82 protein-coding genes and 1 pseudogene (1 of these 83 running past the window's edge) are annotated in these 86,295 nt (G+C 66.8%); 39 read left to right on the forward strand and 44 right to left on the reverse strand.

Annotation, left to right across the window (positions count from 1 at the left end; translation table 11 throughout):
• A protein-coding gene (gene gpmI / locus AAFN46_RS15525) for a 2,3-bisphosphoglycerate-independent phosphoglycerate mutase (protein WP_347809597.1) crosses the window boundary here: on the reverse strand, positions 1-1,412 show its 5' portion. It extends 124 nt beyond the left edge of the window; only the first 1,412 of its 1,536 coding nucleotides appear in the window; the start codon lies at positions 1,410-1,412; the stop codon falls past the left edge of the window.
• Positions 1,413-1,552: 140 nt separating this feature from the next.
• Between gpmI and AAFN46_RS15530 the strand changes: the two genes are divergently transcribed.
• From AAFN46_RS15530 to secB, 3 genes are read left to right on the forward strand one after another with little or no spacing between them, the layout of a single operon-like run.
• Entirely contained in the window at positions 1,553-1,966 is a 414-nt protein-coding gene (locus AAFN46_RS15530; protein WP_347809598.1) for a rhodanese-like domain-containing protein, read from the forward strand.
• Between the two features lies 1 nt (position 1,967).
• Positions 1,968-2,222 carry a glutaredoxin 3 gene (grxC, locus tag AAFN46_RS15535; protein WP_347809599.1) on the forward strand — a complete coding sequence of 85 codons (255 nt, stop codon included), beginning with the start codon at positions 1,968-1,970 and terminating at the stop codon, positions 2,220-2,222.
• A 35-nt stretch (positions 2,223-2,257) separates the two neighbouring features.
• Entirely contained in the window at positions 2,258-2,731 is a 474-nt protein-coding gene (gene secB, locus AAFN46_RS15540) for a protein-export chaperone SecB (RefSeq protein WP_347809600.1), read from the forward strand.
• A 39-nt stretch (positions 2,732-2,770) separates the two neighbouring features.
• On the opposite strand, the gene trmL is transcribed toward secB, so the two are convergent.
• Entirely contained in the window at positions 2,771-3,232 is a 462-nt protein-coding gene (gene trmL, locus AAFN46_RS15545; protein WP_347809601.1) for a tRNA (uridine(34)/cytosine(34)/5-carboxymethylaminomethyluridine(34)-2'-O)-methyltransferase TrmL, read from the reverse strand.
• Between the two features lie 95 nt (positions 3,233-3,327).
• Here trmL and AAFN46_RS15550 point away from each other — a divergent pair, with 95 nt between their 5' ends.
• The 18 genes from AAFN46_RS15550 (at position 3,328) to AAFN46_RS15635 (ending at position 20,971) form a co-directional block, all read left to right on the forward strand.
• On the forward strand, positions 3,328-4,245 hold the full coding sequence (locus tag AAFN46_RS15550; RefSeq protein WP_347809602.1) for an MSHA biogenesis protein MshI: 918 nt from the start codon (positions 3,328-3,330) through the stop codon (positions 4,243-4,245).
• The gene (locus AAFN46_RS15555; RefSeq protein WP_347809603.1) at positions 4,245-4,853 is read left to right on the forward strand and encodes a PilN domain-containing protein; all 609 of its coding nucleotides are present in this window, start codon (positions 4,245-4,247) and stop codon (positions 4,851-4,853) included. The genes AAFN46_RS15550 and AAFN46_RS15555 overlap by 1 nt, the downstream gene beginning before the upstream one ends.
• The gene (locus AAFN46_RS15560) at positions 4,846-5,517 is read left to right on the forward strand and encodes an MSHA biogenesis protein MshJ (RefSeq protein WP_347809604.1); all 672 of its coding nucleotides are present in this window, start codon (positions 4,846-4,848) and stop codon (positions 5,515-5,517) included. The genes AAFN46_RS15555 and AAFN46_RS15560 overlap by 8 nt, the downstream gene beginning before the upstream one ends.
• Complete coding sequence (locus AAFN46_RS15565) at positions 5,510-5,824, forward strand: Type II secretory pathway component (RefSeq protein ID WP_347809605.1); 315 nt, start codon at positions 5,510-5,512, stop codon at positions 5,822-5,824. The genes AAFN46_RS15560 and AAFN46_RS15565 overlap by 8 nt, the downstream gene beginning before the upstream one ends.
• A 5-nt stretch (positions 5,825-5,829) precedes the next feature.
• On the forward strand, positions 5,830-7,425 hold the full coding sequence (locus AAFN46_RS15570; RefSeq protein WP_347809606.1) for a secretin N-terminal domain-containing protein: 1,596 nt from the start codon (positions 5,830-5,832) through the stop codon (positions 7,423-7,425).
• 4 nt (positions 7,426-7,429) lie between these two features.
• On the forward strand, positions 7,430-8,362 hold the full coding sequence (locus AAFN46_RS15575) for an AAA family ATPase (RefSeq protein WP_347809607.1): 933 nt from the start codon (positions 7,430-7,432) through the stop codon (positions 8,360-8,362).
• On the forward strand, positions 8,359-9,717 hold the full coding sequence (locus AAFN46_RS15580; protein ID WP_347809608.1) for a tetratricopeptide repeat protein: 1,359 nt from the start codon (positions 8,359-8,361) through the stop codon (positions 9,715-9,717). Before AAFN46_RS15575 ends, AAFN46_RS15580 begins: the two co-directional genes overlap by 4 nt.
• A complete protein-coding gene (locus tag AAFN46_RS15585; protein ID WP_347809609.1) occupies positions 9,714-11,441 on the forward strand; it encodes a GspE/PulE family protein in 1,728 nt (575 codons plus the stop codon). Before AAFN46_RS15580 ends, AAFN46_RS15585 begins: the two co-directional genes overlap by 4 nt.
• 151 nt (positions 11,442-11,592) lie before the next feature.
• Positions 11,593-12,828 carry a type II secretion system F family protein gene (locus AAFN46_RS15590; RefSeq protein WP_347809610.1) on the forward strand — a complete coding sequence of 412 codons (1,236 nt, stop codon included), beginning with the start codon at positions 11,593-11,595 and terminating at the stop codon, positions 12,826-12,828.
• Positions 12,825-13,343, forward strand: coding sequence for a hypothetical protein (locus AAFN46_RS15595; protein WP_347809611.1), 519 nt, complete (start codon positions 12,825-12,827; stop codon positions 13,341-13,343). The genes AAFN46_RS15590 and AAFN46_RS15595 overlap by 4 nt, the downstream gene beginning before the upstream one ends.
• Before the next feature lie 17 nt (positions 13,344-13,360).
• Entirely contained in the window at positions 13,361-13,894 is a 534-nt protein-coding gene (locus AAFN46_RS15600; RefSeq protein WP_347809612.1) for a prepilin-type N-terminal cleavage/methylation domain-containing protein, read from the forward strand.
• Between the two features lie 20 nt (positions 13,895-13,914).
• A complete protein-coding gene (locus AAFN46_RS15605; protein ID WP_347809613.1) occupies positions 13,915-14,385 on the forward strand; it encodes a prepilin-type N-terminal cleavage/methylation domain-containing protein in 471 nt (156 codons plus the stop codon).
• A gap of 3 nt (positions 14,386-14,388) precedes the next feature.
• Positions 14,389-14,820, forward strand: coding sequence for a type II secretion system protein (locus AAFN46_RS15610; protein ID WP_347809614.1), 432 nt, complete (start codon positions 14,389-14,391; stop codon positions 14,818-14,820).
• The gene (locus AAFN46_RS15615; RefSeq protein ID WP_347809615.1) at positions 14,817-15,272 is read left to right on the forward strand and encodes a prepilin-type N-terminal cleavage/methylation domain-containing protein; all 456 of its coding nucleotides are present in this window, start codon (positions 14,817-14,819) and stop codon (positions 15,270-15,272) included. Before AAFN46_RS15610 ends, AAFN46_RS15615 begins: the two co-directional genes overlap by 4 nt.
• Positions 15,272-16,132, forward strand: a complete 861-nt coding sequence (locus tag AAFN46_RS15620; protein WP_347809616.1) for a type II secretion system protein — start codon at positions 15,272-15,274, stop codon at positions 16,130-16,132. The genes AAFN46_RS15615 and AAFN46_RS15620 overlap by 1 nt, the downstream gene beginning before the upstream one ends.
• Positions 16,113-16,544, forward strand: coding sequence for a hypothetical protein (locus AAFN46_RS15625; RefSeq protein ID WP_347809617.1), 432 nt, complete (start codon positions 16,113-16,115; stop codon positions 16,542-16,544). The genes AAFN46_RS15620 and AAFN46_RS15625 overlap by 20 nt, the downstream gene beginning before the upstream one ends.
• Entirely contained in the window at positions 16,541-19,948 is a 3,408-nt protein-coding gene (locus AAFN46_RS15630) for a LamG domain-containing protein (protein ID WP_347809618.1), read from the forward strand. The genes AAFN46_RS15625 and AAFN46_RS15630 overlap by 4 nt, the downstream gene beginning before the upstream one ends.
• A 276-nt stretch (positions 19,949-20,224) precedes the next feature.
• Positions 20,225-20,971, forward strand: a complete 747-nt coding sequence (locus AAFN46_RS15635; protein WP_347809619.1) for a transporter substrate-binding domain-containing protein — start codon at positions 20,225-20,227, stop codon at positions 20,969-20,971.
• A gap of 6 nt (positions 20,972-20,977) precedes the next feature.
• On the opposite strand, the gene dbpA is transcribed toward AAFN46_RS15635, so the two are convergent.
• Positions 20,978-22,351, reverse strand: coding sequence for an ATP-dependent RNA helicase DbpA (dbpA, locus tag AAFN46_RS15640; protein WP_347809620.1), 1,374 nt, complete (start codon positions 22,349-22,351; stop codon positions 20,978-20,980).
• 94 nt (positions 22,352-22,445) lie between these two features.
• Positions 22,446-24,866 (reverse strand): penicillin-binding protein 1A, encoded by a 2,421-nt coding sequence (locus AAFN46_RS15645; protein ID WP_347809621.1) that lies wholly within the window; start codon positions 24,864-24,866, stop codon positions 22,446-22,448.
• A gap of 181 nt (positions 24,867-25,047) precedes the next feature.
• Here AAFN46_RS15645 and AAFN46_RS15650 point away from each other — a divergent pair, with 181 nt between their 5' ends.
• The 11 genes from AAFN46_RS15650 to hemE all read left to right on the forward strand — a co-directional run bounded on the left by AAFN46_RS15650 (position 25,048) and on the right by hemE (position 40,999).
• The gene (locus tag AAFN46_RS15650) at positions 25,048-26,112 is read left to right on the forward strand and encodes a pilus assembly protein PilM (protein WP_347809622.1); all 1,065 of its coding nucleotides are present in this window, start codon (positions 25,048-25,050) and stop codon (positions 26,110-26,112) included.
• Complete coding sequence (locus AAFN46_RS15655; RefSeq protein ID WP_347809623.1) at positions 26,112-26,738, forward strand: PilN domain-containing protein; 627 nt, start codon at positions 26,112-26,114, stop codon at positions 26,736-26,738. Before AAFN46_RS15650 ends, AAFN46_RS15655 begins: the two co-directional genes overlap by 1 nt.
• On the forward strand, positions 26,735-27,367 hold the full coding sequence (gene pilO / locus AAFN46_RS15660) for a type 4a pilus biogenesis protein PilO (RefSeq protein ID WP_347809624.1): 633 nt from the start codon (positions 26,735-26,737) through the stop codon (positions 27,365-27,367). The genes AAFN46_RS15655 and pilO overlap by 4 nt, the downstream gene beginning before the upstream one ends.
• Positions 27,368-27,399: 32 nt before the next feature.
• Positions 27,400-27,891: a type 4a pilus biogenesis lipoprotein PilP gene (gene pilP, locus AAFN46_RS15665; protein WP_347809625.1), complete on the forward strand. Its 492-nt coding sequence runs from the start codon at positions 27,400-27,402 to the stop codon at positions 27,889-27,891.
• 52 nt (positions 27,892-27,943) lie between these two features.
• The gene (gene pilQ, locus AAFN46_RS15670) at positions 27,944-30,064 is read left to right on the forward strand and encodes a type IV pilus secretin PilQ (protein WP_347809676.1); all 2,121 of its coding nucleotides are present in this window, start codon (positions 27,944-27,946) and stop codon (positions 30,062-30,064) included.
• 1 nt (position 30,065) lies between these two features.
• The gene (aroK, locus tag AAFN46_RS15675) at positions 30,066-30,584 is read left to right on the forward strand and encodes a shikimate kinase AroK (RefSeq protein WP_347809677.1); all 519 of its coding nucleotides are present in this window, start codon (positions 30,066-30,068) and stop codon (positions 30,582-30,584) included.
• 49 nt (positions 30,585-30,633) lie between these two features.
• Positions 30,634-31,737: a 3-dehydroquinate synthase gene (aroB, locus tag AAFN46_RS15680; RefSeq protein WP_347809626.1), complete on the forward strand. Its 1,104-nt coding sequence runs from the start codon at positions 30,634-30,636 to the stop codon at positions 31,735-31,737.
• A 9-nt stretch (positions 31,738-31,746) separates the two neighbouring features.
• On the forward strand, positions 31,747-33,339 hold the full coding sequence (locus AAFN46_RS15685) for an AAA family ATPase (RefSeq protein ID WP_347809627.1): 1,593 nt from the start codon (positions 31,747-31,749) through the stop codon (positions 33,337-33,339).
• Positions 33,340-33,588: 249 nt separating this feature from the next.
• Positions 33,589-38,037, forward strand: coding sequence for a glutamate synthase large subunit (gene gltB, locus AAFN46_RS15690; RefSeq protein ID WP_347809628.1), 4,449 nt, complete (start codon positions 33,589-33,591; stop codon positions 38,035-38,037).
• A 120-nt stretch (positions 38,038-38,157) separates the two neighbouring features.
• Entirely contained in the window at positions 38,158-39,576 is a 1,419-nt protein-coding gene (locus tag AAFN46_RS15695) for an FAD-dependent oxidoreductase (protein WP_347809629.1), read from the forward strand.
• A 355-nt stretch (positions 39,577-39,931) separates the two neighbouring features.
• A complete protein-coding gene (gene hemE / locus AAFN46_RS15700) occupies positions 39,932-40,999 on the forward strand; it encodes a uroporphyrinogen decarboxylase (RefSeq protein WP_347809630.1) in 1,068 nt (355 codons plus the stop codon).
• A gap of 3 nt (positions 41,000-41,002) precedes the next feature.
• On the opposite strand, the gene AAFN46_RS15705 is transcribed toward hemE, so the two are convergent.
• Positions 41,003-41,485, reverse strand: coding sequence for a DUF2141 domain-containing protein (locus AAFN46_RS15705; protein ID WP_347809631.1), 483 nt, complete (start codon positions 41,483-41,485; stop codon positions 41,003-41,005).
• A 221-nt stretch (positions 41,486-41,706) separates the two neighbouring features.
• Here AAFN46_RS15705 and AAFN46_RS15710 point away from each other — a divergent pair, with 221 nt between their 5' ends.
• From AAFN46_RS15710 to AAFN46_RS15725, 4 genes are read left to right on the forward strand one after another with little or no spacing between them, the layout of a single operon-like run.
• Complete coding sequence (locus tag AAFN46_RS15710; protein WP_347809632.1) at positions 41,707-42,435, forward strand: dialkylrecorsinol condensing enzyme; 729 nt, start codon at positions 41,707-41,709, stop codon at positions 42,433-42,435.
• A gap of 19 nt (positions 42,436-42,454) precedes the next feature.
• Positions 42,455-43,612 (forward strand): beta-ketoacyl-ACP synthase III, encoded by a 1,158-nt coding sequence (locus AAFN46_RS15715; RefSeq protein WP_347809633.1) that lies wholly within the window; start codon positions 42,455-42,457, stop codon positions 43,610-43,612.
• Positions 43,602-44,009: a hypothetical protein gene (locus tag AAFN46_RS15720; RefSeq protein WP_347809634.1), complete on the forward strand. Its 408-nt coding sequence runs from the start codon at positions 43,602-43,604 to the stop codon at positions 44,007-44,009. The genes AAFN46_RS15715 and AAFN46_RS15720 overlap by 11 nt, the downstream gene beginning before the upstream one ends.
• Positions 44,006-45,010: a BtrH N-terminal domain-containing protein gene (locus tag AAFN46_RS15725; RefSeq protein ID WP_347809635.1), complete on the forward strand. Its 1,005-nt coding sequence runs from the start codon at positions 44,006-44,008 to the stop codon at positions 45,008-45,010. The genes AAFN46_RS15720 and AAFN46_RS15725 overlap by 4 nt, the downstream gene beginning before the upstream one ends.
• A 4-nt stretch (positions 45,011-45,014) precedes the next feature.
• Here the strand turns inward: AAFN46_RS15725 and AAFN46_RS15730 are convergent, their stop codons facing one another.
• The 6 genes from AAFN46_RS15730 to AAFN46_RS15755 are packed head-to-tail and all read right to left on the reverse strand — an operon-like array spanning position 45,015 to position 49,388.
• Positions 45,015-45,566, reverse strand: a complete 552-nt coding sequence (locus tag AAFN46_RS15730) for a hypothetical protein (protein WP_347809636.1) — start codon at positions 45,564-45,566, stop codon at positions 45,015-45,017.
• Positions 45,563-46,672, reverse strand: a complete 1,110-nt coding sequence (locus AAFN46_RS15735; RefSeq protein ID WP_347809637.1) for a beta-ketoacyl synthase N-terminal-like domain-containing protein — start codon at positions 46,670-46,672, stop codon at positions 45,563-45,565. Before AAFN46_RS15735 ends, AAFN46_RS15730 begins: the two co-directional genes overlap by 4 nt.
• Positions 46,669-46,935 carry an acyl carrier protein gene (locus tag AAFN46_RS15740; RefSeq protein ID WP_347809638.1) on the reverse strand — a complete coding sequence of 89 codons (267 nt, stop codon included), beginning with the start codon at positions 46,933-46,935 and terminating at the stop codon, positions 46,669-46,671. The genes AAFN46_RS15735 and AAFN46_RS15740 overlap by 4 nt, the downstream gene beginning before the upstream one ends.
• Positions 46,917-48,107 (reverse strand): ABC transporter permease, encoded by a 1,191-nt coding sequence (locus tag AAFN46_RS15745; protein ID WP_347809639.1) that lies wholly within the window; start codon positions 48,105-48,107, stop codon positions 46,917-46,919. The genes AAFN46_RS15740 and AAFN46_RS15745 overlap by 19 nt, the downstream gene beginning before the upstream one ends.
• Positions 48,104-48,988: an ABC transporter ATP-binding protein gene (locus AAFN46_RS15750; RefSeq protein ID WP_347809640.1), complete on the reverse strand. Its 885-nt coding sequence runs from the start codon at positions 48,986-48,988 to the stop codon at positions 48,104-48,106. Before AAFN46_RS15750 ends, AAFN46_RS15745 begins: the two co-directional genes overlap by 4 nt.
• A complete protein-coding gene (locus tag AAFN46_RS15755; protein ID WP_347809641.1) occupies positions 48,981-49,388 on the reverse strand; it encodes a beta-hydroxyacyl-ACP dehydratase in 408 nt (135 codons plus the stop codon). Before AAFN46_RS15755 ends, AAFN46_RS15750 begins: the two co-directional genes overlap by 8 nt.
• A 71-nt stretch (positions 49,389-49,459) precedes the next feature.
• Here AAFN46_RS15755 and AAFN46_RS15760 point away from each other — a divergent pair, with 71 nt between their 5' ends.
• The gene (locus tag AAFN46_RS15760; protein ID WP_347809642.1) at positions 49,460-50,011 is read left to right on the forward strand and encodes a methyltransferase; all 552 of its coding nucleotides are present in this window, start codon (positions 49,460-49,462) and stop codon (positions 50,009-50,011) included.
• 39 nt (positions 50,012-50,050) lie between these two features.
• On the opposite strand, the gene AAFN46_RS15765 is transcribed toward AAFN46_RS15760, so the two are convergent.
• The 22 genes from AAFN46_RS15765 to AAFN46_RS15870 all read right to left on the reverse strand — a co-directional run bounded on the left by AAFN46_RS15765 (position 50,051) and on the right by AAFN46_RS15870 (position 69,859).
• A complete protein-coding gene (locus tag AAFN46_RS15765; protein ID WP_347809643.1) occupies positions 50,051-50,494 on the reverse strand; it encodes an excinuclease in 444 nt (147 codons plus the stop codon).
• A 17-nt stretch (positions 50,495-50,511) separates the two neighbouring features.
• The gene (locus tag AAFN46_RS15770) at positions 50,512-50,928 is read right to left on the reverse strand and encodes a hypothetical protein (protein ID WP_347809644.1); all 417 of its coding nucleotides are present in this window, start codon (positions 50,926-50,928) and stop codon (positions 50,512-50,514) included.
• A gap of 24 nt (positions 50,929-50,952) precedes the next feature.
• A complete protein-coding gene (locus AAFN46_RS15775) occupies positions 50,953-52,194 on the reverse strand; it encodes a beta-ketoacyl-ACP synthase (RefSeq protein WP_347809645.1) in 1,242 nt (413 codons plus the stop codon).
• The gene (gene fabG / locus AAFN46_RS15780) at positions 52,188-52,916 is read right to left on the reverse strand and encodes a 3-oxoacyl-ACP reductase FabG (RefSeq protein ID WP_347809646.1); all 729 of its coding nucleotides are present in this window, start codon (positions 52,914-52,916) and stop codon (positions 52,188-52,190) included. The genes AAFN46_RS15775 and fabG overlap by 7 nt, the downstream gene beginning before the upstream one ends.
• A gap of 90 nt (positions 52,917-53,006) precedes the next feature.
• Positions 53,007-53,459 carry a hotdog family protein gene (locus AAFN46_RS15785; protein WP_347809647.1) on the reverse strand — a complete coding sequence of 151 codons (453 nt, stop codon included), beginning with the start codon at positions 53,457-53,459 and terminating at the stop codon, positions 53,007-53,009.
• Positions 53,456-54,658, reverse strand: a complete 1,203-nt coding sequence (locus AAFN46_RS15790) for a beta-ketoacyl-[acyl-carrier-protein] synthase family protein (protein WP_347809648.1) — start codon at positions 54,656-54,658, stop codon at positions 53,456-53,458. The genes AAFN46_RS15785 and AAFN46_RS15790 overlap by 4 nt, the downstream gene beginning before the upstream one ends.
• On the reverse strand, positions 54,658-55,152 hold the full coding sequence (locus AAFN46_RS15795; RefSeq protein WP_347809649.1) for a hypothetical protein: 495 nt from the start codon (positions 55,150-55,152) through the stop codon (positions 54,658-54,660). Before AAFN46_RS15795 ends, AAFN46_RS15790 begins: the two co-directional genes overlap by 1 nt.
• Positions 55,152-55,862: a class I SAM-dependent methyltransferase gene (locus tag AAFN46_RS15800; RefSeq protein WP_347809650.1), complete on the reverse strand. Its 711-nt coding sequence runs from the start codon at positions 55,860-55,862 to the stop codon at positions 55,152-55,154. The genes AAFN46_RS15795 and AAFN46_RS15800 overlap by 1 nt, the downstream gene beginning before the upstream one ends.
• 14 nt (positions 55,863-55,876) lie before the next feature.
• Positions 55,877-57,124 carry an NAD(P)/FAD-dependent oxidoreductase gene (locus AAFN46_RS15805; protein ID WP_347809651.1) on the reverse strand — a complete coding sequence of 416 codons (1,248 nt, stop codon included), beginning with the start codon at positions 57,122-57,124 and terminating at the stop codon, positions 55,877-55,879.
• Positions 57,111-58,259 (reverse strand): sodium:proton antiporter, encoded by a 1,149-nt coding sequence (locus AAFN46_RS15810; protein WP_347809652.1) that lies wholly within the window; start codon positions 58,257-58,259, stop codon positions 57,111-57,113. Before AAFN46_RS15810 ends, AAFN46_RS15805 begins: the two co-directional genes overlap by 14 nt.
• The gene (locus AAFN46_RS15815; RefSeq protein WP_347809653.1) at positions 58,256-60,583 is read right to left on the reverse strand and encodes a hypothetical protein; all 2,328 of its coding nucleotides are present in this window, start codon (positions 60,581-60,583) and stop codon (positions 58,256-58,258) included. The genes AAFN46_RS15810 and AAFN46_RS15815 overlap by 4 nt, the downstream gene beginning before the upstream one ends.
• Entirely contained in the window at positions 60,573-61,145 is a 573-nt protein-coding gene (locus AAFN46_RS15820) for an outer membrane lipoprotein carrier protein LolA (protein WP_347809678.1), read from the reverse strand. The genes AAFN46_RS15815 and AAFN46_RS15820 overlap by 11 nt, the downstream gene beginning before the upstream one ends.
• 728 nt (positions 61,146-61,873) lie before the next feature.
• Positions 61,874-62,299: an acyl-CoA thioesterase gene (locus AAFN46_RS15825; protein ID WP_347809654.1), complete on the reverse strand. Its 426-nt coding sequence runs from the start codon at positions 62,297-62,299 to the stop codon at positions 61,874-61,876.
• Positions 62,292-63,821, reverse strand: coding sequence for an aromatic amino acid ammonia-lyase (locus AAFN46_RS15830; RefSeq protein WP_347809655.1), 1,530 nt, complete (start codon positions 63,819-63,821; stop codon positions 62,292-62,294). The genes AAFN46_RS15825 and AAFN46_RS15830 overlap by 8 nt, the downstream gene beginning before the upstream one ends.
• Positions 63,814-64,746 (reverse strand): glycosyl transferase, encoded by a 933-nt coding sequence (locus AAFN46_RS15835; protein ID WP_347809656.1) that lies wholly within the window; start codon positions 64,744-64,746, stop codon positions 63,814-63,816. The genes AAFN46_RS15830 and AAFN46_RS15835 overlap by 8 nt, the downstream gene beginning before the upstream one ends.
• Complete coding sequence (locus tag AAFN46_RS15840) at positions 64,743-65,477, reverse strand: glycosyltransferase family 2 protein (RefSeq protein WP_347809657.1); 735 nt, start codon at positions 65,475-65,477, stop codon at positions 64,743-64,745. Before AAFN46_RS15840 ends, AAFN46_RS15835 begins: the two co-directional genes overlap by 4 nt.
• A 144-nt stretch (positions 65,478-65,621) precedes the next feature.
• A complete protein-coding gene (locus AAFN46_RS15845; RefSeq protein ID WP_347809658.1) occupies positions 65,622-67,283 on the reverse strand; it encodes an AMP-binding protein in 1,662 nt (553 codons plus the stop codon).
• On the reverse strand, positions 67,280-67,840 hold the full coding sequence (locus AAFN46_RS15850) for a hypothetical protein (protein ID WP_347809659.1): 561 nt from the start codon (positions 67,838-67,840) through the stop codon (positions 67,280-67,282). Before AAFN46_RS15850 ends, AAFN46_RS15845 begins: the two co-directional genes overlap by 4 nt.
• A gap of 3 nt (positions 67,841-67,843) precedes the next feature.
• Positions 67,844-68,107 carry an acyl carrier protein gene (locus AAFN46_RS15855; RefSeq protein WP_347809660.1) on the reverse strand — a complete coding sequence of 88 codons (264 nt, stop codon included), beginning with the start codon at positions 68,105-68,107 and terminating at the stop codon, positions 67,844-67,846.
• A 12-nt stretch (positions 68,108-68,119) separates the two neighbouring features.
• Positions 68,120-68,380, reverse strand: coding sequence for a phosphopantetheine-binding protein (locus tag AAFN46_RS15860; RefSeq protein WP_347809661.1), 261 nt, complete (start codon positions 68,378-68,380; stop codon positions 68,120-68,122).
• Complete coding sequence (locus AAFN46_RS15865; RefSeq protein WP_347809662.1) at positions 68,361-69,170, reverse strand: lysophospholipid acyltransferase family protein; 810 nt, start codon at positions 69,168-69,170, stop codon at positions 68,361-68,363. Before AAFN46_RS15865 ends, AAFN46_RS15860 begins: the two co-directional genes overlap by 20 nt.
• Positions 69,143-69,859 carry a beta-ketoacyl synthase chain length factor gene (locus AAFN46_RS15870; RefSeq protein WP_347809663.1) on the reverse strand — a complete coding sequence of 239 codons (717 nt, stop codon included), beginning with the start codon at positions 69,857-69,859 and terminating at the stop codon, positions 69,143-69,145. The genes AAFN46_RS15865 and AAFN46_RS15870 overlap by 28 nt, the downstream gene beginning before the upstream one ends.
• A gap of 205 nt (positions 69,860-70,064) precedes the next feature.
• Here AAFN46_RS15870 and AAFN46_RS15875 point away from each other — a divergent pair, with 205 nt between their 5' ends.
• Positions 70,065-70,829: a ParA family protein gene (locus tag AAFN46_RS15875; protein ID WP_347809664.1), complete on the forward strand. Its 765-nt coding sequence runs from the start codon at positions 70,065-70,067 to the stop codon at positions 70,827-70,829.
• A 54-nt stretch (positions 70,830-70,883) separates the two neighbouring features.
• Here the strand turns inward: AAFN46_RS15875 and AAFN46_RS15880 are convergent, their stop codons facing one another.
• The 4 genes from AAFN46_RS15880 to AAFN46_RS15895 all read right to left on the reverse strand — a co-directional run bounded on the left by AAFN46_RS15880 (position 70,884) and on the right by AAFN46_RS15895 (position 74,577).
• Positions 70,884-71,678, reverse strand: a complete 795-nt coding sequence (locus AAFN46_RS15880) for a universal stress protein (RefSeq protein WP_347809665.1) — start codon at positions 71,676-71,678, stop codon at positions 70,884-70,886.
• 109 nt (positions 71,679-71,787) lie between these two features.
• On the reverse strand, positions 71,788-72,231 hold the full coding sequence (locus AAFN46_RS15885) for a YiiD C-terminal domain-containing protein (protein ID WP_347809666.1): 444 nt from the start codon (positions 72,229-72,231) through the stop codon (positions 71,788-71,790).
• Positions 72,232-72,320: 89 nt separating this feature from the next.
• On the reverse strand, positions 72,321-72,755 hold the full coding sequence (gene trxC / locus AAFN46_RS15890) for a thioredoxin TrxC (protein WP_347809679.1): 435 nt from the start codon (positions 72,753-72,755) through the stop codon (positions 72,321-72,323).
• Between the two features lie 31 nt (positions 72,756-72,786).
• On the reverse strand, positions 72,787-74,577 hold the full coding sequence (locus tag AAFN46_RS15895) for an SLC13 family permease (protein ID WP_347809667.1): 1,791 nt from the start codon (positions 74,575-74,577) through the stop codon (positions 72,787-72,789).
• Between the two features lie 184 nt (positions 74,578-74,761).
• Between AAFN46_RS15895 and AAFN46_RS15900 the strand changes: the two genes are divergently transcribed.
• Positions 74,762-76,024 carry an MFS transporter gene (locus tag AAFN46_RS15900; RefSeq protein WP_347809668.1) on the forward strand — a complete coding sequence of 421 codons (1,263 nt, stop codon included), beginning with the start codon at positions 74,762-74,764 and terminating at the stop codon, positions 76,022-76,024.
• Between the two features lie 47 nt (positions 76,025-76,071).
• Here AAFN46_RS15900 and AAFN46_RS15905 read toward each other — a convergent pair whose 3' ends face one another.
• The 7 genes and pseudogenes from AAFN46_RS15905 to AAFN46_RS15935 form a co-directional block, all read right to left on the reverse strand.
• Positions 76,072-76,614, reverse strand: coding sequence for a hypothetical protein (locus tag AAFN46_RS15905; RefSeq protein ID WP_347809669.1), 543 nt, complete (start codon positions 76,612-76,614; stop codon positions 76,072-76,074).
• Between the two features lie 514 nt (positions 76,615-77,128).
• Positions 77,129-77,671: a hypothetical protein gene (locus AAFN46_RS15910; protein WP_347809670.1), complete on the reverse strand. Its 543-nt coding sequence runs from the start codon at positions 77,669-77,671 to the stop codon at positions 77,129-77,131.
• Positions 77,672-78,185: 514 nt separating this feature from the next.
• Entirely contained in the window at positions 78,186-79,232 is a 1,047-nt protein-coding gene (locus AAFN46_RS15915; RefSeq protein WP_347809671.1) for a hypothetical protein, read from the reverse strand.
• An 11-nt stretch (positions 79,233-79,243) separates the two neighbouring features.
• On the reverse strand, positions 79,244-83,032 hold the full coding sequence (locus AAFN46_RS15920; RefSeq protein WP_347809672.1) for a toxin VasX: 3,789 nt from the start codon (positions 83,030-83,032) through the stop codon (positions 79,244-79,246).
• On the reverse strand, positions 83,029-83,847 hold the full coding sequence (locus AAFN46_RS15925; protein WP_347809673.1) for a DUF4123 domain-containing protein: 819 nt from the start codon (positions 83,845-83,847) through the stop codon (positions 83,029-83,031). Before AAFN46_RS15925 ends, AAFN46_RS15920 begins: the two co-directional genes overlap by 4 nt.
• Positions 83,844-85,979, reverse strand: coding sequence for a type VI secretion system tip protein VgrG (locus tag AAFN46_RS15930; protein ID WP_347809674.1), 2,136 nt, complete (start codon positions 85,977-85,979; stop codon positions 83,844-83,846). The genes AAFN46_RS15925 and AAFN46_RS15930 overlap by 4 nt, the downstream gene beginning before the upstream one ends.
• Positions 85,980-86,174: 195 nt before the next feature.
• A pseudogene (locus AAFN46_RS15935) lies at positions 86,175-86,295 on the reverse strand (type VI secretion system tube protein Hcp); the annotation flags it as partial.

The following is an 86,295-nucleotide window of genomic DNA, read 5'->3' on the forward strand; positions in this document are numbered from 1 at the left end:
CCGACATAGATGAAGGGCACCGGCTCGCAGGTGTGGGCGGTGTGCGCCTGGCCGGTGCACTCGTCCTCCATCTGCTCGACATTGCCGTGGTCGGCGGTGATCAGCGCTTCGCCGCCGACCTTGTCCAGCGCCGCGACGATGCGGCCCATGCAGCCGTCGAGGGTCTCCACGGCCTTGACCGCGGCTTCGAACACGCCGGTATGGCCGACCATGTCGCCATTGGCGTAGTTGACCACTATCACGTCATAGCGCTGCTGTTCGATGGCCTCGACGATCTTGTCGGTGACTTCCGGCGCGCTCATCTCCGGCTTGAGGTCGTAGGTGGCGACGTCGGGCGAGGGGATCAGGATGCGCTCTTCGCCGGCGAAGGGCTCCTCGCGGCCGCCGGAGAAGAAGAAGGTGACGTGGGCGTACTTCTCGGTCTCGGCGATGCGCAGCTGGGTCTTGCCGTGCTTGGCCAGGTATTCGCCGAGCACGTTGGTCAGCGCCTCCGGTTTGAACGCGCTGGGCGCCGGGATGCTGGCGGCGTACTGGGTCAGCATGACGAAGCCGGCCAGCTGCGGCACGCGCTGGCGCTCGAACTCCTTGAACTCGGCCTCGACAAAGGCTCGCGTGAGTTCCCGTGCGCGATCGGCGCGGAAGTTCATGAACACCACGGCGTCGCCGTCCTCGACCTTGACCGGTTGGCCTATGGTGGTGGCCTTGACGAACTCGTCGCTCTCGCCGCGTGCGTAGGCGGCGCTCAGCCCTTCAACGGCGCTGGCGGCATTGAACTCGCCCTGACCCTCGACGATCAGGTGGTAGGCCTGCTCGACGCGGTCCCAGCGGTTGTCGCGGTCCATGGCGAAGTAGCGCCCGGTGAGGCTGGCGATGCGGCCCTTGCCGAGCCTGGCGAAAGTGGTGTCGAGCAGCTCGATGGACGGCTGCGCGCTCTTCGGCGGAGTGTCGCGGCCGTCGAGGAATGCGTGCAGGTAGATCTTCTCGGCGCCGCGGCGGGCGGCCAGTTCGGCCATGGCCACCAGATGGTCCTGATGGCTGTGCACGCCGCCGTCGGAGAGCAGGCCGAGGATATGCACGGCCTTGCCGGCGCCAACCGCCTTGTCCACCGCCCGGGTGATCTCGACATTGTCGAAGAACTCGCCGTCGCGGATCGCCTTGGTCACCCGGGTGAAGTCCTGGTACACCACACGGCCGGCGCCGAGGTTCATGTGGCCCACTTCCGAGTTGCCCATCTGCCCGTCCGGCAGGCCCACGTCCATGCCGCTGCCTGAGATCAGGCCGTGCGGATAGGTGGCGCGCAGCTGGTCGTAGACCGGGGTGCTGGCCGCGTGGATGGCGTTGTACTCGGGGCTGTCGCTGTGGCCGAAGCCGTCGAGGATGATCAGGACCAGGGGTTTGGGCGTGGCGCTCATGTAAAGCCGGCTCGCTATGGGTGATCAAAAAGGTCGCGCATTTTACCGGCGATAGGCCTTGGCGTCACCGCCGGGCGGGGCTTGGCCGACCTGTGGGGCTGTGTATACTGGCCGCCATTTTAAGGCTTTGGAACCTCGCGATGCTGGCCCAACTGATTGAATTCGCCACTAATCACTATGCCTTGAGCGGCACTTTTGCCGTGCTGCTGGTGCTGCTGATCGTCACCGAGCTGCGCAAGGGCGGCCAGAGCCTGACGAGCGCTCAGCTGACCGCGCTGGTCAACAGCGACCAGGGCCTGGTGCTGGATGTGCGCAATCACAAGGACTTCTCCGCCGGCCACATCGTCGACGCGCTGAACATCCCCTTCGACAAGCTGGCCAGCCGCCTGGCCGAACTGGAGAAGCACAAGGCCAAGACCATCATAGTGGTCGACGCCATGGGCCAGCATGCCGGCAGCGTCGCCCGCGACCTGAAGAAGGCCGGCTACACCGCCGCCAAGCTGGCCGGCGGCATCGCCAGCTGGCGCGGCGACAACCTGCCCGTGGTCAAGTGACATGCCCGAGGTGCTCGTCTACTCCAGCGCCTGGTGCCCCTACTGCATCCGCGCCAAGCAGCTGCTCAGCGCCAAGGGCGTGGCCTTTCGCGAGATCAGCGTGGACGGCCAGCCGCAAGTCCGTGCCGAGATGACCCGCAAGGCCGGGCGCACCTCGGTGCCGCAGATCTGGATAGGCGCCACTCATGTCGGCGGCTGCGACGATCTCTATGCCCTGGAGCGCGCCGGCCGGCTCGACGCGCTGCTGAGCGCCTGAACCCTCTCAGAAACCCCTGGATAAGAAGAACCGCCATGACCGAACAAGCGAACAACGGCGCCGCCCAGAGCAACGAAGGGCCGCAATTCTCCCTGCAGCGCATCTATGTGAAGGACCTGTCCTTCGAGGCGCCGAAGAGCCCGGAGATCTTCCGTCAGGAGTGGGCGCCGAGCGTGGGCCTGGACCTCAACACCAGGCAGAAGCAGCTGGAAGGCGACTTCCACGAGGTGGTGCTGACCCTGTCCGTGACCGTGAAGACCGGCGAGGAGATCGCCTTCATCGCCGAAGTGCAGCAGGCCGGCATCTTCCTGATCAAGGGTCTGGACGCCGCCTCCATGAGCCACACTCTCGGCGCCTTCTGCCCGAACATCCTGTTCCCCTATGCTCGCGAGGCGCTGGACAACCTGGTGATCCGCGGCTCCTTCCCGGCGCTGATGCTGTCGCCGGTGAACTTCGATGCCCTGTACGCGCAGGAGCTGCAGCGCCAGCAGCAGACCGCCGAGGCCTGAGGCGCGCCGCAGTGAAGAAACCGCCGCGAGGCGGTTTTTTTATGCGCCGGCGAAATCCAGCTGGCGCCAGCCCTCGTAGACCACCACGGCCACCGCGTTGGACAGGTTGAGGCTGCGACACTGCGGGCGCATCGGCATGCGCAGGCGCTGCTCGTCGGGGAAGCGGGCCAGCACCTCGGCCGGCAGGCCACGGCTCTCGGGGCCGAACAGGAGCATATCGCCCTCGCGGTAGGCGACCTGGGCGTAGCTGTGGCTGGCCTTGGTGGTGAACGCCAATATTCTGTCGGGCTGAACGGCTGTGATACAGTCATCCAGCGAGTGATGGCGTTTCAATGTCGCGTATTCGTGATAATCCAGGCCGGCGCGGCGCAGGCGCTTGTCGTCCAGTTCGAAGCCCAGCGGTTCGATCAGGTGCAGGTGGCAGCCGGTGTTGGCGCACAGGCGGATGATATTGCCGGTATTCGGTGGTATCTCCGGCTGAAATAGAACAACATGAAACATGGAGCGGGCTCGGTCGGGGCGTTACCCGGCATTCTACATGGAGCCCGCCGCAAACCGCCCGAGAAGAGGCGGCAGGGCAGGGGAGTTGGCAGCCGATGTGGTTCGCTAGAAAAAATAGAAAAAACGCGGACGGCCTGCTGGGCATCGAAACCGGTCCGGAAGGCATAGCCCTGGCACGGGTGCAGCGCGTGCCCGGCGAGGCGCCGCGCCTGCTCGACTGCCTGTTCCGCGAGGCCGCCCCGGCCGCGCAGCCGGCCCTGCTCAAGAGCCTGGTGAGCGAGCATGGCCTGGCCGGCATGCCGGTCAACCTGGTGCTGCACCCGGCCACCTATCAGATGCTCCTGCTCGATGCCCCCGAGGTGCCCGCCGAGGAGTTGCGCGACGCCATGCGCTGGCGGGTCAAGGACCTGATCGCCGAGCCGCTCGAGCAGGTGGTGGTGGATGCCTTCTGCCTGCCCGGCGATGCCTATCGCGGCCGTTCGCGCATGGCCTATTGCGCCGTGTTGAGCAAGGCGCGCATGCGCGCCTGGCGCGATCTGCACGAGCAGGCCGGCCTGCAGTTGCAGAGTATCGATGTCACCGAGATGGCCTTCCGCAACCTCGGCCTGCTGGCCGGCGCCGAGGGCATGAACGTCGCCCTGCTGCGCCTGCGCTCCAGCGAGGGGTTGATCTGCGTGCAGAACGGCGCCGACCTGTACATGGCGCGGCGCATCGAGCAGGGCCTGGACCGGGCCGCTAGCGACTACGCGGGGGTGACCCTGGAGATCCAGCGCTCGCTGGACTATTTCGAGAGCCAGCTGGGCAAGGGCTATATCAATCGCCTGCTGCTGCTGCCGGCCAAGCGCGACGGCGAGGCGCTCCTGCAGGCGCTGGGCGCCGGGCTGGCGGTGCAGTTGCAGGAGCTGGGGCTGCCCGAGCTGTTTCCAGGCCAGGCCAGCGCCGAGCTGAGCCGGGCCGAGCAGGCCTACTGCATGGCGGCCGTCGGCGCGGCCCTGCGTCAGGAGGCGCCCTGATGCAGAACATCAACCTCTATCAGGTCAGGCGAGCGCGTCGCGCGGGCCCGCGGCCGGCGCAGATGCTGCTCGGCCTCGGCCTGCTCTTGGCGCTGTGCCTGTTGCATGGCGCCTGGCTGGGTTGGCAGCTGCACCGCGGCGCGCAGGACCTGGCCCGGGCCGAGGCGCAGGCCCAGGCGCGGGAGACCCACCTGGCGGCGGCCCAGGCCGGCTTCGTCGAGCCGCAGCTGGACGCGCGCCTGCCCGCCGAGCTGGCCGAGCGCGAGGCGGCCAATCGCCAGCTGCAGCGCCTGATCGACTACCTCGATGCCCTGGCCGGGCAGCAGCGCGGCGGCTTCGTCGCGCCGCTCTCCGCCCTGGCCGAGCATCACCCGCAGGGCCGTCTGTGGCTCACTGCCATTCACCTGAGCGAGGGTGGCAGCCAGTTGCGCCTGCAGGGGCGCAGTCAGAGTCGCGAACTGCTACCGCAATACCTCGAGGCTCTGGGCCGCAGCCCGCAGTTCAAGGGTCGCCAGTTCGCCCGCCTGGATGTCGAGCGTGGCGAGGATCGGCTGCTCGCGTTCGACCTGTCCTCGCGCCCCGCCGAACAGGAGAAGGCCGATGAATGACTGGCTGCGCCGCTGGCTCGGCATGGCGCCGCGCGAGCAATGGCTGACCTACGGAGCCGGCCTGGCCCTGCTCGGCATGCTCTACCTGCTGTTGCTCGGCGACCCGCTGGGCGCGCGCCTGGCGCGCCAGCAGGCCGCCATCAAGCTGGCCGAGGGCCGCGTCGCCGAGGCCGACAGCGGCCTGGCCGAGCTGCAGGCCAGGCTGGCCGCCGACCCCAACATTCCCTACCGCAGCGCCCTGCTGGCCGCCGCCAGCAGTCGCGACGAGCTGCTCGAGCGGATCGACAGCGGCACCGCCGAACTGGTCAGCCCGGAACAGATGAAGGCGGTGCTGCAGAGCCTGCTGAGCGACCAGCAGGGGCTCGGCCTGGTCGGCATGCGCAGCTTTAGCGAGGCGGTCGAGCTGCAGGCCGACAAGCCGAGCGATGCCGCCGCCAAGCCGCTCGCCGAGGCACCGGTGACCCTCTATCGGCACGGCCTGGAGCTGCAGCTGGAAGGCGGCTACTTCGATCTGCTCAACTACCTGCAGGCGGTGCAGGGCAGCGGCTGGCGGCTGAACTGGGACAGCCTCGATTACCGGGTTGGCGAAGCGGGGCCCGCGCGGGCGCAGATTCGCCTGAAACTCTTCACCTTGAGCCGCAAGGCGGGATGGGTCGGTGTCTAGAACCTTGCTCCTCGGCCTCTGCCTGGCCAGCGCCCTGGCGCAGGCCGCGGTCGATCCGACCCAGCCGCCGGCCGACCTGCTGCCGCCGGCCGGCGCCGGCGAGGCGCCGGCCAGCCACAACCTGCAGGCCATCCTGCGCGGCGCCCAGGGCAGCCGCGCGGTGATCGACGGCCACAGCCTGCGCGTCGGCGAGCAACACGCCGGCCTGCGCGTGTTGGCCATCCACCCGCATTCCGTATTGATCGAACGCCAGGGGCGGCAGGAACTGCTGCGCCTGACCGAACCCGTTGTGAAGCCGAGCCGATGATGCCGATGACTCCGAACCTGCCGAAACAAGGCCTGCTGCTGGGCCTGGCCTGCCTGCTCAGCGCCTGCCAGACCTTCATCGATGGCGATCAGCAGCTCTACGAGCAGAGCGGCAAGCTGCTCGACGAGAGCCTGCAGCAGGCCCAGAGCAGTGCCAAGGTGACGCCGCCGCCGGCCGTGCAGGCGGCCCTGCTGCCGCCGCTGACCGGCGCCGCCGGCTTCGCCAGCGGACCGCGCTTCGATGTGTCGGCCAAGGACATGCCGGCAAGCGATTTCTTCCTCAGCCTGATGGACGGCGCCGGGCAGAACCTGGTGGTGCACCCCGAGGTGAGCGGCAACATCACTTTCAGCCTGCGCCGGGTGACCCTGGAGGAAGTGCTGGCGGCGGTGCGCGACAGCTATGGCTACGACTACCGGCGCACCAGCTACGGCTACCAGATACTGCCGAACAAGCTGGTGACCCGCAGCTACGACCTCAACTACCTCAACCTGCAGCGCGAGGGCGAGTCGGACACCCGGGTCAGCTCCGGCCAGGTGGAGACCAGCGACAGCTCCAGCAGCAGCTCGAACAACGGCGGCACCAGCAGCGACCGCTCGGTGACCACCCTCAACGCGAGCAAGGTGGTGACCAGCAGCAAGGTCGACTTCTGGCGCGAGGTCGAAGGCGTGGTCCGCGCCCTGGTCGGCGACGAGCAGGGCAACAGCGTGGTGGTCAACCCGCAGGCCAGCCTGCTGGTGGTGCGCGCCAGCAGCGCCGATCAGGAGAACGTGGTGCGCTTCCTCGAGCAGGCCCAGCGCAACCTGCAGCGCCAGGTGATACTGGAGACCAAGATCCTCGAGGTGCAGCTCAACGACGGCTTCCAGGCCGGCATCAGCTGGGAGAAGATCGGTGGCGACGTCAGCGGCGGCATCGCGGGCGCCGAGCTCAGCGGCCCCAACGGTATCGACGGCGTTTTCAGCACGGCGCTCAGTTTCGGCGACTTCAGCGGGCTGATCCAGCTGTTGCAGACCCAGGGTGAGGTGCGCGTGCTGTCCAGCCCGCGCATCTCCACGCTGAACAACCAGAAGGCGGTGATCAAGGTCGGCACCGACGAGTTCTTCGTCACCGAGGTGTCATCCAGCACCACCGCCACGGCCGCCGGCATCAGCGAGCCGAGCCAGGACATCACCCTGACCCCGTTCTTCTCCGGCATCTCGCTGGACGTGACGCCGCAGATCGACCAGCACGACGTGGTGACCCTGCACGTGCGGCCGACGGTGAGCCGCGTGCGCGACCAGAACAAGACCATAGTCCTGGGCGAGGACAACGTGTTCAACCTGCCGCTGGCGCTGTCCACCTCGCGCCAGTCCGACTCCATAGTGCGTGCCCGCAGCGGCCAGGTGGTGGTGATCGGCGGCCTGCTGCAGAACAACAACGAGAACACCGATGCCGAAGTGCCCTGGGCCAGCACCCTGCCGCTGGTCGGCAACCTGTTCAAGCAGCAGCGCAAGGCCCTGCAGAAGAGCGAGCTGGTCATCCTGATGCGCCCGCAGGTGGTCAGCGACGAGGTCTGGCTCGACGAGATCCGGCGCAGCGCGGAAAGCTTCAAGGAACTGAGGTAAGGTGATGTACGAGGCCTTCTTCGGCCTGCGCGAGAAACCCTTCGCGCTGACCCCCAACACCGGCTTCCTGGTGCAGCTGGCGCCCTATCAGGCCTGCCTCAACCTGCTGCGGGTGGCCCTCGGCGAGGGCGAGGGCTTCATCAAGGTGACCGGCGAGGTCGGCACCGGCAAGACCCTGCTGTGCCGCGCCCTGCTCAACGAACTCGAGGGCGAGCGCTACCAGCTGGCCTACCTGCCCAACCCGGGCATGAGCCCGGTGGGCCTGCGCCAGGCCCTGGCCCGCGAGCTGCTGATCGAGGATATCGAGGAGCTGGACGCCCAGGGCGTGCTCGATGCTCTGCATGGCCGGCTGATCCAGCTGGCCGCCGAGGGGCGCAGCACCGTGCTGCTGATCGACGAGGCCCAGGCCCTGCCGACCGCGACCCTGGAGGCCCTGCGCCTGCTGACCAACCTGGAGACCGAGCAGGCCAAGCTGCTGCAGGTGGTGCTGTTCGGCCAGCCCGAGCTGGATGCCACCCTGGCCCGCGACGAGTTCCGCCAGCTGCGCCAGCGCATCACCTTTTCCTACCGCTTGCGCCCGCTCGACGTGAAGGACTGCACCCGCTACCTCAACGAACGCCTGGCGGTGGCCGGCTACCGCGGCGAGCCGCTGTTCGCCCCGCGTGCCATCCGCCGCCTGGTGCGTGGCAGTGGCGGCATCCCACGGTTGATCAATATCCTCGCGCACAAGGCGCTGATGGTGGCCTTTGGCGAGGGCCGCCGGCAGGTGAACGCCAGCCACGTGCGCCGCGCCCAGCTGGACACCGAGGGTGCCCAGCCCTTCCTGGCCCGACGCCCGCTCTGGCTGGGCTGGGGCCTGGCGGCGGTGAGCCTGTCGCTGCTGGCGCTGGTCGGTGTTTGGCCCTGGCTCGGCCAGTGGCGGGAGCTGCTGCCATGAGCCTGGTCAACGACATGCTGCGCGATCTGGAGCAGCGCCGCGCTGCGCCCGGCGAGCGCCTGGCCCTGGAGGGCCTGCACGCGGTGGACGAGGCCGCCGCGGCCCGCCGCGAGTGGCTGGAGCGCATGCGTCGCGGCTCGATCTGGTTCATGGCGGTGATGCTGCTCGCCCTGCTGATCGGCCTGATGATCGGGCGGGTGGTCAACGGCCAGATCCCCTGGGGCGGCGTGTTCCCCGGCAAGCCGGTCGAGGCGCCCGCCGCACCCGTGGCGAGCCCGCCGCGCCTGCTCGAGGTGCTGCCGCAGCACGACGCCCGCGGCCTGACCCTGCAGCTGCTGCTGGAGCGCTCGGCGCCCTACCAGCGCACCGAGGAGAGCGGCGCGGTCAGCCTGCGCCTGCCCGGCGTGCAGATGGCCGGCGAGCCCCAGTCCGGCCGCGTGCAGCGCGACGGGCGCAGCCTGTCCTGGCGGGTCGAGAACCAGGGCGATGCCGTGCAGGTGTTGCTGGTCGGCCTGGCCGGGGCGCTGCAGGTCAACGACCGCCTGGAGCCGGCGGGCGACCGCTGGCTGCTGTGGGTCGAGGTGCCGCTGGGCGAAGCGGCCGTGGCGGATGAGGCGCCGTCGCCGTTCGAGCCGTTGCCGGCCGCCGAAGCGGCCGGCGAGCCCAGCGGCGAACCCGCCATGCCGGCCTGGGTCACCGCCCGGGTGCCTGCCGCCGATGCCCCGGCTCCGGTGGAGGAGAAGGCCAGCGAGCCGGCGCCGCGGCCGCAGGTGAGGATTCAGCCCCATCGCCCGGACGAGCTGGCGCAGGCGCGCCAGGCCGTCGCTGGCGGCGACTACGCCAGGGCCATCGGCCTGCTGGAAGAGCTGCAGCGCAGTCGCGGGGGCGACCCCGAGGTGCTGCGCTGGCTGGCCCGCGCCTACCTGGCCAACGGCCAGCAGCAACGCTTGCTGAGCTGGCTGCCGGCGCAGCTCGAAGAGTTGCCGCACGACAGCGAGTTGCGCCTGCTGCTGGCGCGCGCCCGGCTGCAGGCCGGCGATACCCGAGGCGCGGTGGCGACCCTGCAGGCCAATGCCCCGGCGCTGGCCCGCGAGCCGACCTATCACGCCCTGCTGGCCGCCAGCTACCAGCAGACCGGGCAATGGGCCGAGAGCGCCGCCCTGTACCGCCAGCTGATCGCCCTGCGCCCTAGCCAGTCCACCTGGCAGCTAGGCCTGGGCATCGCCCTGGAGCAGCTCGACCAGCCGGGCGAGGCGGCCCGGCACTATCGCCTGGCCCTCAAGGGCTCGGGCCTGGATGACAGCGCGCGGCAGTTCGCCAGCGAACGCGCCGCCGCCCTCGGAGGTGGCCGATGAACGAAGACATACGCCAGGGCCAGCGCAAGATCCGCCTGGGCGACCTGCTGATCCAGGCCGGGCTGCTCAGCGACGCCCAGCTGCAACTGGCCCTGCAGGAACAGAAGCGCACCGGCTCCAAGCTCGGCCGCACGGTGATCGACCTGGGCTTCGTCAACGAGGTCAGGCTGCTCACCGCGCTGTCCGAGCAGCTGAAGATTCCCTTCATCGAGCTCAAGCACTTCAAGTTCGACCAGCAGCTGGTGCAGAGCCTGCCGGAGGCCATGGCCCGGCGCTTCCGCGCCATCGTGCTGTCGCGCGAGGGCGGCGGCCTGCTGGTCGGCATGTCCGACCCGCTCGACCTGTTCGCCCAGGACGAGATGGAGCGCATCCTCAAGACCCGCGTGCAGCCGGCGGTGGTGCGCGAGGCCGAGCTGCTGGCCACCCTCGATCTGGTCTACCGGCGCACCAGCGAGATCGCCTCGATCGCCGGCGAGCTGGAAGGCGAGCTGCAGGACAGCGACTTCGACCTGGCCAAGCTGGGCGCCGACAACGTCAGCGACGCGCCGGTGGTGCGCCTGCTGCAGACCCTGTTCGAGGACGCCGTGCAGATGAAGGCCTCGGACATTCACATCGAGCCGGACGAGGGCGTGGTGCGCATCCGCCAGCGCATCGACGGCGTGCTCAGCGAGCAGGTGATGAAGGAGCAGCGCATCGCCTCGGCGCTGGTCATGCGCCTGAAGATCATGTCCGGCCTGGACATCTCCGAGAAGCGCCTGCCGCAGGACGGCCGCTTCAACATCCGGGTGAAGAACCGCAACATCGACGTGCGCGTGTCGACCATGCCGGTGCAGTTCGGCGAGTCGGTGGTGATGCGCCTGCTCGACCAGAGCGCCGGCATCGCCAGCCTGGACGCCGGCGGCATGCCGGCGGACATGCTGGCGCGCTTCCGCCGCCTGCTGCAGCGGCCCTACGGCATGCTGCTGGTCACCGGCCCCACCGGCTCGGGCAAGACCACCACCCTGTACGCCGGGCTGGCCGAGCTGAACAGCCCGGAGAAGAAGATCATCACCGTGGAGGACCCGGTCGAGTACCGCCTGCCGCGGATCAACCAGGTGCAGGTCAACGCCAAGATCGACCTGACCTTCGCCCGCGTGCTGCGTGCCGCCCTGCGTCAGGACCCGGACATAGTGCTGATCGGCGAGATGCGCGACCAGGAGACCGCCGAGATCGGCCTGCGCGCCGCCTTGACCGGCCACCTAGTGCTGTCCACCCTGCACACCAACGACGCCCTGACCTCGGCCATGCGCCTGATCGACATGGGCGCCGAGCCCTTCCTGGTGGCCACCTCGCTTAACGCCGTGCTGGCCCAGCGCCTGGTGCGGCGGGTGTGCGAGAACTGCATGCAGGAGCACCAGCCCGAGCCGCAGCAGCTGGCCTGGCTGGAGGGCCTGCACGGCGCCCCGCTGGCCGGGCGTGCCTTCAAGCGCGGTGGCGGCTGCCACCAGTGCCACAACAGCGGCTATTCCGGGCGCCTGGGCGTGTTCGAGCTGCTGGAAATGGACGAGGCCATGGTCGCCGCCCTGCGTCGCAACGACCCGCAGGGCTTCGCCGAGGCGGCCAAGGCCAGCGCGCACTATCGGCCGCTGGCCGCCTGCGCGCTGGACTACGCGCTGGCCGGGATGACCAGCGTCGAGGAGGTGCTCAAGGTCTGCGCCACCCTCACCGACGAGGCGCTGGTGTGATAAGCGGACTGTGGGCTGTTGTTCCCTCTTTGGGCAGAGGGCGCGCCTGTAGCCCGGATGCAATCCGGGGCTGGAGCAGTCCGCATCCCCGCGCCGCCGGCCATACCCTCACCCCCAGCCCCTCTCCCGAGGGGAGAGGGGAGCGTTGGCCATGAGTCAGTTCCGCTATACCGGGCGCGACGCCCAGGGCGGCAAGGTCGCCGGCACCCTGCAGGGCAGCAGCAGCGACGGCGTGGCCAGCGAACTGCTGGCGCAGCAGATCACCCCGCTGACCATCGAGGAACAGGCCGAGCAGGACGGCGCGGACCTGCTCGCCACGCTCGGGGAGAAGCTGCGGCGCAAGCGCGTCGACCTCGACGAACTGATCATCTTCTGCCGCCAGATGTACAGCCTGAGCAAGGCCGGGGTGCCGATCATCCGCGCCATCGGCGGTCTGGCCGAGTCGCATCGCAACCTGTATTTCCGAGAGGTGCTGCAGGATGTGCGCAGCGACCTGGAGGGCGGCCTGAGCATGGCCGTGGCGCTCAATGGCCACCCCAGGGTGTTCGGCACCCTGTTCGTCAGCATGGTCAGCGTCGGCGAGAACACCGGCCAGCTCGACCAGGCCTTCCGCCAGCTGTCCGGCTATCTGGAGCTGGAGCGCGAGACGCGCAAGCGCATCAAGCAGGCCACCCGCTACCCGCTGTTCGTGCTGGCGGCCATGGCGGTGGCGCTGGTGGTGATCAACCTGCTGGTGATCCCGGCCTTCGCCAAGGTGTTCGAGCAGTTCAAGGCCGACCTGCCCTGGCCGACCCAGGTGCTGATCGGCACCTCGCAGTTCTTCCAGGACTTCTGGTGGCTGCTGCTGGCGCTGGCCGGCGGCGGCCTGTACGCCTTCTTCAAGTGGAGCGCGAGCGACGCCGGCGCGCTCAAGTGGGACGCCATCAAGCTGCGCCTGCCCATAGTCGGCGGCATCTTCGAGCGCATCGCCCTGGCCCGTTTCACCCGCACCTTCGCCATGATGTACAAGGCCGGCGTGCCGCTGCTGCAGACCCTGTCGATCAACAGCGCCAGCGTCGGCAACCGGCATATCGGCCAGGCCATCCTCGGCATGCGCGAGGGTGTCGAGCGCGGCGAGGCGCTGACCCGTACCGCCTCGGCCAGCGGCCTGTTCACCCCGCTGGTGCTGCAGATGATGGCGGTGGGCGAGGAGACCGGCGCGCTGGACGACCTGTTCGTCGAGGTGGCGGACTTCTACGAACAGGAAGTGGACTACGACCTCAAGCAGCTGGCCGACGCCATCGAGCCGATCCTGATCGTGGCCATGGGCGTGATGGTGCTGATTCTCGCCCTCGGCGTGTTCCTGCCGATGTGGGAGCTGGCCTCGGTGGCCAAGGGCGGCGCGTGAGCCCAGACTACCAGGTCGACTACTGGGTGCGCCGCGCGCGCCAGCTGGGCTGGGGCCTGGGCCTGGCGATGCTGCTGGCCCTGGTGCTGGCGCTGGGCTGGAAGATCGCCCGGGTCAGCGAGGCGCGGGCCATGGACGCCACCCGCCAGCATCTGGCCGCCAGCCTGAGTAGCCTGGCGGCCGAGCGAGTGGCCAAGGACCGGGCGCTGGACGAGGCTTGGCGCAGCAAGAATCCGTTCGTCCTGCTGCGCTGGCGGCAGGACAACTACTGCGGCGAGCTGGCCGCGGGCGACGAACCACGGGCCGGCTGCTGGTACTGGCTGCCACACCAGGCCTGGGTGCTGTACCGGCCGAGGTTCGCCGACGGATGGACGAAGCGGGGGAGTGGCGTGCATGCCTGGCGGCTGCAGGCGATTCCCGCGGCGCCGTCGACTGCGTCACAATCGACGCACGGTCGCTTTGCCCTGGAGCTGTCGGCGGTATCCGCCGCCGAGCTCACCGCGCTGGGACTTTGACTGATAGAGGAAAACCGATGAGCAAGAGTAGTAAAGGCTTTACCCTGATCGAGCTGGTGGTGGTGATCGTGATCCTCGGCGTCCTCGCCGCGGTGGCGCTGCCGCGCTTCATGAGCGCCACCAAGGATGCGCATGAGGCCGCGGTCAAGGGCACCGCCGGCGCCCTGGCCTCCGCCGTGCTGCTGGCACGCTCGCAATACGAGCTGAACCGCAACGGCGGCAGCAGTGGCTGCTCCGGCGGCAACTGCCAGATCGACGTGCAGGGCTTCGGCAATAACAGCGTCGACGTCAACGCCAACGGCTGGCCCATCGGCACCGGCGCCAGCGGTACCCCGGCGGCCACCACCGTGATGAGCGGCGACACCTGCAACGAGGTGTTCCGCAATGTGCTGCAGGGCTCGGCCCCGAGCGTGGGCACCGCGGCCGGCAGCGTCGACTATGTGACCACTGCGGCGGGCACCGTCTGTACCTTCACCTATCAGGCGGACGGCGGCGACGACTCCATCACCTACAACGCCAATACCGGCGAAGTGACCAACACCTTCAACTGATCCCGCGAGGATACGGCAGTATGAGAAAGCAACAAGGCGGCTTCACCCTGATCGAGCTGATCATGGTTATCGTGATTCTGGGCATTCTGGCGGCCTTTGCGCTGCCGCGATTTGCCGATCTGGGTGGCGATGCACGCAAGGCTTCACTTAATGGGCTGGCTGGGTCGCTTAAATCCGCGGCCGCGATTGCACGTTCTGCTCAATTGGCGAAAGGAGCCACACTGGGTGCCGCTGTCGATCTGGATGGTGCTTCCATCGCGATGGTAAACGGATACCCGCAAGCTCTTGCTGCAGGAGGCATTACCTCCGCCGCTGGTGTTGATACCACCTCCTATACCCCCAGCGGTGGTGCTGCGACCGGCGGTTCGACCGTCACCTATACCATTCGCACCAACTGCACCGTTACCTACACCGCAGCTACTGCGGCAACCGATAACACTGCTCCTATTACAGCGGCTCCAGTAGTCGTGGTTAATGACGGCGGTTGCTAAACCATGCGCGGCTTTACCCTGGTCGAGCTAACGATGGTCATAGTGATCATCGGCATACTCGCCGCCGTGGTGGGGCCGCGTTTCTTCGATAGAAGGGTGTTCGACGAGCGCCTGTACTACGAGGAGGCCCTGGCCGCCGTGCGCTACGGGCAGAAGCTGGCGGTGGCCAGCGGCTGCCTGATCCAGGTCAGCCTGGATGGCGCCGGCTACCGCCTGCGCCGCGCCGACAACTGCACTTCCGGTGGCTACACCAGCGAAGTACAGGGGCCGGATGGCCAGACACCCTTCGCCGCGCCGCTGCCCAATGGCGTGGGCATCGCGGCGAGCACTTTCCCGGTGGTATTCGATTCGCTCGGCCGGCCCTCGGCCGCGGCGAGTGCCACCCTCGGCGCCTTCACCATCAGCGTGAGCGCCGGAACCGGCCTGGTGCAATGAGGCGCCAGGCCGGCATGACCCTGGTCGAGTTGGTGATCACTATCGTGATCATCGGCATCGCCGCCGCCGCGCTGTTTAGTGCTCAGGCAGCCATAGTCGGGCGCTCGGCCGATCCGCTGCTGCGCCAGCAGAGCCTGGCCATCGCCGAGGCCTATCTGGAAGAGATACTGCTGCAGCCCTTTGTCGACAGCGGCGGCGCCGTCTGCCCGGCGCCGCCGGCCAGCCGCGCCAGCTTCGACAATGTCTGCGACTACCACGGCCTGAACGACAACGGCGCCCGCGATGCCCGTGGCCAGGCCATCGCTGCCCTGGCCAGCTACCGCGTGCAGGTGGCCGTCACGCCGCAGGCCTGGGCCGGCCTGGCGGCCAGCGACGCGCTGCTGGTGCGGGTGACGGTCACCGACCCGGCCGGCCAGCAATTGCAGCTCGACGGCTACAGGGCGCGTTACTGATGCGGTGCGCGCGCGGCTTCACCCTGGTCGAGCTGGTGATGGTCATCGCCCTGGCCGGGCTGGTGGGGGTGATGATCAGCACCGTGCTGTCGCGGCCCATGGAGGGCTTCGTCGGCCAGAGCCGGCGCGCCGAGCTGGTCGATATCGCCGCCGGTGCCCTGCAGCGCATGAGCCGCGACGTGCGCCTGGCCGTGCCCAACTCCCTGCGCGTTTCCGCCGATGGCCAGGCGATGGAGCTGCTGCTGATCCATAGCGCGGCACGTTACCGGCCCAATCGAATCGGTGATCAGGGCCTGCGCTTCTCCAGCGAGGCCGCCGGTACCTGCAACAGCGCAACCCAGGGCGGGCGCTGCGACAGCCTGCAGGTGCTGGACCCGGCCCTCAACCCGGCCGGCGCGCGCTGGCTGGTGCTGTACAACACCGGGGCGGCGGGCAGCGATGTGTGGGCGCCGGGCAATCCGGGTTCGATCACGCCGACCGGCACCACGTTCGCCACAGTGGCCGGGGCGCCGGCGGGGGAGAGCCATGTCGCCCTGGGCAACCTGCCGGCCGGCGGCTTCCGCTTCGCCTTCGCCTCGCCGCAGCGGCGCCTGTACCTGGCCGAGACAGTGGTCGGCTACCGCTGCCAGGGCGGTCAGCTGCTGCGCTACAGCTACAACGATCTGCTGCCCGTGCTGCCGGCCACGCCGCCGGCCGGCTCCAGCCCGCAGCCGGTGGCGCGCAACGTGGCCAGCTGCAATTTCGCCTATCAGTCCGGCAGCACCCAGCGCGCCGGGCTGCTGACCCTCAGCCTGGGCATCGCCGAGGCCGGGGAAAACCTGCAACTGCTGCAACAGGTCCATGTCGACAATGCGCCCTGAGCCGACGCTGCGCCGCGAAACCGGCTTCGGCCTGGTGGCCGCGCTGTTCCTGATCATAGTGGTGACCCTGCTGGTGGTCGCCATGGCCCGCCTGTCCAGTGTCCAGCACGGCAGCACCAGCCTGGCCATCCAGCAGGCGCGCGCCTACCAGGCGGCCCGCGCCGGGCTGGAGTGGGGCATCAGCCGTGCCTTCAATGCCGGCGCCTGCGCCGCCGGCAACCCGAGCCTGGCGGGCAGCGGCCTGGCCGAGTTCGCCGTCGGCGTCGCCTGCAGCGTCAGCAGCTATACCGATGACGATGGCAGTCTGGTGCAGATCTACCGCATCACCGCCACCGCGCAGAACGGCACGCCGGCCGGCCGGCCGGACTATGCCTATCGTCAACTGAGCGCCACGGTGGAGCGTCGACCATGAGGCTGTTGCGGGGGCGGTTCCGGCTTGGCTGCTTCGGTGTGCTGGTCTGCCTGCTGCTGGCGTGCGGGCAGGCACAGGCCGCCACCTATGCCTTCCAGTCCACCAGCTTCGCCTGGGAGACGGCCAACACCGATGTGGTCTGGGACCAGACCCAGACCGCCTATCCGCGCGACGACGACAAGCAGCTGATCAATATCGGCTTCACCTTCAATTTCGCTGGGGTCGACTACACCCAGGTGCGAGTGCATGCCAACGGCGCGCTGCAGTTCGGCGCCGATACCCAGTTCCACCGCCAATACACCAATACCGACCTGCCGGTGACCACCGCGCCACCCAACTGCAGCGGCTGCACCGCCGGCAGCCCGGCGGACCGGCTGCTGCTGGTGTACTGGGACGACATCAACCCGCGCCTGGGCGGCACGGTGCGCTACCAGACCAAGGGCAGCGCGCCGAACCGCCGGCTGGTGGTGTCCTGGGACGCGGTGCCGCACTACAACTTCGGCGGCGCCTACAGCTTCCAGGTGATCCTCCACGAGTCGGGGGACATCGTGTACCAGTACGGCACCGGCAACGCCAGCGGGGTCAGCGCCACCATCGGCGTCGAGGTCTCCGACAGCGATTTCACCCTGTACTCCTTCAATACCAGCTACAGCTATGCCGGCACGGCGATCCGCTGGTTCAGGCCCACCGGCGAGCCGAACCGCCTGGCCGAATACCGCTTCGAGGAAGGCGTGCTGGACGGCACGGTCAACGAGGTGTTCGACTGGTCGGGCAACGGCTACTTCGGCCAGGCCATCGGTCCGGCCGCTGCCGAGCCGGACGGCTATGTCTGTCGCGGGGTGAACATTCCGCGCAACACCGATGCCAGCATCGCGGCGATCAACAGCAATATCGACGTCGACGCGACCATCGGCAACAGCGGCAGCATTTCCTTCTGGTACCGCTCCGACGTCGCCTGGAGTGCCCACGACCAGCAGCTGCTCGACGCCACCACGCAGAACAATCGCTGGTTCTTCCTGGTCAAGCGGCAGGGGCGCACCCTGCGCTTCGTGATGAGCGACAGCGCCGGCACCCATGCCATCGCCGAGACGCCGGCGCAGATGGTGTCGGCCAGGACCTGGAAGCACATCACGGTGACCTGGCGCTTCGCCGCCGGGACCAACCAGACGGTGCTGCGCATCTACGTCGACGGCACCCAGGCGGTGGTGACCCAGACCACCACCAACGGCACTCTGGCGAGCAGCCTGGGTACCCTCTACATCGGCGACAACCGCAGCGGCGTGGTCGGCCAGAACGGCACCCTGAACTCGGCCAACGGCATCTTCGACAGCGTGCGGGTCTACAACCACGAGATCAGCAACGCCGCCGTGGTGCAGGACATGCTGGCCACCCACAGCTGCGTGGTCTTCGACCATATCCGCATCCTCCACGACGGCGAGGGGCTCACCTGCAGCCCCGAGAGCGTCACCCTGCAGGCCTGCTTCGACAGCCTGTGCAGCAGCCTGTACAGCGGCAGCGTGACCACTACCCTGCAGGCCAACGGGGTAGCCGTCGGCAGCCTCACCTTCAGTGGCGGTAGCGGCAGCCTGTCGTTCAGCCAGCGCACTCCGGCGAGCCTGACGCTGAGCGCCACCGGCACCAGCCCGCCACCGTCCGCCGGCTCGAGCTGCCGGCTCGGCAGCTCGAGCAGTTGCCAGATGAACTTCGTCGACAGCGGCTTCGTGCTGCAGGTGCCGACCCTGCTGGCGGCCAAGCCTGCTGCGGCGACCCTGCGCGCGGTGAAGAAGGCCGACAGCAGCCAGGCCTGCGTGCCGGGCTTCGCCAGCGTTAGCCGCACGGTCAATTTCACCGCGGGCTATGTCGACCCGGCCAGCGGAAGCCGCTCGTTGCAGGTCAACGGTGCCGGCGTCGGCGCCGCGCCGGTGCCGCTGACCCTGGCCTTCGACAGCAGCGGCACGGCGCCGCTGACCGTGCGCTACGACGATGCCGGGCTCATGACGCTTGCCGCGAACTACAGTGGCAGCGCCGGCACCGGCGACGCCGGGCTGGTCATGAGCGGTTCCACCCAGTTCCTCAGCAAACCCTATGGGCTGTGCCTGGAGACCGATTCGACCTGCACCCTGGCCGGGGTAAGCGGCAGTTGCACGAAGTTCAGGGCGGCGGGCGACAGCTTCCCGCTGCGCATCCGCGCGGTGGGCTGGGAGAGTGACGGCGAGCCCCTGACGGCCGCGGCGCTGTGCACGGGCAATATCACCACGCCGAACTTTCAGCTGGGCAACATCGCCCTCGGCCACAGCCTGCAGGCGCCCTCGCCGGGTGTCGCCGGCAGCCTGGCGCCAACTACCTACGCCCATGTCCTGGGCGACCAGACCACGGCCACCGGCATTCTTTCCGAAGTGGGCGTGTTCCGCTTGAGCGCCACGCCGCCGGTGAACGGCTACTTCGGCGAGTCGGTCGGCGGCGGCGAGAGTGGGCTGATCGGGCGCCTCATCCCCGCCTACCTCTCCGCCAGCGGCGATGCCAGCCTGGCCCCGGCCTGCGGCGCCTTCAGCTACCAGGGCCAGCCTATCCCCTTCGCCGCCGGCCGCGAGTCGTCGCTGACGGTGACCGCGCGTAACCGCACCGGAGGCGTGACGCAGAACTACGACCGCGGCGCCTTCTGGCGCCTGGCCGCGCCGGCGGCGGGTGCCTATGCCTCCAGCACGGGCGTGGCGGCCCTCGATGCCGCGGGGCGCCTCTCTGCCAGCGGCACGGCGAGCCTGGCCACGCAGGGGGCCGACGATGGCGATGGTGCGCGCGTCTACCGCTGGAGCGGCCAGACCCTGAGTTACACGGTCGGCGTGCCAGGCCCAAGCGAGCTGCCCTTCACCGCCCGGGTGCGGCAGAGTTTCGCGGCGGCGAGCCTGACCGATGCGGACGGCGCCTGCCAGGGTAGCGGCAGCGGCTGCGAGGACTATGCCTACGATTTCGCCCAGGCCCCCGGCAGCGAAGTGCGTCTCGGCCGCCTGCGCATCGGCAATGCCCACGGTTCCGAGCTGCAGGCCCTGGAGCTGCCGCTGTACCTGGAAAGCTGGCAGAACGTCGCCGGCGGGGCATTCCTGACCGAGGGGATGGACACCTGCACCGTGTTGGGCGCGCCTGCACTGGATCAGTACACCGGCAATCTGGCGGCGGGCGAGACTTCGCCTACCCTGAGCGGGCCGCTGGCGGGTAGCGGCAGCCTGTCGCTCAGTGCGCCCGGGGCCGGTAACGACGGTTCGCTGCAGGTCAGCTTCCCCAGTTCTCCGGCCTGGCTGCAGTATCCCTGGGATGGCGCCACTCGCCAGCTGGCGCGGGGCCTGGCCAGTTTCGGCATCTACAAGGGCGCGGCGCCGCTGATCTTCCGCCGCGAGCTGTACCGCTGAAACGCAGAAGGGCCGCATATGCGGCCCTTCTGCTAGGGGTGTAAAAGAGGGGATTCCCCGGCCTGCCTGTACCAAGGTCCCCAAAACCGGAGATGTCAGATACTAAGCAGGAGGTATGCCAGTTTTATTACGGCGCCGTGGGTGACGGGCGGCACAGATAGGCCGGCCTGCCGGCGCGGGGTGCGAACTGGCCTGCGCCGCGCCGCCGGACGGTCGCCCGGGTGGCTTCGTGCGGGGCTAGTCTGAAAGCCAGTCCCTCGTAGTCGGAAGTCGGGCATGGGTGCTTTGCGTGGTGCGCTGCTGTTGATCGCCCTGTTTCTGGGAGGGGCGGTCATGGCCGAGCATCTGCGCCTGGCGGGGGACTCCTGGCCACCTTTCACCGATGAGCGACTGGCCAATGGCGGCCTGGCCGTGGACCTGGTCAGCACCGCCCTGCGCCGTGGCGGGCATACCACCGAATATGTCGAGGTGCCCTGGGCCCGGGTATTGCGCGGGCTGCAGCAGGGCGACTACGACGTGATAGTGGCGGCCTGGTACAGCGCCGAGCGCACCCGTTACGGCCTGTTCTCCGAGCCCTATCTGGTCAATCGCATCCGTTTCCTGCGCCGCGCCGGCATGCCGATCGAATTCACCGGCCTCGACAGCCTGCTCCCGTACAGCATCGCCGTGGTGCGCGGCTACAGCTACGACGCGGCCTTCGACGCAGCGCAGCAGCTGAGCAAGGTGCCGGTGCTGGAGTTCGCCATGGGCGCGCGCATGCTGGCGGCCGGCCGGGTGCAGCTGACCCTGGAGGACGAGCTGGTGGCGCAGCATCACCTCAACCGCGACCTGCAGGAGATTCGCAACTCGGTGGAGTTCGTCGCGACGCCGCTGAGCGAGAACGGGCTGCACATCCTGGTGCGGCGCAGCCATCCATTGCATCAGCAGCTGGTGCACGACTTCAATCGCGGCATGGCCGCGATGCGGGCGGACGGCAGCTATGCCCGCATCTATCGGCGCCACGGCCTGGAGCCCGGCGACTGATATCTCTCAGAGCATGCGTACCTTGACCGCACGGCCCTTGATCCTGCCGCTCTGCAGGCGCTGCAGGGCCTGCCGGGCGATGGCGCGATCCACCGCTACATAGGCCTGGAAGTCGAAGATGGCGATCTTGCCGACCTGGTCGCCGGGAATGCCGGCCTCGCCGGTCAGGGCGCCGAGGATGTCGCCGGGGCGCAGCTTGTCCTTGCGTCCGGCGGCCAGGCACAGGCTGTGCATCGGCGGCAGCAGCGCCTCGCCCTTGTCCTTCAGTTCGCCGAGCAGCTGCCAGGTCAGCGGCGCGCCCTGCAGTTCCTCGATGGCCTGGGCGCGATAGGCCTCGGCCGGGGTGACCAGCGACAGGGCCAGGCCCTTCTCGCCGGCGCGGCCGCTGCGGCCGATGCGGTGCACGTGCACCTGGACATCGCGGGCCAGCTCGACGTTGATCACCAGCTCCAGGCCGGCCACGTCCAGGCCGCGGGCGGCCACGTCGGTGGCCACCAGCACGCTGAGGCTGCGGTTGGCGAACAGAGTCAGCACCTGGTCGCGCTCGCGCTGCTCCAGGTCACCGTGCAGGGCGGCGGCGGATATTTTCTCCGCCTCCAGCGCCGCGGCCAGTTCGTCGCACTGCTGGCGGGTGGCGCAGAAGGTCAGCGCCGGCTGCTTGCGGAAGTGCCGCAGCAGGCGGATCACCGCCTCCAGGCGCTGCTTCGGCTCGATTTCGTAGAAGCGCTGCTCGATCTGCTCGTCGTCGTGCAGGGCCTCGACCTGTACCCGCTCCGGTTCGCGCAGGAAGCGTGCGGCCAGTTGCTCGATGCCCGGCGGGTAGGTGGCGGAGAACAGCAGGGTCTGGCGCCGCGCCGGGGTCTGTTCGATGACCTCGGCGATGCTGTCGAAGAAACCCATGTCGAGCATGCGGTCGGCTTCGTCCAGCACCAGGCAGTTGAGACCGTCGAGCTTGAGGCTGCCCTTACGCAGGTGTTCCTGGATGCGCCCCGGGGTGCCGACGACGATGTGCGCGCCGTGCTCCAGCGAGCCGATCTGCGGGCCCAGCGGCACGCCGCCGCAGAGGGTGAGGATCTTGATGTTGTCGGCGGCACGGGCCAGGCGGCGCAGCTCCTTGGTCACCTGGTCGGCCAGCTCGCGGGTCGGGCACAGCACCAGCGCCTGGCAGCCGAAGAAGCGCGGATTGAGCGGATGCAGCAGGCCGATGCCGAAGGCGGCGGTCTTGCCGCTACCGGTCTTGGCCTGGGCGATCAGGTCGCGGCCCTTGAGGATCAGCGGCAGGCTGGCGGCCTGGATAGGCGTCATCTCGGCGTAGCCGAGGGTGGCGAGGTTGTCGCGCATGGCGGCGGACAGCGGCAGGGAGGCGAAGGCGGTGGTCACGGCGAGGGCCTGCAGGGAGAGTGGCGCGCATTGTAGCAGGGCCCTGCCGGTGGGGTTCTGCGCTGCTCGGCCGCGGAGCAGCGCAGGCGCCCGGTCAGAACAGGTCGAAAGGCGCCGCCTCGTCCGCGGGCAGCGGGCTGCCGGGGATGCCGAGCAGGGGGTCCAGCTCGCTCATCGGTGGCGGCGAGTCCTCGCTCTTGAACAGCTCGAAGTAGGCGTCCGGTGCGCCGGGCGAGGCGGCGCGGCCGCTCACCGGGTCGATGCGCAGGCTGAGCAGCCCGGCCGGCTCAGGCGGCAGATGCTCGGGCTTGTCCTTGAGCGCAGCGCCCATGTAGCTCATCCAGATCGGCAGGGCCACGGTGCCGCCGTATTCGTGGCGGCCTAGGCTCACCGGCTGATCGAAGCCGACCCAGACGGTGGTCATGTAGTCGGCGTTGTAGCCGGAGAACCAGCTGTCCTTGGACTCGTTGGTGGTGCCGGTCTTGCCCGCCAGGTCGCCGCGGCCCATGGCCAGGGCGCGGCGCCCGGTGCCGCGCTTGATCACGTCCTGCAGCATGCTGGTCATGATGTAGGCGGTGCGCTCGTCGAGGATCTGCTCGGCAACGATCGGCTGCTGCACTTCGGCATTGGGCTCCTCGAGCCGCAGCGTGGCGCCCTGCTCTTCGACCAGTTGGGCGCTCTGCGGCGTGCGTGGCGGGTTGGCGATGAACAGGGGCTTGCCGTCGCGGCTGTCGATGCGCTCGACCAGGTAGGGCTGGATCTTGTAGCCGCCATTGGCGAAGGCGCTCCAGCCGCCGGCGATCTCCAGCGGCGTGAGGCCGGCGGTGCCCAGGGCCAGCGACAGGTTGCGCGGCAGGTCCTGGCGGTTGAAGCCGAAGGCACTGATGTAGTCCAGGGCGTAGTCGATGCCGATGGTTTGCAACAGGCGGATCGACACCAGGTTGCGCGACTTGTACAGGGCCTCGCGCATGCGAATCGGGCCGAGGAAGGTGTTGTTGTCGTTCTTCGGTCGCCAGGCCTCCTCCATGCCGGCCTCCTGGAACACTATGGGCGCGTCGTTGACCAGGCTGGCGGCGGTGAAGCCGCTGTCCAGCGCGGCGGCATAGATGAAGGGCTTGAAGCTGGAGCCGGGCTGGCGCTTGGCCTGAGCGGCGCGGTTGTAGTTGCTTTGTTCGAAGGAGAAGCCGCCGACCAGAGCGCGGATCGCACCGTTCTGCGGGTCCAGCGAGACCAGGGCGCTCTGCGCCGCCGGGACCTGGCGCAGCAGCAGGGCCTGGTTCTCGGCGTCCACCTCGACGCGCACCAGATCGCCGATCTGCACGACATCGGCCGGCTGTCGCGGGCGTGGGCCGAGGCTGTTGGTGTTGAGGAAGGGGCGAGCCCACTTCATGCTGTCCCAGGCCACCGGCTGCTCCTCGCCGTTGCGCAGCAGCACCATGATGCCGCTCTTTTCCACCTGAGTGACGATGGCCGGCTGCAGGCCGCCGATGCTTCTGTGCTTGGCCAGCTCCGCCAGCCAGGCCTCGCGGGTCAGCCCGGGCAGGCGGGTCTCCGGGCCGCGATAGCCGTGGCGCTGGTCATAGGCGATCAGGCCGTCGTGCAGCGCGCGGTTGGCTGCCTCCTGCAGTGCCGCCGGCACCGTGGTGGTGACGCGGAAGCCCTCGGTATAGGCCTCGCTGCCATAGCGACCGACCATCTCGGCGCGGGCCATCTCGGCGATGTAGGGCGCGTTCAGTTCCACCGGCTGGACGTGGTGGCGAGCATCGATCGGCTCGGCCAGAGCTGCCTCGTAGCGGGCCTGGTCGATGGCGCCGAGCTTGTGCATGCGACCGAGGATCCAGTCGCGCCGCTCCTTGCTGCGCTGCGGGTTGACCAGCGGGTTGTAGCGCGACGGCGCCTTGGGCAGGCCGGCGATCATGGCCAGCTGGCCGAGGCTGAGCTCGCGGATCGACTTGCCGTAGTAGACCTGGGCCGCCGCCTCGATGCCGTAGGCGCGGTTGCCCAGGTAGATCTTGTTGACGTACAGCTCGAGGATCTCGTCCTTGCTCAGCTCCCGCTCGATCTGCAGGGCCAGGAGGATCTCGTTGATCTTGCGCGAGAAGCTGCGCTCGCTGGTGAGGAAGAAGTTCTTCGCCACCTGCATGGTGATGGTGCTGCCCCCGGTCTGGATGTGCCCGCCGCTGGCCAATAACTGCGTAGCAGCGCGCATCAGGCTGGTGAAGTCGACGCCATAATGGTTGGCGAAATTGTCGTCTTCTGCCGCCAGCAGGGCGCGGATGAAATCCGTGGGTATCTCCTCGAAGCGGATGGGCGAGCGGCGCATTTCGCCGAACTCGGAAATCAGCTTGCCATCATGGCTGTAGACCCGCAGAGGGATCTGCAGCTGGATGCTGCGCAGCGACTCGACGGAAGGGAGACCGGGGCTAAGATAGAGGAAGGCGCCGCTGAAACTGAGGATCAGACCACAAAAAACGGCGACGAAGGACCACCATGCAAACTTCAGCAAACGCATCAAGGTTCGTGGAATTCCAGATAAAAGAATGGGTTAAGTGTTACGCAGTGCGCAAAGGGGAAAACTGTTCACATTATAAGCGGTTTTTTTGCAGGGGAGCCATTTGCGCTTCTGTCAAGACTGTTATTTAATGTGGAAAAACATAAATAGTCCGTAAGTCTCGGATGCAGATAGGAAATCGGTCGTGCTAGGGCTCTTCAATAAGAAAGCGAACACGCTTCTGGGGATCGACATCAGTTCGACCTCGGTCAAGCTCCTTGAATTGAGTCGCTCCGGAAGCCGCTACAAGGTAGAGGCCTACGCCGTCGAGCCGCTCCCACCGAATGCCGTCGTCGAGAAGAACATCGCCGAGCTGGAGGGGGTCGGGCAGGCCCTTTCGCGTGTGCTCAGCAAGGCCAAGACCGGTGTGCGCACCGCGGCCGTCGCTGTGGCCGGCTCCGCGGTGATCACCAAGACCATCGAGATGGAGGCCGGTCTCAATGACGACGAGCTGGAGAACCAGCTCAAGATCGAGGCCGATCAGTACATCCCCTACCCGCTCGAAGAGGTCTCCATCGACTTCGAGGTGCAGGGCCCCGCTGCGCGCAATCCCGAGCGAGTCGAAGTGCTGCTGGCGGCATGCCGCAAGGAAAACGTGGAGGTGCGGGAGGCCGCCCTCGGGCTTGCCGGCATCACGGCCAAGGTGGTCGATGTCGAGGCTTACGCGCTGGAGCGGGCCTATGGCCTGCTCGAGTCCCAGCTGGGTGGAAGCGTCGATGATCTGACCGTGGCGGTCGTCGATATCGGCGCCACCATGACCACCCTCAGCGTGCTGAACAACGGCCGCACCATCTACACCCGCGAGCAACTGTTCGGCGGTCGTCAGCTCACCGAAGAGATTCAGCGCCGCTACGGCCTGTCTGTCGAGGAGGCAGGGCTGGCCAAGAAGCAGGGCGGACTTCCCGACGACTACGAGAGCGAAGTGCTGCAGCCGTTCAAGGAGGCCGTGGTGCAGCAGGTCTCGCGTTCCCTCCAGTTCTTCTTCGCGGCCGGGCAATTCAGCGATGTCGACTACATCCTGCTCGCCGGCGGCACGGCGTCCATCCCCGATCTGGATCGTCTGATTCAGCAGAAGATCGGCACTCCCACTCTGGTGGCCAATCCGTTCGCCGACATGGCGCTGGGGAGCAAGGTCAATGCCGGCGCACTGGCTAGCGATGCGCCGTCACTGATGATTGCCTGTGGTCTGGCGATGAGGAGTTTCGACTGATGGCACGGATCAACCTACTTCCCTGGCGCGACCAGCTGCGCGAAGAGCGCAAGCAGCGTTTCGTCGCGGCTATGGGGGCTACTCTCCTGATTGCCGGTGGACTGGTGTTTCTCGGTGGGCAGTATCTGAATGCCGCTATCGAGCAGCAGAATGCGCGTAACGAATTCCTCAAGAAGGAAATAGCTGTTCTTGATGCGCGTATCAAAGAGATCAAGGAGCTCAAGGAGCGGCGTGCCCAGCTATTGGAGCGGATGAAGATCATTCAAGATCTGCAGGGCAATCGCCCCATTATTGGTCGAATTTTTGATCAATTAGTGCGCACTCTACCCGATGGTGTCTACTTCACTGAGTTGAAACGGGTAGATAAGAATATTGCGATTGTCGGGGCTGCCGAGTCTAACAATCGGGTGTCTAGCTTGATGCGCAATCTGGATGCTTCGGACTGGCTGACTGCGCCCAATCTTACCGAGGTTAAGGCGATCACTGCTGGAGCGGTCGATCAAGCTAACGTTTTTCATCTGAACGTTCAACAGACCCAGCCTGGTGAAGGCCAGCAGGAGTCGGCCTCGGCGAGCGCGGTGAATAATAAGGCCGCGGCCCAGAAGAAAGGTGGAAAGAAACCATGAGCCTTGCTGAGTCTATTGAGTCGCTAAAAAAGATCGATCTTGCGGATCTCGATGTCAACAACCTCGGCTCATGGCCGGCTGCTGTCAAAGTCATAACATGCATTTTGATTCTGGTCGTGGCGCTGTTCCTGGGTTTCAATTTCTACCTCAAGGACTTGCAGTCTGGACTGGACCAGCATCGTGCTGAGGAAGCAAACCTGAAAGAGCAGTTCTCCGCGAAGGCATTTCAGGCTGCCAATCTCGATGCATATAAAGCGCAAATGAAAGAAATGGAGGAGTCCTTCGGCACCCTGCTGCGACAACTTCCCAGCGATACTGAGGTTCCTGGGTTGTTGGAAGATATCACTCGCACAGGTCTGGGGAGCGGCTTGGAGTTTGAGGAGATCAAACTTCAGCCGGAGGTGGTTCAGCAGTTCTACATAGAGCTGCCCATACAGATATCTGTTGTGGGTAGTTACCACGACTTGGCCACATTTGTAAGTGGGGTCGCCAGTCTGCCTAGGATTGTCACTCTGCATGACTTCGAAATTAAGCTTCCGGATAGTAATGAAGGGGCTGGGACTTCTAGGCTGAAAATGAGCATTCTGGCGAAGACGTATCGCTACAATGATGAGGGGCTTAAGAAATGAGTAGGGCCCATAGGCTAAGTTTGTGCATCTGCATGGTTCTCATTTCAGGGTGCGGTGGAAGTGGCGACTTTTCCGATCTCCAGTCTTTTATGAATGAAGTGCGGGCGCGCCCTCAAGGTGCTATCGAGCCTTTGCCGAAGTTCCAGCCCTATGAGGCTTTCACATATTCCGCGGCTGGGTTACGGAGCCCGTTTCAGCCTCCAGTGAAAGTGGATCTTGGCCAGCGCCAGAAGGGCTCAAAGGACGTTAAGCCGGACGAAACCAGGGTTAAGCAGTTCCTCGAAGGGTTCAATATTGAGACATTCGAGATGGTAGGAACCCTGGCGAAGGATGGTGGTGTCTATGGTTTGGTGCGTGGAGCCGGTGGCGTGCATCGAGTCAAGGTTGGCGATTATCTGGGGCGCAATCACGGACGTATTCTCTCTGTCGATGAGTCTCAGATTAATGTTGTTGAGATAGTTCCTGACGGTGAAGGGGGGTGGCTGGAGCGTCCTCGCAGTATCACTCTCAAAGAGCGCACATAGTGCCGGGGTTGTTATGAAGAATAATTACGAGTCTGCTGAACGGAAGTCGTCGATGAATAACCCTCTTCTTCGCAGTGGTGTTTCGATTCTTGCTGCTGTGTTGGCTACATCGAGTTGGGCTGCAGAGCTTAAGACTCTTGACGTGGTGTCGCTGCCGGGTGACAAGATTGAGTTGAAGCTTGGTTTCGACGAGCCTGTGGCCGCGCCACGCGGCTACACCATCGAGCAACCGGCTCGTATCGCGCTGGATTTGCCGGGTGTGACGAATGAGTTGGGTCTCAAGAATCGCGAGTTGGGCGTTGGTAATGCCCGGAGTGTCACGGTAGTCGAGGCCAAGGATAGAACCCGGCTGATCGTTAATCTCGCCACCTTGGCGCCGTACAGCACGAGATCGGATGGCAATAACATATATGTAGTTGTCGGCGGTTCGACTGCGCAGGCCTCCGCTGCGTCAGTGACCACGCTTCCATCCGTCGCCAAGCCTAAGGCAGTGCATTCCGGGCGTGCGATAAGCGGGATTGACTTTCAGCGTGGCGAAGGGGGCGAGGGTAATGTCGTTATCGCGCTGTCCGACCCCTCCGTTCAGGCCGATATCGAGGAGCAGGGCGGTAAGATTCGCCTGAATTTCGCAAAAACAGAGCTTCCGGAAAACTTGCGTGTACGCTTGGATGTAAAGGACTTTGCGACTCCCGTTCAGTTTGTTAGTGCATCATCTCAAGGTGGTGGGGCAAGCATCAGCATCGAGCCGCAAGGTTACTACGACTACTTGGCATTCCAGGCGGATAATAAGCTGACGATAAGTGTCAAGCCCTTGAGTCAGGCGGATGTCGAGAAGCGTCGGGAAGAGCGTTTCGCGTATTCCGGTGAGAAGCTCTCGCTAAATTTCCAGGATATAGACGTTCGCTCGGTTCTGCAGCTGATTGCCGACTTTACTGACTTGAATCTGGTTGCCAGTGATACCGTGCAGGGGAACATCACCCTGCGCTTGCAGAATGTGCCGTGGGATCAGGCTTTGGATCTGGTTTTGAAAACCCGGGGCTTGGATAAGCGCAAGGTCGGTAACGTTCTTCTCATCGCGCCCGCCGATGAAATTGCCGCCAGGGAGCGCCAGGAACTTGAGGCGCAGAATCAGATTGCAGAGCTGGCTCCGCTGCGTCGTGAATTGATCCAGGTTAATTATGCCAAGGCTGCAGATATCGCAACTCTTTTCCAGTCGGTTGCGGCTACCGAAGGTGGTGCGGCTAGTGAGCGCGGCACCGTGACTGTTGATGACAGAACGAACAGCATTATTGCCTATCAGACCCAGGATCGTCTGGACGAGTTGCGCAGGATTGTGGCTCAGCTTGATATCCCCGTGCGTCAGGTGATGATTGAGGCTCGCATAGTCGAGGCTTCTGTCGGTTATGAGAAGGACATTGGCGTCCGCTGGGGGGGGACCCTGGGGGGCGCGGGGTCCAAGTGGCGTAGCTATGGTAAGGATGGGGCCACTGGGATTAAGGATCTGGCTGGCGCGAGCTGCGGGCCGTTTGCTGGTGTGTGTACTCGGCCGACCACAAAGAATGGTGATAGTAACGTTCCCGTGCCCTTTGTCGATATGGGGGCTGAGGAGGCGACTGCCGGTATAGGTATTGGATTTATCACGGACAATGCCATCCTTGATCTGCAGTTGAGTGCCATGGAGGCGAGTGGCAACGGCGAGGTTATCTCCCAGCCTAAGGTCGTTACTTCTGACAAGGAAACCGCGAAGATACTCAAGGGCGCGGAGATTCCGTATCAAGAGGCTAGCTCCAGTGGTGCGACTTCCGTTTCCTTTAAAGAGGCCGCACTTTCCCTGGAGGTTACTCCCCAGATCACGCCTGATAATCGCATCATCATGGAGGTGAAGGTTAACAAGGACGAGCCTGATTACGAGCGTGAGGTGAATGGCGTTCCACCCATCAACAAGAACGAGGTTAATGCGAAGATTCTTGTTGAGGATGGTGAGACCATTGTGATTGGCGGCGTATTCTCTAACACGCAGTCGAAGGTGGTTGAGAAAGTCCCGCTCCTCGGTGATATTCCCTTTGTCGGGCGTCTGTTCCGCCGCGATGCGGTAAGAGATGAGAAGAGTGAGCTTCTGGTCTTCATCACTCCGAGGATCATGAACAATCAGGCTATTGCTGTAAGTAAGTAAGATAGTGAACGTAGTCTTGGTAGGCCCGATGGGCGCCGGTAAGAGCACCATCGGGCGGCTGCTCGCCAAAGAGCTGAAGCTGCCGTTCAAGGATTCGGACAAGGAAATCGAGCAGCGTACCGGTGCCGATATTCCCTGGATATTCGATGTCGAGGGCGAGCAGGGATTCCGCGAGCGCGAGCAGGCCATGATTGCGGAGCTTTGTCTGCAGGATGGCGTGGTGATCGCCACCGGCGGTGGCGTGGTGCTTAGGCCCGAGAACCGGCAGGCGTTGCGTGCGGGGGGGCGTGTGGTCTACCTGCACGCCTCGGTCGAGCAGCAGCTGGAGCGCACCTCGCGGGATCGCAATCGGCCGCTGTTGCGCAATGCTGAGCCGGGCAAGGTGCTATGCAATCTCATGGAGATTCGCGACCCGCTCTATCGGGAGATCGCGGATATCGTGATCGAGACGGACGAGCGTCCCCCGCGCTTGGTCGTGCAGGAAATCGTCGAGCGTCTGAAAGCGTTGCCGCCCCGTTAAAGGGCGGCCCCATCTGCGGTATCCTACGCCCTTTCTGTTCGGGGGCCTCATGCAGACACTCACAGTCGATCTCGGCGAGCGCAGCTATCCCATTTACATCGGCTCCGGGCTGCTGGCTCGTGCCGAACTGTTCACCCGGCATCTGGCGGGGCGTCAGGTGGCCATCGTCAGCAACGAGACCGTTGCGCCTCTCTATCTGGAAGCCGTCCGCCAGTCCCTGGGCGGGCGCGATATCGCTTCCGTGGTGTTGCCGGATGGCGAGAGCTTCAAGAACTGGGAAACGCTGCAGCTGATCTTCGATGGGCTGCTGCAGGCGCGCCATGACCGCAAGACGACCATCATCGCGCTAGGCGGCGGAGTGGTCGGCGACATGGCCGGTTTTGCGGCGGCCTGCTACCAGCGTGGCGTCGACTTCATCCAGGTGCCTACCACGCTGCTGTCACAGGTGGACTCTTCCGTAGGCGGCAAGACCGGCATCAATCACCCGCTGGGCAAGAACATGATCGGCGCCTTCTATCAGCCCAAGGCGGTCGTCATCGATACCGCGGTGCTCGGCACGCTGCCGGCGCGCGAGCTGTCCGCCGGCCTGGCCGAAGTCATCAAGTACGGCCTGATCTGCGATGCGGAGTTCCTCGCCTGGCTGGAGGTGCATGTCGAGTCGCTGCGGGCGCTGCAGCCCGAGGCCCTGATGGAGGCCATCGAGCGCTCCTGCGCGGCCAAGGCCCGGGTGGTCGGAGCCGACGAGCGTGAATCGGGCCTGCGGGCGATTCTCAACCTCGGCCACACCTTCGGGCATGCCATCGAGACGCACATGGGCTATGGCGAATGGCTGCATGGCGAGGCGGTCGCGGCGGGTACCGTGATGGCGCTGGAGATGTCGGCGCGACTCGGCTGGATCTCCGAGGCCGATCGCGACCGCGGCATTCGCCTGTTGCGGCGCGCCGGTTTGCCGGTGGTGCCGCCGCAGGAAATGCGCCCCGAGGATTTTCTCGAGCACATGGCTGTCGACAAGAAGGTGCTGGATGGGCGTCTGCGCCTGGTATTGCTGCGCCGGCTGGGCGAGGCGGTGATCACCGACGACTTCCCGCGCGAGATTCTGGATGCCACCTTGCGTGCCGACTATCGCGCGCTGGTGGATCGGCTTGAAAATTAAGAGAGCTACATGACCAGTCTGCACGCCGACGAGGCTTTCCTCGCACATTACGAGTTCACCCACGATCCCTTTGCGGCGCGGGTGCCGGGCTTCCGTTTCTTTCCCGCACAGCGCAAGCCGGTGCTCGGCCAGCTCCATCACCTGGCGCGCTACAGCCAGCTGCTGCTGGTGGTGGCGGGGCCGCATGGCAGCGGCAAGACGCTGTTGCGTCAGGCGCTGGTGGCCAGCACCAACAAGCAGGCGGTGCTGTCCGTGGTGGTGTCGGCGCGCGGCGCCGGCGATGTCGCCGGGGTGCTGCGCCAGGTGGCGCAGGGGCTCGGGTTGCAGCAGATGGATGTGCGCAGCATCCTGGCCCAGGTGGCGCAGCTGGCGCTCACCGGTCAGGAGGTCTACCTGCTGGTCGACGATGCCGAGCAGCTCGCCGATGCGGCGCTGGAGGCCCTGTTCACCCTGGCGGCCGGCAGCGCCGATGGCCGGCCACATGTATTCCTGTTTGCCGAGAGCGAGCTGCTGCCGCGGCTCGAGGCGCTGGCCGATGGCGAGGAGCGTTTTCATGCCATTGAGCTGCTGCCCTACAGCGAAGATGAGACCCGCGAGTATCTGGCGCAGCGCCTCGATGGTGCGGGGCAGGGTATCGATCTGCTCAGCGACGACCAGATCGTCGATATCCACTTGAGCTCCGGCGGTTGGCCGGGCGGCATCAACCAGGCCGCGCGTGACGTGCTGGTCGAGGCGATGCTGGCCAGTCGTGGTGCGCGCGGTGGCGTGGCGAGCGCGGGGCTGCCGAAGAAGCACCTGCTGGCCCTGGCTGTGGTGGCGGTGGCGCTTGGCGCCGCCTGGCTGATGCAGGGCAAGACCGAAAGCACGCCACCGGTGGTGGGCGAGACGCCGATCGAGCTGGTGCCGCAGCAGGCGCCCGCTACGGTCAATGCTGCCAAGCCGGTTGTCGAGCCCGCGCCTGCCGCGAAAGGCACCGACGTCGAGTTCAGTGGCAGCACGCAGCCGTTGCCGTTGCCGCTGGTCGGCGAGGCCCAGCCGGTGATTCGCGAGCCGCTGGCGCAGGCCTCGGGAATGGCCGAGGGCGAGGAGGGCGAAGTCGTCGAGACGCCACCCCCGGCCGCGGTGGCGACCCCGGTTCCGGTGCCCGTGGTGCCCACGGTCGCCAGCGCTCCGGCCGTGACTGCAGAGCCGCCTGCCGCGCCCGTCGCCAAGCCGGTGGTGGCTGCGCCGCCCAAGCCGGAGGTCAAGCCAGCCGCGAAACCGGCACCCGTTCCCGCGCCCAAGCCGGCGTCCGTCGCCAGTGCGGCGAACGCCGCAGGGGATTGGTATGCCGGGCGTCCGGCTGGCAACTATGCCCTGCAGATACTAGGCACCCGCTCGGAGAGCAGCGCCCAGGCCTTCGTCAGCAAGAACGGCGGCGAGTACCGCTACTTCAAGAAGCTGCACCAGGGGCAGCCGCTCTACGTGGTGACCTACGGGCAGTTCTCCAGTCGCGCGGCCGCCCAGGCTGCGATCAAGTCGCTGCCGGCCAGCGTGCAGGCCGGCAAGCCCTGGCCGCGTAGCTTCGCCAGCATCCAGCAGGAGGCGGTGCGGGCCCGTTGAGGGTGCGTGAACCGCCTTTCATTTGGTGACCGGCGGGTGCTAGCACGGTCATCCGGTCTTCGCCTTTCGCCTAAGCGACAGAAGTTTTCATTTGGCCGTCACGAAAATTTGTGACGGCCTGGGTCGCTATGTACAATGACCCCCCTTTGCCTGCGCCAAGCTGGGGCACAGTCCTGCGCGGCCGGCAGCTGGGTGAATGAATTAGAAAGCAATTTGCCTCTGCAAAGAGGCAGCCTGGTGAGAGTGTCTATGAAAGCAGGTCTGTACCATCCTGATCAGTTCAAGGATAACTGCGGCTTCGGTTTGATCGCCCACATGCAGGGTGAGGCGAGCCATCACTTGCTGAAGACTGCCATTGAAGCCCTGACCTGCATGACCCACCGCGGCGGTATCAACGCCGACGGCAAGACCGGTGACGGTTGTGGTCTGCTGATCCAGAAGCCCGATCTGTTCCTGCGCGCCGTCGCCAAGGACGAGTTCGGCAGCGAACTGCCGCAGCAGTACGCCGTGGGCATGGTGTTCTTCAACCAGGACCCGGCCAGGGCCGAGGCCGCCCGCGCCAACATGAACCGCGAGATCGAGGCCGCCGGCCTGCAGCTGATCGGCTGGCGCAAGGTGCCGATCGACACCAGCGTGCTCGGTCGCCTGGCCCTGGAGCGGCTGCCGATCATCGAGCAGGTGTTCGTCGGTGGCGAAGGTCTGGACGATCAGCAGTTCGCCATCAAACTGTTCAGCGCCCGCCGGCGCTCCTCGGTGGCCAATGCCGCCGATGCCGATCACTACATCTGCAGCTTCTCGCACAAGACCATCATCTATAAAGGCCTGATGATGCCGGCGGACCTGCAGCAGTTCTATCCGGACCTCGGCGACGAGCGCCTGCAGACCGCCATCTGCGTGTTCCACCAGCGCTTCTCCACCAATACCCTGCCGAAGTGGCCGCTGGCGCAGCCGTTCCGCTTCCTCGCCCACAACGGCGAGATCAACACCATCACCGGCAACCGCAACTGGGCCCAGGCCCGTCGCCTGAAGTTCGCCAACGACCTGATTCCCGATCTGGAGGAGCTGGGCCCGCTGGTCAACCGTGTCGGTTCCGACTCCTCGAGCATGGACAACATGCTCGAGCTGATGGTCACCGGTGGCATCGACCTGTTCCGCGGCGTGCGCATGATCATTCCGCCGGCCTGGCAGAACGTCGAGACCATGGATCCCGACCTGCGCGCCTTCTACGAATACAACTCCATGCATATGGAGCCCTGGGACGGTCCGGCCGGTGTGGTGCTGACCGACGGCCGCCACGCCGTCTGCCTGCTCGACCGCAACGGTCTGCGCCCGGCGCGCTGGGTCACCACCAAGAACGGCTACATCACCCTGGCGTCGGAAATCGGCGTATGGGACTACCAGCCGGAAGATGTGATCGCCAAGGGGCGGGTCGGCCCGGGGCAGATCCTCGCGGTGGACACCGAGACCGGCCAGGTGCTGGACACCGACGCCATCGACAACCGCCTGAAGTCGCGCCACCCCTACAAGCAGTGGCTGCGTCAGGGCGCGGTGCGCATCCAGGCCAGCCTGGAAGATCGCGACCACGGCTCGCCGTTCTACGACAGCGACCGCCTCAAGCAGTACATGAAGATGTTCCAGGTCACCTTCGAGGAGCGTGACCAGGTGCTGCGCCCGCTCGGCGAGCAGGGCCAGGAAGCGGTCGGCTCGATGGGCGACGACACCCCGATGGCGGTACTGTCGCAGCGCGTGCGTTCGCCCTACGACTACTTCCGTCAGCAGTTCGCCCAGGTGACCAACCCGCCGATCGACCCGCTGCGCGAGTCCATCGTCATGTCCCTGGAGATCTGCCTGGGCGCCGAGCGCAACATCTTCGAGGAGTCCCCGGCCCACGCCAGCCGCGTGATGCTGAGCAGCCCGGTGATCTCCCCGGCTAAGTGGCGCGCGCTGATGAACCTCAGCACTCCCGGCTTCGAGCGCCACATCATCGACCTCAACTACGACGAGTCTCTGGGCCTGGAAGCGGCCATCCGCAATATCGCCGACCAGGCCGAGGAAGCGGTGCGCGCCGGCAAGGTGCTGCTGGTCCTCACCGACCGCCATATCGCCCCGGGCAAGCTGCCGGCGCATGCCGCGCTGGCCACCGGCGCCGTGCACCATCGCCTGACCGAGAAGGGCCTGCGCTGCGACTGCAACATCCTGGTCGAGACCGCCACCGCGCGTGATCCGCACCACTTCGCCGTGCTGGTCGGTTTCGGCGCCTCCGCCGTGTATCCGTTCCTGGCCTTCGAGGTGCTGGGCGACCTGATCCGCACCGGCGAAGTGCTGGGCGATCTGTACGAGGTGTTCAAGTACTACCGCAAGGGCATCGCCAAGGGCCTGCTGAAGATCCTGTCGAAGATGGGCATCTCCACCATCGCCTCCTACCGTGGCGCCCAGTTGTTCGAGGCCGTCGGCCTGGCCGACGAGGTCACCGAAGTGTGCTTCCGTGGCGTGGCCAGCCGCATCCAGGGCGCGCGCTTCGTCGACATCGAGGGCGAGCAGAAGCTGCTGGCTCACGAGGCCTGGAACAACCGCAAGCCGATCCAGCAGGGCGGCCTGCTCAAGTTCGTCTACGGCGGCGAATACCACGCCTACAACCCGGACGTGGTGCGCACCATCCAGGAAGCGGTGCAGCAGGGCAGCTACGAGAAGTACAAGGAGTACGCCGAGCTGGTCGACAAGCGTCCGGTATCGATGCTGCGCGACCTGTTCCAGCTCAAGCTGGCCGAGCAGCCGCTGAGCCTGGATCAGGTCGAGCCGCTGGGCGAGGTGCTCAAGCGCTTCGACTCCGCCGGCATCTCCCTCGGCGCCCTGTCGCCCGAGGCGCACGAGGCCATCGCCGAAGCGATGAACCGTCTCGGCGCGCGCTCCAACTCCGGCGAGGGCGGCGAAGACCCGGCCCGCTACGGCACCGTGCGCAGCTCGAAGATCAAGCAGGTCGCCACCGGCCGCTTCGGCGTCACCCCGGAATACCTGGTCAACGCCGAAGTGCTGCAGATCAAGGTGGCCCAGGGCGCCAAGCCCGGCGAGGGCGGCCAGCTGCCGGGCGGCAAGGTCAACGGCCTGATCGCCAAGCTGCGCTATGCGGTACCGGGCGTGACCCTGATCTCGCCGCCGCCGCACCACGACATCTACTCGATCGAAGACCTGGCCCAGCTGATCTATGACCTCAAGCAGGTCAACCCGGCCGCGCTGGTGTCGGTCAAGCTGGTGGCCGAGGCCGGCGTCGGCACCATCGCCGCCGGCGTGGCCAAGGCCTATGCCGACCTGATCACCATCTCCGGCTACGACGGTGGCACCGGCGCGTCGCCGATCACCTCGATCAAGTACGCCGGCAGCCCCTGGGAACTGGGCCTTGCCGAGACCCACCAGACCCTGCGCGGCAACGACCTGCGCGGCAAGGTGCGGGTGCAGACCGACGGCGGCCTGAAGACCGGCCTCGACGTGATCAAGGCCGCCATCCTCGGCGCCGAGAGCTTCGGCTTCGGCACCGGGCCGATGGTCGCCCTGGGCTGCAAGTACCTGCGCATCTGCCACCTGAACAACTGCGCCACCGGCGTGGCCACGCAGAACGACAAGCTGCGCAAGGACCACTTCATCGGCACCGTCGAGATGGTGATGAACTACTTCACCTACATCGCCGAGGACACCCGCGAGTGGCTGGCCAAGCTGGGCGTGCGCAGCCTGGGCGAGCTGATCGGGCGTACCGACCTGCTCGAAGTGCTGCCGGGCGAGACCGCCAAGCAGGGCAACCTGGATCTGACCCCGCTGCTGGCCAGCGAGCACATCCCGGCCGACAAACCGCAGTTCTGCGAGGTGGAGAAGAACCCGCCGTTCGACCAGGGCCTGCTGGCCGAGAAGATGGTCGAGCTGGCCAAGGACGCCATCGCCGGCAAGACCGGCGGCGAATACGAGCTGGACATCTGCAACTGCGACCGCTCCATCGGTGCGCGCGTGTCCGGCGAAATCGCCAAGGCTCACGGCAACCAGGGCATGAAGGACGCGCCGATCACCTTCAAGTTCAAGGGCACCGCCGGCCAGAGCTTCGGCGTGTGGAACGCCGGCGGCCTGCACCTGCGCCTGGAAGGCGATGCCAACGACTACGTCGGCAAGGGCATGACCGGCGGCAAGCTGGTCATCGTTCCGCCGGCCGGCAGCCCGTTCAAGACTCAGGAGTCGGCCATCGTCGGCAACACCTGTCTGTACGGCGCCACCGGCGGCAAGCTGTTCGCCGCGGGTACCGCCGGCGAGCGCTTCGCCGTGCGCAACTCCGGCGCCCATGCCGTGGTGGAAGGCACCGGCGACCATTGCTGCGAGTACATGACCGGCGGTTTCGTCTGCGTGCTGGGCAAGACCGGCTATAACTTCGGCTCGGGCATGACCGGCGGCTTCGCCTACGTGCTGGACCTGGACAACGGCTTCGTCGACCGCGTCAACCACGAGCTGGTGGAGATCCAGCGCATCAGCAACGAGGCCATGGAGGCCTATCGCAGCCACCTGCGCGCCGTGCTGAGCGAATACGTGGCCGAGACCGCCAGTCCCTGGGGCACCCAGTTGCTGGAGAATCTGGAGGACTACCTGCGCAAGTTCTGGCTGGTCAAGCCTAAGGCGGCGAGCCTCGGCTCGCTGCTCTCCAGCACCCGTGCCAACCCGCAATGAAACAGCGGCAAGCGGCAAGCCTTAGGCTGCAGGTTAGAAGCAGCAAGGGCTTGCCGGCCCCACGTGATTGTCTTGCGGCTTGCAGCTTGAAGCTTGCCGCCGCTGTTAAGAGGTTTTGAAATGACCGAACGTCTGAACAACGACTTCCAGTTCATCGAGGTCGGGCGCAAGGATCCGAAGAAGAAACTGCTGCGCCAGCGCAAGAAGGAGTTCGTGGAAATCTACGAACCCTTCAAGCCCGCCCAGGCCGCCGACCAGGCGCACCGCTGCCTGGGCTGCGGCAACCCGTACTGCGAATGGAAGTGCCCGGTGCACAACTTCATTCCGAACTGGCTCAAGCTGGTTTCCGAAGGCAATATCCTGGCCGCCGCCGAGCTGAGCCACCAGACCAACACCCTGCCGGAAGTGTGTGGCCGCGTGTGCCCGCAGGACCGCCTGTGCGAGGGCGCCTGCACCCTCAACGACGGCTTCGGCGCGGTGACCATCGGCTCGGTGGAGAAGTACATCACCGATACCGCCTTCGCCATGGGCTGGCGTCCGGACATGTCCAAGGTCAAGCCGACCGGCAAGCGCGTCGCCGTGATCGGTGCCGGTCCGGCCGGCCTCGGCTGCGCCGACGTGCTGGTGCGCAACGGCGTGACCCCGGTGGTGTTCGACAAGAACCCGGAAATCGGCGGCCTGCTGACCTTCGGCATCCCCGAGTTCAAGCTGGAAAAGCACGTCATGAGCCGCCGCCGCGAAGTCTTCAGCGGCATGGGCATCGAGTTCCGCCTGAACACCGAGATCGGCAAGGACGTGACCATGCAGCAGCTGCTGGATGAGTACGACGCCGTGTTCATGGGCATGGGCACCTACACCTACATGAAGGGCGGCTTCCCGGGCGAGGACCTGCCGGGCGTGACCGACGCCCTGGACTTCCTGATCGCCAACGTCAACCGCAACCTCGGCTTCGAGAAGTCCCCCGAGGACTTTATCGACATGAAGGGCAAGCGCGTGGTGGTGCTGGGCGGTGGCGACACCGCGATGGACTGCAACCGCACCTCCATCCGGCAGGGCGCCAAGGCCGTGACCTGCGCCTACCGCCGCGACGAAGAGAACATGCCGGGCTCGCGCAAGGAAGTGAAGAACGCCAAGGAAGAGGGCGTGAAGTTCCTGTTCAACCGCCAGCCCATCGCCATCGTCGGCGAAGACAAGGTGGAAGGCGTCAAGGTGGTCGAGACCCGTCTCGGCGAGCCGGATGCCCGTGGCCGTCGCAGCCCCGAGCCGATCCCGGGCTCCGAGGAGATCATCCCGGCCGAGGCCGTGCTGATCGCCTTCGGCTTCCGTCCGAGCCCGGCCGCCTGGTTCGCCGATTTCAAGATCGACACCGACAGCCAGGGCCGCGTGGTGGCGCCGGAGAAGAACCAGTACAAGCACCAGACCAGCAACCCGAAGATCTTCGCCGGTGGCGACATGGTGCGCGGTTCCGACCTGGTGGTGACGGCGATCTTCGAAGGCCGCAACGCCGCAGAAGGCATCCTCGACTACCTGGGTGTCTGAACGCTGCCAGGCCCGGTCGCTGCGGGATGAATGGTCGCGGCCGGCCGTAGGCTGGGTAGAGGCGCCATGCGCCGAAACCCAGCGCCCTGACGGAGCCCGCTCGTAGGATGGGTGGAGCACGACTCAGGCGCTGGGTTACGCCTGCGGCTAACCCAGCCTACGGGCGTCGCGGCAAATCGTCGCGATAGACAAAAGGCACGGCGCTCGCCGTGCCTTTTGCTGTGCGCTCTGCGAAAATGCCCGCACTTTTTCTGTGCCGGGGCCTGGCCCCTGGCCCGCCCGCGAGAAGGGAGTAGCCGCCGCACCGCGCGCGCATGCTCCCGCTGCCTCCTTGCCGATTCCAGGAATTCTGCCGATGTCCGTCCTGAAGAACGACCGTTTCCTCCGTGCCCTGCTCAGGCAGCCCGTCGATGTCACGCCCGTGTGGATGATGCGCCAGGCCGGTCGCTACCTGCCGGAGTACCGCGCCACCCGGGCCCGCGCCGGCGACTTCGTCAGCCTGATGAAGAACCCCGAGATGGCCTGCGAGGTCACCCTGCAGCCGCTGGATCGCTACCCGCAGATCGATGCCGCGATCCTCTTCTCCGACATCCTCACCATCCCCGACGCCATGGGCCAGGGCCTGTACTTCGAGACCGGCGAGGGACCGCGCTTCAAGAAGGTGGTCAGCAGCATGGCCGATATCGAGGCGCTGCCGATCCCCGACGCCGAGCAGGACCTGGGCTACGTGATGGACGCCGTGCGCACCATCCGCCGCGAGCTGAACGGCCGCGTGCCGCTGATCGGCTTCTCCGGCAGCCCCTGGACCCTGGCCACCTACATGGTCGAAGGGGGATCGAGCAGGGATTTCCGCAAGTCCAAGGCGATGCTCTACGACAACCCGCAGGCCATGCACGCCCTGCTCGACAAGCTGGCCCGCTCGATCACCGTCTACCTCAACGGCCAGATCGAGGCCGGTGCCCAGGCCGTGCAGATCTTCGACTCCTGGGGCGGCGCGCTGTCGTCGGCGGCCTACCAGGAGTTCTCCCTGCGCTACATGCAGCAGATAGTCGACGGCCTGATCCGCGAGCACGACGGGCGTCGCGTGCCGGTGATCCTGTTCACCAAGGGTGGCGGCCTGTGGCTGGAGTCCATGGCCGACAGCGGCGCCGAGGCCCTGGGCCTGGACTGGACCTGCGATATCGGCAGCGCGCGTGCCCGCGTCGGCGCCAAGGTGGCGCTGCAGGGCAACATGGACCCGGCGGTGCTGCACGCCAAGCCGGCGGCCATCCGCGCCGAGGTGGCGCGCATCCTCGCCGCCTACGGCAAGGGCACTGGCCAGGTGTTCAACCTCGGTCACGGCATCACTCCGGAAGTGCCGCCGGAGCACGCCAAGGCCTTCTTCGAGGCCGTGCACGAGCTGTCGGCACAGTACCACGCCTAGCTCCTAGCGTTCTCCAGCGCGCGGAGGCTTTGCCTCGGTGCGTTGCCTGGGGGGGCGTGGCTGCTGCAGGCGCACATTGAGCCGTGTGTCGCCTGCGCCATGCTCGAAACGGGCATCGGCCGGTTTCGGCTTTCCCGCGAAGAGCGATGGATTGTTGGAGAAGCCCACGGGCTCCAGCGGGATGCCGCGCGGGCTGAGATCCAGCTTGCCGTTGCCGTTGCGGTCCTGAAACAGCTGGAGGGCGTAGTGCCCCGGCGGCAAGTCGTCCAGGCGCAGCTGTGGCTCGCTGCCGCTGAGCTGTTTGAGGATGGGTTGCCAGTCTTGCTGCTCGGCGGGGACCAGGGCCAGGTGCAGGGGGGCGGGCTCGGTCGAGCCTTCTACCTGGACGAGTAGATCGCCCGCATAGACCGGCGGGCCGACCAGCTGCAGCGCCAGCAGGCACAGCCGGCATGGCCGGGTTACGGTTTGAAGAATTCTCTGTGGCATAATTGCGCCATTTTGCAGGGAATGCGTTGCGGATGCGCCAGGTTTTAGTCGTCCACTTTTCTCAGACTGGCCAATTGGATCGTGTGGTGCAATCGGTCTGCGCGCCCTTGCGTGAGCGCGAAGGCATTCGGGTCGACTTCCTGCCGCTCCGGCCTGCCGAAGCCTTTCCTTTCCCCTGGCCCTTTCTCGGGTTCTTCCGCATCTTTCCGGAAACCGTGCTGATGCGGCCGCAGCCTTTGCTGCCGCTGGCCGTCGACGCCGACAAGCGTTATGACCTGGTGATCCTCGCCTACCAGGTCTGGTTCCTCTCCCCATCGCTGCCGTGCACCAGCTTTCTGGCCTCGCCGGAGGCCGCCCGCCTGCTGCAGGGGACGCCGGTGGTCAGCCTGATCGGCTGCCGCAACATGTGGCTGATGGCCCAGGAAAAGGTCAAGGCGCGCCTGCAGGAACTGGGCGCGCGGCTGGTGGACAACATAGTCCTGACCGATGCCTGCGGTGCCGCGGCGAGCTTTCTCTCCACCCCCCTGTGGATGTTCACCGGGCGGCAGAAGCCCTACGCCTGGGTGCCGCGCGCGGGGATCGACGAGGCCGAGATCGTGCGGGCGAGCCGCTTCGGTGAGGCCATGGCGCAGCGCCTGCTGGCGGATCGCTCGCCCATCGAGCGGCCGATGCTGACGGGCCTGGGGGCGGTGAAAGTGGACGAGAGGCTGATCGCCAGTGAGAGGGTCGGCAATCGCAGTTTCACCCTGTGGAGCCGTCTGTTGTCGTCCATCGGCCCGCAGAAGAGTCGGCGCAGGGCTGTCGGGCTGGTCCTGTACATCGTCTTCCTGATCTGTCTTATCCTCACCGTGGTGCCGCTCAGCGCTGTGTTGAAGAAGCTGTTGGCGCCCTTGTTCAGAGCGCGCATCGAGCGCGAGAAGGCCTACTTCGCCGGGCCGTCCGGCGAGTGAAGTGACCCGAGGTATTGCCGTGGTAGCACCCGTATTCATCAATCGCATCAGTGCCTGCCTGCCGTTCGACCCGGTGGATAACGAGCAGATGGAGGCGCGTCTGGGCATGGTCGGCGGCAAGCCGTCGCGGGCGCGCAAGCTGGTGCTGCGGCGCAATGGTATCCAGAGCCGCCACTATGTGATCGACCCGCGCACGGGCGAGCCCGGCATGAACAATGCGCAGCTGAGCGCCGAGGCCATTCGCGGGCTGCAGGGTGGGGACTTCCGGCTGGATGGGCTGGATTGTCTGGTCGCCAGTACCTCGTCGCCGGATCAGGTGATGCCGGGGCATGCGGTGATGGTGCATGGTGAGCTGGGCAACCCGCCCTGCGAGGTCGTCACCACGGCCGGTATCTGCCTGTGCGGCATGACGGCGCTGAAATACGCCTGGATGAGCGTGGCCAGTGGCGAGAGCCGCAATGCCGTGGCCTGTGGTTCGGAAGTGGCCTCGGCGCTGATGCAGGCGCGCAACTTCGACGCCGAGTACGAGAGCCGGGCCGAGGCGCTGGAAAGCCACCCGGAAATTGCCTTCGAGAAGGACTTCCTGCGCTGGATGCTGTCCGACGGCGCCGGCGCGGTGCTGTTGCAGGACCGGCCCAATGCCCAGGGCCTGAGCCTGCGCATCGACTGGCTGGACATTATCTCCTTTGCCGACCGCATGCCCACATGCATGTACGCGGGGGCGGATATCGAGGCGGGGCGCCTGCAAGGCTGGAGCCGTTTCGAGGCCGGCGAGCGGGCGCGTCGCTCGGTCATGGCGATCAAGCAGGACGTCAAACTGCTCAACGACAACATCGTCAAGTACACCGTGGAGGAGGCCCTGCGGCGCATCATGGCGCGTCGCGAGCTACGGGTGGCCGACATCGACTGGTTCCTGCCGCATTATTCCTCGGAGTTTTTCCGCGAGCCCCTGGCCGTCGGCCTGGCCAATGCCGACCTGCCGATTCCCGGCGAGCGCTGGTTCACCAACCTGACCCGCAAGGGCAATACCGGCGCCGCCTCGATCTTCATCATGCTGGAAGAGTTGTTCAATGGCGGCCAGCTGCGCAGCGGCCAGCGGCTGCTGTGCTACGTGCCGGAGAGCGGGCGCTTCTCCAGTGCCTTCATGCACCTGACGGTGGTCGGCAATGAAGCTTGACGAAGTTCCCCAGGACCGCAGCTCCACCTACGGCGGCCATAGCAAGCTGGTGTATGCGGTCGACGAGGCGGGGCATTACCGGGGTGCGCAGAGCGACGGCTGGGAACCGGAGGCCTATGCCACCCGGCTCGCCGTGGCCGAGCTGGAGGCCCAGGAGGCCGAGGCGCTGGCCGGCTGGCAGCGGGGCGAGCTGTCTCCGCTGAAGTGCCTGATGTACCGCTACCGCATGGACGAGCCGGCGTTGTCGCAGATCACCGGTCTGTGGCAGTGGCGGGTGCGTCGGCACTTTCGTCCCGCCATCTATCGCCGCCTGAGCAGCTCGCTGCTGGCGCGCTACGCCGAGGCCTTCGGCCTGTCCGTCGACGAGTTGCGTCGCTACCAGAGAGAACTGCCATGACTGCTGCGTTCGTGCACCGCCAGAGCGCCCACTGTGAAAGCGGGGTGATGGCCAGCCTGCTGACCCATGCCGGCCTGCCGATGAGCGAGCCGATGGCCTTCGGCCTGGCGTCCGGCCTGGCCTTCGCCTATCTGCCGATCGTCAAGCTGGGCGGCATGCCCCTGATCGCCTATCGCATGCCGCCGCGGCACCTGATCAAGACCCTGAGCAAGCGCCTGGGTGCGCGCCTGACCAGCCGTACCTTCTCCAGCCCGGAGCGGGGCCGTCAGGCGCTGGATGCGCTGCTGGACAGCGGTCGTCTGGCCGGCCTGCAGAGTTCGGTGTTCTGGCTGCCGTACTTTCCGCCGGAGATGCGCTTCCATTTCAACGCCCACAACCTTCTGGCCTATGGCCGCGAGGGCGACGAGTACCTGCTCAGCGACCCGGTGTTCGAGGCGCCGGTGCGCTGCGCCAGCGCCGACCTGCACAAGGCGCGCTTCGCCAAGGGCGCGCTGGCGGCCAAGGGCCTGATGTACTACCTGGACGATGTCTCGCCGGAGCAGGACTGGGAGCGTCTGATCCGCCAGAGCCTGCTCTCCACTTCGCGCATCCTCGATGGCATGCCGCTGCCCTGGATCGGCATTCGCGGTATCCGCCATCTGGCCGGCTGCATCGAGGCGCTCGATCCGGCGCAGGCCAAGTACAACCGCCTGTATCTCACCCATATCGTGCGCATGCAGGAGGAAATCGGCACCGGTGGCGCCGGGTTCCGCTTCATGTACGCCAGCTTCCTGCAGGAGGCCGGCGAGAAGCTTGGCGATGCCACCCTGCGGGAAGCCTCGACGCGCCTGACGGCCGTGGGCGACGACTGGCGCCAGTTCGCCTCGGCCTGCGTGCGCGCCAGCCGCAGCAAGGGGGAGGCGCCGAGCTTCACGCCCATCGCCGATATGCTGCGGGCCATTGCCGACCAGGAACGGGTGCTGATGAAGGAGCTGGGCGCCTGGGCCAAGCGCAAGGGCTGATGGGCTACAGGCGGATGTCCAGGGGCTCGATGGCGGCGCTCAGCTCGGCAAAGTCGCCGGCCTGCGACACGCCGTCGATCAGCACGGCCTGAGCGCGGAATCCGTCTGCCTCGTCGATCACCACCAGCAGCGCCTGGCTGATCAGGCCCTCGCTCAGGTCGAGCGCGGCCAGTGCCTGCAGGTGGCGCCAGACCTGCGGCCCCGCACCGATGAACAGGTTCGGTCCTTCCAGCCCCAGCTGCTGGGCGACATGGAAGCCGGCGGCGTTGCTCACGCTGTTGACGAATTCGAAGGGCTTGGGCTGGCGCCGATGCACGCACACGGCGTCGAGCAGCGAGCCCATGGTGGTACGGGCGGGGTGGTACGCCGCCAGGTAGAGGCCGCAGCGGCTGTCGACCCGCTCCCGCAGGGGCGCCGTGCAGAGCAGGGCCTGCAGGATCAGGCGGTCGATGCGGCGGGGTGGCGCGCTCAGCCACGCGCCCAGGGCCGCCTTCAGCTCCTTCTCGGAGCAACTGGCCGGGCCGTGCACGCTGCAGGCTGCGATTGCCGAGCTCATGCCGTTGCTCCCGCGCAGCCCTGCAGCACCAGGCTGGCGTTGTTGCCGCCGAAGCCGAAGAAGTTGGCCAGCAGGTAGGCATCGGTGGCGACTGTCAGGGGCTCGCCATTCAGCGGCAGCATGGCGGCGTCGGCGTAATCCAGCGCGGGAAGGCGCGCCAGGCTCTGCAGCATCAGCAGGCTTTCGCTCAGCCCGCAGGCGCCCAGGGTATGGCCGAGCCAGGGCTTGAGCACGCACAGGGCCGGCAGGGCATCGCCAAACAGCAGGCGCACGCCGTTCTCTTCGGCGCGGTCATTGGCGCCGGTCGCCGTGCCGTGCAGCTTCACCAGGCCGACCTGCCGGGCCGCGACGCCCGCGCTGCGCAGGGCCTGGCGCATGACCCAGTCGATGTGGCTGCCGTCTTCGCGGGTCGTGGTCAGGCTGCTGGTGTCGCAGGCGCTGAAGCCGCCGAGCAGTCGCGCCAGCGGTGTGGCGCCGGGTGCCTTGCCCAGCAGCGTGGCGGCGTAGGCTTCGCCCAGGATCAGGCCGTCACGCTCGGGGTGGAAGGGGCGATAGCAGCCACTCGGGCTGGTCAGGTCGAGGGCGCCGAAGCCCTGCTGGGCGATGGCGCTGGGCGTCTCGAAGGCCAGTACCAGGACCCGCGAATACAGGCCCGCGCCGAGCAGGCGGGCGCCATACAGCAGAGCATTGGCGGCGCTGGTGCAGGCGGTGTTGAGGGTAAAGGCCGCGGCGAAGCCCCACTCCTGGCGCAACAGGTCGGCCAGCAGGTCGAGGGGGGTCGAGTGCTCGGGGAGAAAGCCGCCGTTGTCACGCGCGAGGTTTTCCAGGTCGCCGATGTCGAGACCGGTGCTGGCGAGGATCAGCAGGCAGTCGGACAGCTCCTGCTCCGCGTCGCCGAGGGTTTCGCCTATCAGTCGGTTCAGGCGTCGCTCTCGGCTTTCGGCGGGCGCGGCAACCCGCAGATAGGGGCGCGCCTGCTGCAGCTCGTGCAACTGGAAGCTGTCCGGCCTGGGCCGCTCGCCGCGCTGCAGGGCCGCCCCGGCGGCCGCCAGGTCGGCGCCGAGGGCACAGTGCAGGGCGCCGCGTTGCAGGTAGACGGGCGTCACGCGCGCTGCCGGATAAAGGCCGCAATGCTGGCGATGCTGTTGAGGATGCGGCGGCCGTCCTTGGCACCTTCGATGCGCACCCCATAGTGCTGCTGCAGGGCCAGGGACACCTGCAGGGCGTCGAGACTGTCCATCTGGATGCGGCTCTGCTGACCGAACAGGGGCTCGTTGTCGTCGATGCCCTGCCAGTCGATGTCGTCTTCCTTGTCGCACTCACGGATCAGCAATTGCTTGAGTCGTTGTTCTAGTAATGAGTCATCCATTGCGTTTGCTGCACTCGTTTGCGGAACAGATAAAGGCCGCTGCCGCCCAGCAGGATAGCGAACAGCAGGAGGCGGGCACAGTCAGGGGCGATGTCGCGCGGGCCGCCCTGGCCCACCAGCAGCGTCAGGAAGGCGTCCAGCGCCCAGCTCATCGGCGAGATGTTCGCCAGGTGGCTCATGGCCTCGGGCATCACGCTCTTGGGCACCATGATGCCGCCGATCGCGGCGAGGATGATATTGAGGCCTCCGGCGAGCAGCAACGCCTGCTCGCCACTGCGCGCCAGGGCCGCGAGCAGCAGCCCGAGGCTGCAGGCGGCCAGGCTGAGGCACAGGGCCAGGAGGAGATAGGCCAGGGGCTCGCCCGGCAGTTGCAGGCCGCTCAGGCCCAGCAGCGGCAGGACCAGCACGCCGATGGCCAGCAGCAGGCCGAACTGGATCAGGTTGATGGCCAGATAGGGCAGCAGCTTGCTCAGCACCAGCAGGCCCGAACTCAGCCCCTGTGCCCGGAAACGCAGCAGGGTGCCGCTCTGCTGCTCGCGCTGAAAGCCGCCGGCCATCGGCAGGGCGACGAAGAACATGCCGAAGATCAGCCAGGCCGGGACGCTCAACTGGCTGGCATTGGCCCTGCCGCTGAGCTCGCCGCTGCTCAGCAGTTGATGCTCGCTGATCTCGCTCTGGGTGCGTTGGCGAATCAGCTGCCAGCGTTCCTCGGCGCTCATCTGCTCCGGCAGTGCGCCACTGTCCTCCAGATAGGCCAGTAGGCGGGTCTGGGCCAGCGCGATGGCCAGTGCGCCGCGCAGGCGCTGGCGCGTCTGGCCGTCGGCGCGTGCCGGGAAGCTCAGCATTGGCCCCCGGTGGGGAATGTCCAGCAGGGTGTCGGAGAAGTCCCGGGCCAGGCGAATGCGCGGCAGGGCGTCGTCGCTGCGGGGCAGCAGGGTGCTACCGGGCAGCTGGGCCAGCAGCGCGTCCTGGAAGAACCGCGAGGCAGCGCTGGCCTGGGGGACCTCCAGCACCAGCGTCAGGGGCGGCGGCTGATCGCGCAGATAGTTGGACAGAGCGGCGGCCATCAGCACGAGAAACAGAATCGGCATGATGAACAGGACGGCCAGCGCGTGCGGATCGCGCAGCAGCAGCAGGCATTCCTTGCGCACCAGGGCCAGGAGCGGGCTCATAGGCGGCCCCCATTGAGGCTCAGGTAGAGCTGCTCCAGCGATGGGCGGCCGAAGCGCAGCAGGCTGGGCGGTGTCGCCTGGTGGGCCACGAACTGGGTGATGGCCAGCAGTTGCCGGCAGTCCAGATTGGCGATGCGCAGGCCGGAGGGCAGCATTTCCACGCTCAGTCGCAGTTGCTCGGTCAGTGCCAGCAGTCCCGGGGGGAGCTGTTCGGGCCACTCCAGCACCAGGCCATGGCCGGCATCGAGCAGCTGCCGCTTGTCCAGGTCCAGGCGTACGCGGCCTTCATGCAGCAGCAGAACACGCCCCGCCACGCGCTCGATTTCGTCCAGGTAGTGGCTGGTGTAGATCACGCCATGACCCTCGCGGGTCAGTTGGTCGACGGCCTCGAGCAGCAACTGGCGGCTGCCGGCATCCACCCCGACGGTGGCTTCGTCGAACAGGTACAGGCGGGCGGGCCGGAGCAGGCCTATGGCAAAGTTCAGGCGCCGTTGCTCGCCCCCCGACAGGCGGGCGGCACGCCGCTTGAGCTTGTCTTCCAGGGCGCTGCTGGCGATGCACAGCTCCAGGCGTTGGCGGCGCTGGTCGCCACGCAGCCGGTAGAGGTCCGCGAACAGCGCGAGGTTTTCGGCGACGCTGAGTTCGGCATAGAAGGCCAGCTGCTGGGGCACCAGGCCCAGGCTGCGCGGGCCGTCCCAGCGCACCTCGCCCTGCTGTAGGGGCAGGGTGCCGCAGAGCAGGGACAGCAGCGTCGTCTTGCCGGCCCCGTTGCTGCCCAGCAGGCCCAGGCACTGGCCTTCCTGCAGCTGCAGATCGATGGCCTGCAGGGCCGGCTGCTCCGCTCTCGGGTAATGGAAACCGAGGTTCTTGAGCTCAAGCACGGACGAGCACCAGAAGCAGGGTGCCGTCCAGCACGGGCTGGGTGTCGGCATGGATGGCGAATCTGTAGCGGGCCCCCGCGGGGCTCACGGCCTCTTGCCGGGCGCTCACCAGCAATGGCGCGTCCTCCCGGCGCAGGCCCGTGTGCAGCTGCAGTTGCGACAGCTTGCCGACCAGGGCCATTTCGATGGCATCCGTCTCGCCGTATAAGGCACCATGGGCGGCACATAGCTGTGCGGCCGCCTCGAACAGCAGGTCCGTGGATGCATCGCTGCCGAGCTTGTCGAGGTGGCGCCAGGCGCTGAGGCCGCGAATGCGCGTGGCATCATGATCGATCAACGCATCCAGCCAGAGCGCATCGCCCTGGTGCGGCAGCAATGTGTGCAGTTGAGTGCGATCCATGGCGAACTGTCGGCTGTACAGGCGGCGCAGTGTAACAGAGGGAATTACCCCCAGGGGCGAGGGAGGGAGTGGTGGCGATCTGGCAGTTGGTAGCTTTCGTGGCGCTCAGCGCGGCGCTTGCGGGCATTTCCTGGCGCACGCTGGGCAATCCGCGCAGCCATGGCTTCTATCGGTTTCTGGCCTGGGAAACGATGCTGCTCATGCTGCTCCGCAACGGCCCGTTCTGGCTCGATGAGCGCAACGCTCTGCAGGGCCTCTCCTGGTTGCTGCTCAGCCTGTCGCTGCTGGTGCTGTTCGCGGGCATCTATCAGATGCGGCGCTATGGACGGGCCGATGCACGACGCCAGGATGACGAGTTATTCGCGTTCGAGCGTACCTCGCAGCTGGTGACCAGCGGCATTTTCCGCTACATCCGCCATCCGATGTACTGCTCGCTGCTCTTGCTGGCCTGGGGCATCGCCTGCAAGCGCATGGATGCCGCGACAGTGCCGCTGGCGCTGCTCTCCAGCTTCTTGCTCTGGTGTGCCGCGCGCCGCGAGGAGCGTGAGTGCCTGGCCTATTTCGGCCAGGCCTACGGCACTTACATGGCGCGCAGCCGGATGTTCGTGCCGTATCTTTTCTGAGCCGCGCAGTAGCCGCCGGCTATCGTGCGGCTCGGCCGCTCACTTCACATTCGCCAAGTCGGCCTTCAGCGCGACGCCGGCCATGAGGGCGCCGGCGTGGCACTCGTACTTCTGCGCGTCGGAGTAGACCACGTTCTTGTAGTTGCTGACGATGTTGACCACGGCATTGGCGCCGGCCTGCTTGGCGGCGTTCTGCATGCGGATCAGCGCGGACTGCAGGGCCCAGGAGCAGGCAGCCTCGTCGCTCTTGTTGAAGGCGTTGGTCTTCTGGCTGGTGGTCACGCTCGAGCGCACTACGCTGACGGCGCCGGCCGGCTTGTTGCCGGCCAGGTAGAACTTCACGCTGCCGTCCAGGCGGCCGGCGTTCAGTGCCTCCTGCAGGACCTGCTCGAACGGCAGGAAGTGGGTGGTGTCACGCGCCTGGCTGACGCTCGGCAACAGGCTCATGCACAGTGCAGCGACGATCCAGTATGGGTTTCTCATGGCTCTCTCCTTGTGGGCTACTGCAGGGGCTGGGTGTTTAGGTTCTGCGCGATACGGACTTCCTGCTGGATGGCCCGGTTCAGTTTCTTCACCAGCGCGTTGTAGCGCTTGTGAATCTTACCGTTCTCGTAGTCCAGGTCGTGGCTGTCGCGGTAGCGGATATCGTAGCGGTCGGCGACGTAGTCGAGGGTAATGGACGCGCTGTGGCCGCGGAAGTCGATGCGCGCCAGGATGCGATTGGCCTCTTCCTGCTCGACGCTCCACTTGCAGCGCACCAATGCGCGGATCAGCGCCGGCCGCAGGGTCTGCTCGTTCAGCGCGGTGGCGTGCGGCGGCACCTGCTGGTGTATGGTCAGCACCGGTTGCTGACGGCTGCAGGCGGCGACGCCGACGAGGGTCAGGACGAGGCAGAGGGTCTTGATACTGCGGGTCATGCACGGCTCCCTGTGGGGTGGGTTTCAGTTCCAGCGTTTGAAGATCAGCGAGGTGTTCACCCCGCCGAAGGCGAAGTTGTTGTTCATCACGTAGCTATGGCTCATCTGGCGGAACTCGCCGCGCAGGTAGTCCAGCTCGCCGCACTGCGGATCGATGTCGTCCAGGTTGAGGGTGTGCACGTAGCTGTCGCCGTTCATCATCTCGATGCTGAACCAGGACTCCAGCGCGCCGCAGGCGCCCAGGGTATGGCCGAGGAAGCTCTTCTGCGAGCTGATCGGCATGCGCGGGCCGAACAGGCTGCTGGTGGCCTGGCTTTCGGCCACGTCGCCCTGGGCGGTGGCGGTGCCGTGGCCATTGACGTAGCCGATGGCCTCGGGGGCCAGTCCTGCATCTTCCAGGGCCAGCTCCATGGCGCCGCGCATGGTCGCCTGTTCCGGCTTGGTGGCGTGGATGCCGTCGGAGTTGCAGCCGAAGCCGACGATCTCGGCGTGGATGGTGGCGCCACGGGCCAGCGCGTGTTCCAGCTCCTCCAGCACCAGGATGCCGGCGCCTTCGCCTATCACCAGGCCGTCGCGGCCGGCGTCGTAGGGGCGCGGCGACAGGTGCGGGGTGTCGTTCTTCAGGCTGGTGGCGTAGAGCGCGTCGAATACCATGGCTTCGGTCGGGCACAGCTCCTCGGCGCCGCCGGCCAGCATCATCTTCAGCCGGCCGTACTTGATCGCCTCGTAGGCGTAGCCGATGCCCTGGCTGCCGCTGGTGCAGGCGCTGGAGGTGGGGATCAGGCGGCCCTTGAGGCCGAAGAAGATGCTGATATTGGCCGCCGTGGTGTGCGGCATCATGCGGATGTAGGAGTTGGCGTTGAGACCGTCCGCCACGGAATTGAGCAGCATATTGCCGAACGTCTTGATCTCGTCGGTGCTGCCGGTGGACGAGCCGCAGGCCACGCCCATGCGTCCGTCCTGGATGCACGGGTCGCCGAGCAGGCCGGCGTGCTCCAGGGCGCGCTCGGCGGCGTACACCGCCAGCTTGGACACCCGGCCCATGCTGCGGGTCTGCTTGCGCGACCAGTGCTTGGGCTGCACGAAGTCGTCCACCGGGCCGCCCAGGCGGGTGTTCAGTTCGCCGAAGCGATCCCACTCGTGCATGCGGCGAATGCCGCTGCGGCCCTCCTTGAAGGCGGCCGAGATGCTCGGCCAGTCGCTGCCCAGCGAGGTAATACCGGCCATGCCGGTAACGACCACTCGTTTGCCATTACTCATCAACATAGCCCGCCGTTTACCGCGAGGACCTGGCGGGTGATATAGGCCGCCTCCTCGGACATCAGAAAATTCACCGCGCCGGCCACTTCCTCGGCGCTGCCCATGCGCGCGGCGGGGATCATCTTGAGGATCTCCTCCACCGGCACCTGCTCGTCGAGAATCTCGGTGTCGATCAGCCCGGGCGCCACGCAGTTGACCGTGATCCTGCGCTTGCCCAGCTCGATGGCCAGGGCCTTGGCCGCGCCGATCACGCCGGCCTTGGAGGCGCTGTAGTTGACCTGGCCGCGGTTGCCGATCAGCCCGGACACCGAGGTGATGCAGACGATACGGCCGGCCTTGCGGCGGCGGATCATCGGCATGGTGAGCGGGTGCAGCACGTTGTAGAAGCCGTCCAGGTTGGTGCGCAGCACCTGGTCCCAGTCCTCGTCGGTCAGCGCCGGGAAGGCGCCGTCGCGGGTCAGGCCGGCGTTGCACACCACGCCATAGTAGGCGCCATGCTGCTCCACATCGGCTTCCAGCGCCGCGCGGCAGGCGGCGCGATCGGACACATCGAACTGCAGGATGCGCGCCTGCTGGCCCAGCTCGGCGATCTGCGCCTGCACGGCCTCGGCATCGCTACGGCGCGAGCGGCAGTGCAGGACGATATCGTAGCCGCCGCGCGCCAGACGCAGGGCGATGGCCCGGCCGATGCCGCGGCTGGAGCCGGTGACGAGGACGGTTTCAGTCATGGGCTCTTTCCCCTTCTTGCGGCAAACGGCGCGCCACGCTGGCTCGGGCCACATGGCCGCGGCTGGAGCCGGTTACCAGAATTGTTTCGGTCATTGCTCTTGCTCTTGCAGATAGCTCGCCACTTCGGGCGGGCGGAACACATTGAGGCGCGCCTCGGCATGGATGCCGGGGCCTTCCAGGTGGCACTCGAACACGCCCATGCCGTTGTCGTCCTGCAGCGAGCGCAGGGCCTTGATGCGCAGCGTGCTGCCTGCCGGGAAGCGCTCGACATTGCACTCGAACTTGCGCGTGCCGAGGAGGAAGCCCAGCTCCACCGGCAGGCCGGCCTGGCGCGCCTGGCAGCCGGCATAGGCGGCCACGCTCTGCGCCATCAGCTCGATGCCGACCCAGGCCGGCAGGCTGCCGTCGGCCTGGCTGAACAGGCCGCCGGGGCGCACGGTGAGGCGGGTCTCGATATCCTCGGCGGCGAAGCTGACGACCTCGTCGATCAGGATCATATCGCCGGCATGCGGCACCAGCTCGGCGATCGGCCACGGGCTCATGGCGCGTCTCGCTGTGGCGCATCACCCAGGATCAGCGCGACGTTGTTGCCGCCGAAGGCGAAGGAGTTGCTCATCAGCCGGCGCCCGCCGTTGCGTGCCAGACGCTCGCCGGCCTGCACCAGGCGCAGCGGCGCCAGCGCCGGGTCGGCCTGGCCGTCCCACAGGTGCGGCGGCAGCAGGCCGTCGCGGTTGTGCTCGCTCAGCACCAGCCAGCAGAAGGCCGCCTCCAGCGCGCCGGCGGCGCCCAGGGTGTGGCCGGTCAGCGGCTTGGTCGAGGAGCAGGGCAGGGTGGCCGGGAACAGCCCATGCACCGCCTTGCTCTCCATCGCATCGTTGTGCGCCGTGGCGGTGCCGTGCAGGTTGAGATAGTCGATTGCGCCGGCCTCGATGCCGGCGCAGTCGAGGGCCTTCTGCATCGCCGCGCGGGCGCCCAGCCCCTCCGGGTGAGGCGCGGAAATATGATGGGCGTCGGAGCTGGCGCCGCCGCCGAAGAAGGCGATCGGGCTGGTCTCTCTGGTCATGAGGAACAGCGCGGCGCCCTCGCCGATATTGATGCCGTGGCGGTTCGCCGAGAACGGGTTGCACGGCTCGGCGGATACCGCTTCGAGGGCCGAGAAGCCGTTCAGGGTCAGGCGGCACAGGCTGTCCACGCCGCCGCAGATCACCGCGTCGCACAGGCCCTGCTGCAGCAGGCGATGGGCGCTGAGCAGGGCACGCGCGCTGGAGGTGCAGGCGGTGGACTGGCAGTACACCGGGCCGGCCAGTTGCAGCCAGTCGGCGAGGAAGGTGGCCGGCGCGGCCATCTCCTGCTGGGCGTAGTCGTATTCGGCGGGCAACTCGCCCTCGTGCAGGAAGCGGGCGATGCCCGTGCTGGCCTCGCGGATGCCCGAGGTGCTGGTGCCCAGCACCAGGCCGACGCGAGCCGCGCCGTAACGGGTGATGGCGGCGCGCAGCTCGGGCTCGATCTGCAGGGCCGCGGCCAGCAGCAGCTGGTTGTTGCGGCTATGGGCGGCGGCGAAGCCTTGCGGCATGGCCGGCAGCGTGGCGCGCACGGCGCCGACGGTGAGGCGGCGGTCGCTGACCCAGCCGTCCTCGGCGCGCATGCCGGTAGCGTCGCCGGCCAGCAGTGCATCGGCCACCGCCTGCTTGCCTTCGCCCAGGGCGCACAGCAGGCCGAGGGCATTGAGATAGCTGGGCATCAGTCGCCTTCTTCTTGGTTCAGTGCGCGCACCCGGTAGCTCAGGTCGGGGGCGGCGAGGGTGAAATCCAGTGCGCCACGGTAGCGGATTCGCCAGTGCGGGTTAAGCCGGCGCTGACCATCGGCGCCGCGCTGCCAGCTGCCGGCCGGATAGGCCTGCAGAGCCTCATCGGCGACGAGGGCGAACAGCAGGGCGGCGAACAGCTCGCGGGCCTCGGCATGCGGCGGCAGCAGGCCGTCGTTGCGCCACTCGCCGCCGTGCAGCAGCTGGCGCGCCAGGGGCACTCCGAGCGGGTCGAACAGCGACCAGCGCAGCGTCTCGCCTTCGGCCTGCAGCACCAGCAGCCAGTCCTGCCGGGTGCCGGCCTGCTGGCGTTCGATCTGCAGGCTAAGCGGCAACTGCGCGACCAACGGAGGGCTTTCGCGCGGCACGGGCGTATGCCCGGCGCAGGCGCCGAGCAGCAGGGCCAGGGCGAGCAGCAGGACGCGCGGCATCACGGCTTGCGCGCCACCGCGTTGACCAGGGTCTCGTCGCGCTGGCCGAACGGCTTGGGCCGCATGAGGCCGCAGCGCTCCAGCAGGCCGAAGTCCCTGGCGCGGCTCCACCACAGGTAGGGGTAGGAGACGTTGCGCTCGGTGAACTGGAAGCCCTGCTGGCGCAGCATGCCCAGGTACTCCTCGGCGCTCTTCTGCACCTGCATGGGGTGGCGGAACAGCCAGCGGATCACCCAGGTGTCGATGTAGAACTTGGTCGACTCGGCGAACAGCAGCAGGCCACCCGGTTTCAGTACGCGCCAGAATTCGGCCAGGGCCCGCTCCTGCTCGACCAGGTGGTGGAAGGTCTGGTGGCAGAACAGGATGTCGACGCTGGAATCGGCCAGGTCGATGGCCGCGCAGTCGCTGGCGATCAGCTGCACATCGAGGCCCAGGCGTTCGGCCTCGGCGCGCGAACAGTCGAGGCTGTGCGGGTCGGCATCCAGGCCGATCATGCGCGCCGGGGCGAACGCCTCGTCGAGCAGGCGGAACGAGCGGCCCTGGCCGCAGCCGGCGTCGAGCAGCACCGGTGCCTGCGGCAGCGGCGCGTCGATCAGGCGCTTGAGGTCGTCGATCGCCACGCGCAGCACATGGTGCTGCCAGACGTGGCTCTGCAGGAACCAGAAACCGAAGCGGGTTTCCTCGACATAGGTGGCGGCGGCGCGTTCCATCGGCTGGGCTGTCCTTAGTTCAGGGCGCAGAGTTCGGCGAGCACGCCCAGGCGGCGCTTGGGCTCGGCGACATAGGGGTTCTTCTGGTCCCAGGCGTAGCCGGCGAGGATCGAGCAGATCATGCGGCGGATCTCCGGCGAGGCCTTCTCGTAGAAGATCACGTCCTGGAAGCTGCCATCGTACCAACCCTGCACATACACGCGGAACGTATCCACGCCGCGCTTGAGCGGGATGGCGAACTCGTTCTCCCAGTCCACCGTCTCGCCGCCGAGCTGGCGGTGCAGCAGGCCGGCGGCCATGCTCGCCGAGCGCATGGCGATGGTCACCCCGGAGCTGAACACCGGGTCGAGGAATTCGGCGGCGTTGCCCAGCAGGGCGAAGCCCGGGCCGTGCAGGCGCTTGACGTTGGCCGCGTAGCCGCCGATGGCGCGCGCCGGGGTATCCCAGACGGCGTTTTCCAAGACCTTGGAGAGACTCGGCGTTTCCGCGACGAACTGCTTGAGGCAGGCGTCCAGGTCCTGCGGGCGGCCCTCGTAGTGCTCGGCGGCGCAGACCACGCCCAGCGAGCAGCGGCCGTTGCTGAACGGGATGGTCCAGAACCACACGTCCCTGAGAGTGGGATGCGTGGTGATAAGGATTTTCTCGCGGTCGAAGCCGCTGGCCGGGTCGATGCGGTCCTCGACATGGGTGAACACCGCCTGGCGCACCGGGAAGGCGGATGGCGTGTCGAGGTCGAGCAGGCGCGGCAGCACCCGGCCGTAGCCGCTGCCGTCGAGGACGAAGGCGCACTCCACCTCATATTCATGGCCGTCGGCCAGGCGCCGCACCGACAGGCGCGGGCAGTCGCCAGCGAAGTCGGCGGCGAAGATCTCTTCCTCGTAGCGGATCTCCACGCCCTGCAGCTCGGCCTGGTCGGCCAGCAGCTTGTCGAAGTCGGCGCGGATCACCTGGTAGGTCGAGCCCTGGCCGGCGCTGAACTTGTCGCGGAAGTCGAACTCGCTGTAGCGCTCGCCCCAGGCGAAGGCCGCGCCGTGCTTGGTCTGGAAGCCGGCGGCCTGCACCGCTTCGAGCATGCCGGCCTCCTCGACGAAGTCCAGGCAGTGCGACAGCAGGCTCTCGCCGATGGAGAAGCGCGGGAAGCGCTGGCGCTCCAGCACCAGTACGTCGTGACCCTGGCGCTTGAGGATGGCGGCGGCGATGGCGCCGGACGGGCCCGCGCCGATGACCACGATCTGACGTTGTTCGAGCTCAGGAGACTTCATAGCGGCTTCGTGCCTCGTTGTGGTGGGCATGCCTGCCGAGCAGCGCCGGCAGCAGGGTGGAGAACAGGCTCATCAGCAGCAGGCCGAAGTAGATCGGCGAATCGATCAGCTGCAGTTGCAGGAGCAGGTTGAGGAAGACGATCTCGGTGAGGCCGCGGATATTCAGCAGCAGGCTTTGGTGCCACTTCACCCGCGCCGCGGCCCCCGGCTCGGCCCAGTGCAGGCCGAGCCAGCTGCCCAGTACCTTGCTCAGCACCGGCAGCACCAGCAGGGCCGCGATAAGCGCCCATGAGTAGTCTTGACCCAGGCCATGGAAGTCCACCCGCAGCACGCCGCAGGTGAGGATCAGCGGTACCGCCAGGCCGTTCAGCAGCAGCTTCCAGGCCCGCTCCGGCAGCGGCAGGGCCAAGGGTTGTTTAATCCAGCCCAGGCACAGCATGTAGGCGATGCCGAACACCAGGGCGTTGAGCCCCAGCTGCTGGAACAGCAGCATCAGGGCGAAGAACGGCAGGCTGTAGAGCAGCGGATGGCGCAGCCGGAACAGGCGCAGCGCCAGCGGCAGCGCGGCGGCCAGCAGCGGCCATAGCAGGCTGGCCGGGTGGCTGCTGCCCTGGGCCAGGCCGAACAGGCTCCAGCACAGGAGATCCATCAGGATCGCCGCGTGCAGCAGGCGTTTGCTGGCTTCCTGCGGGTAGTCGATGCTCTGCAGGAACAGGTAGAGCACCGGAATCGCGGTGATGGAGAACAGCAGGCCGATGCCTAGCGCACCGAGCCAGCCGCGTTCGCCGGGCAGCAGCCAGAGGGCGCAGGCCAGGCCGGCCAGCATCGGCACCAGGAAACTGGGCAGGGCGATCTTCAGGCAGGCCGGGCTGAGGTCGAGGTCGATCACGTCGCTGAGGATGTAGCCCAGCAACAGGGCGAAGCACAGGTCATAGGCCAGGCTCAGCCAGCCCGGTTCGAGCAGGTCGGCGGCACCCAGTTGCCAGTGCGGCTCGACCCAAGCCAGCAGCAGGGTGGGAATCGCCAGGGCGGCGACCAGCAACTGCCCGACTATGGGAAGCAGCCGGCGGCCGCCGAGGAGGGCGACCAGGGCGTAGATCGCCAGGGCCAGCAGCCAGAAGGCGAACACGCTCATGCCGCCGCCTCCTCGCTTGGGCTCGCCGCAGCCCAGGGCGACAGCAGGAAGCAGAACAGCAGGCCGAGGCTGATGGCCAGACCGAAGTTGGCGATGGCCGGCGTCTGGCTGAGCAGCAGCAGGCCGAACGACAGCCAGGCGGTGAGCGCCGAGAGCAGGGTGCCGAGCAGACTGACGGCCGGGCCGCCGATGTTCTCGCGCACCAGGATGGCGTAGTCGACGCCGATGGCGGTGATCAGCAGCAGGCCGAACAGGCTGAACAGGGTCAGCGGCTGGCCCAGCCAGCCCAGGCAGGCCAGCGCCGCCAGGGCCGACAGCAGCGGCAGGCAGATCACCCGCAGCGCACCGCCGAGGCCGAAGGGCAGGCACAGCAGCAGGAGGATCGCGGCGCTGGAGAGCAGTTTCAGCTGCGCGGCGCTGAGCTGGGTGGCGGCGAACAGCTCGTTCAGCTCGCCCAGGCGGTCGACCAGCTGCACGCCCGCCAACCCTTCCGCGGCCTGCCGCAGCAGGGCGGCGTCATTCAGGCCCTGCAGGCTGACGATGCCGGCCACTTCGTTTCCATGGCGGCCCAGCCATAACGGGCGCCAGGCCTCGCCCAGCGGGCCGGCCAGGGCCTGTTCCAGGCTGGGCTGCGGCGAGCTCAGCAAGTCGTCCAGTTCGGCGCGCAGCGCCGCCTCCGGCAGGCCGAGGTCGAGCAGCGGTTGCCAGTGTTGCGGCAGCTTGGCCAGAGCTGTGCGCAGCGGCGCCAACTCGCTCTCGGGGGCGACCAACTGGCTAAGGGCGCGATAGCCGCGCAGCTGGCCGGCGGCGATGGCGGCGTCCAGGCGCTGGCTCAGCTCGGCCTGGCGGCGCAGCAGTTGCTGCGGGTCGGCGCCGCGCACCAGGAAGAACTGGCTGGTGGGCTGCTGGCCGGTGAGTTCGGCGATGCGCCTGGCCTCGGCCATCAGCCGTGGCTCCTGGCCCAGCCACTGGCGCAGGTCGTTCTGCGGCGTCAGCTGCCACAGGCCGCCGGCGCAGAACGTCAGCAGGGCGGCTAGCCACGGCCAGCTGCCGGTGCGTGCCAGCAGGCGCTCGCGGCGCTGCACCAGGCGCTCGGCGACGTGGCGCAGGCTGCTCGGTGGTTGCAAGCGCAGATTGTGCAGCCAGGCCGGCAGCAGGCACACCGAGCACAGGTAGGCGCCGATCAGGCCGGCGGCGGAGAACAGGGCGATCTGGGTCAGCGCCGGGAAGGGCGTGAAGGCCAGCGCCACATAGCCGGCCAGGTTGGTGCCCAGGCTCAGGCTCAGGCCCGGCAGGGTCTCGCGCAGGGCCGCCCAGCTCGACCACTGGCCATCGCCCCAGCTCTTGCTCAGGTAGTGCTGCGGGTAGTCGGCGGCGACGCCGACCAGGCTGGCGCCGAGCACCAGGGTCAGCGCGTTGATCTGACCGAACACCAGCACGCAGGCGGTGCAGCCGGCCAGCAGCGCCACGCCCATCGGCAGCAGGCTGACCAGCACGCGCGGACGGCGGAAGGCCAGCAGCAGAAGCAGCAGGGTGCCGAGGGTGGCGCCGCCGCCGATCAGGCCGATCTCCCGGGTGGCCTTGGCCTGGCCGGCCGCCGCGTGCAGTGCGCCACCGGCGGCCAGCAGCTGGCCGCCTTCGTGCTCGACCCGCCGGCGCAGCTCGGCGACGGCGGCGGCGATCTGCGGCGGCGCCTGCATGTCGAAGGCATCGCCACGGGTACGCAGGCGCAGCAGGGCCCAGGTGATGCCGTCTTCCTGCAGCAGCAGGGCGCCGCTACCGAGGTCGGCTTGGATGCGGCTGCCGGGGTTGAGCGCTTGCTGGGCGCGCAGGCCGAGGCCCAGCCAGTCCCGCTCGGTGGGCAGCAGGCCGAAGCCGGCGAAGGTGTCGAACAGCTGCGCGGCGCGCTGCTCGATGAAACTGTCCGGTTGTTCGATCAACAGCTGGCGGTCGTTCGCCGTCAGCAGGGCCAGGCGGCTGGCGCGCAATTGCTGACGAATGGCGGCGAGATCGGCCTGCAGGCTCCACTGCAGCCTGTCGAAGCGGCCGCTGGCCTGCCACCGCTCGCCGGCCTGGCGCACCAGCGCGATGGCGCGCTCGCGTTGTGGATGGCCGATCAGGATCAGCAGCTCGCGCGACAGCGGCTCCTGCATGCGCCGCTCGGCTTGCTGCACCAGCTCGTCGCCGGCACCTTTGGGCAGCAGGGCAAGCATGCTGGCCTGCACCGGCGGGCCGTCGCGCCATTGCCAGGCGGCCAGCGCCAGCGTGGCCAGCAGCAGGGCCAGGAACAGGCGCGGTAGCAGGTGGCGTGCGTTAGTCGACAAGGTCGGCGCGCTCCTGCGCGGTCAGCGCGTCGCCGGCCTGGCTCTGCGGCAGTTTCAGAACGGTGCGGTCGCCCTGAGTCTCGATCAGCTCGATGCGCTCGACCAGCGCGCCGCCGTCGATGCGGATGGCGCTGAAGATCTGCTTGAGCAGCAGGGAGTGGGGGGTGAGTTCGAGCCGCCAGGCGTTTGGCTCGCCGCTGAGCTTTAGCTCGAAGTCGCGCGCAAGGCCGCTGTGGTCGCCCTTGAGCACGGCGAGGAACAGGCGGCTCTGCTGGGCGGCGACGTCCTGGCCGGGTTGCCGTTGCCAGCCTGCGGGCGTGCGGCGGGCGATGCCGCTGTCGCTGATGCGGTAGTCCTGCTTGAGCGGCTTGCGCAGCAGCCAGAGCAGGCCGTGGTTGCGGGAGAGGGTGAACTGGCCCTGGCTGGTCAGGGGCGTGGGGAGGGCACGCAGGTGCTTTTCCTGCACGAAGGGGCCGCGGACCACCGTGGGTTTGGCGAGCTGGGCGCTGAGGTCGGCCAGGTCGAAGGCCTTCGCTGTTGGGATTGCCAGCAACAGTGCCAGGGCGGCGAGTATCTGGCTGATTGCCGAGTTGGTTTTTGACTTTGGGTTTCGCCCCCCCGGGCGAGTTACTTTCTCTTTGCTCGTGCAAAGAGAAAGTAACCAAAGAGAAAACACGCCCGGCATACGGGTCTCGCTGCGCTCGACTCCCCTCGCGCCATCATCGCTCCAGGGGCACGCGCCGAAGGGCCATCCCTGGCCCATCGGCGCTCTCGCGGCATCCATGCCGCTCAACCCCTTACGCAATGATTCTGCTCGGCCTCCTGACGGGACTGACCCCGGCACAATCTCCTTCTTCAAACCGACAGGCAGATATAGGCCTTTGATTCGGTTAGCTGCGTAGGGCGGGTGAAACCCGCGAGTGGTTAGTAGGAGCGAACTCTGCTCGCGACTGTGTCCCTCTCCCCAGCCCTCTCCCATAAATGGGAGAGGGGGCTGCCCGAGCGGGCTGGCAGACGCCATCTGGCATGCGGTGCCGCAGTCATGTTTCAGGCGCGGAGACGTCCCCGTCCGGAGGGAGGGAACCCCGCCGAAGGCGGGGCCGGATGTCGGGGTGCCTTTCTTTTTGGTTACTTTTTCTTGGGCAAGCAAGAAAAAGTGACGCGCCCGGGGGGGCGCAACCGAAAGTGGAGAAGCATCGCGGTAATCGGCCGAGCGCCGGGCGTCGGCCTGCTGGGTATCGCTACGCTCCACCCAGCCTACGAGGCGCCGAAGTCCCGCGATGAGCCGGCTCACGCAATGACCCTCTCCACCGCCTCGACAAACACCTTGGGCGATGCCAACAGCATCTCGCGAGAAGCGATCTCCACCGCCACCTGCACACTGCTACCGCGGGTCATGCGCTCGCCCGTCGCCGCATCGGTGATCAGGTAATTGATCTTCAGCCGGTTCTCCCACTCCACCAGATCGGCGCGCACGCGAATGCGCTGGCCGAACTGCGCGCCACGGATATAGCGCAGCTGCAGGTCGATCACCGGCCAGGCGTAGCCGGCGTCGCGCATCTGCCGGTAGTTGTGCCCCAGCTTGTCGAGCAGGGCGCAGCGCGCCTCCTCGAAGTACTTGACGTAGTGGCCGTGCCAGACCACTTCCATCATGTCCACGTCGAAGAACGGGACGAGGATCTCGACCTCCGCCTGCAGCACGCCTTCCTTACGCATACAGGCTCCAGTGGCGGGCGCGGATGCGTTCCAGGCACAGGCGCAGCTCGCCTTCCAGGGCGCGGTCCTCGATCACCGGCGCAAAATCCGTGGCCAGCTGCTCGCGCATGGTCGCCAGCGGCGCGGGGATGTCCTGCTTGCCGGCGCGCTGGCGCAGCCACACGCCCTGGTTGGCGGCCAGCAGGGTGGCGGCGGCGACCTGCTCGGTCAGCTCCAGGCTGCGCAGGGCGTCGCGCGCGGCGATGGTGCCCATGCTCACCTTGTCCTGGTTGTGGCACTCGGTGGAGCGCGAGAACAGGCTCGCCGGCATGCCATTCTTCAGCGCCTCGGCGGTCCAGGCGCTGGCGCCGATCTGCACGGCCTTGAAGCCGTGGTTGATCATCGCGGTCTCGGCCGGGGCGCCGGACAGGTTGCTCGGCAGGCCGTGGTTGTAGCGGGTGTCGACCAGCAGGGCGAGCTGGCGGTCGAGCAGGTCGGCGACGTTGCCGACCAGGTTCTTCAGGCTGTCCATGGCGAAGGCGATGTGCCCGCCGTAGAAGTGGCCGCCGTGCAGGGTGCGTTCGGTCTCGGCGTCGAACAGCGGGTTGTCGTTGGCGCTGTTCAGTTCGATCTCGATAAACTGGCGCAGCAGGCCCAGGCTGTCGGCCAGCACGCCGAGCACGTGCGGCGCGCAGCGCAGCGAGTAGCGGTCCTGCAGGCGGTGCAGCGGCGGCAGCGGCTCGGCCACGGCCAGGTCCTGGCGCAGCCAAGCGGCGACTTGGGTCTGCCCCGGGTGCGGCTTGGCGGCGAACAGGCGCTCGTCGAAATGCTCCGGGTTGCCCTCCAACGCCACCACATTGAGCGCGGTGATGCGGGTGGCCAGTTGCAGCAGGTAGTCGGCGCGCGAATAGGCCAGGCAGGCCAGGGCGGTCATCACCGCGGTGCCGTTCATCAGCGCCAGGGCTTCCTTGGGGCGTAGGGTCAGCGGCGTCCAGCCCAGTTCTTTATGCACGTCCGCAGCGCTGCGCCGCTCGCCCTTGTAGAGGACATCTCTTTCACCGCTAAGGGTGGCGGCGACATAGGACAGCGGGGTCAGGTCGCCGCTGGCACCGACCGAGCCTTCTTCCGGGATCAGCGGCAGCACGTCGTGCTCGAGGAAGGCCTGCAGGCGCTCCAGCAGTTCCACGCGCACCCCGGACACGCCGTGGCACAGCGACTGCAGGCGCGCGGCCAGCACGGCGCGGGTGCTGGCCGGGTCGAGCAGCCTGCCCAGGCCGCAGCCGTGGAAGGTGAACAGGTGTCTGGGCAGCGCCTCGACCTGGTGCAGCGGCACCGCCACCACGCAGGAGTCGCCGTAGCCGGTGGTCACGCCGTAGATCACGCCTTCCTTGTCCAGCAATGTGTCGAGGAAGCGCGCGCCCTTGGCGATCTTCTCGCGGTAGGCGGCATCGCCCTGCAGTTGGGCGCGGGTGGTGCGGTTGGCCAGGGCGACCACCTGTTCGATGGTCAGCGGCTGCTCGCCGAAGGTCACGTGGTCAATCATTGGCGTTCCAGAACGGGTAGAAGTTGAACCATTGTCGTGGGGCGTCCAGGCAGTGCTCGCCCAGGCGCTGGGCGTAGCGCTGCGTCCAGTCGCGGATCACGGTTTCGCGCTCGCTACGTTTCCATTGCACGCGCTCGGCGAAGGGCTCCAGGCGCACCCGGTAGCGGCCGTCGATCTTCAGGCAGCTCATCAGGTTGACCGGGCATTGCAGCAGCCCGGCCAGCAGCCAGGGGCCCTGGGGGAAGGCGGCCGGCTGGCCGAGGAAATCCACGCTGACGTTGCGCCCGCCGTGCAGCGGCACGCGGTCGCCGGCGATCGCCAGCCATTCGCCGCGCTCCAGGCGTTCGGACAGCTGCAGCATGATCGCCGCATCCAGCTCGCTGACCTGGATCAGGCGCATATGGCTGGCCCCCGCCTCGCCCAGCAGGCGGTTGAACTGCTCGGCGTGCTTGGTGTGCACCAGCACGTTCATCTGCACCTTCTCGCCCAGTTCGGCCAGGGCGCGGCACACCTCGAGGTTGCCCAGGTGGGCGCCGACCAGCATCTGCCCGCGCGGCTCGTTGTGCAGGCGTTGGCGCACGCCGTCCGGGTCGAGCAGCTGGATCTGCTCCAGGCCGAGACGGCCGTTCCATACGTCGAGCTTGTCCAGCAGGGCGTCGGCGAAGGCCATGAACTGGGCGAACACCGAGCCGAAGCGTGGCGCCAGCTCGGCGCGCCCGCTCCAGACGGCCAGACGCTGCTGGTACTGCTGGATGCTGCGCCGCGCCTGGCGGCCGAAGACGAAGAAGTACAGCACGATGGCGTACAGCAGCGGTGCCAGCGCGCGGCGGCCGAGCAGGCGCACGGCGCCGGCGGTCAGCTTCATCAGCAGGAAGCTGCCGCGCTCGCGCTGGCCGGCCCAGTGCTCGGTCTTGTGCCCGTTCATCCGCGCCACCTGCGCCAGAGGATCAGCGGCGCGCGCAGCAACATGCCGAAGAACAGCTTGGCGTGCATCTTCGAGATCAGCGCGTTGTCGTGCAGCAGGCGAAAGTGCGACAGGCCGTCCAGCGGATAGTGCACCTTGGTCGGCAGCCACTGCATGGGCTGGTTGCGCCAGGCCAGGCGCACCAGGATCTCCGGGTCGAAGTCCATGCGCCTGCCCAGCTCGCTGTCGTCGAGCAGCGCCACCGTGGCCGGCAGCGGGTAGACGCGGAAGCCGCACATGGCGTCGCGGATCGACAGCGACAGGCTGTTGATCCACACCCAGACATGGGTCAGGTAGCGCGCGTACAGGCGGCTCTTCGGCACGCTGGCGTCGTACTGCGGGTAGCCGCAGACCAGCGCCTGCGGATGGGCGCGGGAGGTGTCCAGGAAGGTGGCGATATCGGCCAGGTCGTGCTGGCCGTCGGCGTCCACCTGCAGGGCGTGGGAAAAGCCCAGGCGCTGTGCCTCGCGCAGGCCGGCCATCACCGCGCCGCCCTTGCCCTGGTTGAGCGGCAGGCGCACCAGGTAGGTGTTGTCCCGGGTGGCCAGCTCGTCCATCACCGCCGCGCAGCTGCTGCTGGAGGCATCGTCGACCAGCACGCAGGGCAGGCCGGCCTCATGCAGGGCGGCGACCACCAGCGGCAGGGCGTGTTCGTGGTTGTACACCGGGATAACGGCGCAGGGCTTATGCATGGGCGAGTTCCCTCACCCCTGGCCCCTCTCCCGAGGGGAGAGGGGAACTGTAGGCTTGAGCCCGGCACGATCTACTCCCTCTCCCTCCGGGAGAGGGCTGGGGCGGCCGGCGTACCGGTGAGGGACTGCCAGGCACAAGCAGACTCACTGCGCCGCCCCCAGCAGAATGCGCCCGGAGGAGCAGGGTGCCTCGCCGTTGCGGTAGGCGAAGTACAGCTTGCCGCGTAAAGCATCGAAACGCAGGCTCAGCTGGATGCGGTCGCCGGGGCGCACCAGCTGCTGGAACTTGAGCACTTCCATGCCGCAGAAGCGTGGCGGCAGATCGGCGATCAGCTGGCGCGCCAGCCGCTGGGCCCAGTCGACCTGCACCACGCCGGGCAGCACCGGGGTCTGCGGGAAGTGGCCGGTGAAGTGGGCCAGGTCCGGCGGCACGTCCAGCTCCAGCTGCCACTCGCCGTCGACCAGCTCGGCCTTGCGCGGCTCGACACGGGTCGGCCGCGGCGTGGCGACCAGTTCGTCGACCTTGCTCTGCGCCAGCTTGCCCTGGCTGCTGTAGGGCAGCTCCAGCAGCAGGCGCCAGCGGCGTGGTAGGGCGATGGCCTCGCAGTGGCCGGCCAGATGCTGGCGCAGGGTTTCGGTGACGGTCTTGCGACCCTGGTTGCGCAGGGCGTGCAGGCCGGCCGGGCTCAGCGCCAGCAGGGCGCCGAGGAAGGCGCGGCCTTCCTGGATCACGCCGAGGCGGGCGTCGGCGACCCACTCGTGCTGGCTCAGGGCCTGCTCCAGCATGGGCAGGGAGATGCGTTTCTCTTCCAGCTTGACGATGCGGTCCAGGCGTCCGCGCAGGGCGAAGCGGCCATCGGCCTGCAGCTCGGCGGCGTCCATGCTCTGCTCGACGTGCCCGGCCGGCAGATAGGGCGAGGCGATGCGCAGGGCGCCCTCGTCGTTCAGGGCGAGCTCCACGCCGGGGAAGGCGGTCCACAGCTCGCCGTCCTGGCGCCAGGCGATACCGCCGGTCTCGGAGCTGCCGTAGATCTCGGTCGGGCGCTGGCCGAGCTGCTCGCCCAGCGCCACGGAGACTTCCGCCGGCAGCGCACCGCCGGAGGAAAATACCCGACGCACCGCACTCAATGCCTGCCAGTCGAGATTGTCGCCCATCCGCTTCAACAGGGCAGGGCTGGCGACCCAGGCAAACGCCGGCTGGCTCAGGCTCTCGCGCTGCAGGTCTTCGGGAAACGGCAGGGCGCGGCGCCAGAACGGGCGGCCGGCGCATAGCGGCCAGAGCACGCGAAACAGCAGGCCGTAGATATGCTGGGCGGCGACGCTGCCGAGGATGGTCGCGCCGGCCAGGTCGTCGCCCCACAGCCGCTCCAGGGCCTCGATCTCGTTGGCCAGCTGACGCAGGGACTTGTCGATCGGTTTGGGTGCGCCGCTGGAGCCGGAGGTGCACAGGGTCAGGCGGCAGGCGTCGAGGTCGAGGGCGGCGGGCGCCAGGGCCTCGCCGTCCAGGCCGTCCAGGCTGTCCAGCCACAGATCGGCCTGCGCGGCGAGGTGCTGGCGGCTCTGCGCCTGGGCGTCGGCCGGCAGCAGCACGGCCACGCCGGCGCGCCAGGCGCCGAGCAGGGCGATGGTCAAGTCGCCTGCGTCTTCCAGGTACAGCGCCAGGCGCTGCACGCCGCGCGCCTGCAGGGCACCGGCCAGGCGCAGGGCGCGCTGCTGCAGCTGAGCATGGTCGAGTGCCGGCTCCAGCGCCACGGCGCGGCCGGCCAGGGGGTGCAGCAGATGATCGGCGAGTCCCAGCCAGGTCATCCGGCTCTTCTCCTTAGGTCAGACCTTACTTGCTGGCGGATCAACCACTCAGCGGCGAACAATAGGCCCATTAGGGCGTAGGCGATCAGTCCGGTGTAGAGCGTCCACCAGCTCAGCGGCGCCCACAGGGTCAGGGCCGTCACCACCAGGGCGTTGACCAGGAAGAATGCGGCCCACACCCCGGTCACCTTGCGCGTGTAGCGCACCGCGTGCTCCGGCAGCTCAGGCTCGCGCAGGCGCGCCAGGCGCTCCACCAGCGGCGGGCCATAGATCAGCGACAGACCGAACAGGGCCAGCAGCATCAGGTTGAGCAGCACCGGGTACCAGCGCAGCAGCGCCGGCTCACCGGCCAGGCCGAGCAGGGCGCAGAAGGCCAGGGCCGCGCCGGCCATCCAGCGCCCACCGGGCCTGCCCTGCTGGCTCAGCGCGCGAGCCAGCCACAGGCCGCCGAGCAGGGCGGCGAACAGGCGCGGCGACAAATGCTCCATGCCGTAATAGACGGCGAAGGGGTAGAGCAGACCGGCTACGAGCAGCAGCAGGCCGAGCAGGCGAGCCATGGTTCAGTCGCTGGCCGCTTCGGCATGGACCAGCAGGTACACGGCCTCGACCACATCGCCGACGGTACGCACGGCCTTGAACTGTTCGGCGGCGATCTTCTTGCCGGTCTGGCGCTTGATATGGTCGATCAGGTCGACGGCGTCGATGCTGTCGATCTCCAGGTCTTCGTAGAGGTTGGCCTCGAGGGTCACGCGCTCGGCGTCCAGCTCGAACAGCTCGACCAGGGCAGCCTGCAGGGTGGCGAAAATCTCTTCACGGTTGTTCATGGTCGAGCGTCCTCAGGCGGTCTGTTTCGCGGCGACGAAAGCGGCCAGGCTGGCGACATTGGCGAAGTGCTGGCGGGTGTCCTTGGCTTCGGCGTCGATCTTGATGCCGAAGCGTTTCTGGATGGCCAGGCCGAGCTCCAGGGCGTCCACCGAGTCCAGGCCCAGGCCTTCGCCGAACAGGGTCAGGTCGGCGGCGATATCTTCGGCGGCCATGTCTTCCAGGCCCAGGGCCTCGATGATCAGGTGCTTGATCTCAGTTTGCAGATCGCTCATCTGTTGCGAGCTCCTTCATGAAGTGTTGGTGCAGATGGTCGTTGAGCTTGCGCGAGGCAATCGGCAGCGGAGCCTGCTCGGTGAATTGCCGCGGGTCGATATCCTCCCCGACCCGCAGGCGAAAATGGAAACGGCGCGACGGAATGCTGTACCAGGGCTCGGCCTTGGTCAGGGTGGTGGGCGTCACGCTGATCGCCACCGGGGTGACGATGCGGGCGCCACGCACCGCGATGGCCGCCGCGCCGCGATGGAACTGCGGTGCCTGCCCCGGCGTGGTGCGCGTGCCCTCGGGGAACACGATCAGGGTCTGACCCTGCTCCAGCGCGCCGGCGGCCTCTTCCAGCATGTCCAGGCTGCCGCTGTTGCTGATATAGCCGGAGGCGCGGATCGGCCCGCGCATGCAGGGGTTGTCCCACAGGCTCTGCTTGACCACGCAGTTGGCGTCGCGGATGAAGGCGATCAGCACCACCACGTCGATCAGCGAGGGGTGGTTGGCGATCACCATCTGCCCCGGGCGGCCCAGGCGCTCGGCGCCTTCCACCTCGTAGGTCAGCACGCCGCTGCGGAACATGAACTGGACGAACCAGTAGAAGGTCCGGCTGACCACGGCACGGGCGCGGGTGCGGCGGGCCAGGGCGTCGCCCGGCAGCAGGGCCAGCAGCGGGAAGACGACGACGCGCAGCAGCACGCCGCCGATGCCGAACAGCGAGAAGCTCAGCGCGGTGGCGATCAGGCGCCACCAGTAGGGCGCGGAGTAGGCGCTCAGGCCTTGCTGCGAGACCAGTTCCATTGCCGGCGTTTCCAGTGATGTTGCAGGGAGTCCGCGCCGCCACTCAGGGCGCGGACCAGTTCCAGGGCGTGCGGCCATGCGGTGCGTGGCCCCGCGCCTTCGCTGAGGCGCAGTTGCCATTCATCGCCCGGGCGCAGCAGCAGGGCCACGGCGTAGGGGAAGGGCACGTCGTCGATATAGGGGCCGTACAGCGGCGGCGGCGTCTCCTCGGCGACCAGCAGCAGCACGCCGGCGGCGCCCTCGCCGAGCAGGGTGGCGGCCTCCAGCATGGCCTGCTCCAGGCCGTCGCCTTCGGCGGCCAGGGCGGTCATCTCGCTGGTGTCGCCGCGCTGGATCGACCACAGGCCGATGATGGCGTTGTGCACCGAGAGGCTGAACTGGGTGGGCGAGAGCGGCTCGTCGTGGGCCAGGTCTTCGAGGATGGCCAGGGTGCGTGGGGTCTCGCCGTGGCGCGAGGCGAATACCAGGGGCATGGGGCCGTGCGTCTCGGCCAGCGGCCAGGCGACGTGGAAGGCCATGCGCGCCAGGCGGCTCAGGCGGCGGCGCTGCAGGGCCGGGAGAACGCTGACATCGGGCTGCTCGCCATTATCGGCAGGCGCACAGGGGGCCTGCTGCCAGGCGCACCAGTCGGCTGCGCTGTCCAGGCCAGGAGCCCAGGCACACCATTGTTCGATCCGGAAGTTCGTCACGCTGAGGCTCTACTCGACCCTATACCGGGCATCCATGTCTACTGCGATCCGCGCCGGCCGGGAGCCGGGGATCATGGCCAGGGGCCGGTATTATCCTGGCCGCGTCCAGGCTGCGCAAATTTTGATACATCTGGGCTGACGGGAGGTCGACCCTTGTCATGGGCTTTGCATAGAATCCGTCCATCTGCAATCAGGGAGGTGTGACATGCGGCGTGTGGTGTTCAATCAGAAGGGCGGGGTGGGCAAGTCCAGTATTGCCTGCAATCTGGCGGCGGTGAGCGCGGCCGAGGGTTATCGGACCCTGTTGATCGACCTGGATGCCCAGGCCAACTCGACCCACTACCTCACCGGCCTGACGGGGGGCGACATCCCCATGGGCATCGCCGATTTCTTCAAGCAGACGCTGTCGGCCACCTCCTTCAAGAAGGGCAAGGTGGACATCTACGAGACGCCCTTCGACAACCTCCACGTGGTCACCGCCACCGCCGAGCTGGCCGAGCTGCAGCCCAAGCTGGAGCAGAAGCACAAGATCAACAAGCTGCGCAAGCTGCTGGAGGATCTGGCCGAGGACTATGACCGGATCTACCTGGACACGCCGCCGGCCTTGAACTTCTATACGGTTTCCGCGCTGATCGCCGCCGATCGCGTGTTGATTCCCTTCGATTGCGACAGCTTCTCGCGCAATGCCCTGTACGGCCTGCTGGCCGAGATCGAGGAGCTCAGGGAGGACCACAACGAGGACCTGGAGGTCGAGGGCATAGTGGTCAACCAGTTCCAGCCCCGCGCGACGCTGCCGCAGCAACTGCTCGACGAGCTGATCGAGGAGGGTCTGCCGGTGCTGCCGGTGAACCTGATGAGCTCGGTGAAGATGCGCGAGTCGCACCAGGCCTGCATGCCGCTGATTCACCTGGACCGCAGCCACAAGCTGACCCAGCAATTCGTCGAGCTGCACGGTCTGCTGGAAAGCTGATATCCCGCCCCGAACAACAACGGCGCCCATGGGCGCCGTTGTTGTTCGGGGCGGTCAGCGCACCACGTACACGTCGCAGGGCGCCTTGTGCAGGAAGTGCTGCGCCAGGCTGCCGAGCAGGGCCTGGGACAGGGCACTGCGGCCGTGGCTGCCCAGCACCAGCAGTTGCGGTTGTTGGCGATTGATGTAGTCCTGCAGGGTGCGCAGGATGCTGCCGACCTTGACCTCATGGCTGAGCTGGGGGGCCGTGGTGGGCAGGCGCAGGGCCTCGTCGTGGATCAGCTGGTCGATCAGGGCGCGCTGGGTGCGCAGCTCGGCTTCGGCGATGGCCGCGTTCTTCTGCGGCTCGAACACGTGCAGGGCGTGGATGCTGGCCTCGCTCGGCAGCAGCAGGCAGGCCTGGTGCAGGGCGGTGCAGGCGCACAGGGAGAAGTCGAGGGCGGCCACCGCGCTGCGATAGGCGCTGTCCTCGTCGCGCGCGGCCAGCAGCAGGGGCACTGGGCAGCGCCGGGCGATGCGATCGAGGGTGGTGCCGGAGAACAGCTCATGGCGCTGGTGATGGGCGCCCAGCACCAGCAGGTCGGCGCCGCTCTGCTGAACCTGCTCCAGCACGCCCTCGGCGGGCTTGCCCTGGATCAGGCGCAACTGGCTGCCGGGTGGGGCGAACTGGGTGAGGCTGTGGTCGAGGCTCTGTTCGATGCGCTCGCGCTCGCCCTGGCTCAGCTTGGGATCGAACACGTGAAGCAGCGTCAGGCGGGCGCCGTGCTGGCGGGCCAGCTGGGTAGCACGGCGCAGGGCGAGGTCGGCAGTGCTGCGCAAATCGTGGGCTATAAGGATGTGTCCTGTCATCTCTCTTTCCCCTTGCGCCGCGCATGGCGTGGCGCTGTGAAACCTCTGCGGGTTTTTAGTCTGAACTCCCTTGATAGACCTGCTTTCGATCCACGGCAAGTCCCGCGCGTCAGACTCTGCGCAATTGATACAGCGCTGTGCTCTGCGCCACTGTTTGGCCATCGCAGTCCTGCAGCTGCAGTTCGAGCTGGTAGTCGGCCTTGCCGAGGCGCTGCGCTTCGTCCTGGATGCGCTCGATCTCGCTGCCCGGCAGATGGGCCTCGACGAAGATGTCGCTGCTCGCCGGGCGCAGGAAGCGCAGGTTCATCTCCTTGATCAGCGGAAAGAAGCGCTGGGTATCGAAGCTGGTCAGGAACAGGGCGCCGCCCGGGATCTCGGCCAGGGTGAACAGGGCGCCGGCATAGAGAGTGCCGATGTGATTGCGGTTGCCGTCCAGTGGCATGCGCAGGCATACGAAGCCGGGTTCGAGACGCTCGGCCTTGAGCCCGCTGCGTTTGACGAAGTCGATCTTTTCCTCGGTGAACAGGCGGGCCATCTCGGTGGCTAGTGGCATGTCGCGGCTCCTTGCGTGGGAACCCCGAGCCTAGCCGCTGGCGCGTTGCCGGCAATGACCGTGGAGCTCGGCGAGGCTGACCGATTCGCTCAGATGCCCTGGGCGCGCAGCCAGCCGAGCAGTTGCGGCAGCGGCAGGGCGCCGCTCTGGCGGGCCACCTCCACGCCGCCGCGGAACAGGATCAGGCTGGGGATGGAGCGGATGCCGAGCTGGGCGGCCAGCTGCGGATTGGCCTTGCTGTCCAGCTTGGCCAGGCGCACGCGACCGCTGAGTTCGCGGGCGGCTTGGGTGAAGGTCGGGGCGAAGGCCTTGCAGGGGCCGCACCAGTCGGCCCAGATGTCGAGCAGCAGCGGCAGATCACCCATGAGCTGGGCGGCGAACGAGGCCTGATTCAGCTCGAGGGGCGCGCCCGGCAGCACGGCGCCTTTGCAGCGACCGCAGCGTGGCGCATCGCCCAGGCGCTCGGCGGGGATGCGATTGAGGCCATTGCAGCCTGGGCAAGGAATCAGCAGGGCGTCGTTCAGGACACTTTCTCCTCTCGGGAGCCGACCGGGATCAGACCGGCACCAGCGGCCAGAACCAGGGGATGACGAAGCTGGCGACCAACCACAGCAGCAGATTGAGCGGGACGCCGGCGCGCATGAAGTCGGTGAAGCGGTAGCCGCCGGCGTTGTAGACGAAGGTGTTGGTCTGGTAGCCGATGGGCGTGGCGAAGCTGGCGCTGGCGGCGAACATCACGGCGACCACGAAGGCGCGCGGGTCGACGCCCAGGTGCTGGGCCACGCCGATGGCGATGGGGGTGACCAGCACCGCCACGGCGTTGTTCGACAGCACTTCGGTGAGGACCGAGGTGAACAGGTAGATGAAGCTCAGCATCAGCAGCGGCCCGGCCCAGGGCAGCCAGCCCATCATGCCTTCCACCACCACCTTGATCAGGCCGACCTTGTCCATGGCGATGCTGATCGCCAGCATGCCGAAGATCAGGCTGAGGATCTTCCAGTCCACCGCCTTGTAGGCGTCTTCCACATCCAGGCAGCGGGTGGCCAGCACGCTGACCGCGCCGATGATCGCCAGGCCCTCGATGGGCATCACGCCCAGGGCGGCCAGCAGCATCACCGCCAGGGTCGCGGCGATGGCGATGGGCGCCTTGTCGCGGCGGAAGGAGCGCTCCTGCACGGTGTTGAGGCTGATCAGCTCGCCATTGTCGGCGAAGCGCTTGATCTGGGCTGGGGTGCCCTCGACCAGCATCACGTCGCCGAACTGCAGCTGGAACTCGTCCAGGTTGCCCGAGATGTTTTCGTCCTGGCGGTGCACGGCGAGCACGGCGATGCCGTAACGCGCGGTCAGGTCGAGGTCGCGCATGGGGCGGTTGCTGAAGCGCGAGTTGCGCCCGACTATGGCCTCGGCCAGCACCACGTCGTGGTTGCTGATGGTTTCGAAGGCCTCGCCGCGGTTGAAGCTCAGGTGACCGCTGCCGCGCAGCTCGACCACGTCCTTGACCTGGCCGTGGATCACCAACTGGTCGCCTGCCATCAGTACGGTGTCATGACCCGGCTCGGTGTACTCCAACTGGTCGCGGAAGATCTTCAGCACCTGCATGCCACTGCCGCCGTTGAGGTTGGCCTCGGCCAGGCTCTTGCCGATCATCGGCGAGTCGTGCGGCACCAGCAGCTCGCTCATGAAGGTGCGCCCCAAGTCCGGGCGCAGCTGCTTGGACAGCGTCTCGCGCTCGGGCAGCAGGCGGTGGCCGATGGTCAGCAGATAGAGCATGCCGGCGCCGGCCAGAATCAGGCCGGCGGCGGTGATCTCGAACATGCCGAACGGCTGCAGGCCGGCCTTGCGCGCCACGCCGTCGACCAGGATGTTGGTCGAGGTGCCGATCATGGTCAGGGTGCCGCCGAGGATGGTGGCGTAGGACAGCGGGATCAGCAGCTTGGATGGCAGGGTGCCGGCGCGACGAGCCAGGGAGATGGCCACCGGGGTGAGGATGGCCACCACCGGGGTGTTATTAAGGAAGGCGGAGATCACCAGGGCGGTGACCGTCAGGCCGGCCAGCACGCGGATCGGGCTGGTGCCCACCAGGTCGCCCAGCCAGTTGCCGAGGGCGTCGATGCAGCCGGTGCGCTCCAGCGCCGCGGACAGCACGAACATGCAGGCGATGGTCACCGGTGCCGAGTTGCTCAGCACGCTGAGCACTTCCTTGGGCTCCAGCAACTGGCTGACCAGCAGGGCCGCCACGGCGATGGCCGCGACTATGTCCGGGCTCCACTTCTCGCGGACAAAGGCATAGAGCACCCAGACCAGCAGGGCGGCGACGAAGATCAGGGGCAGTGAATCCCAGGCCATGGGCATCCTTAACGCGTGCGAATCTCGGACGAGGTATCGGGCACGCTCGGAGCGGCCACACAGAGGCGAGAAGATAAGGCCTGCTGCTTAGATAGTCTAAGAATGTTTTTTGAGGTTTATATTCTGTTTTGTGCGCTGCATGCTCTGCTCTTCACCGGCCACCAGAGCCTTAGGAAAACCTTCAATGACCGCCTCCGATCGTCCGTCCAATACCACCCTGGTGCTGCTGGCTTCGCTCTACTGCGCCCAGGGCCTGCCGTCCGGGCTGGTGGCCCATTCGCTGCCGGTCCTGCTGCGTCAGCATGGCGTCGATCTGGCCTTGATCGGCCTGCTCAAGCTGCTGGCGCTGCCCTGGTTGCTCAAGGTGCTGTGGGCGCCCTGGATCGACCGCCTCGGCTCGCGCCGCCTCGGCCATCACCGAGGCTGGATCCTGCCGCTGCAAACCGTGGTGATCGGTTGTCTGGCGGGGCTGGCGCTGATCGAGCCGCAGGCCCTGTTCGGTTCCGCCTTCTGGCTGCTCCTGGGCACCTTGCTGCTGATCAATCTGGCCGCCGCCAGCCAGGACGTGGCCACCGACGGCCTGGCCGTACGCCTGCTGCCCGAGCGCTGGCGTGGGCTTGGCAACAGCCTGCAGGTCGGCGGCTACAAGGTCGGCATGCTGGCCAGCGGCAGCGGCCTGTTGCTGGTGATCGGCGGGCTGGGCTGGAACCTCTCCATCGGTCTACTGGCCGGAGCCCTGCTGCTGCTGACCCTGCCGATCTGGCTGTTTCCGGAAAAGCGCCTGCTGCCGCAGCAGATCGAGCAGGCCGAGCCCGCCGGCCCAGGCCTGCTCTGGCGGCATTACAAAGGCCTGCTGGCGCAGCCGGGCGTGCTCGCCTGGCTGGCCGTGGTACTGACCTTCAAGCTCGGCGACGCGCTGGGCTCGCCGATGATCAAGCCAATGCTGGTGGACCAGGGCTGGGACACTGCCGCCCTCGGTCAACTGACCCTGATCAGCAGCCTGGCCGGCATCGGCGGCGCCCTGCTCGGCGGCCTGCTTTATGCCCGCCTCGGCGCGCTGCGCTCGCTGCTGATCTTCGGCGCGCTGCAGGCCTTCGGTATCGCCGGCATGGCAGTGCTGGTGGGCAGGGGCAGCGAAGTGGGGCTGGTCTATGCGCTTTCGCTGTTCGAGCAGACCGCCGACGGCATGTCCACCGTCGCCCTGTTCGCCGTGATGATGCGCATGTGTCGCCCTGAGCATGAGGGCGCGGACTTCACCCTGCAGGCCAGCGCACAGGTGTTGCTGGCGGGGATAATCGGGGCGTGCAGCGGGGTGTTGGCCAAGTGGCTGGGCTACGAGTCGCTGTTCATCGTGGCAGGGGTGACTGGCGTAGCCGTCCTGGCTCTGGTATGGCGCTTTTTCAAGTCGAGCCTGGCTTCGTCGAGTGCCAAGGAGTTGGCTCCCTGATCTCGGGATGGTAGGCCGGCGGCACAGTGGGGCGGCATGATGAGGTATCAGTCCAGGTAGCGCACATGCCGGCGCATCAGGTTGTCGCGCCGCTCGGTGTCGATATTCGCCACCTTGGCGCGCATCTCGTCGAGCTTGGCGTCCCAGGTGGCGTCGTCCATGTCGCGCCAGTAGCGGGGCGGGCGTTGGGTCTCGCGGTCGTGTTCGGCGGTGACCGGGTCCTGGTCGCGGTACTGCTCGAACAGCGGGATGTCGGGCAGGGGGCGACTGGTGTCCATGTAGTTCTGCACAAAGTCCCAGCCGGCATACAGCGGCTGCAGGTTGGTGTCGCGCATGACGATGGGGCTGAGGTTGATCGTCAGGTCGTGGTAGCGATGCGCCAGGTACAGCTGGTGCCAGATCAGGCCCTGGCGGTCGGGGCCGCTGCTGATATAGGCGTCGAACTCATGGAACGGATGGACGAATTCGCCGATGGTGCCGCTGCGCTGGTATTCGCCCATATTGTCGTAATCGAACAGGGTGACCATGCCGGTGCGGCGATTGAGTTCCCAGAGTGGCCCCTTGGAGGGGCGAATGAACCAGTTGGGCAATTTGTGGACAACGAAAGAGCCGATTGCCCAGCAGGCGATAGGGGGGGCCAGGAACCATGGGGCCGTTTCCCAAATAATTTCTGCAAGCCGAATAAAGAAGTCGCTCTCCGACATTGCCGCTTCAATGCTGAAGGTAAATGAAGATAGCACCAGCACGGCCCAGAACACGAAGCGCCCGCCTCCCCACAGATAAAGCCAGAAAGTAGTTCTGTTGGATAACGGCGCGTAACGAATACGCTCGTGGTCATTGATGCGGTGGTAGTCGTACTGGGCAAATCGCTCGGACTTACGCTGTCCTGCTTCAACTTCCTGCAGATACTGTTCCCGAAGCCGCAATGACTCGGGCGTGGATTGCCGCAGCATGCTGATCGGACAAAGTTCTTGAGCACGCCCCCAGGGCAGGCGTGAATTGCCGAAGCGCTTCAACCAGCCGCGTTTGGATGGGTTCGGCTGGTCCGGAATGCGCTCGGGGTGGTAGGCGCCGACGGCGTAATGATGAGACGGCACGGTGATCTCAATCCGCGTAGCGTACATGCCGGCTCATCAGGTTGTCGCGCTGCTCGGTGTCGATATTCGCCACCTTGGCGCGCATCTCGTCGAGCTTGGCGTCCCAGGTGGCGTCGTCCATGTCGCGCCAGTAGCGGGGCGGGCGTTGGGTCTCGCGGTCGTGCTCGGCGGTGACCGGGTCCTGGTCGCGGTGCTGCTCGAGAAGCGGGATGTCGGGCAGGGGGCGACTGGTGTCCATGTAGTTCTGCACAAAGTCCCAGCCGGCATACAGCGGCTGCAGGTTGGTGTCGCGCATGACGATGGGGCTGAGGTTGATCGTCAGGTCGTGGTAGCGATGCGCCAGGTACAGCTGGTGCCAGATCAGGCCCAGGCGGTCGGGGCCGCTGCTGATATAGGCGTCGAACTCATGGAACGGATGGACGAATTCGCCGATGGTGCCGCTGCGCTGGTATTCGCCCATATTGTCGTAATCGAATAGGGTGACCATGCCGGTGCGGCGATTGAGTTCCCAGAGCGGTCCCTTGGAGGGACGAATGAACCAGTTGGGCAACTTGTGGACGACGAAAGAGCCGATTGCCCAACAGACAAGTGGGGGGCCAAGAAAAGCTGGTGCGGTTCTTGTGACAACACCCACATAGCCGCTGATGAATCCACTGGGATCATTGGCTGCGGCTACGGACCAAGCAAATACAAGAAAAAAGAGCAGCACCCAAAATACAAAGCGCCCGCCTCCCCACAGATAAAGCCAGAAAGTAGTTCTGTTGGATAACGGCGCGTAACGAATACGCTCGTGGTCATTGATGCGGTGGTAGTCGTACTGGGCAAATCGCTCGGGCTTACGCTGTCCTGCTTCAACTTCCTGCAGATACTGTTCCCGAAGCCGCAATGACTCGGGCGTGGATTGCCGCAGCATGCTGATCGGACAAAGTTCTTGAGCACGCCCCCAGGGCAGTCGCGAGTTGCCGAAGCGCTTCAACCAGCCGCGCTTGGCCGAGCTTGGCTGGTCCGGAATGCGTTCGGGGTGGTAGGCGCCGGCGGCGTAATGATGAGACGGCACGGTGATCTCAATCCGCGTAGCGCACATGCCGGCTCATCAGGTTGTCGCGCCGCTCGGTGTCGATATTCGCCACCTTGGCGCGCATCTCGTCGAGCTTGGCTTCCCAGGTGGCGTCGTCCATGTCGCGCCAGTAGCGGGGTGGGCGTTGGGTCTCGCGGTCGTGCTCGGCGGTGACCGGGTCCTGGTCGCGGTACTGCTCGAACAGCGGGATGTCGGGCAGGGGGCGACTGGTGTCCATGTAGTTCTGCACAAAGTCCCAGCCGGCATACAGCGGCTGCAGGTTGGTGTCGCGCATGACGATGGGGCTGAGGTTGATCGTCAGGTCGTGGTAGCGATGCGCCAGGTACAGCTGATGCCAGATCAGGCCCTGGCGGTCGGGGCCGCTGCTGATATAGGCGTCGAACTCATGGAACGGATGGACGAATTCGCCGATGGTGCCGCTGCGCTGGTATTCGCCCATATTGTCGTAATCGAACAGGGTGACCATGCCGGTGCGGCGATTGAGCTCCCAGAGTGGTCCCTTGGAGGGGCGAATGAACCAGTTGGGCAATTTGTGGACGACGAAAGAGCCGATTGCCCAGCAGGCGATAGGGGGGGCCAGGAACCATGGGGCCGTTTCCCAAATGATTTCTGCAAGCCGAATAAAGAAGTCGCTCTCCGACATTGCCGCTTCAATGCTGAAGGTAAATGAAGATAGCACCAGCACAGCCCAGAACACGAAGCGCCCCCCTCCCCATAGATAGAGCCAAAAGAGGCTCCTCTTGGCCAATGACGCATGGCGATAGCGCTCGTGATCGATGATCTGGTGATAGTCCAGTCGCTCATAGGCTTGAGGCTTTCTCTTCCCGGATGCCAACTCTTCGTCGTAGGCCTCAATGGCCCGAAGCCCGGCCGGCGTGGTGCTTTCCAGCAGACCCGGCGGCACGATGTCCTGCGCGTGCCCCCAGGGCAGGCGTGAACTGCCGAAGCGCTCCAACCAGCCGCGCTTGGACGGGTTCGGCTGGTCCGGAATGCGTTCGGGGTGATAGGCGCCGTCGGCGTAATGGCTCTGCATGGCGGTGGTCCTTAGCGTTTCGCATCCTGGCTGCGGTGAGTCTGCTCGTCGGCCCAGAAGGCCTGGTTGACCTTGTCGAAGCGTGGCCTGCCGTGCTGGCTCGTGCTGTAGCTCAGGCGGTCGGTGGGGGGCGGCGCCGGGAAGTGCCAGGCACGGCCCTCGCCCTGCAGGACGATCTGCGCCCGCACGGCCAATTCGTAAGTCTGCCATGGAATGCCCGGCCCTCTTGGCATGGGCTGGGAGGCGGGTACCTCGTAGAAGAGTTCCAGCGCATCCGGGTATAGCCGCTGCGCCAGTGGCTTGACCGGGCTCAGATGATGGTTGCTGATCAATAGCAGGTCCCTGTGGCTCAATCGGTGGGTGCTGGTGCGCAACTGGCTGGCGGCGGTGATATTGGCGCTGCCCAGGCTGGCGGCCAGACCGGGCAGGTTGCTTTCGATGCGTACTAGGAGGTTGGCTCGACGCATGAGGTGGTATGCGGCCGGGTCTAGCAGGCCCATGGCGCCATTGTGGCGTGCCTGCTCGGGATTGCTGCCGATGCTGATGCGAATGCCGGCAAAGAGGCTGGCCAGGCGGTAGAACGACTCCTGCGGGTCATCCCACAGATGGCGGACATCCGCCTCGCGGTTGGCGCCGAAGGGGCCGTTGGTCAGCCACTCTTCGATGGGCGAATCGTCCAGCCACCAGACCAGGCCCGCGCCGGCGAGAATCAGCACCAGGGTGACCCAGCCGACCGGGCCCATGCCCAGCAGGGTGGTGCTGCCTGCGGTAAAGAAGCCGCCGCCCAGGCCGACCAGGCCGCCCAGGGCCATCAAGCCGTAGCCCCAGGCGGCATCGTCGCCCAGCTTCAATTCGTGCAGGGCATCGTAGAAACTAAGCCCGACAAACAGGCTGCCGGCAAAACTTTGAAAGGCCAGCTTGCCGGTAATACTCACCAATCGCCCCCCGAACAGCCTCTGCAGCCCCTGACCAGGATTGAACAACACCCGATCACACAGGTTCTTTTGTATCGACTGCATCAGGGGCTGGTTATGCGCAAGCTTGGTGGCCAGCACCTCCATGGCTAGAACAAGATCAGCGCCAGCCCCTACTACTCCTGCTCGGGCTCTGAGAGTACTTTTATTTCTCGCCGTACCCTCAAGTGCGTCGAGTTCGGCCCTTACATTCCACATTTCCAAAATCAAAATCCCGGCCGGAAAAGCCTTGGAGCCGAGGGCTCCGCGCACCATGCGTTTCCCCCACCCCCCATGCTCCTTCGCCAGCCGATTGCGGGCATCCTGCAGGGCGCTATTGGCCTCGGCCAGCCGTCCTTGCGCGGCACGGTGCTGTTGCTTCGCCTGCTGCAACTTGCCTTCGCTCTGCAGTTGCTCGGCCAGCATGCGGTTCAGGTCGCGCGCCAGCTTGGCAGTGCGATGGTTCCTGGGGATGGCCAGTAGCAGGTGTTCCTCGGCGGGTACGTCGATCTTGGCCTTTTGAGCCTCACGGGCGTTGGTGGTGGCCAACACCTTGCCATCCGCCCCCAGCAGTTCGCCATAGAGCCTGCGGGCGGGCTGCTCGATTGCCGGCAAGTCATCCAGGCCGAAGAAAAAATAGTCCTTCTGGTTGGCACGGCTGCGACGGATGAAGACCATTTCGGCGAAGTCGTCCTGCAGCATGCTGCGCAACAGCTCGAAGTCCTTGACGTAGAGCTTGAGCTTGGCCGGAATCGCCTCGGCCCCCAGCTTGGCGCGCTGATCCTTGACTGCTCCTGCCTGGCGATTGCGCTCCTCCGACTGCTTGTCCACTTCACGCCCGGTCGCCTGTGCCTGCGTCTTCGCTTGATGGCGTTGCGAGAAGGCTGCGCGGTGTGTGCTTTTCGCCTCCTTCATGGCGCTGTGCAGGTTTTCCCAGATATTCAGCAAGGCGTTCGCGCCACTCTTGAGCGAAGGCACCAGCAAGAAATCCGGCTGACTCATCAGGCCGGCCAGGGTGGCGGCGTCCAGGGTGAGTAGGGTGGCTCCATCAGGCGCGCCCTGCAGCGCCAGCTTGGCCAAGGCCCCGGCGCGGTAATGGCCATCACCCTGGTTGGCTTCAGCCTCTGCGACGGGCAGGTAGGGAGCGCACATCGCGCTCTCTTCGGTGCTGGGCCAGAGCATGCTGTGCAACGGCTGGCGCGAGTCTTCGCTGATGCTGCGCAGCAAGCGTCGCCCTGCGCTATCGCGTGGTGCATCGCTGGCGACCTCCAGCGGGTCCTGCTGTTCGGGTGTGCGTGCCAGGGCCACGAACAGCAGGCTGCAGAGATAGAAGGCGCCCGCGTAATCGATACCGTCGAGGCTGAAATGGTCGCCCAGGGCGTGCTGGTGGGGCGTATGCCCAAGGCACATCGCCAGGTTGTCTTGCGCCGCCTTGAGGCTGGTACGCGCCAATTCACGGGCATGCACCGCAGCGCAGAGATCAAGCTGGCGGCGCCCGTCAAGTTTCAGCTTGGTGATGTACTTGTGCAGGGGGTTGCTCTTGCCGCCTACCTGCGCAGGCACCATGAGGCGCTGTACCAACAGCGCCGAGCCATGGTGCGCATGCAGGCCCGCACGCTGGGCGCAGCGCTGCAATAGCGCCTGGGCTTCATTGATACGTGCCAACAGATGGCGCATGCGGTACAGGCCATCATCCACCTGGATGCCGGCGATCTGCCGTTCGCGGGCACTGGCCAGGGCGTCCTGACAGGCAGGCTGTGCGGCCCAGAGCGGCGACTCGTCCGCCATGGCGTACTGCGCATCGAGGCTTTTGAGGGTGTCGTTCAAGGCCACTGCCCACGCGCCGGTTTCGGGACGAAGGTCATCGGCACTCTGGCGCGGGTCGCTCGGAATGGGATTGCCGTCACCGCGCTCATGTCGCTGATGAGTCGCACGCGCGAACTTCAAACTCTGGTTCGGGTACTGCCCGCTCAGGTCGTGCAGGTACTTGAGTGGTTGATCCAGTAACCACTCGCGTGCGACATCGCGAGGACGATGGGCTGGCACATTGTGCAAGGCAAAGGTATGCAGGCGCGCTGCCGGTCGAAGCGTCGTCTTGCCGAATGTGCGCTCCACCATGGCCATGTCCAGCTGCCCGCAGCGGGCCTTCCGCAACGCGGCATCCTGCTCCATACGATTAAGGCGTGCCGCGGGCCATTGCGTTTCGGCGAAGGCGACTTCGATATCCTGTACCTGCTGGCCATTCCAGCGCGCCGGCAGCCAGATTTCTTCCAGGGCTTTGCCGCTGACCTCGCGAGAGCCCTCACGATAACCCTTGCCATTGCGGTAGCTGCTCAGGCGTACGTCGTGGTAAGTGGTGCGGCCCTCTTGCTGGCGAATTTCCAGTTCTCGCCACAACCTCCCGCGGTAGTAGAGGTAGAGAAAGCCGGAGCGGCAGAGCACGGGGTACTCTTTGTGCTGGTGATTGGCGCTGATGCCGAGCATCTGCGCCATGGGCACAACCGGGATGATGATATTCAGTTGATGATTGACCTGGCGTGGTGTGGTCCTGGCGTCATTCATCAACGGTACCCGGATGGGTTGACCTTTCTCCGCTTCAATTTCCAGCCAGAGATGGCGCCTGGGTTGATTCAGCCACGGCCAGATATGCAGGGTGCTGCTCGCGCTACGATCTTCCAGTGGTTCCAGCTCACGCTTGTTGGTCAACCACTCCTGCTGTTCGTTGTCCGTCTCGTCGTAGATGACGACGCGCTGGCCCGGCGGATGGGTCTTGCCGATCACTTCGACGATCAATTTCCCGGCCTCGCAGGCCGGGCCGCTGCTCAGGCTGCCGACTTTGGCGGTCATGCGTATTGTTCCTTGAATGCCGGCGCTTCCAGATGGGCACGCAACTGCTGCAGGCGCTGTGCTGCATCACCGGCAGGGGGGATTGGATGAGCGTCGTGCGAGGGATGCTGGACGCGCAGGTCGAGGTAGGCACGCAGGCTGTCGGGGTCGTCGAAGCCGCAGTTCAACCCCAGTTGCAGGTAGTCCCAGGCCACGGCGAAGGAGACGCCGGCCTGGCCCTGTTGCCATTCGTAGGCGAAGCGCTCCAGTTGCTGGTGCTCGAGGGCGCGACTCTGCCTTGCACTCAGTTGCAGCGGCGCCGGGGCTTGCGTATCGGTTCCTGGATAGGCCAGTTGATGCCACTGGCTAAGGCCCTGGGCGGCATTGTCCCAAGTGCCGCCATGCCAGGTCAGCTGCTGTATCGGGCCCAGCCAAGTTGTACTGTTCTGCGCCTCGCAGGCGGGGAAAAAGTAGCTGGCGACCCTGGGGTCGTAATAGCGCAGCAGGGCTTTGCGGCGCTCGCCAAAGCCGACGACCAGAAGGCGCCGCAAGTGGGAGAGCAACGTGCTTGCTGGCTGAGTCGTGCTCAATAGCAGGCCCGGCCAGTCGCCTGGGGCCTTACTGTAGGCATCGAGCAAGGCGCTGCCTGGCGACAGGCGCAGTAGCAGGGGGCCGTCGTTCTGGTGAGCCGCGAGTTCGGTGTCCGCGAACAAGGGGGCAGGTTCCGGCTGTGGCTCCAGCGAGTAGGCGCGCTGCAGCAGGTTGTCGCTGTGCTCTACAAGCAGGTAAGGCTGGCCGGCGATGCTAGGCAAGGTCTGCTGGATGAGCAATCTCATGCTGGTGCCCCCGCTTGCATGGCTGCACGACATGGGCAGTCGGCGAGCGGACATTGCAGCGGCGTGCCTCCCTGGGGTTTTTGGCACAGCTCGATCAGCGGGCTGCTATCCAGGCGTGCTTGCTTGAGCTTGTGGGCGAGCACGGCTCCCGGCACATCCGCATCCGCCGGCTTGAGCTGGCCTGGCAGGATAGGCGCTGCACCTGTACCACTCCCCGGCCCGCCGCCGGAGTTGATCTTGATCTGCGGGCCGACCAGGGTGACGCCGCTGGCGTCCAGCTTGATGAAGCTGCCGGCGGCCTTGAAGGTGAGCTCACTGCCGGCTTCGAGGACGACCTTGAGGCCGCTGGACAGGTGGATCTCGTTGCCGGCCTCGACGAACTGCCCGGTGCCCAGCTTCACATGCTGGGTGGTCGCCACGCTGAGGTGGTCGTTGGCGCGGATCTCGGTCTTGCGGTCTTTATGGGTGGTGCGATGTTCCTCGGCCCTGAGCTCGGTGTAGCTGTTGGCCTCGACGGTGTCGTGGCGTTCGTGGCCGATACGGATCTTCTGGTCGTGCTCGACGTTCTCGTCCCAGTCCTTCTGGGCGTGGATGTAGATCTGCTCCTGGCCCTTGCGGTCCTCGATGCGCAGTTCGTTGTAGCCGCCACCGCCCGGGCTGCTCAGGGTCTTGAATACCGTGCGGGTCTTGTTCGCCGGCAGGTCGTAGGGCACCACGTGTTCGGCGTGGTACAGGCAGCCGCTGACCAGCGGCTGGTCGGGGTCGCCTTCGAGGAAGGTGACCAGCACTTCCATGCCCACGCGCGGGATGGCGATGCCGCCGTAGCGGTCGCCGGCCCAGCTGGAGGACACGCGCAGCCAGCAGCTGGTGCTGTCGTCGGCCTGACCCTCGCGGTCCCAGTGGAACTGGACTTTTACCCGGCCGTACGGGTCGCAGTGGATCTCTTCGCCCTTGGGGCCGGTGACCACGGCGCTCTGGCTGCCGAGGATGCGCGGCTTGGGGTGGTCCAGCGGCGGGCGGTAGGGGATGTCCCAGGGGGTGGCGCTGAAGCGGTTGCGGTAGCCCTGGTGGAAGTCGTGCGAGGGGCCTGTTGCACCCTCACCCCGGCCCTCTCCCAGGGGGAGAGGGGGAAAAGCGGTGATGGACTCTTCCAGCACCTGCGGCTGCTTGCCTTCGTGGTGGATTTCGCCCAGCAGCCACAGCTGGTTCCAGTCGCCGCGCGGGTGTTCGCTGAGGTTGAGGAAGTGGCCGCTGCGCAGCAGCGGCTGATCGCTCTCGCCCTCGGCCAGTTGGTAATCGCTGCGGTGGCGCTCCAGGGCGCGCTGGGAAAGAATCTTGCCGCGCGCGCGCTCGCTGAAGCGGCCGGGGTAGTCGTAGTCTTCCAGGTCCGGCCTGGCCTCACCTTTATGTGCGGCCTCCAGCTGCAGGCGCGGCTTCTCGAAGTCGTAGTCGCGGCGGGTCACCCGGCTGGTGCGAGTGGCCAGGCGCAGGGCGAAGCGTTTGATCACCGGCTCGTCCGCCACCAGGCCGCTGTCCTGCTGGTAGGCGGTGCTGGCGAGCTTGGGAAAACCGGTCTGGTCGTCGCCGAATACCAGCACATGGCCCTGGGCCGAGTGCTGGAAGTGGTAATGGATGCCTTCTTCCTCGCACAGGCGCTGGATGAAGTGCAGGTCGGTCTCGTCGTACTGCACGCAGTAGTCGCGCGCGGGATAGGTCGCGCCGAGCTGCATGCGCTGGCCGGAGCCCTCGAGGATGCCGTGCTCGCTCAGCACCTGGGCGACGATCTGCGGCACCGTCAGGTGCTGGAAAATGCGCTGGTTAGTGCGGTGGCCCAGCCAGCTGAGCTGCGGGCGCAGGCTCAGGTGGTAGCGGGTCAGGCGCTGGCCGGAGTCGCCCTGGGCGGCACTGTGCACCAGGGCATGGATGCCGGCGCCGTCGGCACTCAAGGTCAGGAACGCCGGCTGGCCGAGCAGGGCCTCGAGGTCGAGGTCCGGGCGCTGGCTGACCAGGGTCAGCTCGAAGGCGAAGGGCCGCGACAGGGCCTCATGGCCGCTGAACTCGAGCACCTGCAGGTCGTGCTGGACGGCGGGCAGGCTCAGGCTGAAATGGGTCTGGTTGGCGGGGGCGAACATCCGTTGTTCCTTCTGCCGAAAGGGCATCGGCCAGTCGCGCTGGCCGATGGGGTGGCTCGCTGACCGGCGAGCCCGGGCATTGTCGGGGATGCGCCACGGGCGTGCCGTGACGCGGGGGGCAAAAATACCCTCTCCCCAGCCCTCTCCCGTAAACGGGAGAGGGGGCTCAGGCCGCGGCCCGAGCGGGGCACGGCCTTAGGCCGAGATCGGCGAACGCCAGTCGTCGGAGCCGGAAGTGCCGGACACTTCGTGGGTCCAGACGATCTTGCGGTAGGTGAAGTAGACGTCTTCCAGGTGAGTGAAGTGGGCCATGTTC

Origin of the sequence: Pseudomonas sp. CAU 1711, from assembly GCF_039888625.1 — a bacterium.
Classification (GTDB): domain Bacteria; phylum Pseudomonadota; class Gammaproteobacteria; order Pseudomonadales; family Pseudomonadaceae; genus Aquipseudomonas.

Coding starts and splice junctions, on each gene's coding strand:
- AAFN46_RS15530 (WP_347809598.1), top strand. CDS start 1,553: ATGCTGGCCCAACTGATTGAATTCGCCACTAATCACTATGCCTTGAGC.
- grxC (WP_347809599.1), top strand. CDS start 1,968: ATGCCCGAGGTGCTCGTCTACTCCAGCGCCTGGTGCCCCTACTGCATC.
- secB (WP_347809600.1), top strand. CDS start 2,258: ATGACCGAACAAGCGAACAACGGCGCCGCCCAGAGCAACGAAGGGCCG.
- trmL (WP_347809601.1), bottom strand. CDS start 3,232: ATGTTTCATGTTGTTCTATTTCAGCCGGAGATACCACCGAATACCGGC.
- AAFN46_RS15550 (WP_347809602.1), top strand. CDS start 3,328: ATGTGGTTCGCTAGAAAAAATAGAAAAAACGCGGACGGCCTGCTGGGC.
- AAFN46_RS15555 (WP_347809603.1), top strand. CDS start 4,245: ATGCAGAACATCAACCTCTATCAGGTCAGGCGAGCGCGTCGCGCGGGC.
- AAFN46_RS15560 (WP_347809604.1), top strand. CDS start 4,846: ATGAATGACTGGCTGCGCCGCTGGCTCGGCATGGCGCCGCGCGAGCAA.
- AAFN46_RS15570 (WP_347809606.1), top strand. CDS start 5,830: ATGACTCCGAACCTGCCGAAACAAGGCCTGCTGCTGGGCCTGGCCTGC.
- AAFN46_RS15575 (WP_347809607.1), top strand. CDS start 7,430: ATGTACGAGGCCTTCTTCGGCCTGCGCGAGAAACCCTTCGCGCTGACC.
- AAFN46_RS15580 (WP_347809608.1), top strand. CDS start 8,359: ATGAGCCTGGTCAACGACATGCTGCGCGATCTGGAGCAGCGCCGCGCT.
- AAFN46_RS15585 (WP_347809609.1), top strand. CDS start 9,714: ATGAACGAAGACATACGCCAGGGCCAGCGCAAGATCCGCCTGGGCGAC.
- AAFN46_RS15590 (WP_347809610.1), top strand. CDS start 11,593: ATGAGTCAGTTCCGCTATACCGGGCGCGACGCCCAGGGCGGCAAGGTC.
- AAFN46_RS15600 (WP_347809612.1), top strand. CDS start 13,361: ATGAGCAAGAGTAGTAAAGGCTTTACCCTGATCGAGCTGGTGGTGGTG.
- AAFN46_RS15605 (WP_347809613.1), top strand. CDS start 13,915: ATGAGAAAGCAACAAGGCGGCTTCACCCTGATCGAGCTGATCATGGTT.
- AAFN46_RS15610 (WP_347809614.1), top strand. CDS start 14,389: ATGCGCGGCTTTACCCTGGTCGAGCTAACGATGGTCATAGTGATCATC.
- AAFN46_RS15615 (WP_347809615.1), top strand. CDS start 14,817: ATGAGGCGCCAGGCCGGCATGACCCTGGTCGAGTTGGTGATCACTATC.
- AAFN46_RS15620 (WP_347809616.1), top strand. CDS start 15,272: ATGCGGTGCGCGCGCGGCTTCACCCTGGTCGAGCTGGTGATGGTCATC.
- AAFN46_RS15625 (WP_347809617.1), top strand. CDS start 16,113: ATGTCGACAATGCGCCCTGAGCCGACGCTGCGCCGCGAAACCGGCTTC.
- AAFN46_RS15630 (WP_347809618.1), top strand. CDS start 16,541: ATGAGGCTGTTGCGGGGGCGGTTCCGGCTTGGCTGCTTCGGTGTGCTG.
- AAFN46_RS15635 (WP_347809619.1), top strand. CDS start 20,225: ATGGGTGCTTTGCGTGGTGCGCTGCTGTTGATCGCCCTGTTTCTGGGA.
- AAFN46_RS15655 (WP_347809623.1), top strand. CDS start 26,112: ATGGCACGGATCAACCTACTTCCCTGGCGCGACCAGCTGCGCGAAGAG.
- pilO (WP_347809624.1), top strand. CDS start 26,735: ATGAGCCTTGCTGAGTCTATTGAGTCGCTAAAAAAGATCGATCTTGCG.
- pilP (WP_347809625.1), top strand. CDS start 27,400: ATGGTTCTCATTTCAGGGTGCGGTGGAAGTGGCGACTTTTCCGATCTC.
- pilQ (WP_347809676.1), top strand. CDS start 27,944: ATGAATAACCCTCTTCTTCGCAGTGGTGTTTCGATTCTTGCTGCTGTG.
- aroB (WP_347809626.1), top strand. CDS start 30,634: ATGCAGACACTCACAGTCGATCTCGGCGAGCGCAGCTATCCCATTTAC.
- AAFN46_RS15685 (WP_347809627.1), top strand. CDS start 31,747: ATGACCAGTCTGCACGCCGACGAGGCTTTCCTCGCACATTACGAGTTC.
- gltB (WP_347809628.1), top strand. CDS start 33,589: ATGAAAGCAGGTCTGTACCATCCTGATCAGTTCAAGGATAACTGCGGC.
- AAFN46_RS15695 (WP_347809629.1), top strand. CDS start 38,158: ATGACCGAACGTCTGAACAACGACTTCCAGTTCATCGAGGTCGGGCGC.
- hemE (WP_347809630.1), top strand. CDS start 39,932: ATGTCCGTCCTGAAGAACGACCGTTTCCTCCGTGCCCTGCTCAGGCAG.
- AAFN46_RS15705 (WP_347809631.1), bottom strand. CDS start 41,485: ATGCCACAGAGAATTCTTCAAACCGTAACCCGGCCATGCCGGCTGTGC.
- AAFN46_RS15710 (WP_347809632.1), top strand. CDS start 41,707: ATGCGGCCGCAGCCTTTGCTGCCGCTGGCCGTCGACGCCGACAAGCGT.
- AAFN46_RS15720 (WP_347809634.1), top strand. CDS start 43,602: ATGAAGCTTGACGAAGTTCCCCAGGACCGCAGCTCCACCTACGGCGGC.
- AAFN46_RS15725 (WP_347809635.1), top strand. CDS start 44,006: ATGACTGCTGCGTTCGTGCACCGCCAGAGCGCCCACTGTGAAAGCGGG.
- AAFN46_RS15730 (WP_347809636.1), bottom strand. CDS start 45,566: ATGAGCTCGGCAATCGCAGCCTGCAGCGTGCACGGCCCGGCCAGTTGC.
- AAFN46_RS15740 (WP_347809638.1), bottom strand. CDS start 46,935: ATGGATGACTCATTACTAGAACAACGACTCAAGCAATTGCTGATCCGT.
- AAFN46_RS15745 (WP_347809639.1), bottom strand. CDS start 48,107: ATGAGCCCGCTCCTGGCCCTGGTGCGCAAGGAATGCCTGCTGCTGCTG.
- AAFN46_RS15755 (WP_347809641.1), bottom strand. CDS start 49,388: ATGGATCGCACTCAACTGCACACATTGCTGCCGCACCAGGGCGATGCG.
- AAFN46_RS15765 (WP_347809643.1), bottom strand. CDS start 50,494: ATGAGAAACCCATACTGGATCGTCGCTGCACTGTGCATGAGCCTGTTG.
- AAFN46_RS15770 (WP_347809644.1), bottom strand. CDS start 50,928: ATGACCCGCAGTATCAAGACCCTCTGCCTCGTCCTGACCCTCGTCGGC.
- AAFN46_RS15775 (WP_347809645.1), bottom strand. CDS start 52,194: ATGTTGATGAGTAATGGCAAACGAGTGGTCGTTACCGGCATGGCCGGT.
- fabG (WP_347809646.1), bottom strand. CDS start 52,916: ATGACTGAAACCGTCCTCGTCACCGGCTCCAGCCGCGGCATCGGCCGG.
- AAFN46_RS15785 (WP_347809647.1), bottom strand. CDS start 53,459: ATGAGCCCGTGGCCGATCGCCGAGCTGGTGCCGCATGCCGGCGATATG.
- AAFN46_RS15790 (WP_347809648.1), bottom strand. CDS start 54,658: ATGCCCAGCTATCTCAATGCCCTCGGCCTGCTGTGCGCCCTGGGCGAA.
- AAFN46_RS15795 (WP_347809649.1), bottom strand. CDS start 55,152: ATGCCGCGCGTCCTGCTGCTCGCCCTGGCCCTGCTGCTCGGCGCCTGC.
- AAFN46_RS15800 (WP_347809650.1), bottom strand. CDS start 55,862: ATGGAACGCGCCGCCGCCACCTATGTCGAGGAAACCCGCTTCGGTTTC.
- AAFN46_RS15805 (WP_347809651.1), bottom strand. CDS start 57,124: ATGAAGTCTCCTGAGCTCGAACAACGTCAGATCGTGGTCATCGGCGCG.
- AAFN46_RS15810 (WP_347809652.1), bottom strand. CDS start 58,259: ATGAGCGTGTTCGCCTTCTGGCTGCTGGCCCTGGCGATCTACGCCCTG.
- AAFN46_RS15825 (WP_347809654.1), bottom strand. CDS start 62,299: ATGCGTAAGGAAGGCGTGCTGCAGGCGGAGGTCGAGATCCTCGTCCCG.
- AAFN46_RS15830 (WP_347809655.1), bottom strand. CDS start 63,821: ATGATTGACCACGTGACCTTCGGCGAGCAGCCGCTGACCATCGAACAG.
- AAFN46_RS15835 (WP_347809656.1), bottom strand. CDS start 64,746: ATGAACGGGCACAAGACCGAGCACTGGGCCGGCCAGCGCGAGCGCGGC.
- AAFN46_RS15840 (WP_347809657.1), bottom strand. CDS start 65,477: ATGCATAAGCCCTGCGCCGTTATCCCGGTGTACAACCACGAACACGCC.
- AAFN46_RS15845 (WP_347809658.1), bottom strand. CDS start 67,283: ATGACCTGGCTGGGACTCGCCGATCATCTGCTGCACCCCCTGGCCGGC.
- AAFN46_RS15850 (WP_347809659.1), bottom strand. CDS start 67,840: ATGGCTCGCCTGCTCGGCCTGCTGCTGCTCGTAGCCGGTCTGCTCTAC.
- AAFN46_RS15855 (WP_347809660.1), bottom strand. CDS start 68,107: ATGAACAACCGTGAAGAGATTTTCGCCACCCTGCAGGCTGCCCTGGTC.
- AAFN46_RS15860 (WP_347809661.1), bottom strand. CDS start 68,380: ATGAGCGATCTGCAAACTGAGATCAAGCACCTGATCATCGAGGCCCTG.
- AAFN46_RS15865 (WP_347809662.1), bottom strand. CDS start 69,170: ATGGAACTGGTCTCGCAGCAAGGCCTGAGCGCCTACTCCGCGCCCTAC.
- AAFN46_RS15875 (WP_347809664.1), top strand. CDS start 70,065: ATGCGGCGTGTGGTGTTCAATCAGAAGGGCGGGGTGGGCAAGTCCAGT.
- AAFN46_RS15880 (WP_347809665.1), bottom strand. CDS start 71,678: ATGACAGGACACATCCTTATAGCCCACGATTTGCGCAGCACTGCCGAC.
- AAFN46_RS15885 (WP_347809666.1), bottom strand. CDS start 72,231: ATGCCACTAGCCACCGAGATGGCCCGCCTGTTCACCGAGGAAAAGATC.
- AAFN46_RS15895 (WP_347809667.1), bottom strand. CDS start 74,577: ATGGCCTGGGATTCACTGCCCCTGATCTTCGTCGCCGCCCTGCTGGTC.
- AAFN46_RS15900 (WP_347809668.1), top strand. CDS start 74,762: ATGACCGCCTCCGATCGTCCGTCCAATACCACCCTGGTGCTGCTGGCT.
- AAFN46_RS15915 (WP_347809671.1), bottom strand. CDS start 79,232: ATGCAGAGCCATTACGCCGACGGCGCCTATCACCCCGAACGCATTCCG.
- AAFN46_RS15920 (WP_347809672.1), bottom strand. CDS start 83,032: ATGACCGCCAAAGTCGGCAGCCTGAGCAGCGGCCCGGCCTGCGAGGCC.
- AAFN46_RS15925 (WP_347809673.1), bottom strand. CDS start 83,847: ATGAGATTGCTCATCCAGCAGACCTTGCCTAGCATCGCCGGCCAGCCT.
- AAFN46_RS15930 (WP_347809674.1), bottom strand. CDS start 85,979: ATGTTCGCCCCCGCCAACCAGACCCATTTCAGCCTGAGCCTGCCCGCC.